At 71.0% G+C, this 111,723-nt stretch carries 112 protein-coding genes, 2 rRNA genes and 1 pseudogene (2 of these 115 running past the window's edge); 59 read left to right on the top strand and 56 right to left on the bottom strand.

Annotated elements, in window-relative coordinates; translation table 11 throughout:
- A protein-coding gene (gene phoR / locus OCT49_RS19070) for a two-component system sensor histidine kinase PhoR (protein ID WP_283853063.1) crosses the window boundary here: on the bottom strand, positions 1–93 show its start. Its footprint begins 1,182 nt before the window's first position; 93 of the gene's 1,275 nt are visible here — the first part of the coding sequence; it begins with the start codon at positions 91–93; the stop codon falls past the left edge of the window.
- 199 nt (positions 94–292) lie between these two features.
- Here phoR and phoU point away from each other — a divergent pair, with 199 nt between their 5' ends.
- Both phoU and OCT49_RS19060 read left to right on the top strand, forming a co-directional pair.
- Entirely contained in the window at positions 293–970 is a 678-nt protein-coding gene (phoU, locus tag OCT49_RS19065) for a phosphate signaling complex protein PhoU (RefSeq protein WP_283853062.1), read from the top strand.
- 221 nt (positions 971–1,191) lie between these two features.
- Positions 1,192–1,341 carry a hypothetical protein gene (locus tag OCT49_RS19060; RefSeq protein ID WP_283853061.1) on the top strand — a complete coding sequence of 50 codons (150 nt, stop codon included), beginning with the start codon at positions 1,192–1,194 and terminating at the stop codon, positions 1,339–1,341.
- Positions 1,342–1,444: 103 nt separating this feature from the next.
- Here OCT49_RS19060 and OCT49_RS19055 read toward each other — a convergent pair whose 3' ends face one another.
- Complete coding sequence (locus tag OCT49_RS19055) at positions 1,445–2,755, bottom strand: MDR family MFS transporter (protein WP_283853060.1); 1,311 nt, start codon at positions 2,753–2,755, stop codon at positions 1,445–1,447.
- A 218-nt stretch (positions 2,756–2,973) separates the two neighbouring features.
- On the opposite strand from OCT49_RS19055, the gene OCT49_RS19050 reads away from it, so the two are divergent.
- The gene (locus OCT49_RS19050; RefSeq protein WP_283853059.1) at positions 2,974–3,735 is read left to right on the top strand and encodes a phosphoglyceromutase; all 762 of its coding nucleotides are present in this window, start codon (positions 2,974–2,976) and stop codon (positions 3,733–3,735) included.
- A 131-nt stretch (positions 3,736–3,866) separates the two neighbouring features.
- A complete protein-coding gene (locus OCT49_RS19045) occupies positions 3,867–4,070 on the top strand; it encodes a hypothetical protein (protein WP_283853058.1) in 204 nt (67 codons plus the stop codon).
- 13 nt (positions 4,071–4,083) lie between these two features.
- Here OCT49_RS19045 and OCT49_RS19040 read toward each other — a convergent pair whose 3' ends face one another.
- On the bottom strand, positions 4,084–4,482 hold the full coding sequence (locus OCT49_RS19040; protein WP_283853057.1) for a hypothetical protein: 399 nt from the start codon (positions 4,480–4,482) through the stop codon (positions 4,084–4,086).
- A 71-nt stretch (positions 4,483–4,553) separates the two neighbouring features.
- Positions 4,554–5,153 carry an AAA family ATPase gene (locus OCT49_RS19035; RefSeq protein WP_283853056.1) on the bottom strand — a complete coding sequence of 200 codons (600 nt, stop codon included), beginning with the start codon at positions 5,151–5,153 and terminating at the stop codon, positions 4,554–4,556.
- A gap of 162 nt (positions 5,154–5,315) precedes the next feature.
- Here OCT49_RS19035 and OCT49_RS19030 point away from each other — a divergent pair, with 162 nt between their 5' ends.
- Positions 5,316–5,564, top strand: coding sequence for a hypothetical protein (locus tag OCT49_RS19030; RefSeq protein WP_148837165.1), 249 nt, complete (start codon positions 5,316–5,318; stop codon positions 5,562–5,564).
- Complete coding sequence (locus OCT49_RS19025; protein ID WP_148837164.1) at positions 5,561–5,803, top strand: hypothetical protein; 243 nt, start codon at positions 5,561–5,563, stop codon at positions 5,801–5,803. Before OCT49_RS19030 ends, OCT49_RS19025 begins: the two co-directional genes overlap by 4 nt.
- 133 nt (positions 5,804–5,936) lie before the next feature.
- On the opposite strand, the gene OCT49_RS19020 is transcribed toward OCT49_RS19025, so the two are convergent.
- From OCT49_RS19020 to mshA, 3 genes are all read right to left on the bottom strand, one after another.
- Positions 5,937–6,722 (bottom strand): hypothetical protein, encoded by a 786-nt coding sequence (locus OCT49_RS19020; protein ID WP_283853055.1) that lies wholly within the window; start codon positions 6,720–6,722, stop codon positions 5,937–5,939.
- 338 nt (positions 6,723–7,060) lie between these two features.
- Complete coding sequence (locus OCT49_RS19015) at positions 7,061–7,663, bottom strand: type III secretion system chaperone family protein (protein WP_283853054.1); 603 nt, start codon at positions 7,661–7,663, stop codon at positions 7,061–7,063.
- The gene (mshA, locus tag OCT49_RS19010) at positions 7,656–9,011 is read right to left on the bottom strand and encodes a D-inositol-3-phosphate glycosyltransferase (protein ID WP_283853053.1); all 1,356 of its coding nucleotides are present in this window, start codon (positions 9,009–9,011) and stop codon (positions 7,656–7,658) included. Before mshA ends, OCT49_RS19015 begins: the two co-directional genes overlap by 8 nt.
- Positions 9,012–9,336: 325 nt before the next feature.
- Here mshA and OCT49_RS19005 point away from each other — a divergent pair, with 325 nt between their 5' ends.
- The 3 genes from OCT49_RS19005 (at position 9,337) to OCT49_RS18995 (ending at position 13,336) form a co-directional block, all read left to right on the top strand.
- Positions 9,337–10,116 (top strand): class I SAM-dependent methyltransferase, encoded by a 780-nt coding sequence (locus OCT49_RS19005; RefSeq protein ID WP_283853052.1) that lies wholly within the window; start codon positions 9,337–9,339, stop codon positions 10,114–10,116.
- Between the two features lie 413 nt (positions 10,117–10,529).
- Positions 10,530–11,576, top strand: coding sequence for a C40 family peptidase (locus OCT49_RS19000; protein WP_283853051.1), 1,047 nt, complete (start codon positions 10,530–10,532; stop codon positions 11,574–11,576).
- Between the two features lie 407 nt (positions 11,577–11,983).
- A complete protein-coding gene (locus OCT49_RS18995; RefSeq protein ID WP_283853050.1) occupies positions 11,984–13,336 on the top strand; it encodes a PP2C family protein-serine/threonine phosphatase in 1,353 nt (450 codons plus the stop codon).
- A gap of 76 nt (positions 13,337–13,412) precedes the next feature.
- Here the strand turns inward: OCT49_RS18995 and OCT49_RS18990 are convergent, their stop codons facing one another.
- From OCT49_RS18990 to OCT49_RS18980, 3 genes are all read right to left on the bottom strand, one after another.
- Positions 13,413–13,748: a DUF2516 family protein gene (locus OCT49_RS18990; protein ID WP_283853049.1), complete on the bottom strand. Its 336-nt coding sequence runs from the start codon at positions 13,746–13,748 to the stop codon at positions 13,413–13,415.
- A gap of 148 nt (positions 13,749–13,896) precedes the next feature.
- Complete coding sequence (locus OCT49_RS18985; RefSeq protein ID WP_283853048.1) at positions 13,897–14,637, bottom strand: hypothetical protein; 741 nt, start codon at positions 14,635–14,637, stop codon at positions 13,897–13,899.
- 42 nt (positions 14,638–14,679) lie between these two features.
- The gene (locus tag OCT49_RS18980) at positions 14,680–15,192 is read right to left on the bottom strand and encodes a helix-turn-helix domain-containing protein (RefSeq protein WP_283853047.1); all 513 of its coding nucleotides are present in this window, start codon (positions 15,190–15,192) and stop codon (positions 14,680–14,682) included.
- Between the two features lie 395 nt (positions 15,193–15,587).
- On the opposite strand from OCT49_RS18980, the pseudogene OCT49_RS18975 reads away from it, so the two are divergent.
- A pseudogene (locus OCT49_RS18975) lies at positions 15,588–15,692 on the top strand (IS21-like element helper ATPase IstB); the annotation flags it as partial.
- 117 nt (positions 15,693–15,809) lie between these two features.
- On the opposite strand, the gene OCT49_RS18970 reads toward OCT49_RS18975, so the two are convergent.
- Positions 15,810–16,220, bottom strand: a complete 411-nt coding sequence (locus OCT49_RS18970) for a RidA family protein (protein WP_283853046.1) — start codon at positions 16,218–16,220, stop codon at positions 15,810–15,812.
- 392 nt (positions 16,221–16,612) lie between these two features.
- Between OCT49_RS18970 and OCT49_RS18965 the strand changes: the two genes are divergently transcribed.
- Both OCT49_RS18965 and OCT49_RS18960 read left to right on the top strand, forming a co-directional pair.
- Positions 16,613–17,011, top strand: a complete 399-nt coding sequence (locus OCT49_RS18965; RefSeq protein WP_283853045.1) for a hypothetical protein — start codon at positions 16,613–16,615, stop codon at positions 17,009–17,011.
- Positions 17,008–17,661 carry a GNAT family N-acetyltransferase gene (locus tag OCT49_RS18960; protein WP_349632793.1) on the top strand — a complete coding sequence of 218 codons (654 nt, stop codon included), beginning with the start codon at positions 17,008–17,010 and terminating at the stop codon, positions 17,659–17,661. Before OCT49_RS18965 ends, OCT49_RS18960 begins: the two co-directional genes overlap by 4 nt.
- On the opposite strand, the gene OCT49_RS18955 is transcribed toward OCT49_RS18960, so the two are convergent.
- Positions 17,618–17,989, bottom strand: coding sequence for a VOC family protein (locus OCT49_RS18955; RefSeq protein ID WP_283853044.1), 372 nt, complete (start codon positions 17,987–17,989; stop codon positions 17,618–17,620). The genes OCT49_RS18960 and OCT49_RS18955 overlap by 44 nt on opposite strands.
- Positions 17,990–18,598: 609 nt before the next feature.
- Between OCT49_RS18955 and OCT49_RS18950 the strand changes: the two genes are divergently transcribed.
- Positions 18,599–19,333: a dienelactone hydrolase family protein gene (locus tag OCT49_RS18950; protein ID WP_283853043.1), complete on the top strand. Its 735-nt coding sequence runs from the start codon at positions 18,599–18,601 to the stop codon at positions 19,331–19,333.
- Positions 19,334–19,454: 121 nt separating this feature from the next.
- On the opposite strand, the gene OCT49_RS18945 is transcribed toward OCT49_RS18950, so the two are convergent.
- On the bottom strand, positions 19,455–20,321 hold the full coding sequence (locus OCT49_RS18945; RefSeq protein WP_283855853.1) for a peptidoglycan-binding protein: 867 nt from the start codon (positions 20,319–20,321) through the stop codon (positions 19,455–19,457).
- 662 nt (positions 20,322–20,983) lie between these two features.
- Here OCT49_RS18945 and OCT49_RS18940 point away from each other — a divergent pair.
- The 3 genes from OCT49_RS18940 (at position 20,984) to OCT49_RS18930 (ending at position 23,782) form a co-directional block, all read left to right on the top strand.
- The gene (locus OCT49_RS18940; protein ID WP_283853042.1) at positions 20,984–22,117 is read left to right on the top strand and encodes a MerR family transcriptional regulator; all 1,134 of its coding nucleotides are present in this window, start codon (positions 20,984–20,986) and stop codon (positions 22,115–22,117) included.
- Between the two features lie 46 nt (positions 22,118–22,163).
- Positions 22,164–23,186 carry a UDP-glucose 4-epimerase GalE gene (gene galE / locus OCT49_RS18935; RefSeq protein ID WP_283853041.1) on the top strand — a complete coding sequence of 341 codons (1,023 nt, stop codon included), beginning with the start codon at positions 22,164–22,166 and terminating at the stop codon, positions 23,184–23,186.
- A 74-nt stretch (positions 23,187–23,260) separates the two neighbouring features.
- Positions 23,261–23,782: a DUF2199 domain-containing protein gene (locus OCT49_RS18930; RefSeq protein WP_283853040.1), complete on the top strand. Its 522-nt coding sequence runs from the start codon at positions 23,261–23,263 to the stop codon at positions 23,780–23,782.
- Between the two features lie 49 nt (positions 23,783–23,831).
- Here the strand turns inward: OCT49_RS18930 and OCT49_RS18925 are convergent, their stop codons facing one another.
- From OCT49_RS18925 to OCT49_RS18905, 5 genes are all read right to left on the bottom strand, one after another.
- Complete coding sequence (locus tag OCT49_RS18925; protein WP_283853039.1) at positions 23,832–24,524, bottom strand: TetR/AcrR family transcriptional regulator; 693 nt, start codon at positions 24,522–24,524, stop codon at positions 23,832–23,834.
- An 18-nt stretch (positions 24,525–24,542) separates the two neighbouring features.
- On the bottom strand, positions 24,543–25,313 hold the full coding sequence (locus OCT49_RS18920) for a TetR/AcrR family transcriptional regulator (RefSeq protein WP_283853038.1): 771 nt from the start codon (positions 25,311–25,313) through the stop codon (positions 24,543–24,545).
- 268 nt (positions 25,314–25,581) lie between these two features.
- On the bottom strand, positions 25,582–26,832 hold the full coding sequence (locus OCT49_RS18915) for a GNAT family N-acetyltransferase (protein WP_283853037.1): 1,251 nt from the start codon (positions 26,830–26,832) through the stop codon (positions 25,582–25,584).
- Between the two features lie 185 nt (positions 26,833–27,017).
- Positions 27,018–27,992, bottom strand: coding sequence for an asparaginase (locus OCT49_RS18910; RefSeq protein WP_283853036.1), 975 nt, complete (start codon positions 27,990–27,992; stop codon positions 27,018–27,020).
- 46 nt (positions 27,993–28,038) lie between these two features.
- The gene (locus OCT49_RS18905; RefSeq protein WP_283853035.1) at positions 28,039–28,680 is read right to left on the bottom strand and encodes an RsiG family protein; all 642 of its coding nucleotides are present in this window, start codon (positions 28,678–28,680) and stop codon (positions 28,039–28,041) included.
- Between the two features lie 131 nt (positions 28,681–28,811).
- On the opposite strand from OCT49_RS18905, the gene dtd reads away from it, so the two are divergent.
- Positions 28,812–29,261 (top strand): D-aminoacyl-tRNA deacylase, encoded by a 450-nt coding sequence (dtd, locus tag OCT49_RS18900; RefSeq protein ID WP_283853034.1) that lies wholly within the window; start codon positions 28,812–28,814, stop codon positions 29,259–29,261.
- Between the two features lie 66 nt (positions 29,262–29,327).
- Here dtd and ygfZ read toward each other — a convergent pair whose 3' ends face one another.
- From ygfZ to OCT49_RS18870, 6 genes are all read right to left on the bottom strand, one after another.
- Positions 29,328–30,293, bottom strand: a complete 966-nt coding sequence (gene ygfZ / locus OCT49_RS18895) for a CAF17-like 4Fe-4S cluster assembly/insertion protein YgfZ (RefSeq protein ID WP_283853033.1) — start codon at positions 30,291–30,293, stop codon at positions 29,328–29,330.
- A 109-nt stretch (positions 30,294–30,402) separates the two neighbouring features.
- Positions 30,403–30,837, bottom strand: coding sequence for a Fur family transcriptional regulator (locus OCT49_RS18890; protein ID WP_283853032.1), 435 nt, complete (start codon positions 30,835–30,837; stop codon positions 30,403–30,405).
- Between the two features lie 90 nt (positions 30,838–30,927).
- On the bottom strand, positions 30,928–31,500 hold the full coding sequence (locus OCT49_RS18885; RefSeq protein ID WP_283853031.1) for a heme-binding beta-barrel domain-containing protein: 573 nt from the start codon (positions 31,498–31,500) through the stop codon (positions 30,928–30,930).
- A 321-nt stretch (positions 31,501–31,821) separates the two neighbouring features.
- On the bottom strand, positions 31,822–32,685 hold the full coding sequence (locus OCT49_RS18880; RefSeq protein ID WP_283853030.1) for a hypothetical protein: 864 nt from the start codon (positions 32,683–32,685) through the stop codon (positions 31,822–31,824).
- Positions 32,682–33,494 (bottom strand): hypothetical protein, encoded by an 813-nt coding sequence (locus tag OCT49_RS18875; protein ID WP_283853029.1) that lies wholly within the window; start codon positions 33,492–33,494, stop codon positions 32,682–32,684. The genes OCT49_RS18880 and OCT49_RS18875 overlap by 4 nt, the downstream gene beginning before the upstream one ends.
- Positions 33,491–34,480 (bottom strand): hypothetical protein, encoded by a 990-nt coding sequence (locus tag OCT49_RS18870; RefSeq protein WP_349632792.1) that lies wholly within the window; start codon positions 34,478–34,480, stop codon positions 33,491–33,493. The genes OCT49_RS18875 and OCT49_RS18870 overlap by 4 nt, the downstream gene beginning before the upstream one ends.
- 139 nt (positions 34,481–34,619) lie before the next feature.
- Between OCT49_RS18870 and OCT49_RS18865 the strand changes: the two genes are divergently transcribed.
- Entirely contained in the window at positions 34,620–34,982 is a 363-nt protein-coding gene (locus OCT49_RS18865; RefSeq protein ID WP_148837141.1) for a DsrE family protein, read from the top strand.
- Between the two features lie 123 nt (positions 34,983–35,105).
- Here OCT49_RS18865 and OCT49_RS18860 read toward each other — a convergent pair whose 3' ends face one another.
- The 8 genes from OCT49_RS18860 to OCT49_RS18830 all read right to left on the bottom strand — a co-directional run bounded on the left by OCT49_RS18860 (position 35,106) and on the right by OCT49_RS18830 (position 40,863).
- Complete coding sequence (locus OCT49_RS18860; protein ID WP_283853028.1) at positions 35,106–35,363, bottom strand: DUF3099 domain-containing protein; 258 nt, start codon at positions 35,361–35,363, stop codon at positions 35,106–35,108.
- 121 nt (positions 35,364–35,484) lie between these two features.
- Positions 35,485–35,772 (bottom strand): DUF1416 domain-containing protein, encoded by a 288-nt coding sequence (locus tag OCT49_RS18855; protein ID WP_148837139.1) that lies wholly within the window; start codon positions 35,770–35,772, stop codon positions 35,485–35,487.
- A gap of 49 nt (positions 35,773–35,821) precedes the next feature.
- A complete protein-coding gene (locus OCT49_RS18850) occupies positions 35,822–36,667 on the bottom strand; it encodes a sulfurtransferase (RefSeq protein ID WP_283853027.1) in 846 nt (281 codons plus the stop codon).
- Between the two features lie 158 nt (positions 36,668–36,825).
- The gene (locus OCT49_RS40120) at positions 36,826–36,921 is read right to left on the bottom strand and encodes a putative leader peptide (RefSeq protein WP_353785486.1); all 96 of its coding nucleotides are present in this window, start codon (positions 36,919–36,921) and stop codon (positions 36,826–36,828) included.
- A gap of 347 nt (positions 36,922–37,268) precedes the next feature.
- On the bottom strand, positions 37,269–37,958 hold the full coding sequence (locus OCT49_RS18845) for an LmeA family phospholipid-binding protein (protein ID WP_283853026.1): 690 nt from the start codon (positions 37,956–37,958) through the stop codon (positions 37,269–37,271).
- A gap of 130 nt (positions 37,959–38,088) precedes the next feature.
- Positions 38,089–39,567 carry a hypothetical protein gene (locus OCT49_RS18840; RefSeq protein ID WP_283853025.1) on the bottom strand — a complete coding sequence of 493 codons (1,479 nt, stop codon included), beginning with the start codon at positions 39,565–39,567 and terminating at the stop codon, positions 38,089–38,091.
- Positions 39,568–39,577: 10 nt separating this feature from the next.
- Positions 39,578–39,832, bottom strand: a complete 255-nt coding sequence (locus OCT49_RS18835) for a MoaD/ThiS family protein (protein ID WP_283853024.1) — start codon at positions 39,830–39,832, stop codon at positions 39,578–39,580.
- Between the two features lie 41 nt (positions 39,833–39,873).
- The gene (locus OCT49_RS18830) at positions 39,874–40,863 is read right to left on the bottom strand and encodes an alpha/beta hydrolase family protein (protein WP_283853023.1); all 990 of its coding nucleotides are present in this window, start codon (positions 40,861–40,863) and stop codon (positions 39,874–39,876) included.
- A gap of 336 nt (positions 40,864–41,199) precedes the next feature.
- On the opposite strand from OCT49_RS18830, the gene OCT49_RS18825 reads away from it, so the two are divergent.
- From OCT49_RS18825 to OCT49_RS18805, 5 genes are all read left to right on the top strand, one after another.
- Positions 41,200–42,021: a winged helix-turn-helix transcriptional regulator gene (locus tag OCT49_RS18825; RefSeq protein ID WP_283853022.1), complete on the top strand. Its 822-nt coding sequence runs from the start codon at positions 41,200–41,202 to the stop codon at positions 42,019–42,021.
- A 92-nt stretch (positions 42,022–42,113) separates the two neighbouring features.
- Positions 42,114–43,157 carry a LacI family DNA-binding transcriptional regulator gene (locus tag OCT49_RS18820; RefSeq protein ID WP_283853021.1) on the top strand — a complete coding sequence of 348 codons (1,044 nt, stop codon included), beginning with the start codon at positions 42,114–42,116 and terminating at the stop codon, positions 43,155–43,157.
- 124 nt (positions 43,158–43,281) lie between these two features.
- The gene (locus OCT49_RS18815; protein WP_283853020.1) at positions 43,282–44,421 is read left to right on the top strand and encodes a S1C family serine protease; all 1,140 of its coding nucleotides are present in this window, start codon (positions 43,282–43,284) and stop codon (positions 44,419–44,421) included.
- 109 nt (positions 44,422–44,530) lie between these two features.
- A complete protein-coding gene (locus OCT49_RS18810; protein ID WP_283853019.1) occupies positions 44,531–45,265 on the top strand; it encodes a response regulator transcription factor in 735 nt (244 codons plus the stop codon).
- Entirely contained in the window at positions 45,262–46,683 is a 1,422-nt protein-coding gene (locus tag OCT49_RS18805; protein WP_283853018.1) for a sensor histidine kinase, read from the top strand. Before OCT49_RS18810 ends, OCT49_RS18805 begins: the two co-directional genes overlap by 4 nt.
- Positions 46,684–46,820: 137 nt before the next feature.
- Here OCT49_RS18805 and OCT49_RS18800 read toward each other — a convergent pair whose 3' ends face one another.
- From OCT49_RS18800 to OCT49_RS18775, 6 genes are all read right to left on the bottom strand, one after another.
- Entirely contained in the window at positions 46,821–47,330 is a 510-nt protein-coding gene (locus OCT49_RS18800; RefSeq protein WP_283853017.1) for a DinB family protein, read from the bottom strand.
- A gap of 116 nt (positions 47,331–47,446) precedes the next feature.
- Positions 47,447–48,340, bottom strand: coding sequence for a phosphatidylinositol-specific phospholipase C (locus tag OCT49_RS18795; RefSeq protein ID WP_283853016.1), 894 nt, complete (start codon positions 48,338–48,340; stop codon positions 47,447–47,449).
- A 676-nt stretch (positions 48,341–49,016) separates the two neighbouring features.
- The gene (locus OCT49_RS18790) at positions 49,017–49,304 is read right to left on the bottom strand and encodes a hypothetical protein (RefSeq protein ID WP_283853015.1); all 288 of its coding nucleotides are present in this window, start codon (positions 49,302–49,304) and stop codon (positions 49,017–49,019) included.
- Positions 49,305–49,817: 513 nt separating this feature from the next.
- On the bottom strand, positions 49,818–50,264 hold the full coding sequence (locus tag OCT49_RS18785) for a hypothetical protein (RefSeq protein ID WP_283853014.1): 447 nt from the start codon (positions 50,262–50,264) through the stop codon (positions 49,818–49,820).
- 164 nt (positions 50,265–50,428) lie between these two features.
- Positions 50,429–50,644: a hypothetical protein gene (locus tag OCT49_RS18780; protein WP_283853013.1), complete on the bottom strand. Its 216-nt coding sequence runs from the start codon at positions 50,642–50,644 to the stop codon at positions 50,429–50,431.
- Positions 50,641–50,961, bottom strand: a complete 321-nt coding sequence (locus tag OCT49_RS18775; protein ID WP_283853012.1) for a DUF6507 family protein — start codon at positions 50,959–50,961, stop codon at positions 50,641–50,643. The genes OCT49_RS18780 and OCT49_RS18775 overlap by 4 nt, the downstream gene beginning before the upstream one ends.
- A 631-nt stretch (positions 50,962–51,592) precedes the next feature.
- Here OCT49_RS18775 and OCT49_RS18770 point away from each other — a divergent pair.
- Positions 51,593–52,351 (top strand): MerR family transcriptional regulator, encoded by a 759-nt coding sequence (locus OCT49_RS18770; protein ID WP_283853011.1) that lies wholly within the window; start codon positions 51,593–51,595, stop codon positions 52,349–52,351.
- 116 nt (positions 52,352–52,467) lie between these two features.
- On the opposite strand, the gene OCT49_RS18765 is transcribed toward OCT49_RS18770, so the two are convergent.
- The 3 genes from OCT49_RS18765 to OCT49_RS18755 all read right to left on the bottom strand — a co-directional run bounded on the left by OCT49_RS18765 (position 52,468) and on the right by OCT49_RS18755 (position 54,271).
- Positions 52,468–52,875 carry a hypothetical protein gene (locus OCT49_RS18765; protein ID WP_283853010.1) on the bottom strand — a complete coding sequence of 136 codons (408 nt, stop codon included), beginning with the start codon at positions 52,873–52,875 and terminating at the stop codon, positions 52,468–52,470.
- 336 nt (positions 52,876–53,211) lie between these two features.
- The gene (locus OCT49_RS18760; RefSeq protein ID WP_283855851.1) at positions 53,212–53,406 is read right to left on the bottom strand and encodes a DUF397 domain-containing protein; all 195 of its coding nucleotides are present in this window, start codon (positions 53,404–53,406) and stop codon (positions 53,212–53,214) included.
- Between the two features lie 13 nt (positions 53,407–53,419).
- Entirely contained in the window at positions 53,420–54,271 is an 852-nt protein-coding gene (locus OCT49_RS18755) for a helix-turn-helix domain-containing protein (RefSeq protein WP_283853009.1), read from the bottom strand.
- A gap of 244 nt (positions 54,272–54,515) precedes the next feature.
- Between OCT49_RS18755 and OCT49_RS18750 the strand changes: the two genes are divergently transcribed.
- Positions 54,516–54,983, top strand: a complete 468-nt coding sequence (locus tag OCT49_RS18750) for an ATP-binding protein (protein WP_283853008.1) — start codon at positions 54,516–54,518, stop codon at positions 54,981–54,983.
- 162 nt (positions 54,984–55,145) lie between these two features.
- Here OCT49_RS18750 and OCT49_RS18745 read toward each other — a convergent pair whose 3' ends face one another.
- Complete coding sequence (locus tag OCT49_RS18745) at positions 55,146–56,987, bottom strand: bifunctional metallophosphatase/5'-nucleotidase (RefSeq protein ID WP_283853007.1); 1,842 nt, start codon at positions 56,985–56,987, stop codon at positions 55,146–55,148.
- Between the two features lie 331 nt (positions 56,988–57,318).
- On the opposite strand from OCT49_RS18745, the gene mshD reads away from it, so the two are divergent.
- The 8 genes from mshD (at position 57,319) to pstB (ending at position 67,059) form a co-directional block, all read left to right on the top strand.
- Positions 57,319–58,242: a mycothiol synthase gene (gene mshD / locus OCT49_RS18740; protein ID WP_283853006.1), complete on the top strand. Its 924-nt coding sequence runs from the start codon at positions 57,319–57,321 to the stop codon at positions 58,240–58,242.
- A gap of 460 nt (positions 58,243–58,702) precedes the next feature.
- Positions 58,703–60,958, top strand: a complete 2,256-nt coding sequence (locus tag OCT49_RS18735) for an RNA degradosome polyphosphate kinase (RefSeq protein WP_283853005.1) — start codon at positions 58,703–58,705, stop codon at positions 60,956–60,958.
- Positions 60,945–61,955 (top strand): CHAD domain-containing protein, encoded by a 1,011-nt coding sequence (locus OCT49_RS18730; RefSeq protein WP_283853004.1) that lies wholly within the window; start codon positions 60,945–60,947, stop codon positions 61,953–61,955. The genes OCT49_RS18735 and OCT49_RS18730 overlap by 14 nt, the downstream gene beginning before the upstream one ends.
- Positions 61,952–62,533, top strand: coding sequence for an NUDIX hydrolase (locus tag OCT49_RS18725; protein WP_502963394.1), 582 nt, complete (start codon positions 61,952–61,954; stop codon positions 62,531–62,533). The genes OCT49_RS18730 and OCT49_RS18725 overlap by 4 nt, the downstream gene beginning before the upstream one ends.
- 293 nt (positions 62,534–62,826) lie before the next feature.
- Positions 62,827–63,957, top strand: coding sequence for a phosphate ABC transporter substrate-binding protein PstS (gene pstS, locus OCT49_RS18720; protein ID WP_283853003.1), 1,131 nt, complete (start codon positions 62,827–62,829; stop codon positions 63,955–63,957).
- Positions 63,958–64,176: 219 nt separating this feature from the next.
- Positions 64,177–65,172, top strand: a complete 996-nt coding sequence (pstC, locus tag OCT49_RS18715) for a phosphate ABC transporter permease subunit PstC (RefSeq protein WP_283853002.1) — start codon at positions 64,177–64,179, stop codon at positions 65,170–65,172.
- On the top strand, positions 65,169–66,254 hold the full coding sequence (gene pstA, locus OCT49_RS18710) for a phosphate ABC transporter permease PstA (protein WP_283853001.1): 1,086 nt from the start codon (positions 65,169–65,171) through the stop codon (positions 66,252–66,254). Before pstC ends, pstA begins: the two co-directional genes overlap by 4 nt.
- A 28-nt stretch (positions 66,255–66,282) precedes the next feature.
- A complete protein-coding gene (gene pstB, locus OCT49_RS18705; protein WP_283853000.1) occupies positions 66,283–67,059 on the top strand; it encodes a phosphate ABC transporter ATP-binding protein PstB in 777 nt (258 codons plus the stop codon).
- 344 nt (positions 67,060–67,403) lie between these two features.
- On the opposite strand, the gene OCT49_RS18700 is transcribed toward pstB, so the two are convergent.
- Together OCT49_RS18700 and OCT49_RS18695 are read right to left on the bottom strand one after the other, a co-directional pair.
- Complete coding sequence (locus tag OCT49_RS18700) at positions 67,404–68,402, bottom strand: inorganic phosphate transporter (protein WP_283852999.1); 999 nt, start codon at positions 68,400–68,402, stop codon at positions 67,404–67,406.
- Between the two features lie 5 nt (positions 68,403–68,407).
- On the bottom strand, positions 68,408–69,028 hold the full coding sequence (locus OCT49_RS18695; protein ID WP_148837112.1) for a DUF47 domain-containing protein: 621 nt from the start codon (positions 69,026–69,028) through the stop codon (positions 68,408–68,410).
- Positions 69,029–69,228: 200 nt separating this feature from the next.
- On the opposite strand from OCT49_RS18695, the gene OCT49_RS18690 reads away from it, so the two are divergent.
- Positions 69,229–69,588 (top strand): metal-sensitive transcriptional regulator, encoded by a 360-nt coding sequence (locus tag OCT49_RS18690; protein ID WP_283852998.1) that lies wholly within the window; start codon positions 69,229–69,231, stop codon positions 69,586–69,588.
- Positions 69,589–69,624: 36 nt separating this feature from the next.
- On the opposite strand, the gene OCT49_RS18685 is transcribed toward OCT49_RS18690, so the two are convergent.
- Both OCT49_RS18685 and OCT49_RS18680 read right to left on the bottom strand, forming a co-directional pair.
- A complete protein-coding gene (locus OCT49_RS18685) occupies positions 69,625–69,816 on the bottom strand; it encodes a hypothetical protein (protein WP_283855849.1) in 192 nt (63 codons plus the stop codon).
- A 316-nt stretch (positions 69,817–70,132) separates the two neighbouring features.
- Positions 70,133–71,038, bottom strand: coding sequence for an SCO4651 family lipoprotein (locus OCT49_RS18680; RefSeq protein ID WP_283852997.1), 906 nt, complete (start codon positions 71,036–71,038; stop codon positions 70,133–70,135).
- A gap of 133 nt (positions 71,039–71,171) precedes the next feature.
- Between OCT49_RS18680 and OCT49_RS18675 the strand changes: the two genes are divergently transcribed.
- Together OCT49_RS18675 and OCT49_RS18670 are read left to right on the top strand one after the other, a co-directional pair.
- On the top strand, positions 71,172–71,360 hold the full coding sequence (locus OCT49_RS18675; RefSeq protein ID WP_283852996.1) for a hypothetical protein: 189 nt from the start codon (positions 71,172–71,174) through the stop codon (positions 71,358–71,360).
- A gap of 148 nt (positions 71,361–71,508) precedes the next feature.
- Positions 71,509–73,131: an FAD-binding oxidoreductase gene (locus OCT49_RS18670; protein WP_283852995.1), complete on the top strand. Its 1,623-nt coding sequence runs from the start codon at positions 71,509–71,511 to the stop codon at positions 73,129–73,131.
- Positions 73,132–73,392: 261 nt separating this feature from the next.
- Here OCT49_RS18670 and OCT49_RS18665 read toward each other — a convergent pair whose 3' ends face one another.
- The 5 genes from OCT49_RS18665 to OCT49_RS18645 form a co-directional block, all read right to left on the bottom strand.
- Positions 73,393–74,127: a phosphatase PAP2 family protein gene (locus OCT49_RS18665; protein ID WP_283852994.1), complete on the bottom strand. Its 735-nt coding sequence runs from the start codon at positions 74,125–74,127 to the stop codon at positions 73,393–73,395.
- Between the two features lie 319 nt (positions 74,128–74,446).
- The gene (locus OCT49_RS18660) at positions 74,447–75,442 is read right to left on the bottom strand and encodes a C40 family peptidase (RefSeq protein ID WP_283855848.1); all 996 of its coding nucleotides are present in this window, start codon (positions 75,440–75,442) and stop codon (positions 74,447–74,449) included.
- A 369-nt stretch (positions 75,443–75,811) separates the two neighbouring features.
- The gene (locus OCT49_RS18655; protein WP_283852993.1) at positions 75,812–76,426 is read right to left on the bottom strand and encodes a hypothetical protein; all 615 of its coding nucleotides are present in this window, start codon (positions 76,424–76,426) and stop codon (positions 75,812–75,814) included.
- Positions 76,423–78,774 carry an alpha/beta hydrolase gene (locus tag OCT49_RS18650; RefSeq protein ID WP_283852992.1) on the bottom strand — a complete coding sequence of 784 codons (2,352 nt, stop codon included), beginning with the start codon at positions 78,772–78,774 and terminating at the stop codon, positions 76,423–76,425. Before OCT49_RS18650 ends, OCT49_RS18655 begins: the two co-directional genes overlap by 4 nt.
- Before the next feature lie 308 nt (positions 78,775–79,082).
- Complete coding sequence (locus OCT49_RS18645) at positions 79,083–80,978, bottom strand: hypothetical protein (protein ID WP_283852991.1); 1,896 nt, start codon at positions 80,976–80,978, stop codon at positions 79,083–79,085.
- 272 nt (positions 80,979–81,250) lie between these two features.
- Here OCT49_RS18645 and OCT49_RS18640 point away from each other — a divergent pair, with 272 nt between their 5' ends.
- Positions 81,251–82,012: a DUF4232 domain-containing protein gene (locus OCT49_RS18640; protein WP_283852990.1), complete on the top strand. Its 762-nt coding sequence runs from the start codon at positions 81,251–81,253 to the stop codon at positions 82,010–82,012.
- Positions 82,013–82,445: 433 nt separating this feature from the next.
- Here OCT49_RS18640 and OCT49_RS18635 read toward each other — a convergent pair whose 3' ends face one another.
- On the bottom strand, positions 82,446–82,889 hold the full coding sequence (locus OCT49_RS18635) for an ATP-binding protein (RefSeq protein WP_283852989.1): 444 nt from the start codon (positions 82,887–82,889) through the stop codon (positions 82,446–82,448).
- Positions 82,890–83,093: 204 nt separating this feature from the next.
- Between OCT49_RS18635 and OCT49_RS18630 the strand changes: the two genes are divergently transcribed.
- The 10 genes from OCT49_RS18630 (at position 83,094) to OCT49_RS18585 (ending at position 91,925) form a co-directional block, all read left to right on the top strand.
- Complete coding sequence (locus OCT49_RS18630) at positions 83,094–83,939, top strand: helix-turn-helix domain-containing protein (protein ID WP_283852988.1); 846 nt, start codon at positions 83,094–83,096, stop codon at positions 83,937–83,939.
- 11 nt (positions 83,940–83,950) lie between these two features.
- Positions 83,951–84,142: a DUF397 domain-containing protein gene (locus OCT49_RS18625; protein WP_283852987.1), complete on the top strand. Its 192-nt coding sequence runs from the start codon at positions 83,951–83,953 to the stop codon at positions 84,140–84,142.
- A complete protein-coding gene (locus OCT49_RS18620; RefSeq protein WP_283852986.1) occupies positions 84,135–84,356 on the top strand; it encodes a DUF397 domain-containing protein in 222 nt (73 codons plus the stop codon). The genes OCT49_RS18625 and OCT49_RS18620 overlap by 8 nt, the downstream gene beginning before the upstream one ends.
- The gene (locus OCT49_RS18615; RefSeq protein WP_283852985.1) at positions 84,349–84,609 is read left to right on the top strand and encodes a DUF397 domain-containing protein; all 261 of its coding nucleotides are present in this window, start codon (positions 84,349–84,351) and stop codon (positions 84,607–84,609) included. Before OCT49_RS18620 ends, OCT49_RS18615 begins: the two co-directional genes overlap by 8 nt.
- Before the next feature lie 267 nt (positions 84,610–84,876).
- Entirely contained in the window at positions 84,877–85,668 is a 792-nt protein-coding gene (locus tag OCT49_RS18610) for a serine/threonine protein kinase (protein ID WP_283855847.1), read from the top strand.
- Positions 85,669–85,836: 168 nt separating this feature from the next.
- The gene (locus tag OCT49_RS18605; protein ID WP_283852984.1) at positions 85,837–87,390 is read left to right on the top strand and encodes a serine/threonine-protein kinase; all 1,554 of its coding nucleotides are present in this window, start codon (positions 85,837–85,839) and stop codon (positions 87,388–87,390) included.
- Between the two features lie 131 nt (positions 87,391–87,521).
- On the top strand, positions 87,522–88,601 hold the full coding sequence (locus OCT49_RS18600; protein ID WP_502963393.1) for an LGFP repeat-containing protein: 1,080 nt from the start codon (positions 87,522–87,524) through the stop codon (positions 88,599–88,601).
- A complete protein-coding gene (locus tag OCT49_RS18595; RefSeq protein ID WP_349632791.1) occupies positions 88,598–89,587 on the top strand; it encodes an alpha/beta hydrolase in 990 nt (329 codons plus the stop codon). The genes OCT49_RS18600 and OCT49_RS18595 overlap by 4 nt, the downstream gene beginning before the upstream one ends.
- 135 nt (positions 89,588–89,722) lie before the next feature.
- On the top strand, positions 89,723–90,955 hold the full coding sequence (locus OCT49_RS18590; RefSeq protein ID WP_283852983.1) for a glycoside hydrolase family 183 protein: 1,233 nt from the start codon (positions 89,723–89,725) through the stop codon (positions 90,953–90,955).
- A gap of 124 nt (positions 90,956–91,079) precedes the next feature.
- A complete protein-coding gene (locus OCT49_RS18585; protein ID WP_283855844.1) occupies positions 91,080–91,925 on the top strand; it encodes an immunity 49 family protein in 846 nt (281 codons plus the stop codon).
- A gap of 120 nt (positions 91,926–92,045) precedes the next feature.
- On the opposite strand, the gene OCT49_RS18580 is transcribed toward OCT49_RS18585, so the two are convergent.
- Positions 92,046–96,230: a hypothetical protein gene (locus OCT49_RS18580; protein ID WP_283852982.1), complete on the bottom strand. Its 4,185-nt coding sequence runs from the start codon at positions 96,228–96,230 to the stop codon at positions 92,046–92,048.
- Positions 96,231–96,364: 134 nt separating this feature from the next.
- On the opposite strand from OCT49_RS18580, the gene OCT49_RS18575 reads away from it, so the two are divergent.
- From OCT49_RS18575 to OCT49_RS18540, 8 genes are all read left to right on the top strand, one after another.
- Entirely contained in the window at positions 96,365–96,799 is a 435-nt protein-coding gene (locus tag OCT49_RS18575; protein WP_283852981.1) for a DUF6892 domain-containing protein, read from the top strand.
- A gap of 178 nt (positions 96,800–96,977) precedes the next feature.
- Positions 96,978–97,604, top strand: coding sequence for a ribonuclease FAU-1 family protein (locus OCT49_RS18570; protein ID WP_283852980.1), 627 nt, complete (start codon positions 96,978–96,980; stop codon positions 97,602–97,604).
- 322 nt (positions 97,605–97,926) lie between these two features.
- Entirely contained in the window at positions 97,927–98,235 is a 309-nt protein-coding gene (locus OCT49_RS18565) for a DUF8827 family protein (RefSeq protein ID WP_283852979.1), read from the top strand.
- A gap of 177 nt (positions 98,236–98,412) precedes the next feature.
- Positions 98,413–99,282 (top strand): DUF8175 domain-containg protein, encoded by an 870-nt coding sequence (locus OCT49_RS18560; protein WP_283852978.1) that lies wholly within the window; start codon positions 98,413–98,415, stop codon positions 99,280–99,282.
- On the top strand, positions 99,272–100,651 hold the full coding sequence (locus OCT49_RS18555; protein WP_283852977.1) for a hypothetical protein: 1,380 nt from the start codon (positions 99,272–99,274) through the stop codon (positions 100,649–100,651). Before OCT49_RS18560 ends, OCT49_RS18555 begins: the two co-directional genes overlap by 11 nt.
- Positions 100,648–102,192: an SCO6880 family protein gene (locus tag OCT49_RS18550; protein WP_283852976.1), complete on the top strand. Its 1,545-nt coding sequence runs from the start codon at positions 100,648–100,650 to the stop codon at positions 102,190–102,192. The genes OCT49_RS18555 and OCT49_RS18550 overlap by 4 nt, the downstream gene beginning before the upstream one ends.
- A gap of 135 nt (positions 102,193–102,327) precedes the next feature.
- Positions 102,328–103,746, top strand: a complete 1,419-nt coding sequence (locus OCT49_RS18545) for an ATP-binding protein (RefSeq protein ID WP_283852975.1) — start codon at positions 102,328–102,330, stop codon at positions 103,744–103,746.
- Positions 103,747–103,748: 2 nt separating this feature from the next.
- Positions 103,749–105,401: a P-loop NTPase family protein gene (locus OCT49_RS18540; RefSeq protein WP_283852974.1), complete on the top strand. Its 1,653-nt coding sequence runs from the start codon at positions 103,749–103,751 to the stop codon at positions 105,399–105,401.
- Between the two features lie 105 nt (positions 105,402–105,506).
- Here OCT49_RS18540 and OCT49_RS18535 read toward each other — a convergent pair whose 3' ends face one another.
- A complete protein-coding gene (locus OCT49_RS18535) occupies positions 105,507–106,067 on the bottom strand; it encodes a GNAT family N-acetyltransferase (protein ID WP_283852973.1) in 561 nt (186 codons plus the stop codon).
- Positions 106,068–106,286: 219 nt separating this feature from the next.
- Here OCT49_RS18535 and OCT49_RS18530 point away from each other — a divergent pair, with 219 nt between their 5' ends.
- Genes OCT49_RS18530 through OCT49_RS18515 form a run of 4 tightly spaced genes read left to right on the top strand, consistent with a single transcriptional unit; the run spans position 106,287 to position 109,370 of the window.
- Positions 106,287–106,409, top strand: coding sequence for a hypothetical protein (locus OCT49_RS18530; protein WP_502963392.1), 123 nt, complete (start codon positions 106,287–106,289; stop codon positions 106,407–106,409).
- A complete protein-coding gene (locus OCT49_RS18525; RefSeq protein ID WP_283852972.1) occupies positions 106,406–107,254 on the top strand; it encodes an ABC transporter permease in 849 nt (282 codons plus the stop codon). The genes OCT49_RS18530 and OCT49_RS18525 overlap by 4 nt, the downstream gene beginning before the upstream one ends.
- Positions 107,255–107,261: 7 nt before the next feature.
- Positions 107,262–108,662 (top strand): sensor histidine kinase, encoded by a 1,401-nt coding sequence (locus OCT49_RS18520; protein ID WP_502963391.1) that lies wholly within the window; start codon positions 107,262–107,264, stop codon positions 108,660–108,662.
- Positions 108,663–108,704: 42 nt separating this feature from the next.
- Positions 108,705–109,370, top strand: coding sequence for a response regulator (locus OCT49_RS18515; RefSeq protein WP_283852970.1), 666 nt, complete (start codon positions 108,705–108,707; stop codon positions 109,368–109,370).
- Between the two features lie 86 nt (positions 109,371–109,456).
- Here OCT49_RS18515 and rrf read toward each other — a convergent pair.
- Positions 109,457–109,573, bottom strand: a 5S ribosomal RNA gene (gene rrf / locus OCT49_RS18510).
- Between the two features lie 78 nt (positions 109,574–109,651).
- Positions 109,652–111,723: ribosomal RNA gene (locus OCT49_RS18505) — 23S ribosomal RNA — on the bottom strand; it runs 1,054 nt beyond the window's last position.

Below are 111,723 nucleotides of genomic sequence, written 5' to 3'. Positions count from 1 at the left end.
GCGCTCGCTCCACCGGAACGCCAGCATGGCGACCACGCCGGTACACGCACCGCCGATCGCCGCAGCTGCGGCGACTGCCGCGTTCACGTCCATACGTCAAGGTTATGCAGGTCCGAGAGGACTATCCCAGCCATCCGGGTGTCTGTCCGAACACTCGTCTCCCAGAGTTCACCGAGGAGAAAGTGCTGGTTCACTTGGGCGGCCGGAAGCCGACGCGTACGCCGCCCAGGGTGGCAGCGTGGGGTTCATACCTGGCCCCGGCCTTACGAATGAGGACTGGAGAGGGACTTCCATGCGTGACGCGTACCACGAGGAACTCGACTCGATCGGCGAGGGGCTGGTCGAGATGGCGCGGCTGGTCGGGTCGGCGATCGGCCGGGCGACGACGTCCATGCTCGACGCCGATCTGAAGCTCGCGGAGAGCGTGATCGCCGCGGACCAGAAGGTCGACGACCTCCAGCACGACCTGGAGGCGCGGGCCATCGCCCTGCTCGCGCGCCAGCAGCCCGTGGCGACGGACCTGCGGATCGTGGTCACCTCCCTGCGGATGAGCGCCGACCTGGAGCGCTCGGGCGACCTCGCCCAGCACGTCGCCAAGCTGGCCCGGCTGCGGTTCCCGGAGTCGGCGGTGCCGAACGACCTGCACGCCACCATCCTGGAGATGGGGCAGCTGGCGCAGCGCCTGATGGCCAAGGCCGCCGAGGTGATCATCACCAAGGACGTCGACCTGGCGCTCCAGCTGGAGCAGGACGACGACGAGATGGACCTGCTGCACCGCACGCTGTTCCAGCACCTGATGGACGACCGCTGGAAGCACGGCATCGAAACGGCCGTGGACGTGACGCTGCTCGGCCGGTACTACGAGCGCTTCGCCGACCACGCGGTGTCGGTCGCCAAGCGCGTCGTCTACCTGGTGACGGGCGAGCACGCCGACGAGATCCAGCAGCCGACCCAGGTGGAGGGCGCCTGACCCCGGCGGAGAGTACGTGGGCCCCGCCCTCCGGTGGCCGGGGCTCTCAGGGGCGTGCGAAGGCGCATCCGGTCGCACATGTGTCTCTGCGCACATGCGCCGTTGATGCGCCCGCCCGGGTGGGCATGCAATGGGGTGGGGCGGCACGTCTTGTCCGTACGCCCCGGTCGTACGCGCTCGGTCGAGGCGTACGGCCCTGTCGTACGTCCTGAGGAGGAACCATGGCCGATTCCCCCACGACCGACCCCCGGCGGGAGGCCCCCGCCGACGCGGTCCACCTGCCTCTGCTCGGCGCCTGCGGCTGCGGCTCCGGCTGCAGCTGCGGCTGCCAGTCCGGGGCCCCGTGCCAGTGCGGCGGCTGCTGCGGCTGACCCGCCGCCGACCCGCCACCGCGGAGCGACGACGGCGCCCCGCGCGGAACCGATCCGTTCCGCGCGGGGCGCCGTCGTGGGTACAGGGACTGCGGGCGGACGCTCAGGCCGTCCGCTCGACGACTGGTTCGGTGCCGGAGACCCCCTCGGCTCCGGTCCCGGAGGCGTTGCCGCCCCCGGCGGACACCGCTCCCTCCTCCTCCGGCAGGCCCCGGACCAGCAGCCAGTACCCGAGCGCGGCCGCGGTCCCCAGGACGGCGCAGGCCCCCCACAGCCACTCCGCCCCGAAGCGGTCGATCACCAGTCCCGACATCAGCGGTGCGATCAGCGCGGCCGCCGACCACGACATCGTGTACATGCCCTGGTAACGGCCCCGGCCCCCGGCGGGCGAGAGCCGGACCACCAGGCTGCTCTGGATCGGCGCGTTGACGATCTCGGCGACCGTCCAGACGCAGATGGTCAGCGCGTAGACGGCGACCGACCCGGCGAACGCGGTCAGCCCGAACCCGTACCCCGCCAGCAGCGACGACACGATGAGCAGTTGCCTCGGGTCGCGGTGCTGGATGAAGCGGGTGACGGGGATCTGGAGCACCACGATCAGCACGCCGTTGACGGCGACGGCCGTACCGAAGTCGGAGCTGGAGAACCCGTCGGCCCCCATGGCCACCGGCAGCCCCACGTACCCCTGCTGGAAGATCAGGGCGATGACGAAGGACAGTCCGACGACGCTCATGAACCGGCCGTCGCGCAGCACGGTGGAGAGCCGGACCCCGTCGTCGGCGCCCCCGGCACCCGCGCCCCCGGCCGCCGCGGACTTCCCGGGCCGGGACTCGGGCACCTTCACAAAGACGACGACGGCGCAGGCCAGCGTCATCGCGGCCTCGCCGAGGAACCCGGCGAGATAGCTGTACTCGGCGACGAACCCGGCCCCGGCGGACGAGACGGCGAAGCCGAGGTTGATGGCCCAGTAGTTGAGCGAGAAGGCCCGCACCCGGTCCTCGGGCCGGACGATGTCGGCCATCATGGCCTGCACGGCGGGCCGCGAGGCGTTGCTCGCCATGCCGACGCAGAAGGCGACCGCCGCGATCGCCACCGGGTGGACCATGAACCCGAGCACGGCCACGGACACCGCGGTCGAGGTCTGCGCGATGAGCATCGTGGGCCGGCGGCCGAGCCGGTCGGTCATCACCCCGGCCCCGAGCGAGGAGACCACCCCGCCGAGCCCGTGCAGCGCGACGACCAGTCCGGCGTACGAGGCCGAGTAGCCCCGGTCCAGGGTCAGGTAGAGCGCCATGAACGTGGCGACGAACCCGCCGAGCCGGTTGACCAGGGTGCTGGTCCACAGCCACCAGAACTCCCTGGGGAGCCCGGACACGGATTCGCGCACGGACCGTCCGAGGCCGGCGACAGACATGAGGTGATCCCCCCGGGGAAGCGCGGAACGAACGCCGCCGGTAAGAGGCCCGACGACAGTCCGAACATTACGAATTCCGGTTTCCGGTGCGCCAGCGAATTGACGCCGACCGTCAATCGTCCCCGCCGCCACCAGCGACGACAGCCCTTGTCCCCCTCCTGTGTCCGCCCTGTGGCCGGTTGCGCGGAGTTCGTACGGGTTCGATTACGCTCGGACCCATGGCCGACGCACCGTACAAGCTGATCCTCCTCCGCCACGGCGAGAGCGAGTGGAACGCGAAGAACCTGTTCACCGGTTGGGTGGACGTCAACCTCACCGAGAAGGGCGAGAAGGAGGCGGTCCGCGGCGGTGAGCTGCTGAGGGACGCCGGTCTGCTCCCCGACGTCCTGCACACCTCCCTCCAGAAGCGCGCCATCCGCACCGCCCAGCTCGCGCTGGAGGCCGCCGACCGCCACTGGATCCCGGTCCACCGCTCCTGGCGGCTGAACGAGCGCCACTACGGCGCCCTGCAGGGCAAGGACAAGGCGCAGACGCTGGCCGAGTTCGGCGAGGAGCAGTTCATGCTCTGGCGCCGTTCCTACGACACCCCGCCGCCCGCCCTGGAGGACGGCACCGAGTTCTCCCAGAGCGGCGACCCGCGCTACGCGACGATCCCGCCGGAGCTGCGCCCGCGCACCGAGTGCCTCAAGGACGTCGTCGTCCGCATGCTGCCGTACTGGTACGACGGCATCGTCCCGGACCTGCTGGCCGGCCGCACGGTCCTGGTCGCCGCCCACGGCAACAGCCTCCGGGCCCTGGTCAAGCACCTCGACGGCATCTCCGACGCCGACATCGCGGGCCTGAACATCCCGACCGGCATCCCGCTCGCCTACGAACTGGACGCCGACTTCCGCCCCGTGAAGCCGGGCGGCACGTACCTCGACCCGGACGCGGCGAAGGCCGCCATCGAGGCCGTGAAAAACCAGGGCAAGAAGAAGTAGGCCGTATTGGCCGTATTGATCGAGCCCTCTGCCTGCGGGTTGTCCGCGGGGCAGGGGGCTCTTTCGTGTTCCGGGCCGCTCCCGGGTGTCTCCCGGGCCGCCTCCTGGACTTCCGTGCCGGAGGGGATGCCATGAGCGGCCGGGGCCAGAACTGGGACTGGGACGACGATGGCGACTACGAGAGGGCGGTCGAGCGGGCCGGGCAGGCGACGCGGGTCGGATGGGCGGCGATCGCGGGGGTGACGGGGCTGTTGGGCGTGGTCGTGGTGGCCGTTGTCGCCGTCTGTCTGATTGCCATGGCCGCCATGGCGTACGTCGTGGTCGTCATGGACTAGGCGGACGGGGCGGTCACTCCGGCGGATCGCAGAGGCCGCCGAGTTCGGTGGCGAGGTCCGTGTCCCGCATGCCCGGGAGGTCGTAGCCCGCGTGCTCGTCCCAGGGGATGTCGGTGTCGTCCAGGTGGACGTGCCACTCCGCGCCCTCGACGGCGCGGCGCAACTCGGTGACGGAGTCGAGCACATGGGCCGTCACCGGCAGCCACCGCTCGGGGTCGGTCGGCAGCTTCGTGGACCCGTTGAGGAGTTCGTCGCCCCGGCCGTGGTCGCCCAGGTCGTACAGGTACAGGCTCTCCTCGTCGTCGTACGGGAACGACTTCGCGCGCGTGATGACGACGCGTTCGACGGCGGCCGACTCGGCCTCGGTCAGCGGGGTCGGCCGCCGGGCGCTGTAGTAGATGGAGACGCTCATGGGCCGAGCGTACGGCGGAGGTGTGACAGACACGGGTCGGACGACGGGGCGGCGGGCACGAGCCGGTTCGGTTACCGGTCCAACGCCCGGGCCACGCGCTCCGCGAGGTCGTCCCAGGGGCGGCAGTCGACCACCGGCAGTCCGTGCCGGGCCGCCTGGTCGGCGAGCCAGTGCGAGTACGCGGCGCTGACCTGCGCCCGGCTCCGCTGTTCGCCGCTCCCGGGCTCCCGGGCGGCGTAGTTGGCGGTGATCCGGTCCGGGTCGGCCTCGTGCAGGAACACCGCCCGCACCCGGCGGCCGGAGCCCGCGCCCTCGTGGACGGCCGCCGCGGCGGCGGCCGGGGTGAGGTAGTCGCCCTCGACCACGGCGGGCACGTCGACGGTCAGGCGGTTGCGGACCACGCCCAGCACCGCGGGTTCCAGGGCGCGGGCCGTGGCGATCTGGAGGTCCAGCACCCGGCCGGCGGGGAGCCGGTCGATGTCCGGGAGGTCGTCGAAGTGGTGGAGGGCGGGGTGGTGCTCGGCCGTCGTCATCGCCTCGACCGCCCCGACCACGTCGTCGAACTCGACCACGAACGCCCGGTGCTCATCGGCCAGTTGTGCGGCGAGCCGGCTCTTGCCGATACCCGACGCCCCGCCGATCAGCACTATGTCCCATGATGTTCCTGCCATGCGGCGAACGTATCGTGCGCGTTCCGCGTCCGCCGCGCCGCCTGGCGCTACCGTGAGTCGGACACCGGCCCACGCACCGGTTCGCGTCCACCGGCCCGCGCTCGGGCGGGGGCCGACCGGGCGGGCCGTGCGGCGAGAGCAGGGAGAACGGGGAGAGCAATCATGGGCGAAACCCTGAAGACCTTCGTCGGCGGTGCCGAAGTCGACGTGCCCAACAGCATCCCGGCCATCCGCGCCGCGCTGCCGGAGGAGAGACGCGAGGAGTTCGACCGCGCCATCAACGACGCCGGTGTGGGCGAGATCCAGGCGGTCATGCGGCACTGGATGCTGGAGGCCGTGCCCGACCCGGAGGCCGAGAAGATCCTGGACCGGCTGGCTCAGGACGAGGCCGAGAGGCGGAGCGTCGCTTGAGCTTCCGCATCTCCTACGCCCCGCCCGCCGACGACACCCTGGCCAAGATGCGGGACGGCGAGACCTTCCGCACCGAGATGGCACGCACCCTCGGCCTCGACCCGTACGGAAACGGCTCGACCGCCGTCAAGAGCGAGCGCGATCGCCGCGAGGCTACGGTCGCCGGCGCGATCGTGCTCTATTACGTGTCCCGGTCCGTCCTGATCGTCACCGTCGTGAGACTCGTCCCGCTGCCCTGACCCGGAACGGGCCGTTCAGCACAGAATGTCCGGCATGGACCGTCGACACGAACCGTTCAGCGCGGAACGTCCGACGCGGAACGTCCGGCGCGGGACCGCCGCCGCGAGGGGGTGCGGCGGTCCCGGCCGCCTCTCAGGCCAGCTTCGTGGCCTGGGCCTCTATCACCGCGGTCGGCAGATCGAAACTCCCGCCGCCCATCGCGGCCAGGTTGATCGAGGAGAACGAGGCGAACGAGGAGCCCTGGCGCAGCGCCGCCAGCTTCATCTCGCCCTTCTCGCCGCCCTGTTCCAGCTCCATCGTCCAGGCCACCGACTCCTCGCCGGCCTTCACCTGGACCTCGGTGATCTTGTTGATCTTCTGCTTCTCACCGGCCGCCGTGAACTCGAAGCCACCGGCGCACTCGGTGGCCGCGGTGCGCAGCGCGGCCACCGATTCCTGCGCGCCCTTGCCGTCGTACGAGCCGAGGGCCAGCTGCGTCGTCGTGATGTCGAAGGCGGCCTTGAAGGCGTCCTCGGCATCCCCGGTGGCCTTGTCCATGGCGCCCTTCTTGGGCTCGCTGACGACGGTGCGCTTCGTGAACGCGCCGGGCTCGCCGACCTGTGCACCCATCAGCGCGTTCGCGAGCGGGGTGCACACCTCCTTCTCGACCTTGATGTCGTCGGTCGCCACCACGTCCTTGGCCGCGGCCTCGGAGATCTTGTGCCCCTTGACGTCGCCCTGGGCCAGCGCGGCCTTCTCCAGCTCGGCGGCGCTCAGCACCTTGGCGGCCGGCTCCGCCGCCGCGGACTCCTTGCCCTTGGTGTCCGCCTTCTTGCCGTCGGAACCGGAGTCCGAACCACCGCCGCACCCGGCGGCGAGCAGGGCCAGGGACACCGCGGCGGCGGCAACGGCGGTACGACGTATGGCGGAGGAGCGCATGGATCCGGTCCGTCTCTCTGAGCAGGTGTTTCGGGTGCGCTCACCTTATGAGCGGAACTTGGTTTGACGATCAATCAAATAGGGCATGGGATGCGATCGTGACGACGTCGTGATCATTCTGTGAAAGCGCTATTCGTCGTCGCAAGACACGTCGAATTACGACACCAACGGGCGATCCACTCTTTTCCATCGGATACTGCTGGATACCGCCGGATGCCGCCGCATGGCGTCACATGCCGTCACTTGCCGCCCCGTACCGTGGCATGCCTCGACTCAGGTGGTCGCACGCCTCGCGCCGGGGCGCCGCCGCCCCATAAGTCGCCCCGGTGCCCGCCCCGTCAGTCGGCCTGGCGTCGGGTCAGGTGGGCGAACGCGTCCAGGTTCCGCGTGGACTCGCCGCGCGAGACCCGCCACTCGTACTCCTTGCGGATGGCGCTCGCGAAGCCCAGCTCCAGCAGGGTGTTGAACGAACCGTCGGCCGCTTCGAGCACCGTGCCGAGCAGCCGGTCCAGTTCCTCCGGGGTGACCACGGACAGCGGCAGCCTGCCGACCAGGTAGATGTCGCCGAGCCGGTCGATCGCGTAACTCACGCCGAAGAGGCGGAGGTTGCGCTCCAGCAGCCAGCGGTGGACCGCCGCGTCGTTCTCGTCCGGGTGGCGCACGACGAAGGCGTTGAGGGAGAGCGAGTGCTTGCCGACGCGCAGGGAGCAGGTGGTGGACAGCTTGCGCGTGCCGGGCAGCGTGACCACGTAGCCGCCCGGTTCGGGGCTCTCCCACGCGAGCCCGGCGTCCTCCAGGGTCGCCTCGATGACCCGCGCGGCCCGTGCCGCCGCCTCGTCGGCGGGAGCCGTCGCCGCTTCGGGCCCTGCCGTCACCGCGTCGGCCGGAGCCGCTTCGGTCGGCGTGGCGCCGTGGGGTACGTCGTCGGGTGCGTCAGCCATGGTGCGAGCGTACGCGGCGACGGCGGTGTTCGTGCATCGCGGCCGTGTACACCTCGGCGGTCGCGGACGCCGCGGTGTCCCAGCCGAAGCCCTGGGCGTGCGCGGCGGCAGCGGCACCCATTCGGGCGACCAGTTCCGGCGTCTCGGCGAACCGGGCCAGGGCCCGCGCGTACGCGGCGGGGTCGTGGCCGGGTATCAGAAAGCCGCTGACCTCGTCCCGCACCGCCACCGGCAGACCGCCCACGGCCGCCGCGACGACCGGGGTGCCCGAGGCCTGGGCCTCTATGGCGACCAGTCCGAACGACTCGCTGTACGAGGGCATGACCAGCACGGACGCGGCCCGGAACCAGTCCGCGAGCTGTTCCTGCCCGACCGGCGGCTGGAACCGTACGACGTCGGCGATGCCGAGCCGGGCCGCCAGCTTCTGCAGCCCCTCCGGCTTGGCGAGCCCGCTGCCGCTCGGGCCGCCGACGACCGGTACGACCATCCGGGAGCGCAGCGCGGGATCGCGGTCCAGCAGGACGGCGACCGCCCGCAGCAGCACGTCGGGGGCCTTCAGCGGCTGGATGCGGCCCGCGAAGAGCGGGATCAGCGCGTCCTGCGGCAGCCCGAGGCGGGCCCGCGCCGCGGCGCGCCCGTCGGCGGGGCTGAAGCGGTCCAGGTTGACCCCGGGGTGGACGACGGCGACGGAACCGGGATCGGCCTCGTAGAAGCGGACGAGCTCGTCCGCCTCCTCGGCGGTGTTCGCGATCAGCCGGTCGGCCGCGTCGACGATCTGGGTCTCGCCGATGACGCGGGCGGCCGGCTCGGGGGTGTCGCCCTCCGCGAGCGCCGCGTTCTTCACCTTCGCCATGGTGTGCATGGCGTGGACGAGCGGGACGCCCCAGCGCTGGGCGGCGAGCCAGCCGACGTGGCCGGAGAGCCAGTAGTGGGAGTGGACCAGGTCGTAGTAGCCGGGGCGCTGACCGGCCCACGCCTGCATCACGCCGTGCGTGAAGGCGCAGAGCTGGGCGGGCAGCTCCTCCTTGGCCAGGCCCTCGTACGGGCCCGCGTCGACGTGCCGGACCAGGACGCCGGGCGCCAGCTCGACCGCCGGGGGGAGCCCGCCGGTGGTGGACCGGGTGAAGATCTCGACCTCGATGTTGATCGCGGCGAGGCGCCTGGCCAGCTCCACGATGTAGACGTTCATGCCGCCCGCGTCGCCCGTGCCCGGCTGGTGCAGCGGTGAGGTGTGGACGGAGAGCATCGCGACCCGACGGGGTTTCCGGTGGCCGCCGGGGAAGGCCGTGGGAAACCTGAGACGCGGCGCGACCCGGCTGCTGCCGAGCCGGGAGACGTACTGGGTCACGTCGTCCGGTCCTCCTCATTCAGGATTCGGGCTCGTTCAGGGCACGACACCGGAGGGGCCTGAGCCCCTTCGAGTGGCTGCAACAGCGGAATCCTTCCTTTCATTTCCGCTTTACCAAATCATTACGACCTGCCGTGACGACGGGCGGCCCGTGCGCCGTCACGGTGGGTGACCGCTGGCGGTGCCGGTGGAGGGGACCGCTCGCGGTGCCGGTGGGCGGGCCGGGGCCGGGCCGGGGACCAGGCCTGTGCGCGGTCGTCCGCCGGGCCCCTCCGTGGTCCGGGCCGGTCCGGGCCGGGTCCGCGGGCTCGTTACGCTCGCTGTCATGCGCCCCATCGGCACCGCGACCCGCGGGACCACCAATCCGAACCGGCTCCGCCGCATGGACCGCTGGATCGCCGCCACCCACGGCCCGGCCCTGCGCCGCGCCGACCGCCCGGTCGCCGTGGACCTCGGCTACGGGGCCGCCCCCTGGACCGCCGTCGAGCTGCTGCACCGGCTGCGCACCGCCGAGCCGCGCACCTCCGTGGTCGGCATCGAGATCGATCCGGCACGGGTCGCGGCGGCGAAGCCGTACGAGCGCGAGGGCCTGACCTTCCTGCACGGCGGGTTCGAGATCCCGCTCCCCGAGCGCCCCGACCTGGTCCGGGCGGCGAACGTGCTGCGTCAGTACGACGAGGGCGAGGTCGCCGAGGTCTGGGAGCGGCTGTGCGCGCGCCTCGCGCCGGGCGGGCTCCTGGTGGAGGGGACCTGCGACGAGATCGGGCGCCGGCACGTGTGGGTGGCGCTCGGCCCGGAAGGCCCGCGCACGGTCACGTTCGCGACCCGGCTCGGCTCCCTGGACCGCCCCTCCGACCTGGCGGAACGCCTGCCGAAGGCGCTGATCCACCGCAACGTGCCGGGCGAACCGGTCCACGCCTTCCTGCGGGACTTCGACCGGGCGTGGGCGGCGGCGGCCCCGTACGCGTCGCTGGGCGCCCGGCAGCGCTGGATCACGGCGGTGCGGGCGCTGTCGGGCGACTGGCCGCTGACCGACGGGGTACGGCGGTGGCGCCAGGGCGAGGTCACAGTGCGGTGGGACGCCCTTCGGCCCGGCGCACGCTGAGCCGAACGGATCGGTCGGACTCGACCGACCGGGCCGGGGCGCTCCGGCGGGTCGATGGCCTGCTCAGGCCCCCGGCGGGCCGGTTCCGGTTTCGGCTCCTCCTGCGGATCGGCGGGCCGGCTCCGGCTCCCCTGCGGGCCGACGGACCTGCGGGTCGGCGGACCGGCGGATGCGGTGGGAACGGGAAGGGGCCGCCGTTCGTCCAGAAGGAGGGTGGAGGCGTGGGGGGCGCGGGGGAGATTCACGGGGGCGGCAAGGAGTTCGGGGGGAGCGGCGCCGGGGCGGCGACCGGTCCGTGCGACCGTCAGGACAGCAGGTGTGCGCCTCTGTTGCTTTTCGGTACGGCATGGCACGATCTCGTCATCGGCGAAAAGTTACTGACGGGAAATCAGTTTCACTCGGAGGGGAATCCCGTGAACCGACGTCACTGTGCCTCGGCCGCGATCGCTCTGGTCTGCGCGCTGTCCGTGCTCATCACGCCGGTACCGGCCTTCGCCGCGCCCACTCCCCCCTCCGAGACGCCGAAGAAGACCCTCGAAGAGGTCCGCCAGGAGATCGACGCCCTCTACCGCAAGGCGGGAGCGGCCACCGACGCGTACAACCTCGCCGAGGAGAGGGCCGAGAAGCAGTCCGGCGAGATCGTGAAGCTGGCGCGCGCCATAGTCGTGGGCCAGGCGAAGATCGCCGACCTGAAGAACCGGGCGGGCGCCCAGGCCCGCGAGCAGTACCGCACCGGCGGGCTGCCGCCCGGCGCCCAGTTCATGCTCAGCGACGACCCGCAGCTGTTCCTGGACGGGGTCAGCCGGGTCAGGGAGGGCCAGCAGGCCGCGAAGGGCGTTCTGGGGGAACTGACCAGGGCCCAGCAGGACTTGGAGACGTACACCAAGGACGCGAACGCCAACTGGAAGAAGCTCGAGGCCGGCCGGATCAAGCAGGCCAAGGCCAAGAAGAAGATCAACGCGCAGATAGCGGCGGCGAAGAAGCTGGAGTCCCGGCTCGAGAAGGAGGAACGGGCCCGCCTGCTCAAGCTGGAGCAGGAGGCCGCGTACAAGCAGCAGACGGCCTGGCTCAGCTCCGGTGCGCTGAAGGACATCAACCGCAGCGCGAGCAAGCGCGGCAAGGCGGCGGTGGCCTTCGCGACGGCCCAGATCGGCAAACCGTACGTCTGGGGGGCCGAGGGCCCCGACTCGTACGACTGCTCCGGGCTCACGTCCCAGGCGTGGGCCGCGGCGGGCCGCCCGATCCCGCGCACCTCGCAGGAGCAGTGGCGGCTGCTGCCGCGCATCGCCATCAAGGACATGCGCCCCGGCGACCTGATCATCTACCACGCCGACGCCAGCCACGTGGGCATGTACATCGGCGACGGCGCGATCGTCCACTCCCCCCGCCCCGGTCGCGACGTCACGCTGGCGGGCGCGGGCTCGATGCGGATACTCGGCGTGGTGCGCCCGGACAAGTGACGTCCGGCGGGGACGGGCGGGGAGCCCCGCCGGGAGGACCCGGCCGGAAAGTCTGACAAGCCGGACGGCAGGTCCGACGGGCCCCATACATCCAGCGGGTCCAGCGGGAAATCCGCCCGCGCCGGAGCGCCCCGTCCGCGCCGGAGCGTTCCCGTCCTCGCCGGAGTGACCCGCGCCACCCGCCCCGCCGCCGCCACGTGACCTTTGTCATGCCCCGCCGTCCGCGTACTCACCGGCACTTCTCGCCGGATCCGTGACGTGACGCGGCTTATGACGGTGCGGGTGAGGGCAACCACACCCGGAACGCCATTCCTTTCCCGTGGCGAGGACCGCTATCGTCCCCGTCTGGCGGGTCGTCGATCGGCGCTCCGCCGCGCCCTCGGGGGGAGGGAAGGAAAACCGAACCAATGCCCGTATCCATACCGCAGCAGGGCGAGGCCCCCGCTGCGGACGCCTCCTTCGGCTCCGACCTCGTCCTCCTGGTCATCGGGGACGACCCGGCGGGCACCTTCACCGTCCCCGAGCTCCCGGCCGCGGCCGGCACGCGGATCCGCATCCGCACCGCCCGCAACCTGACCGAGGCGGGCCGGCTGCTCACGGACGACGTCGACTGCGTCCTGCTGGACCTGGCCCTGCCCACCGGCAGCGAGACCCGTACCGCCGCCTCCGGGGCGGGGGACGCCGCGTGCCCCGACGAACTCGCCGCGCTCCAGCACGTACTGCGGATCGCGCCGCGCCACGCCGTACTCGCCCTCACGGCGGAGGACGACGCCGAGCTGGCCGCCGAGGCGGTCCGGGCCGGCGCCCAGGACTACCTCTGCCGCGACGACCTGGACGGACGGCTGCTCGGCCGGGCCATCCGGTACGCCGTCGCCCGCAAGCGCGCCGACATCGCCCAGCGCCGGCTCACCGAGTCCACGCTGCGCGCCCAGGAGAACGCCCGGCTCGAACGGGGTCTGCTCCCCACTCCCCTGCTCGAAGGCTCCGACCTGCGCTTCGCGGCCCGCTACCGGCCCGGCCGCAGCCGCGCGCTGCTCGGCGGGGACTTCTACGACACGGTCCGCACGCCCGACGGCACAGTCCACGCGATGATCGGCGACGTCTGCGGGCACGGCCCCGACGAGGCGGCGCTCGGCGTCGAACTCCGCATCGCCTGGCGGGCCCTGACCCTGGCCGGGCTGTGCGGCGACGCCCTGCTCTCCACCCTCCAGCAGGTCCTGGAGCACGAGCGGGAGAGCGAGGAGATCTTCGCGACGCTCTGCACCGTGGACATCGCCCCCGACGGCCGCCGCGCCGGTCTCTGCCTGGCGGGCCACCCGGCCCCGCTCATCGCCCGGCAGGGACGGGCCGCGCACCTCCTCCCGTACGAGGACGGCGGCCCGGCGCTGGGGCTGCTGCCGCACGCCCGCTGGCCGCGCCGCCAGGTGGACCTCGGCGGGACCTGGAGCCTGATGATGTACACGGACGGGCTGATCGAGGGGCGGGTCGGACCGACCGGCACCCAGCGGCTCGGCCAGGACGGCATGGTCTCGATGATCAACCGGCAGCTGGCGGAGGGGCTCACCGGCGAGGAGCTGCTGGACGCCGCGGTCACGCAGGTACGGGAGCTGAACGGCGGCGAGCTGACCGACGACGTCGCGGTCCTGCTGCTCGACCGCGACCAGGACCGCCCCCACCGGGCCCCCGAGGGCGACCGGGACCGCCTCCGCCGGCTCCCCGAGGGTGGCCGGGGCCGGAGCGTCGCGCGTTCCCGCTCCTGACCTGCATCGTTCCCTGCGCCCGCAGGCGCGGGCGCACCCACGGGGGCGGTGGATCCTCGACGCTCCCCGTGGACGTTCAGCGTCCGCCGTTGTAGGGCCCGTACGGGCCGTCGCTGCTGGAACCGCCACCCCGTCGGCCGCCGCCCGAGACCGCCTGCAGCGCGGGCCGTACGTCCACCAGGAAGACGATGGACGCGACCGCGCCCGCCAGCTGGAGGAACAGCATCGGCACGAAGAGGTTCACCGCGACGGTGATGCCGAGGATGATCAGCCAGAAGGACTTCTTCTGCTTGTCCGCGGCCCGGTAGGCGTCCTCACGGGCCATCGCCGCCATGACCAGCGCGACCACGGCCAGGACGAGCATGACCATGTAGAGCAGCCAGACGAGTGTGCTGAATCCTGTGAGCAACATGGTGTGTGCACCGCCTAATCAAATGGATGAGCGCCTCGCGGCCAAGGTACCGGGACGAAGGGCCGGGCACCCCTGAAGGTGCCCGGCCCACGCTCCGCCACACCCCTCGGCGCCCGGCAACCCTCACGGGGCCGGGACGCCGCGGGTGCTACTTCGCGCCCGGCGGGGTGGTCTTCTTCGCGGCGGGCTTGCGCGCGGGCGCCTTCTTCGCGGACGCGGACGCCGTGCCGCCCCCCGCACCGGCGGTCTTCGGGGCGGCCTTCGCCGCCGGCCTCGGGGCGGGCTTCGAAGCGGGCTTCGTCGCGGGCCGCGAAGCGGACGGCGCCTTCGCCGTCCCCGTGCTCCTCGCCGTACCGGTGGTCTTCGCCGTCCCCGTGGTCTTCGTCGTGCCGTTGGCCGGCTTCGCCTTCGTGGTGCCCGCCGGGCGGGACTCCTTGCGCGGCTCGACGACGACGGCGATCTCGACGATCTCGTCGGCCGTCTCGCCCCGCCAGTGCTTCACGGTCTGCTCGCCGCGCTCGGCGACCTTCTCGTACGCCTCGCGGGCCCGCACCGCGTACTCCGCGGCCACGCCCAGGCTGCGCAGCGCCAGGTCCTGGGCGTTCTCACCCAGCTTCCGCAGATCGCTGTCGAACGAGCCGATCACCTCGGTGACCTTGGCCTGCACGGTGGCCTGCGCCTCCTTGGCCTGCGAGGTCACCTTCTCCTGCACGGCCTTGGGGTCGGCGTTGCGCACGGCCTCGATGCGCTCCGGCGCCTCGGCGCGCAGCTGCTCGATCAGCGCCGGGACCTTGCGTGCCTGCTCGACGGCGAGATCGGCCGTACCGGCGGCGAAGTAGAGGGGGGTGGGGTCGGTGAGGGTCTTGCGCAGGTCATCGGTGATGGCCATGACTGTGGTCCTCCCGGATCATCAGGCTCGGTGTGAGGGTTTTCAGGGCGTGGAAGCCGTATCGGCGCCGTCGCCGTCGGCCGCGCGGGAACCGTCGGCGTCCGGTGCGGGCCGGTCGTCGGCATCCGGGGCGGGCCTCTCGTCGGCCTCCGCCACGGGTGCGTCGCCGGTCCCCGGTGCGGGGTCGGCCCCGGCCTCCGGTCCGGACTCGTACCCGTTCTCCTTGCGGAAGGAGTCGTAGATCTGCAGCAGAACACTCTTCTGCCGCTCGTTTATGGAGGGGTCGGCGAGAATCACCGCCCGGGTCTCCAGCTCCTCCCGCTCCCGCTCGTCCAGGATCCCGGCCCGTACATAAAGGGTCTCGGCCGAGATCCGCAGCGCCTTGGCGACCTGCTGCAGCACCTCGGCACTCGGCTTGCGCAGCCCGCGCTCGATCTGGCTGAGGTAGGGATTGGACACTCCGGCGGCGTCGGCGAGCTGCCGCAGCGACAGCTGCGCCGTACGCCGCTGCTCGCGCAGGTACTCACCGAGATTGCCGACGTTGAGTGATGCCATGCCTCGATGGTGCGCCACCCTTGCTAACTTTTGCAAGCAGGTGCTTGCAAAAGTGCGCCACACCACTCGTTCGGCCGCGACCAAAGGGCGAACACAGCTGCCCTGCCCTGTCTCTGCGATGCGCAGGCACGTTCTGAAGAGCTCCAGGCCTGTGCAGGTACCGGATCGCCCCGCTTCCACGATGACGTGATTCCGCTGGAGATCTTCGACGCACGCAAGGAGGCCGAACGGTGGTGGTGAGCGCCCCGGAGGTCAAAAGTCGAGCTGTACGCGGCGATCCGACGTGACCATCGCGGTGGCATGTCGATGCGGGAGCTTGAGCGCACGCACGGCGTGACGTGGCGGACGGTACGGAAGGCGTTGGGCTCGGCCTGGCCGGATCCGCGCAAGAAGCTGTCGACCGTCTCACCTTCAACGGCACCGTCATCGAGACCGGCCCCGACGCCTACCGCCCGGCCAGTACCCGGGCCCGGGCCGAAAAGCCCGCCAGGACGGGCTGACCCCAGAAAGTACTTTCCTCGGCTGTCAGCCGCCCTGAAAGGCGGCTGACAGCCCCTCATTCATGGTTTATCCGGCAGGAACATCCGGTCCGGGCCGCTGCGGTGTGTCAACGGGGCTCACGAATCGAGGACGGCGGCGACGGCCTCGATCTCGACAAGCTGGTCCTTGTAGCCCAGCACAGTGACGCCCATCAAAGTGCTGGGGACATCATGGTCGGCGAACGAGTCCCGGACCACCTCCCAGGCAGCCACCAAATCCTCTTGACGGTCCGATGCCACGAGAACCCTCGTACTGATGACGTCCTGGAGAGTCGCGTCAGCGGCAGTGAGCGCAGCCTGCATGTTCTCGACGGCTTTCAGCGCCTGGCCTGCGTAGTCCCCGATCGCTGCCGTCGAGCCGTCGTCGTTCAGCGGACACGCCCCGGCGAGGAAGATCAGGCGGGACTCGGCGGGCGCCGTGGCTGCATAAGCGTATTCGGCCACGTCGGACAGGGAATTGGAGCGGATCAGAGTGATGGCACGAGCCATGGTCGTTGGGTCCTTTTCCATCGAATGTCGAACCCGACCATCCTGCCCGCGGCATGCCGGCGCCGCCTTCTCTTTTTCTCGCCGCCCCACGGCAACGCCGTCATTTCTGGTCGGCACACGCGAAGCGGATGATCATCGACTGACTCCGGAACCCGTCGAAGAACGCTGCTCCCGGAGATCAACGAAGCCACCCTGCGAGGCACCGAGACACCGAGGCACCGGCCGCACATGGCTCAGCACCACCGTCGAGAATGCGCACTGCATGATGGGCGAATGAATGATCGCGAGAAACTGCCGGCAGCAGTGGACGCAGAAGCGCTGCTCTCCCTGGCCCAGGGCACCACGAACGCACCATACGGACCGAAGGCACCCGGGAGGCCGGCGGCCACCTGGTGAAGACCTACTCCCTTCAGGCGCCGGGCCGCACCGTGACGGAGCAGGACATCGCCGCGGCCCTGCGAATCACCGCGGCACACCTGGAACTCGGCCGCAACCGCGGGTCGCTCGGGCTCGCCGTCCTGATCATGCACGCCGGCGGCGACGGCGACCACGTCCTGGTCCACAGCTGGATCGAGGGGCACATGTCGGACCTGGCCGTCTTCACCGGACCGGTCGGGCACCCCGACCAACTCCGCCCGGGCCGTACCGGCCTGGCCCCCTGCGTCTGGGAAGCCGCCATCCTGGCCCACGAACGCGACGCGTTCTCACGACACGTCCTCGACAGCAGCGGTCCGATCGCAAACCGCCTGGCCTCCTGGGGCGCCGACACCTTGACGGGCGGTGTCCGGTGAGCAGCGCCCCGAACGTGCGGCACGCACGCCCCGAAGACCTGCCGCGGATCACCGAACTGGCTGCCGAGCACGCCGCCTACGAACAAGCCCCGCCACCCGTCCCCGACCTCGCGCACCGGCTCGAAGTCCTGCTCTTCACCACCCCGGCCCCACGGCTGCGCTGCCTGGTGGCAGAGCTGCCCGACGGAGAGGTCGTCGGCTACGCCACCTGCGCGCCCGCACTCTCCACCTGGGAGGGCCGCGAGTACCTCCACATGGACTGCCTCTTCCTGAGCTCCGACAGCCGGGGCTCCGGCCTCGGCGCACTGCTCATGGATGCCGTGACGGCCGAGGCACGCGACCTCGGCCTCACCGAGGTCCAGTGGCAGACCCCCGCCTGGAACGAGGGAGCCATCCGCTTCTACGACCGTCTCGGCGCGGACTCCACGGCGAAACTCCGCTACAGCCTCACAGTGCCGAGCCGAGTCGGCCGAACCCCTCAAAGTACGGCCCGGCTGCGGCCGCCCGCCGTCGAGCGGGGCACCGGCCCCCGTTCCGTCCCGCTCGACCGTGGCCTCGCCCCTCGCCCGGGACGCCCCGGCCGGCGCGTTCCGGGCAGGGCGCCGATCAGCGCGCGAGGATGCAGAAGGGATGTCCGGCAGGGTCGGTGAGGACCCGCGCCCTGTCCCCGTGCGGCTGGTGATCCGGCTTGCCCGCACCCAGTTCCAGCAGTCGGGCCTCGGCCTCGTCCAGGCTCTCCGTGACCTTGAAGCAGAGGTGAAGCTGCTGGGGGACGATCTGGCCGGGCCAGCTCGGAGCCCGGTAGTCCTCGACCCGCTGGAAGCCGATGAAGAGTCCGTCCTCACCGTTGAGGCCCGCGAAGTCCGAGTCCGACCCCGGATGCGGTTCAAGACCGGTGGCCTGCTGGTAGAACGCCGCCAGAGCCGGCGGATCGGGGCAGTCGAGGTTGATCGCGACCAGCTTCATCTGCAGGGACATGCGACCTCCGAACCGATCAGCGGACCTCCGTACACGCCATGGGAGCGGCGGCCTACGGATGAGCGGGACGGGGAGCGCGCGTTCGTCCCACTCGACCGTAAGCACAACAGGTCGGGGCCTCCGCCTGCCAACAGTTATCCGGGACAGGACAGCCGTGCCGTGCCGTGCCGGAGCACGGTACTCGATCTCGTGTCTTGTCACTTCAGCGCGCTCGTCGTCATCAAGAGCGTTCCCGGGGCGGCGTGAGGTACTGGCCACCGTGGCCGGTCGCAGTCCTGTCGCAGTCCTGTCGCAGTCCTGTCGCAGTCCTGTCGCCCTGGAGCTGTCGGATTCTCGCCGTGTCGCATGCGGTGCGTGCCGGTTCCCGTCCGTCCGGGGCCTCCGCCCGGGCCGGAATGCCGACGTCGGCTCGCATCCGGGGGGCTACGCTGTGCGGCTATGAATACCGGGACGGCCTTGCGCCACACACGGATCGGTGACCCGGGGCTCTTCTGAGCGCCGTACGGGCCGCTCCTGGCCCGTTCTTCGATCGAGGCTCCTGCGCCGCGCGGGCTCCGCCTCCGTCGGGTTGATCACAGGCTCTGCACATCAACCACGACAGGAGCATTCATGCCCACCAAGACGCTGCAGATTCCCACCCCGGACGGCCGGGCCGACGCCTTCGCCGCCTTCCCCGACGACAACGAGCGGCACCCGGGGGTGCTGATGTACGCGGACGGCTTCGGCATCCGTCCCGTGCTGCGGGAGATGGCCCGCGAACTGGCCGGGCACGGCTACTACGTGCTCGTCCCCAACTCCTTCTACCGGCACGGCCCGGCCCCGCTGGTCGAGCTTCCCGAGCACATCGGGGAAGAGGCCCGGCCCGCGATCCTCGCCCAGTTGATGCCCTTGATCGAGGCGCACACCGCCGAACACGTCCTGCGCGATGCCGACGCCTACCTCGGGTTCCTCGCCGCCCGGCCCGAGGTCGGCGCCGGACCGGTCGCGGTGACCGGCTACTGCATAGGCGGCCTCTACGCGATGCGCACCGCTGCGGCCCACCCCGAGCAGGTGGCCGCCGTCGCCGCGTTCCACGGCCCGGTGGGAGTCGACGGGCCCGGCCTCTTCTCCGGGCTCACCGCCCAGGTCCATCTCGGCCACGCCGAAGGCGACCTGACGCCCGGGGCCCTCGGCGAGCTCAACCGGGCCCTCGACGCGGCAGGTGTCGACCACACCTCCGAGATCTACCCCGGCACCGTCCACGGCTTCACCATGTCCGACACCGACGCTTTCAGCGCCTCCGGACTGAAGCGCCACTGGGAGCGCCTGCTCCCCCTCCTGGACCGCACCCTGACCGGCCACTGAGGCTCCGGCGGCGCACTCGCCGCAAAGCCGTGGGGGCGGAGCCGTCGATCCGGCTCCGCCCCCACGCGTTCACGCCGTCAGCGGGCACCGTGACCGGAACCGCCGGAAGCCCGACGGGCCGTCACCCGACCAGGGCCTCCCAGGTCTTCGGGCCCGCCTGGCCGTCGACGACCAGGCGGTTGACGCTCTGGTAGGAGCGGACGGCGGAGTTGGTGACCGAGCCGAAGCCGCCGTCGACGGCGAGGCCCGCGCTGTGCTTGTTCAACGCCACCTGGAGGGCGCGCACATGCGATCCGGAGCTGCCCTTCTGGATCGTGTAGACCAGCTTCGCCCAGGTCTTCGGGCCGACCTGGCCGTCCGCCACCAGGCCCTTGGAGGACTGGAACTTCTTGACCGCGGCGACCGACACCGAGCCGTAATCGCCGTCGGCGGTCAGGGCCCTGCCGCGCTGGGTCATCAGGTACTGGATGACCTTCACGGTCGCGCCCACGGCGCCGGGGTTGATGGTCGACCAGCCGCCGCCCAGGTCCACGCCGCGGGCGGCGAGGTAGGAGACCGGGTTGACCGTGGAGCCCAGCGCTCCGCTGTGGGTCTCGAAGTGGAGGTGGGGCCCGGTCACGTTGCCCGTGGCGCCCATGTCGGCGATGCGCTGCCCTGCGGCGACCTTGGCGTTGAGGCCGATCCGGAACACGCTGAGGTGCCCGTAGTAGGTGTACCGCCCGCTGCCGTGCGAGATGACCAGGCCGTTCCCGGTGCGTCCCGTCAGGACGTTGCGGCCGCGGCGGATCACGGTGCCGGCGGCCGCGGCGTAGACGGCCGTGCCCACCGAGTTGGTGACGTCCTGGCCCGCGTGCGGGTAGCCGCCGCGCGAGGCTCCGTAGTGGCCGCCCGCGGGGAAGTAGCCCCGGGCGGGGTTGCACCAGCGGCCGTCCTTGAGCGTCGCCGCCGAGGCCGACGAGGTCAGGGCCGGTACGCCCGTGAGCGCCACGCCGAGCCCGGCGCCGACACCGAGCAGCAGCTTTCTGCGCGACGGGCCCACCGGTCGGAGGTCCCGCAGTTCTTCCACCGCGCCGTCGGCCGGACCGCACTGCTCACACATGTCCCGTCCTCCTTCATTTCCCGCTCGTCCCGCACCGCGGTCCGGCGGACCACGCATGCGATGTGGCGAGAGCATGACAGAGGGGGGAATGGCCCTCCAGGGCCCTGGGGTCCACCTCCGTGGCAGGTACCTGCCGGATACAACCTCTGCGACCCGGCCGCCGTTTCACGGGCGAAACGGCCATCCACCCCGGCCCGTGCCGCATGGTGACGCATCGGTGTTTTTATCCGGTCCCGCGAGGCGGGAACGGGGGAACCGGGGCACACGGTTCCGGTTCGGCACCCACGCGTGGGCCCGCGGGATGGTCCGGACCTGGGCCCGGGGGCCCACCGACGGTTCCCGCCTGGGCCCGGCACGGACGGGCGGGCAAGCGGGCGGGCAGTCGGTCGGGCGGACGGGCAGTCGGCCGGTCGGGCGGACGGGCAGTCGGTCGGGCGGACGGGCAGTCGGCCGGACGGGCGGCCCCAAGACCCGGGGTTGACCTTCACCCTGGGGGAAGCCACAGCATCGGGGAGCCGGACGACGCGTCCGGCACGAGGAGGACCGGACCCATGGGACTGCTGACCATCGGGGCGTTCGCGAAGGCGTCCCGGCTGTCGCCGAAGGCACTGCGCCACTACGACGAACTCGGCCTGCTGCCCCCCGCCCGCGTCGACCCGCTGACCGGCTACCGCTTCTACGCGCCGGAACAACTGGACCGGGCCCGGCTGGTCGCCTGGCTGCGCCGTCTCGGCATGCCGCTGGCCCTCGTCCGGCACGTCGGCACGCTGGAGCCGGACGAGGCGGCCCGGGAGGTCCGCGCGTTCTGGGCCCGGGTCGAGGCCGACACCGCCGCACGGCGGGACCTGGCCGGCTTCCTCGTCGACCACCTGTCACGGAAGGACCCCGCCATGAGCCCGACCACCCAGCTCCTGGAACTCCGTTACGCCGCGCTCTCCGACCCGGGCCTGGTCCGGGAGAGCAACCAGGACACCGTCCACGCCGGGGCCCGGCTGCTCGCCGTCGCCGACGGCTTCGGCCGCGCGGGGGCACCCGCCGGCGCCGCGGCCGTCGACGCGCTCAAGCAGCTGGAGACCGACGGCATCCCGGCGGGCGACCTCCTCAACGTCCTGGAGACCGCCGTGGAACGGGCCGGACGGGCCGTGCACGACGTCGTCGGCGCGGATGGCGCAGACGACGTGGACGGCGCGGACGGCGCGGGGGCGGAAGCCGGTACGACGCTCACCGCGATGCTGTGGACCGGATCGCAGCTGGCCCTCGTCCACATCGGCGACTCCCGCGCCCACCTCCTGCGCGACGGGGAGCTGTTCCAGATCACCCACGACCACACCATGGTCCGGGCGATGGTCGACGAGGGCCGGATCACCGAGGAGGAGGCCACCGTCCACCCCCAGCGGTCCCTGCTGATCCGGGCCCTGGGCGGGGCGGACGGCGCCGTCCCCGACCTGCGCCTGCACGACGCCCGGGCCGGGGACCGCTACCTCCTCTGCTCCGACGGCCTGTCCGGCGTCGTCCCGGCCGAGGAGGTGCGCCGGGTCCTCACGACGACCGGTGATCCGGAGCGGGCCGTACGCGAACTCGTCTCCCTGGCCAACCGTTCCGGCGGCCCCGACAACATCAGCTGCGTGGTCGCCGACGTACGGGAATCCCGGCCGGAGTCCCGGCCGGAGCCCCGGCGGCCGTGACAGCCGGTCTACGATCGGCCGACGGCTCCAGAGAGGCAGGCACCACATGAAGATCCTGATCGCGGGGGGCGCCGGCTACATCGGCAGCACGGTCGCGTCCGCCTGCGAGGACGCGGGCATCACCCCCGTCCTCCTCGACAACCTGGTGACGGGCAGGCGGGAGTTCACCGCGGGGCGGGTCTTCCACGAGGGCGACATCGCGGACGGCCTCCTGATCGACCGGATCTTCGCCGAACACCCCGACATCGACGCCGCCGTCCACTGCGCGGCCCTGATCGTGGTCCCGGACTCGGTCGCCGACCCGATCGGCTACTACCGGGCGAACGTGGCCAAGAGCCTGGAGTTCGTCGACCACCTCCTGCGCAACGGCTGCACCCGCATGGTGTTCAGCTCGTCCGCCTCCATCTACGCCGCCGCCGAGGACCTGACGGTCGACGAGGACTCCCCCCTCGACCCGCAGAGCCCGTACGCGCGGACCAAGGCACTGTGCGAGCAGATGTTCGCCGACATCGCCGCGTCCCTGCCGCTGCGGGTGCTGTCCCTGCGCTACTTCAACCCGATCGGCGCGGACCCGGAGATGCGGACGGGGCTCCAGCTGCCCCGCCCGAGCCACGCCCTGGGCAAGATGATCCAGGCGCGGGAGGAAGGCGTCCCGTTCCGGATCACCGGGACCGACTACCCGACGCGCGACGGCTCCGGCCTGCGGGACTACGTCCACGTCTGGGACCTGGCCACCGCGCACGTGGCCGCGCTCCGCGCCTTCGACACCCTCCTGCCGCCCCCCGGCACCGGGCCCGCGAGCGCCCCCGCCTCCACCGTCATCAACCTGGGCACCGGGACCGGCACCACCGTGCGCGAACTCCTGGACGCCTTCAACAGCGTCATCGACACCCCCGTCCCGGCGGTCGAGGCCCCGGCCCGGCCCGGCGACATCGCGGGGGCGTACACCCGCAGCGAGCGGGCCGGACAGCTGCTGGGGTGGCGGCCCCGGCACTCGCTGACGGAGGGCATCCGCCACTCCCTGAAGTGGGCCGCCCTGCGTGAGAAGGTGCTCGGCGACCCCTCGTAGGCGGGGCGGGGTCTCCCGCCCCGCCCCTCCGCGATCACGGCACGGCTCCGACAGCGGGTCGTTAGTATCCGGCCATGGCTACCGACCCCGGATACATCTGCTCCCGCTGCGGCGAACACCACGCGGAACTCCCGATGGGGTACTCGACCATGGCCCCCGACATCTGGGACGCGCGCCTGGAGAGCGACCCCGACAGCATGCTCTCCCCCGACCAGTGCATCGTCAGGCACGAGCACTACTTCATCAAGGGCCTGATCGAGATACCCGTGTTCGGCAGTGCGGAGCCCTTCTCCTGGGGTGTCTGGGTCTCGCTCAGCCGGGAGAACTTCACCCGCGCCCTGGACGTGTGGGAGACCCCGGGCCGCGAGACCGAGCAGCCCTACTTCGGCTGGCTGAGCACCGAGTTGGGGCTGTACTCGCCCCGCACCACCAACCTCAGGACGAACGCGCACACCCGCCCGATCGGCCTGCGCCCCCGGATCGAGCTGGAGCCCACCGACCATCCGCTCGCCGTCGAACAGCGCACCGGCATCACCCGCGACCGGGTCCGGGAGATCGCCGAGGCGGTGCTGCACGCCACCGATCCCGGCGCCTGACCGCACCGCCGCCGCCACGAACCGCTGCCGCCACCGCCGCGACGAACCGCTACCGCCGCGCCTCCAGCCCCGACCGCAGCTGTGCGAAGGCGAGTCCGGCCGCCTCGACCGCGGGACCGTACGCCCGGTCCGCGCTCTCCCCGCCGTCGATCCGCCGCCAGTTCTCCAGCCCCAGGATGCGCAGCACGGCGATGATCTGGCCCGCGGCCAGCCTGTCCCCCATACCGTCGCCCAGCGCCCGGGCGAGCGCCTCCTCCGAGCGGTTCTGGTAGGCGTACAGGCGCGCCACCAGGGACGGCGTCCCGTACAGCAGCCGGGTGAACGCCACCACCTCGGGTACGTCGCAGAGCCCGGTCACCGGGTCCCGCCGCTCCAGTCCGGCCAGGAAGTGGCGGTACAGGGCGTCCAGCGGCGATTCGGTGGCCGCGCGGGCGACGACCACCCGGGCCGCCTCGTCCTCGTGGTCGGCGAACCGGTGGAGGGCCAGGTCCTCCTTGGTCGGGAAGTACCGGAACAGGGTCGGCTTGGAGATGTCGGCGGCCGCGGCCACCTCCGCCACCGAGACCTTGTCGAAGCCCCGCTCCAGGAACATCGCGATCGCCGCTTCGGAGACCGCCTCGTACGTCAGCCGCTTCTTGCGCTCCCGCAGGCTCATCGGCGCCCCGGTCGTGCCGTCCGCGCCCGCCGCGCCCGCCGCTCCAGCCGCGTGTTCCGGACCGGGCCTCTCTCCGTTCATGACCATGAAGCGTACGCCCCGGCCTCAACCGGACTTGACGTCCACCAGCGCCGCGATCCCGTCCAGCACCCGTTCCAGCCCGAAGCCGAACTCCCGGTCGGACCCGCCCCACGCCTCCGGCACCCCGGCCCCCAGCAGCCGGGAGAGGGACGGATGGCGTACAGGGTCGACGAGCCGGTTCAGGGTGCGGTTGTACCCGTCCGTCACCTCCTGCGCCGGAACGCCCCGCACCGCCACGGCCTCGGCGAGGTCGCCCCTCAGCAACGCCTCGTTCCGCACGAACCCGCCGACCAGGAGGATGACGGAGGACTTCTCGTCCGCGTCCAGGCCGGTGTCCTCCAGGCACTGGAGCCCCTGCTCCCACCAGGCGACGGAGTTCGGGCTGACGGGCGGCCCCGGGACCGGGAGTCGGAGCATCCACAGGTTGCGGTGGAAGACCCGGCGCTGCGCGCGGGCCCACTCCGAGAGCGCCGCCCGCCAGCCGGCGCCGCTCTCCAGCGCGGGCAGCGGGGACGGCGGGCCCATCGCCGCCTCCTGCATCAGGACGTACAGCTCGTCCTTGGCGGACACGTACCGGTAGAGCGACATCGTCGAGGCGCCCAGATCCTTGGCGATCCGCCCCATCGAGACCCCGCCGAGCCCCTCGGACGCCGCCACCGCCACCGCGGCGTCCACGATGCGGGCCAGGGTCATCCCGGGTTTCGGCCCCTTGACCGGCCGTTCCCGCAGCCCCCAGGCGACCTCGATACTGGCCGGCAGGTCCGCACCGTCCGCCGGGGCCTTCGTCTGAGTCACCGGAACCCACCTTCCCTCGAACCTCTCCCGGGTACGCGCGAGGAGTACGCAGTGCTGGCCGGGGCGAGGACGGCAGGGCACGAACAGCACGGCCGTCTCGTCACGACACCGGGAGGAAGGTGCAACTCGACGCAAGGTCAACGTACTTGCACCGTCGGCGAACGGCCACCCCCACATTGCGCCATGCGGGGGCCGCGGCCGGACACGCGGACGGGCGCGCGAGGAGGCTCCCCGCGCGCCCGTCCGCCCGTCGCCCGCGCGGCGGTACTCAGAACTCGTCCGGGCACCAGGCGCGCCGCGCCGCCCGGAACATTCCCTCGGCCGACGCCACCGCGCCCGGCGTGCGTTCCTCGACCCGGCCCAGCGCCGCCAGCCTGAGCGGCGACTCGTCCCCCAGATAGAGCGTGCCCAGCTCCCGTACGTCCAGGGCGATGTCGGGCTCGGCGGTGGTCGGGGCGCAGCTCGCCCCGGCCGGGGAGCCCTCCAGCCGGTAGCGGCCGGCCGACAGGCCCGAGGCGTCGTGGACGTCCAGCACGAGCGTGCCGGGCACGGCGTAGGTACGGGCCTCCAGGGCGCGCACGACGTCCAGGACCCGCACCCACAGCCAGTCCGCCTGGGTCACGACACGGGCCGCGCGCGGGTCCGGGAGGAGGAGGGGCAGCAGGTCGTCGGGGGCGCGGTGGCCGGTGCGGACCGTGGTGATCCAGTCGATCGAGCAGACGAAGTGCCAGAGCGTGCGCTCCGCGGCCGGGGTCACGGCGATCAGCCCGTGCACCGTGGCCCGGTTCAGCGGCTGCTTGGCGTCGCCCCACCGGTCGTCGGCGCGGTAGGCGATCAGGCCCTCGGGCACGCCGTCCGCGTTGCTGTACACCGCGTAGAAGGGCTCCGTCCAGGGCTCGGGGCCGGCCAGGTTCTCGCCGGTGTTCACCTCCCACCAGCGTGCGTCGCGGTTGACCACGCCGTGCTGCCGGGCGCGCAGCCGCTCGTGCAGGGCCGGGCCCAGTTTGCGCACCTCCGGGCCGCTCACCAGGTCGACCCGGCCGCCGTCCCGTTCGGCGGGGCCCGACCAGCGCGGGTCGAGGCCCGCCCTCGGCACGTCGATCTCCCACTCGGTGGTCCACGTCGCCGGGCCGAAGCCGTACCTCCCGTAGATCGGGTACTCGGCGGCGATCAGCGTGGCGACCACCTCGCCGCGCTCCTTCGCCGCCGCCAGGTCCGCGGCCATCATCCGGCCGAGCAGCCCGCGCCGGCGGTGGGTGGGCGACACCGTGACGTTGGAGATCGCGTCGGCCGGCACCGCGGCACCGCCGACGGCCGTGAGCTCCTGCGCGAACGAGCGGTACGTGGCCACGCACCGCCCGTTGTCGAACGCACCCTGGGTACGGGCCAGGTCGATGTCCGGGAGACGCCGGGAGATCTCCCGTTCCGTGGCCTCCGGCACCTGTAGAAAGCCGGTGTGCTTGGCCACCAGCCAGTCGGGGAAATCGGACTCGGTGATCGTACGGACCTCAGGGTGCATGGGCCCCACGCTAAGTACTCCGCGCGCGTGGTGTCGCCCCGTTTTCCGCAGCCCGGACCCCCGCCGCCCCCGGGCCGCAGCGGCCGGCCCCGGAACCGGTCAGGCCGGGCCCGGAACCGGTCAGACCGGCCCCGGAACCAGTCCGGCCGACCCCGGAACCGGCCCGCTCGCGGACCCGGAGCGGGTCAGAAGGCCGCCCTGATCCCGCCGACCTCGCCGCCGCCGCCGAACAGCGGCGTGTGTGCGATCCGGGGGACCACCGGGGCGTCGATGCCGAGCAGCTCCAGCGACCGGGCCAGCACCGGGCCGAGCGCCCGCGTCGCGCCGTCATCGATCTTGAAGGCCAGCGCCCGGCCGTCCGGCAGCGCCAGCGCCTGCACCGCCTCCGCCCCCATCTTGGAGAGCGCGCCCGGCACCTCCCGCATCAGCCAGGTGTCGGGGCGGCGCGTACCGGCCACGTACTCGGGGTGGGCCCGCATCGCGTCCGCGACCCGGCGCTCCGCCGTCCCCGGCTCCGCCAGCACGAACGAGCGGAAGGCCCGCGCCAGGCCCACCAGGCTGATCGCCATCAGCGGCGCCCCGCACCCGTCCGTCCCGACCGCCGTGACGGGCTCGCTCGCCGCCTCCTCCACCACCTGGTGCACCAGCCGCTGGAGCGGGTGCGCGGGGTCGAGGTAGGAGGACCGGTCCCAGCCGTTCGGCGCGCACGCCGCGAGCATCGCCGCGTGCTTGCCGGAGCAGTTCATGGTGATCGGCTCCCGGGCCCGGCCCGCGGCGAGGTACGTCTCCGCCTGCGCCGGGTCCAGCGGCAGGTCGGGCGGGGTCTGCAGGTCGTCCGGGGTCAGTCCGTGCTCGGCGAGCATCGTGCGGACGAGTTCGATGTGGAAGTCCTCGCCGGAGTGGCTGGCGGCGGCCAGGGCCAGCCGCTCGCCCGACAGGTCCAGCCCGGCCCGCAGCACGGCCGCGGCCTGCATCGGCTTGTTCGAGGAGCGCGGGAAGACCGGGGCCGTCGGGTCGCCCAGGGTCCGTTCCACGCTGCCGTCGGCGGCCAGGACGACCAGCGAGCCCCGGTGATGGCCCTCCACGAACCCGGACCGTACGACCTCGGCCAGGACGGGAAGAGCGGGAGATATGACGGACGGGGCGGCGCTGGAGGTCATGGTGGCCTTCCGGGGACGGGCGGAACCCGCCCCCGGAAGGATCGCTTCAGGCAAGCAGGTCGTCTACTTGTGCTTCACCGTCACGGTACCTGCGGGCGATCTCGGCGCCGCAATCGTCAGCGGTGCGTTGCAGCTGGTGACGGCGCCGGGACACCTGCTCCTCGCAGCGGACCAGGCGGCCCATAGCAGTGTGCAGCTCTTCGTCCGTACGGGCGTCGAGGTCGGAGAGCTCGACCTCGGCGAACGTCTCGGCCGCCAGCCGGCGGTACTCGTCGCTGCGGGGTGTGGTGAGCGTGACGTGCCGGGCGGAGGAACGGTGCCGGGACGGGGTGTCGGCGAGGATCTCCGAGAGGCGGTCCACCACCGGGGTCTCCGGGTCCAGCCGCCGGGCCAGCTCAGCCCGCAGGATGTCGATCCGCCCCTGGACCAGCCGGCGCACATAACTGAGGTCGGCCTCGTCGCGCTGCGACTCGCGGCGCAGCGTGCGCAGCTCCGGCAGCCGCAGGGCGCCCAGCTCGGGCTGCGGCCCGGCGCACGGGCCGCAGCCCTCCAAGCCGTGGCCGGTTCGCTGCACGGGCGGACGCAGGGTGCTGGTACTGGTGCCGGTGCCGGTAGCGGTACTGGTGCTCGCGCCGCTCCGCGCGACCGGCACGGCGCCGGGGGACTGCCCGGTTCCATAGGTGCTCATGCTTGTGTCCATCCCCTCGACCGGTGCGTCGGCACACCGCCTTCCGAGCATGGTGCCACTCCAATGGGGCGCTTGGGGATGCTCTGTACCCGTTCAGCCCAAGCCGGGTTGGCCGAGATAGGTTGGTCCATATGCGTGCAGTGATTCAGCGGGTGGACGGCGCGAGCGTCACGGTGGCCGACGGGACGGACGGCGCGGACGGACCCCGGGTGGTCGGCGAAATCGTCGGCGAGGGACTGTGTGTGCTGGTGGGAATCACGCACGGGGACACCGCGGAGAAAGCCGCGCAGCTCGCCCGCAAGCTCTGGTCGCTGCGCATCCTGGAGGGCGAGAAGTCCTGCTCGGATGTGAATGCACCACTTCTGGTGATTTCGCAGTTCACTCTCTACGGGGACGCCCGGAAGGGCCGCAGGCCCACCTGGAACGCCGCGGCGCCCGGCGAGGTCGCCGAGCCGCTGGTCGACGAGGTCGTGGCGCAACTGCGGGCACTGGGGGCGCGGGTGGAGACGGGCCGGTTCGGGGCGAGCATGCGGGTCTCGCTCACCAACCAGGGCCCGTTCACCGTCCTCGTCGAGGTCTGACAGCCCGGCCCGTTCACCGTCCTTGCCGAGGGTCTGACGGTCGCCCGGCCCGGCCCGTATCGCGTCCTACGGCTCGACGACCGTCTCCTGGGCGGCGGCGGTGTCCCCCGCGAGCAGCTCCGCGTCCACCGCGACGTTCCGCTTGACCAGGGCCAGCGCGATCGGCCCCAGCTCGTGGTGGCGGGCGGACGTGGTGATGAAGCCCAGCTGGCGCCCCTCGGCACCGTCCGCGGCGAGCCGCACCGGGGTGCCGTGGCCGGGCAGCACGACCTCGCTGCCGTCGAGGTGCAGGAAGACCAGCCGGCGCGGCGGCTTGCCCAGGTTCTGCACCCGGGCCACGGTCTCCTGACCCCGGTAGCAGCCCTTCTGGAGGTGGACGGCGGTGCCGATCAGGCCCAGCTCGTGCGGGATGGTGCGGTGGTCGGTCTCGAAGCCGAGGCGCGGCCGGTGCGCCTCGACGCGCAGTGCCTCGTACGCCAGGATGCCCGCCACCGGGCCGTGCGCCGCCGCGTACTCCGCCAGGTCGGCGCGGGGCAGGAACAGGTCCCGGCCGTACGCCGTCTCCCGTACCGTCACCCCGTCCGGGACCTCGGCGATGGAACCGGCCGGCAGGTGCACCACGGCGAAGTCCTCGGTGCGGTCGGCGACTTCGACCCGGTAGAAGAACTTCATGGACTCCAGGTAGGCGACGAGGTCGCCCTGGGTCCCCGGCTCGGCGTGCATCCACACGGTCTCGCCGTCGTCGACCAGGTAGAGGGCGTGCTCGATGTGCCCGTTGCCGGTGAGGATCAGGGCCTCGGTGGCCTGCCCCGGAGCGAGTTCGCTGACGTGCTGGGTGATCAGCAGGTGCAGCCAGGCCAGCCGGTCGCTGCCGGTGACGGTGACGACGGGGCGGTGCGAGAGGTCGACGAGACCGGAGCCGTCGGCGAGGGTGCGCTGCTCGCGGAACAGGTCGCCGTAGTGCGCGGCGACGCCTTCGTCGCGGCCTTCGGCGGGGACGGCGCCGGGCAGGGACAGCAGGGGGCTCTTCATGCGACCAGCGTACGACGCGGTCCGCGGCCGACCGGTGGCCGGAGGGCCGGTCAAAAGGAGTAGGCCGGAGGTCGGAGTGGGCCGACCGGAGGTCGTGGGCCCGGCCCCCCTATTCCGCGGAGGCCGCCCCCGCCGCGCAGGCGGCGCAGCGGCCGAAGATCGCGAAGTGCTTCATGTCCGTCTCGAACCCGAAGTCGGCCCGGAGCTTGGCGGTGAACTCGGAGGCGACGGAGACGTCGGCCTCGATGACGCCCTCGCAGTCGCGGCAGACCAGGTGGATGTGGTGGTGGCGGTCGGCCAGGTGGTACGTGGGCGCCCCGTGCCCCAGGTGGGCGTGGCTGACCAGCCCCAGCTCCTCCAGGAGTTCGAGCGTGCGGTAGACGGTGGAGATGTTCACCCCGGACGCGGTCCTGCGCACCTCGGAGAGGATGTCGTCGGGCGTCGCGTGCTCCAGCGTGTCGACGGCTTCCAGGACAAGCTGCCGCTGCGGCGTCAGCCGATAGCCGCGCTGCCGGAGATCGGTCTTCCAGTCGGTGCTCACCACACGCCCAGTGTAGGACCGGGCGACGCCCCGTCCGCAGTGCTGCGCGGACCCTGTCCGCGCAGCGATGGCCACTTGGAGAAGGCCCGGCGGCTACTTGAAGAAGGCGATGCCGTCGTCCGGCAGGTCGCCGAGCTTCTTCGCCATCTCCTCGACCTCCTCGGGGGTGACGACCTTCTTCAGGTGCGCCGACATGTACGGGCGCAGCTCCACCTCGGGGGTGGCCTTCTCGCCGACCCACATCAGGTCGCTGTTCACGTAGCCGTAGAGCCGCTTGCCACCGCTGTACGGGCCGGAGGCCGCGGTCCGGGCCACCGCGTCGGTGACCAGGTCGATCTGCGGCTTCTGGTGGGCCAGCTCGCCGTACCAGATCTCGATGACGCCCTGGTCGCGGGACATGACGACCTCGACCTTGCGGTCCTTGTCGATGCGCCAGTAGCCGGACTCGGACTCCAGCGGCCGGACCTTCTTGCCCTCGGAGTCGAGCACCCAGGTGCGCGACACGTACTCCAGGAAGTCACGGCCGTCGTGGCTGAAGGAGACCTCCTGGCCGAAGTTGCACTGCTCGGCGCCGGGGAAGTCGGAAACACCCGCGCCCGCCCAGTTGCCGAGGAGGAAGGCCAGCGGGACGAGGTCCGGGTGGAGGTCGGACGGAATCTCGATCATGAACGGCTCAGACGATCTGTGAGGTGGAGTGACATGCGGACGTGACGCGCCGGGTACGGGGCGTCACGCCACCCGCGAGGGGCGCCTGCCCGGGTGCGGACGGCGGGTGGGTCAGCGCTGGCCCTGGTACAGCTTCTTCACGCTCAGGCCGACGAAGGCGAGCACGCCGACGCAGACCAGGACCAGCAGGGCGGAGAAGAATGCCTCAAGCACGGGAACTCCTTGCAACGAGCGGTGGGGCAGCAGTACGGCCGGGGCCCAGCCTAATGGGTTGGGCCCCGGTCCGCCGGGCCGGGGCTTGCCCGGGACCGCCGGGGACGGTCAGCCCAGCAGCTGGTTCTGCAGGATCAGCGCCTGGTGGAACGGGACGCTCGGGGTGCCCTCCCGGCCCTTGCGGGACTGGACGACGAGGGCGAGCGTGTCGCCGGCGACCACGTGGCCCTGGCGGACCTGTGCCTCGCCGTACGGCTTCGCCTCGTCGTACACGTAGGACGAGGTGCCCGGCACCTTGCCGCCGCCGCTCCAGTCCTCGTCGAGCACCGTCTCGGGCGCCCCGGCGAGCGGCACCTCGGATCCGCTCGCGGTGATCGAGTCCATGAGGCCCTGGGCGAAGGCCGTCGAGTTGAACCGGACGAGATAGATCCGGGTCGATGTGCCGTCCGGCATGGTCCAGCCGCGCGCGGCGACGTGCCGCGGGGCCAGATCCTCGAGGATCTCCGTGAGGCCGGGGCGCTTGTCCTTCGCGTACTCGGAGAGGTACTGCTCCGTCTTCACCCAGCCGCCGTCGAGCTTCTTGTCCACGGTCGCCCCGGCCGGGGCGGGCAGCAGCAGGCGCCGCAGGTCGGCGTGGTGGATCTCGGCGACGTTGCCCTCGCTGTACGGGCGGGGCGCGCCGGCCGGGAGCGCGGGCAGGCTGAGCCGGGGGTAGTCCCAGCGGCCGTCGCTCCTGGTGGCCAGGCCGGGCACGTCGGTGCGTTCCATCGAAGTGATGCCGAAGGCCGTACCGGCACCGAGCCCCCCGAGGACCAGGGCCGCGACGGTCCATCGGGCGACGGCCCGCAGGACCCGCCGCGGCGGCTTCGGCCCCGGGGGTACGGGAGCGGCGGTGGCCCCGTCGGGCGCCGTGGGCGCGTCGGCTGCGGCGGGCTCGGTCCCGGCGGGCGTTTCCGTCGTCCGCTCGGTCATATGTACTCCCCCGGAGACGCGATGTGGTTGAGCTGGTCCTTCAGGAGTTCGGCGACGGCCGACCGGTCGAACGGCTTGGTGCCGGCCGCCGAGACGCTGATGCTCAGCTCACCGTCGTACGCGAAGCAGTTCATCGACGCGATGTCGTCGTCCTTGCTGCCCTTGCGCAGGACGTAGCACCTGGCGTTCTTCGTGTGCCCCTCGACCTTCGGCTCCTGGCGGAAGATGCCGATGGACTGCCAGAGGTCCGTGCTGAAGGCGTAGAGGTTCCGGACGGCCTTCTTGTCCTTCATCCGCGTGATCTCGGTGCTGATCATCAGGGTGTTGTCGTCATCGGTGTACGTGCGGACGGAGATGCCCTCGATGCGGAGTTTGTCGATCCGCTTCTCGTAGGCGCGACGCTCCTTGCCCGCGAGGCCCTGGGCGCTCTGCTTCATGGCGGCGGTCGCGCTCTTGCCGCTCCGCTCGCCGTCGTTGCCCAGCTCCCCCTCGTCGGGGCCGAGCCGGTAACCGCTCGGGACCGGCAGCAGCAGCTTGCTGAGCTCGGTGGAGGCCCGGCCCCGGGCCACGTCACCGGCCGGGTCCTTGCCCGGCTCGTGCGCGGGCTCCTTCCAGAGGCTGGTCGCTGCGCTGCGGTCGGCGCCGTCCACCGCGTTCTTGGTGTACGCGGCGGCGCCCCCGACCGCGGCGAGCACCAGCACGACGGGAAGCGCCACGAGGATCACCCGGCGCGCCCGGCCGGAGGTGCCGGGCGCGGGAGCGTCAGTGTTCTCGTCGGGTGCGCTCACCTGCGCGGTCACGTCGTTCACAAGCGCTCCAGCTGTCTCTCGGCCAGCGTCCGGATGTCCTTCTTCTTGATCGGCGCGGTGTCGTAGAGGTGGATGTCGACCGCGATGTCACCGCGGTACGCGGTGGCCCTGGCGTGGTAGACCGGCATGTAGCCCGGCTCCCGTTCGACCCCGTAGAGGTAGTAGCGGCCGTTGCCGCTGCCCTTGATCGCGTCGCCGTCGTTGCCCGCGCCCACGTCGGGTCGGGGCATGTAATCGAGCTGGCCCTCGACGAAGTCCTGGGCTCCCTGGACGGCCGACGGCCGAAACTGCACGAGATACGTCTCGGCGGTGCGGTACTGCCCACGCTTCCAGGTGGCGCCCGCGATCCGGCGTACGTCGTTCTCCAGGAAGTACTCGTACATGGAGCCCTCCTTCTCGTAGGAGCGGGCGTAGACGTCCGGGCTCAGCCAGCCGTCATGGATGGGCAGCGTCGATTCCCCGCCATTGCTCCAGCCCGCGGGCCTGTCCGCGATCAGCTTGCGCAGGTCGCCGTCCGTCCTGGCCCGGCGGTCCTGGGACGCGGGCAGCGGGTCGGGGGCCTTGCCCGGAGGCAGTGCCTTCGCCGGGTACGCCAGGTCGGGCTGCGACAGGGCGGGCAGCGGGGTCGGGGCGCGCCCGGCCTGCACGTCGTAGCCCACGGCGGTGCCGCCCGCGATGCCGAGTACCGCGGCGGCGGCGACGAGCAGCGCCGTACGCCCGCGCGGACGCTTGGCGACGGGCCCGGCGGCCGGTGCAGTGGCCGGTGCGGCATCGGGCTCGGCGCCCGGTACGACGACGGCCGGTGCGGCATCGGGCTCGGGAGCCGGTAAGGCTTCGGGCCCGGCGGCCGGTGCAGTGGCCGGTGCGGCTTCGGGCCCGGCGGCCGACTCGGCGGGGTGCCCGGCGGGCGGTGCGGTTTCGGGCTCGGCGGGTTGCCCTGCGGTCGGTACGGTTTCGGGTCCGGCGACCGGTGCGGCTTCGGGCACCGGTCTCTCAGAAATAGTGTTTTTCTGCTCCAATTGGGGTCCCCCCACGAGACCAGAGGCGCCGATTCCGTTATCCGCGCACACACCTGACCATCGTCGGGGGCCTGAGGTTGCCCGCCCGACGATTACAGTTCGGCATATGCCGAAGAAGCTCGTGATCAAGGTGACCGCAGGGGCCGACTCCGCCGAGCGTTGCTCGCAGGCGTTCACGGTGGCGGCGGTCGCCGTCGCCAGTGGTGTGGAGGTCTCGCTCTGGCTGACCGGGGAATCCGCGTGGTTCGCGCTGCCCGGGCGCGCCGCCGAGTTCGAACTGCCGCACGCCGCGCCGCTGCCGGATCTGATCGAGTCCGTCCAGGCGGGCGGCCGGATCACCCTGTGCACGCAGTGCGCGGCCCGTCGCGACATCACCGAGAAGGACGTCCTGGAGGGCGTGCGGATCGCCGGGGCCCAGGTCTTCGTCAGCGAGATCATGGCCGAGGACGTCCAGGCCCTCGTCTACTGACGGTCCGCGCCACTGCCGGGCAGTCCGCACCGCTGCCGGCGGTCCGTGCCGTGCCGCTGCCGGCGGTCCGCGCGGCTGCCGAGGGGTCGCGCCGCTGCGGGCCGGCGGTCCGCGTCGCGCCCGCTACCGCCGTTTCTTGCCGTCGAGCTCGTCCCACCACTCGTCGGACTGGGGATCGCCGGACGGATCGTCCCACCAGCGGTCCTCCGGCCCCCGCCGGTTGGCGATCATGGCCGCGACGGGCGGGATGACCATCGCGACGAGGCACATCGCTATCGCGGCGGGCATCGACCACAGCCTGACGAAGGACCAGGCCGACACGAAGAGGACGATGCACACACCCATCATCAGGAAGTAGCCACGCCGGCGTCGGGCGTACATACCACCAGCGTAGGCCCGATCCCCACCCGCGCGAGCCTGGGCAGCACGAGGGGCCGCACCCCGCACAGGAAGGCGTCCAACCCCCTGGGGTACGGCCCCTCGGCCGGTTCGTGGCGCGGGTCTAGACCGCGATCGCGACCTCGGAGAGGCCACCGGTCTGCGCCACGACCGTGCGGTCGGCGCTGCCGCCGGGGACCAGGGCGCGCAGCGTCCAGGTGCCCTCGGCCGCGTAGAAGCGGAACTGTCCGGTCGCCGAGGTCGGGACCTCGGCGGTGAACTCGCCGGTCGAGTCCAGCAGGCGCACGTAACCGGTGACGGGCTCGCCGTTGCGGGTCACGCTGCCCTGGATGGTGGTCTCACCGGGCTTGATGGTCGAGGCGTCGGGGCCGCCGGCCTTTGCTCCACACATGTGTTTCGTCCTTCGGGTCGGAAGTCGTACGGGTCCGGGTCGTGCGGAGTTACTTGTTGGCGCCGAGCTCGATCGGCACGCCCACCAGGGAGCCGTACTCGGTCCACGAACCGTCGTAGTTCTTGACGTTCTCCTGGCCGAGCAGCTGGTGCAGCACGAACCAGGTGAGGGCGGAGCGCTCGCCGATGCGGCAGTACGCGATGGTGTCCTTCGACAGGTCGACCTGCTCGGCCTCGTAGAGGGCCCTGAGCTCCTCGTCCGACTTGAAGGTGCCGTCGTCGTTGGCGTTCTTCGACCACGGGATGTTGCGGGCGGTCGGCACGTGGCCGGGGCGCTGGGACTGCTCCTGCGGGAGGTGCGCCGGGGCGAGCAGCTTGCCGCTGAACTCGTCGGGCGAACGCACGTCGACCAGGTTCTGGTTGCCGATCGCCTTCACGACCTCGTCGCGGTAGGCGCGGATCGACTCGTCCTGCGGCTGGGCCTTGTACTCGGTGGCCGGGCGGGACGGGATCTGGTCGCCGTCGACCAGGTCGCGGGAGTCGAGCTCCCACTTCTTGCGGCCGCCGTCGAGCAGGCGGACGTCACGGTGACCGTAGAGCTTGAAGTACCAGAACGCGTAGGACGCGAACCAGTTGTTGTTGCCGCCGTACAGGACGACGGTGGTGTCGTTGCCGATGCCCTTCTCGGACAGCAGCTTCTCGAAGCCGGCCTGGTCGATGAAGTCACGGCGGACCGGGTCCTGGAGGTCCTTGGTCCAGTCGATCCGGATCGCGTTCCTGATGTGGTTCTTCTCGTACGCCGAGGTGTCCTCGTCGACCTCGACGAGGGCGACCTGCGGGTCGTCGAGGTGGGCCTCGACCCAGTCGGCGTCTACCAGGACGTCACTGCGGCTCATTCTGTTCTCCTCCGGGGCAGTCTGCGGCGAGATGATGCGAGACGGTGCGTGATGCGGATGTACGGGGGCGCGGCGTGCGGCACACGTACAAAGGCGTCGGGAAAGGCCCTGACGTCGTCGAAGGGCCGGGGAAGACGCGGGGTGCCTGGGGCTCCCGCTCAGACAGTGCGACAGAGCATGGCGGCGACGCGGCACAGGTCCACTGCCCGCCGCTTCGTGAGATCCGCCCGTCCCCGCTGTGGGAGACCGCCCATGGAGCACTGCATGGGACCGATCGTAGGGAGGCGCGGGCGGCCGTGTCACCGTCGTGTCGAATGCTGAGACGCGATCGTCCGGGATTCGAGACTCGGACGGGGTTGCGGCGGCCCCGGCCGTCCGCCCCGACCGCCGCCCGGCAGCGACCACCCGAGGGCCGGACATGGCCGTCTCACTATGTGGCCCCGGGAGGCATGGAGGGCCGCGAAGTTCTTTTTGTACCGTTACGTTCTTGCGTTCGTACGTGTTCGTCGAGGACGCCGGGGCCACCCAACAGGCTGCCGGCCGGTTCTCCCGGCCGGTTCTCCCAGCCGGTTCTTCCGGTCAGCTCTTCCGGTCGGTTCTCTCAGCCGGCGAGCCGGACGTCCGTGCCCGTCACCGAGATCTCCACGCCGTCCCGGGTCGGCTGGATCTTCTGCAGCTTCAGACCGCTCGGCAGACCGCCGATCTCCCGGTCGAAGTCGGTCTTCTTGCGCACCAGGTCCTCCAGCCCGGGAATGCCCTCGCCCGGGACCTTGTCGGCGCGCACCCGCAGGGTGCGGCCGTCGATCAGGGTGACGCTGGAGAGCACGCTGCGCGACATCGGGCGGCCGAGGAGGTCGACCGTGCCGGTCACCTTCACCTTGCCGTCGCCGCCGTACTCGACGGCCACGCCGTCGCTGGCCGCCTTGGTGAGGTCCTCGTACGAGATGACGGCGGTGCCCGTGGCGCGGGCGGCGGTGGCGGCGGAGTAGTTGCCGGACAGCTGCACGTCGTGCAGCGCGGCGTTCATCCGGTCGATCCGGAGCCGACGGCCGTTGGCGTCGGTCTCGATGCCGATGATCTCCACGTCGACCTCGTCGAGGTTCTTCCCGACGAGCTGGGTCAGGAAGGGGAAGCCCCCGATGGAGACGTCCGTCGAGCCGATCGTGGCGCCGGGGACCTCGATCCGCCCCTCGACCTCCGACTCCGCGAAGTACACCGCCGCCCGGTCCACGGCGGTGAGAATCCCGCCCAGGACCAGCACGATGACCAGCAGTATTCGCAGTGCACGCATGCCCGCTCTTCCCCCACCCTGCAATCCGGCCGAACCCCTCACGCCCCACGCGTCACGAAACGTGCGCGGCGCCCCGGGTGATCGACGAGCGGAAACCCCTCTTCGGTTCCCGGGGCGGTACCGGCCGGTGCTACAGGAGCGCGCGGCCGAGCAGGTAGACGGCGGGGGCGGCGGCGGTGAGCGGCAGCGCCACCCCGGCGGTCATGTGGACGAAGCGCGACGGGTAGTCGTAGCTCGCCACCCGCAGCCCGATCAGCGCGCACCCGCCCGCCGCGAGGCCGAGCAGCGCACCCTTCGTGCCGAGGTCGGTGAAGGTGCCCGCCGCGGCACCGGCGCCCCCGGCGGCGAGCAGCGCCACCACGACCGAGGCCGGTCCGGGCAGCGGCAGCGCGCGGACGACCACGGCGGCCGCGACGGCGATCGCCCCCGCCGTCACCGCGTCCGGGACCGCCGCGAGGTGCCCGGCGGCCAGCACCGCGAGGGCGGCCGAGGCGACGGTGGCCATCAGCCCGTACATCCGGTCGTCGGCGCTCGCCCGGCTGCGCAGCTGGAGCACCACGGTGAGCAGCACCCAGACGCCGAGGGTGCCGAGGATGGCGGCCGGGCCGTTCTCCCGGCCCGCGGCGAGCAGCGCGACGTCGGCGACCAGACCGCCCGCGAACGCGAGCATGATGCCCTGCCGGGCCGGCCACATGCCGTTGAGCCGGAACCAGCCGGCCGCGGTCACGGCCTGGAGCAGCACCAGCGGCACGACCAGGGCGTACTGGCCGATCGCGGCGCCCAGGGCGAGCAGCAGCCCGAGCCCCGCGGTGATCGCGGCGGGCTGCATGCCCGGCGCGATGATCGGCGAGCGGCCCTCGGCGCGGGCCCGCTGGGCGGCGGTGACACGGCTGTTGCCCAGGGTGGTGGGGGCGCCGTAGCCGGCGGCGTCGAGCAGGGACTCGGAGGGCACGACGGCGGGCGCACCCGTCTCCCCCGAGGGGGAGGCGGGCGGTGCGGCCGGCACCTCGGGAGGCAGCGGGTACGAGCCCGAGGCGCCCTGCGGCGGCAGATAGGCGGTGGTCTCCGCGGCGGCCGGAACGGGCTGTGCGGGCTGTGCGGGCTGCGTGCGGGGGATGGTGGGCTGGTACTGGGTGTCCCAGGTCTGCCCCTCCCAGGTCTGCGCGACACCGGGATCCTGCGGCTCCTGGGCCCCGCCCGGCTCCTGCCCGTACCCGGTCGGCCACACGGAACCGTGACCCCCCTGAGGCATCTGAGACGCCTGGTTCGGGTGGTACGGGGCCTGGGGCGCCTGAGGTGCCTGGTTCGGGTGGTACGGGGCCTGGGCCCCGTACGGGTCCTGGCCGCCGTGGGAGGGGGCGCCGTGGGACGGGCCACCGTACTGCCCGCCGTACGACTGCTCCCCGTACTGCTGTCCGCCGTACGACTGGTGCTCCCCGTACGACTGGTGCGTGCCGTACGACTGGTCGTCGGGCCCGGGGGTGCCGTGCCCGGGGGTGCCGTACGGCTGCCCGCCCTGGTACTGCCCGCCGTGGGACTGCCCGGTGCCGGGCCCGTAGCCGTGGCCCGGGTCCTGTCCGTACGGATACTGCTGATCGTTGCTGCTCATGTGCTGCGGTTCACCCTCCTGCGAACGGCGGGAGCACCTCGACCGTGCCGCCCTCGGCAAGGCGTACGGTCTCATGGCTTCGGGTCCCGACGGGGTCACCGTCGACCAGGAACGAGCACCTCCGCAGCACTCGGGTGAGCTCTCCGGGGTGCCGTTCGCGCACCGCGTCGAGCGCCTCGGCGAGGGTCGCGGCTGTGTACGGCTCCTCCGCGGCCCCGGCGGCGGCCCTGGCGGCGGCCCAGTAGCGGATCGTTCCCGCAGGCATGGCGGCGTTCCTCTCGTCTCGCGTCGGCTGTCCATCATCGGTCACGGCGCCACCGCCCAGTCGGCGATGCGGGTGAGCAGGTCCTCGTCCGCGGCGTTCTCCGCGTGCCCCATGCCGCGCTCCAGCCACAGCTCCGCGCCGTCCCCCGCCGCGTCGGCCAGCATCAGGGGGTGGTCCAGCGGAAAGTACGGGTCCCGGTCGCCGTGCACGACCAGCAGCGGTCTCGGGGCGATCAGCCCGGCTGCCCCGACCGGCGGGAGCGGGACCGGGTCCCACTCGTCGCGGTCGATCCTGGTGCGCAGCCCGTAGCGGCCGACCAGCCGCCCCATGGGCCGGGTCACCACCCAGTGCACGCGGCGCATCGGGGCCGTCCCCCGGTAGTACCAGCGGGCGGGGGCGCTCACCGCCACCACCGCATCCGCGTGCGCCTCCGGATGCGCCGTGGTGCGCCCCTCGCGCTTCCCGGTGCCACCGGCGCCACCGATGCCACTGACGCCACCGATGCCACTGACGCCACCACCGGGGCCTGCGGCTTCCCCGCCGTCCCCCGTCCGCTCCCGGTACAACGCCCCGTGCCGCACCACCACGGAACCGCCCATCGAGAACCCGACGGTCACCACCCGCCGGTGCCCGAGCGACCGCGCCCACTCCACCGCGGCGGCCAGGTCCAGCACCTCCCGGTCGCCCACCGTCGACCGCCCGCCGGACCCGCCGTGCCCCCGGAACGAGAAGGTGACCACGGCCGCGCGCCGGGCGAACACCCCGGCCGCACGCCGCACCGCCGGCCGGTCCACCGAGCCGGTGAAACCGTGCGCGACCACGATCGCGGTGCCGCCGGCAATACCGTCGGCAGTACCGCCGCCAGTACCGTCGAAGGATGTTTCCGCAGCGCCCCGGGTATTCGCCGCGCACGGCTCGTACACGGCCTCGATACGCACTCCGTCATCGGTCCGCAATACCGTCCGCGCCGGAGTTCGCGTGATCAAGGGAACAGCGGAACCCGGAAATCGTCCCTCGGACACAGAACTCATGTGGGCTATTCTGCTGGGAAGAGGATCCGGGCAAAGCAGCCCCCGGGTCCTTTTGCGCTTTCCAGGCGTTGTTACGGCGACGTTTCCACAAGCTCAGCGGTCCGGGAACCCGGGACCGCACCGGCAGGAACCGTATGGCGGACGTCATGACGGACGCCGTACGGGAGGCAGGACGAGAAGCCAGCACCGAACGTACGAAGAAGTGCCGCATACTCCCCCGGGCCCCGGCCCGGGAGTGCCCCTCTCGCAGGGAACGAGGAGGATCGACGTAATGGGCGAGCAAGGCGAGCGAAACGTGCACGATCATCGACCGACGACCCGGGCAGGTGGGCGCCGATGAGTTCACTGCTGCTCCTGACGAACGCGCTCCAGCCGTCGACGGAGGTGCTTCCGGCGCTCGGCCTCCTGCTGCACAACGTGCGGGTGGCCCCGGCCGAGGGCCCCGCGCTGGTGGACACCCCGGGTGCCGACGTCGTCCTGATCGACGGGCGCCGCGACCTGCCGCAGGTGCGGTCGCTGTGCCAGCTGCTGCGGTCCACCGGGCCGGGCTGTCCGCTGCTCCTCGTCGTGACGGAGGGCGGTCTCGCGGCCGTCACCGCCGACTGGGGCATCGACGACGTGCTGCTGGACACCGCGGGACCGGCCGAGGTCGAGGCCCGGCTGCGGCTGGCCACCGGCCGGCAGCAGATCGGCGCCGACGACTCCCCGATGGAGATCCGCAACGGTGACCTGTCGGTCGACGAGGCGACGTACAGCGCGAAGCTGAAGGGCCGGGTCCTGGACCTGACCTTCAAGGAATTCGAGCTGCTCAAATATCTGGCGCAGCACCCCGGCCGGGTCTTCACCCGCGCCCAGCTGCTCCAGGAGGTCTGGGGCTACGACTACTTCGGCGGCACCCGTACGGTCGACGTGCACGTGCGGCGGCTGCGCGCCAAGCTCGGCCCCGAGCACGAATCGCTGATCGGCACGGTCCGCAACGTCGGCTACCGGTTCGTCGCGCCCGAGAAGGTGGAGCGCGCCGCCGAGGAGAGCCGTGCGGCCGAGGAGGCCCGCGCCTCCGAGGAGACCGCGGGCAAGGAGACCGGAACACGGACCGGAACCCGGACCGCGGCGGGGGCCGGGGCGCGGGCCTCGGCGGGGCCGCCACCGGCCCCGTAACCCGTTCGGAGCAGCCGCGGACGGCCGGGGCCGCGGAGAAAGCCCCGGTCCGGCCTGCCACGTGACGGGTCCATCCGCGTAGACTGCCGCGCGTGGCCAAGGTGACGCGGGACGATGTGGCGAGACTGGCGGGTACGTCGACAGCGGTCGTCAGCTACGTCATCAACAACGGACCCAGGCCGGTCGCCCCGGCCACGCGCGAGCGGGTGCTCGCCGCGATCAAGGAGCTGGGTTACCGGCCCGACCGGGTCGCCCAGGCGATGGCGTCGCGACGGACCGACCTCATAGGAATGATCGTGCCGGACGCCCGGCAGCCGTTCTTCGCGGAAATGGCGCACGCGGTCGAACAGGCCGCCGCCGAGCGCGGGAAAATGGTGCTGGTCGGCAATTCCGACTACCGCGACGAGCGCGAGGTCCACTATCTGCGGGCCTTCCTCGGCATGCGGGTCTCCGGGCTGATCCTGGTCAGCCAGGGCCCCAGCGAGCGGGCGGCGGCCGAGATAGAGGCGTGGGACGCCCGGGTCGTGCTGCTGCACGAGCGGCCGGAGGCGATCGAGGACGTCGCGGTCGTCACGGACGACATCGGCGGCGCCCAGCTCGCCACCCGGCACCTGCTGGAGCACGGCAACGAGTACGTGGCGTGCTTCGGCGGCGTGGAGTCCACCCCGGCGGTCGGCGACCCGGTCGCCGACCACGTCGAGGGCTGGCGCCGGGCGATGCACGAGTCGGGGCGCTCGACGGAGGGCCGGCTCTTCCAGGCCCCGTACAACCGCTACGACGCCTACCAGGTGGCGCTGAAGCTGCTCTCCGGGCCGGACCGGCCGCCGGCCATCTTCTGCTCGACGGACGACCAGGCCATCGGGGTGCTGCGGGCCGCGCGCGAACTGCGGATCGACGTGCCGGGCGAGCTCGCGGTGGCGGGCTTCGACGACGTGAAGGAAGCCGGGCTGACCGATCCGCCGCTGACGACGGTCTCCTCGGACCGGCCCGCGATGGCGCGGGCGGCGGTGGATCTGGTGCTCGACGACTCGCTGCGGGTGTCGGGCTCGCGCCGCGAACGGCTGAAGCAGTTCCCGTCCGCGCTGGTGGTGCGGCGCTCGTGCGGCTGCGGGGAACCGACGGCCCCGCAGAGCTGACCCGTACCGGGCACGGGTGTGCCCGGTACGGCCCGCGGGTCCTTACATCGGACATACGGGCTTCTGCCGGGCTTCTCAGGGCACGCTCAGGTTTCTCTCATCTTCGCCGGACACGCTCATACGCATGACAGAGAGCCAGCGCCCGAGCGGCGAGTACCCGACGTACCCCTCGTACGGCAACGGCGACGCGTCCTACCCGCCGCCGGCCCACCGGCCCACGGAGCCGATCGCGACGGGCCCCGGCACCACCGTGTGGCCCGGTCCGGGCAGCTCCGGCGGGCACGGTGGTCACAACGGTAACGGCGGTCACGGGGGGGAGAGCGGGCCCAGTGGCGAAGGCTCGGGTCCGAGCCCGGTACCGGCCCGGCGCCGGGCCCGGCGGCCGGTCGCCCTGCTGACGGCCGTGGCGATCGTGGCGGCGGTCGTCGGCGGCGGCACCGCCGCCGCCGTCGCCCAGCTCACCGGCGCCGGCACGACCACCACGAGCAGCAGCGGCGTCGTCCCCGGCACCACCGTCTCGCAGAGCAACAAGGGCAGCGTCGCCGGAGTCGCCGAGGCCGTGTCGCCGATGATCGTGGAGATCACCGCGACCTCGGCGGCGGGCGAGTCCACCGGTTCCGGCGTCGTCATCACGTCCGACGGCGAGGTCGTCACCAACAACCACGTCATCTCCGGCGCCTCCTCGATCGAGGTGCGGCTCAGCACCGGCCGGACGTACCCCGCGGAGGTCGTCGGCACCGACCCCGACAAGGACCTCGCGCTGATCAGGCTCCAGGGCGCGAGCGGGCTGAGGACGGCGACGCTGGGCGACTCCTCGAAGGTGGCGGTCGGCGACCAGGTCGTCGCGATCGGCTCGCCCGAGGGTCTCACCGGCACCGTCACCAGCGGCATCGTCTCCGCCCTCGACCGCGACGTCACGGTCACCAAGGACGACGACCACGGCCGGGGACAGGGGCAGCGGCAGGGCGGCCAGGAGCAGTGGCCGTTCGAGTTCGGCGGGCGGCAGTTCAACGGCGAGACCGGCGAGTCCACCACCACGTACAAGGCCATCCAGACCGACGCCTCGCTCAACCCCGGCAACTCCGGCGGCGCGCTGATCAACATGAACGGCGAGGTCATCGGCATCAACTCCGCGATGTACTCGGCGGGTTCGTCCGGCGGGTCGAGCAGTTCGGGCGCGGGCAGCGTGGGCCTCGGCTTCGCCATCCCCGTGAACACGCTCAAGGCCGACCTCGACACCCTGCGGTCCGGCGAAGGCTCCTGAACTCCTGAGGCGACGGCCGTGCGAGGCTGAGAGCGAAGGACCGGTAGGACCGGTAGGACCGGTAGGACCGGACGGCCGTACGTACGGAACGAGAAGAGGACCACGAGCGATGAGCCCCGCCGAAGACGATCCGCAGCGCATCCTGATCGTCGACGACGAGCCCGCCGTGCGCGAGGCCCTGCAGCGCAGCCTCGCGTTCGAGGGCTACGGCACCGAGGTCGCCGTCGACGGCCTCGACGCCCTGGCCAGGGCGGAGACGTACGCCCCCGACCTCATCGTCCTCGACATCCAGATGCCGCGGATGGACGGCCTGACCGCCGCCCGCCGGCTCCGTTCCGCGGGCACCACCACCCCCATCCTGATGCTCACCGCCCGCGACACCGTCGGCGACCGGGTCACCGGTCTCGACGCGGGCGCCGACGACTACCTGGTCAAGCCCTTCGAGCTGGACGAGCTCTTCGCCCGCATCCGGGCCCTGCTGCGCCGCAGCTCCTACGCGGCGCCGGCGGCCGGCGCCGGCGCCCCCGACGCGAACGTGCTGGCCTTCGCGGACCTGCGGATGGACCTCGCCACCCGCGAGGTCACCCGGGGCAGCCGCAGGGTCGAGCTGACCCGTACCGAGTTCACCCTGCTGGAGATGTTCCTGGCCCACCCGCGCCAGGTGCTGACCCGCGAGCAGATCCTCAAGGCGGTGTGGGGCTTCGACTTCGAACCGAGCTCCAACTCCCTGGACGTGTACGTGATGTACCTGCGCCGCAAGACGGAGGCGGGCGGCGAACCGAGGCTCGTGCACACCGTGCGGGGCGTCGGTTACGCGCTCCGCACCGGCGGCGGTGACGGATGACCGGGATCCTGCGCCGGTTCCGCGCCCGTCCGCTGCGCACCCGGCTCGCCCTGCTGGTCGCGGCAGCGGTGGCGGTCGCGGTGACGGCGGTCGCGGCGTCGTGCTGGTTCATGGTGAAGGTGCAGCTGGAGAACCAGCTGGACGCCTCACTGCGCGACACCCGGGTCGACAAGCGCTACCTGACCGAGCTGTACACGTACTGCCGGGGAACCACCCAGCTCCCACCTCAGCCCTACTCCGGCTTCACCGTCCAGATCGTCGACTCCCAGGGCACGGTCTGCATCGCGCCCGGGGCGGCCCAGCTGCCGGTCACTGGTACGGACCTCGCCGTGATCGGCCACGAGCGGGCGGACACGCTGCACTGGGCGACCGCGGCCGACGGGGCGCGGATGCGCGTGTACACCACCCCGCTGCGGGTCTCGCAGGGGCTCGGCCTGCCCGACATGGAACTGGCCCTCTCCCTCGCCCGCCCCGTCAGCGAGGTCGACCGGCCCCTCTCCACCCTCGCCTGGGTGCTCCTGGCCGTCTCCGGCATCGGGGTGGTCGGCGCCGGTGCGGCCGGCCTCTGGGTCGCGCGCACCGGTCTGCGCCCCGTGGACCAGCTGACCCGGGCCGTCGAGCACGTGGCCCGCACCGAGGACCTGACCGTCCGCATCCCGGTCGAGGGCGAGGACGAGATCGCCCGCCTCTCCCTCTCGTTCAACTCGATGACCGCGTCCCTGGCCAGCTCCCGCGACCGTCAGTCCCAGCTGATCGCGGACGCGGGGCACGAACTGCGCACCCCGCTGACCTCGCTCCGCACCAACATCGAACTCCTCGCCCGCAGCGAGGACACCGGCCGGGCCATCCCGCCGGACGACCGCCGGGCCCTGATGAAGTCGGTCAAGGCACAGATGACCGAGCTGGCCGCGCTCATCGGCGACCTCCAGGAACTGTCCCGCCCCGACGCGGCGGGCCCCGGCCCGCTCCAGGTCGTCGCCCTGCACGACATCGCGGACACCGCCCTGGAACGCGCCCGGCTGCGCGGCCCCGAACTGACGATCAGGGCCGACCTGACCCCCTGGTACGTACGGGCCGAACCGGCCGCGCTGGAACGTGCGGTGGTCAACGTCCTGGACAACGCGGTGAAGTTCAGCCCGCCCCGCGGCACGATCGAGGTCGCCCTGCGCGACGGCGAACTGACCGTGCGGGACCACGGCCCCGGCATCCCCGCCGACGAACTCCCCCACGTCTTCGACCGCTTCTGGCGCTCCCCGTCCGCCCGCCAGCTCCCCGGCTCCGGCCTCGGCCTGTCGATCGTGGCCCGCACGGTCCAGCAGGCGGGCGGCACCGTCGCGCTGCGCCCGGCGGAGGACGGCGACGGCACCGTGGCGGCGATCCGCCTCCCGGGGGCACCCCAGCCACCGCCGCAGTTGTGAGACCGGGACGACGGGGGGTGGTCGACTCGGGTGGATCCTGCTGGTCAGTAGAAACAAAAGCGCTCTGCGCCGGGGCCGGCGCCTCCCCGGCCGGGCCGTTTCAGCCCCGGCACCCCCTGGGCCTCACTCCCCGGGCCTCACGCGCCCACGGTCCCGTCGACGCCTTCCCGCAGGAAGTCCGCGTGCCCGTTGTGGCGGCCATACTCCAGGAGCACGTGCACCATCACCATCCGCAGCGACACCTCCTCGTCCCACCTCGGCTGGTACCCGGGCCGGTCCAGGGACTCGGACTCCCGCTCGATGCGGCGCGAGTTCTCCACCTCGGCCTCCCAGGCGGCGAACGCCTCGTCACGCGTCGAGGTGCTCGCGTCGTAGGCCGCCTGGAAGTCGGTCACGTCGGACCAGACCAGGGGAACGTCGTGGTCCTCGAACACCCGGCGGAACCAGGCGCGCTCCACCTCCGCCATGTGCCGCACCAGACCGAGCAGCGAGAGCGTGGAGGGCGGCATCGACTGCTGCCGCAGTTCCTCGTCGGTGAGCCCCTCGCACTTCATGGCGAGAGTGGCCCGGTGGTAGTCGAGGAAGGCCCGCAGCATGTCGCGCTCGCTGCCGAAACGGGGCGGCCCCGTCCGATGGTCGCTGGTCACTGGTGTGCTCCTCGTCCGTGTCCGTCTTCGGAGCCAGTATCCGCTTCCACCGTTCCCCACCACGCCCCGCCCGGAAAGTGTGCTCCCCTGGTACTCAGCACTCGGTAACTCGTCGCTCAATTGCCCGGGTTGTGCCGGATCAGTGACTCCACCAGGCCGGACCGAGTGGCGGGGAAGTCCAGCGGGACGATCCCGAGCCCGGTCCAGCCCGCCGCCTCCGAGCCGTCCAGGAAGGAGTGCACCTGCGGGTTGAGCCGGTCGGCGTTCCAGCGCGGCGGGAGCAGGGCGGCCGTGCTGACGTAGTTCATGTACAGCTTCCCCGGCTGCCGGGCCGCCTTGCGGAACTGGTCCTCGATCTTGGGGTACTTGGCGAACGGCTCCGCCATGTAGTCGTCCTGGATGTCGAAGAGCGCCGGGTCGGCGTAGCGGACGCCGGGCAGACCGGCGTTGTCCGCAAGCAGCACGACCTTGCCGCGGGCCCCGCCCAGCGAGGGCAGCGCACCGTCGATGCGGAAGAGCGGGCGCCAGCCCCGGTTGTCGAGGTAGTCGTCGAAGACCGCCCGGAACGTCGCGTCGCTCTCCTCCGAGTACTCCTGCTTGACCCGCATCAGCACGGTCTCGGTGGGGTGTGCGGCCAGGAAGTCCCAGCAGGCGCCCAGCACGTCACCGAACATCAGGTTCTGGTACGCGGCCCCGTGATGGATCGCGAACGAGCCGCCGGTGACCCGGCACCGCACGTCGAGGAAGCGGATGCCGCTGTTCAACTGCTCGGCGATGGTGGTGTTCTGGCACTCGGTCCAGGGCCCGCCGTAGCGGGCGCCGGAGTCGTGCGAGCCGGGAATCGTGAGCGCCCGCAGCTCGGTGCCGTCGGGGACGGCGGCCATCCAGTCCTGAGTGGTGAAGACCCGACGGCCGTCGGCACCCGCGGAGCCCGTACCGACGAACACGGTGGCGGTGGCGGCGAGAGCACCGGCCAGGAAGTTCCGGCGCGTGGCGGTGTACGGGCTCATGCGGGGGTGCCTCCGTCTGCCGGGGGGTCGGACCCAGGGATTATGGCGGGTGCACGTCACAACGGGAATGGGGCCGACGCCGGTCCGGGAACCGGGGCACTCGCAAGATTGCGGACCGCGCACAGCCGATGCGACCGAACCCCGGAGCATGAGTGAACTTCGAGTACCGGTAGGGGATCTCGAAACCGCCCCAGACCTCCGAGGCAACGCCGTCACGGTCGAAGCATCCGCCGATTCCGGTTTCCGTCGGCTCACCGAAACAGGTCGGGTCGCCCGGGCCGGTCTCCGAGCCGAGCGCTTCCGAGATCTCACGAAGGGCAGTAGCCGGCCGCGGAACATTCGCTGTGTGCAGAGCGGGCTGGGTACGGCCTTTCAGATCGCACGACACCCAGGCACCGGATAACGTCACAAGGCTGACGCCGACATGGTCGAGAAGCGCCGAGGCTCCGAGCAGGAACGGGTCTCCCCTCACGGACGTCATCACCGCTCCTGACGATCAGGCCGCCGCTCTCGACATGGGCGGAGACGCTCCCGATGCGCGCGGGGCGCAGTGCGACCCCGATCTGAACGGCCAGTCGCTGCGCAATATCCGCCGGAGGCGACGTCACGCCGATTTCAAACCCCCCGGGAACAGGTAACTGTTCGACTTTCCGACCTCATGACTTTAATTCGCTGACTAACCGGGCGGCAGTGGCTGCTCCGGTGCATCATTGAACAAATAATCACACATGTCGCGAAGATGGGCTTGCAGGGTTTCTCGGTCGGGAAATTCAATATCAGCCAGTTGCTCGTATTCGGCCGACCCGAAGGAGTCATCCGAAATGACCTCCTCGAATCCTGTACGAATCAAATCAACGTAAGAATCACTGAAGCTCAACAAAGTGAGCCTCAGATCACCATTCGCCTCATATCCCCGCTCAAGACCCAGGTTCACCCTGATGAAATTCTTGAAACGCGCTTCCATAAAAAAACTTTCTCTACGGATGCCGACCGGGGGCCGGGTTGGCGAACACGGCGTGCAGGCGGTACTGCCCGTCGGGCAGCAGTCGACATACGGGCACGATGGTTCCACCCTCGAAGTCCGCCGGTCTGCGTTGTCAAAATGTGTCGCGAACGCGCCGACCCGGTGCATGCCACCTGTCACACCGTCCATCGCAGTACCGGTCAATGGGCCAACGTTCGAGGCCACAGAACTTTCCGGATGCGGTGATTTCGGCAATTTCACGTCCAGCTTGGTGATTGGCCAGGTTGTTCAAGGCCCGTTCAAGGTCGTCGGACTTGACGTCGGGGTGACGTAGTTGATCACGGATCTGCGACTCTGTATCGCCACCGCGTCCAAGGGGGCCCAAGAGGTCGTGTGACTTTTCCCAGCCGCTGAAGTTATCGAAAACATCGACAGCGGATCCACTGAGTTCATTGCCACCCGCCCCACATACACCGCTGCTGCCACCTCTGGCGGGAAGATCATGGAAGGTTGTCAACCAACATTGGGCGTAACGTGCAGCACCGCTTCCGCATTTGCGATCATGCGCCCGATCTCAATGGGAAGATTCTCGAATTCTTCCATTACCACATCGTAGGGCTCCACGCTGTACGCGCACCCATCCAGCCCTTCGGCCTCGATGACGTAGCGATATCCGATCGGTGAACTCTGATCGGCGAGTTTCCTCCATGCCGCCCCGTGTTGCAGCACCAGGAAATCGCCGAGGTACGACGTCAGATCCGTATGAAGGGTGATCCAGTCCGATTGCTCGAACTCATCCAGAGGCAACCGATCCACGTAGTTCTGAATCCCAGGCAGAAGCACTAGTGGATCTTTCGAGTATCGCTCGGACGTCAAGCCGAACATGGCTGCCAGAGAAACGGCGTTGCGATGAGCCCCCTCCGCCCATTCCGAAACCTCTGCATCTTCCGCACTCTGCATGATTTTTTTTCATCCTTCAGCGCCTCGAAGCTGATCTAATTCAGTCGCCGTCCACCTTCACCCGGAAGGCCACCGCGTCCCGCTTCAGCTCCTTCAGCCGCTCCACCAGTGGAAACGCATCGTCCGAGTACGTGCTCAGCGCCCCGGCGATCACGCCCAGGTCCTCACTGAGCGACCGGGCCGGTCGTCGCGAACAGCCGCTCCGCCTCCGGCGCCCTGTAGAAGGCGCTCAGCCCGCCGAAGCTGCGGTGCACGTCCCCGGCCGCCTCCGCGATCCTCGCCCCGTGCCCGGACAGGGCCGTCACCTGGGTGTCCAGCAGCGCCAGGTCACCGGTGAAGACGGGTATGCCGACCGGGTCGACCGGTCCCGGCCCGCTCACCGCCCCTCCCCGCCACGCCTGAGCAGGTCCAGCCGCACCGCCCGTGCCGCGTCCTGCGCGTGCTCGGCCGCCTCCAGATCCCCCCGGCAGTACGCCCCCGTCGCCTCCGCCGCCCCCAGCACCGACGCCTCCGTGCGCTCGGCCATCGACCGGAAGTCCCGGTCACGCCCTTGCAGGAACTCGCCCAGCGCCGCGGCCACCGGCCCCATCGCCGCCCGCGACAACGGCGCCCGCCCCGGGGCGACCGGACCCTGCACAGGGGTGGACGCCTGCGCGCCCGGCACCGCCGTCCCCGCCGCCCGCGCCGCCTCCAGCATCGCCGTCAGGGCCTTCTACAGATCACCCGCATGCCCGCCGACCACCTTCAGCCAGCCCTGAACCCCCTGCGGCCTGATGTCCCACCCCACCACGGCAAGCCCCCCTGCCTCTCGTCCCCGCGATCCCGGCCCCACGCATGGCGAACAACCGTTCGCATGGTCATCTCTATCAACCCTGACGTCGCTGGTGCAATCAGCAAACCGCCAATCGGCCAACTATGACCGACAGCAGGCCCCTACAAGTGCCACTCCTGCACCTTCACCCCGCACGCGACCCGATCGACCTGCTATGCCTCACGGGACGTTCGCAGTCGCCACGCTTCCGACCGCCGATTCGCCACCACGGCTACTCCGACGGCAGATCCTCGGCAAGTGCAGGAAAGTCTGGCTCTGCTCACGAGAGACGACAGCGTTTCTACAGGGCTTCGGGAGGCACCTGGACCCTGAGCAGGGCCCATATGTTCACGAGTTCTGGCAGCGGGCGGAGACTGGTCCGTCGGGCAGTGTGGACCGTGTCTGTTCGATTGCGAGGATCTTGGCTCGCGGGGTTGAAGTTGCCGTTGCGGCAGCTTCTACCGTCGTGACCAGGGCCGGAGAAACCGGCCCGGCGACACACGTGCAGGGAGTCGTGATGGACTGGCCGATCGAGGAGGTCGCCCGGATGTCGGGCGTCACAGCCCGGACTCTGCGTCATTACGGCGAGACGGGTCTGCTGCCGCCGGCTCGAATCGGGGCCAACGGGCGCCGCTACTACGAGGAGTACCAGCTCATGCGGCTGCAACAGATTCTCGTGCTGCGGGCGCTGGGTGTCGGGGTGCCGGAGATCGGCCGGATCCTGTCAGAACAGGTCGACGAGGTGGATGCCCTGCGGGGCCACCACCAGCGCCTCCTCGCTGAACGGGACCGGCTCGACACACTGGCCGGCACCGTTTCCCGCACGATCGCCGAACTGGAGCAGTCCAGGAAGGACGGCAACCCCATGACCATCAACCGCCCGGAGAACCTCTTCGAGGGCGTTCAGCCCTCCCACTACGAGGAGAACATGCGCGCCTTCCCCGAACTCGCCGAAGAGATCGGGCGACGTGCCGACACGATGAGCCAGTCCGACGCGGACGCCGCGCACCGCGAGCGCACCGCGCAGATGATCCGGCTGGCCGAACTTATGGCGGCGGGCCACCCGGCCGACGCCGACCCGGTCCAGGCCGAGATCGATGCCCAGTACCGAGCACTGACCGAACTGCGTGCCGTCTCTGCCGAGGACTACCGGGCCATCGGACGCTCCGTCGTCGACAACGAGACGTGGCGGGCGGCATACGAGGCCGTCGTTCCCGGCCTGGCGACATACCAGCGCGACGCCATCGAGGCGTACGCGGCCACCCGGCTGAACTGAGACACGACCAACCGCCATCCGGGGAAGCCCGCGATGGCGGTTGGTCGTGTCAGACGAGCCAGCGATGTTCGATCCCGAGGACCGTCCGCGGCCGCCTCCACAGGGTGCTGCCGTTCTCATGAACAACGACTTCCCTCACGAAAGACCTCCTTCCAACGAGCTGAACAATCGCTGTCGGAAGACGTGAACAAAGCCAGAAAGTCGAAGCCCGGGCGTACGGTCCACTCGATCCAGGCGTCGCCACAGCTCAACGAGAAGCCGCAGGGCTCACCCCGGTGGAGGGCCCCGATGGCGCCGACGCAGCCGCCACCGTCGACCCAGCTCAGCGCGCGGTGGCGTTCGAGCGGGGACAGCCCGGCGGTCAGGGCCCGCACATTCAGCCGGATGAAACGGATCGCCTCGGCGGGATCGAGTGCCGCATGCCGGGACACCTCGGCGCTCTCGTCCGCCTCCATCGTCCGGTAGGTGACCCGCTCGCACCAGAACACGCGTGTCGCGGACGGTAAGGATTGCCGGTCGAGCACGGGATGTCTCCTGACGCCCCATCGGAACCGCCCCGCGTCCGCAACCGGCGTGACGAGCCGCGAGCGCGGGGCGATCCTTCGAAACCCCGCCCAACTGGCGCAGAGCTGAACGGGGTTGCGCATCGCGGGCACAGCCCGCCAAGGGCCGGTTCGGCCGGAGACGCATCACGAAGCTAGCGTTTTACGCGAGAGCGTTTCAAGTGTTTGACGTCTAACGGGTGAGGCCATTACACCCGGAACATGAAACTCGGCCACCCAATCCAAGCCACCCTCATACGCAACAGGCGGCTCCCATCTGCGCCGATGGGAACCGCCTGGTAGCGAGAGCGCTAGAGATCAAGCCAGATCGTCGAACTCGCCCTCCTTCGCACCGCCCAGGAAGGCGCGGAGCTTCGCGCGGGTCGTGCGGATGATCACGTCGGGGTTGTCACTCTCGCGCATCAGGATCTCGCCGCCGTGCTCGGCCAGCTCAAGGCAGTTGTTGCCCTCGGCATTCGACGACTTCGACGACTTTCGCCACTGGATTTCGATTGTTCTCACGCCTTCATACTTGTAGTGCGATGGTACGAATGAAGTCCCGCGTCTTCTCCGGATCGAGAGAACGCTCTTCGGTACGATTCAGAGCGACCCGCCAGTTCTCAAGGCTTGTTTCAGCGTCCAGGAACTTCGATCCGGTCGAGGTATCCGTCTGCACTGTGTCGAGTTGAGGCACAGGACCGTAGAGGTATTGTGCCGAACTGTTGGCGTGCGGGAAACCGCCCGCCGCGAAGGGGATCGCGCGGACGATGACGTTGTCCCGCTCCGACTGGAGCAGCAGATAGTCGAGTTGGCTGCGCGCGATGGCGGAGCCGCCGTAGGTCATCCGCAGCGCAGCCTCGTGGACCAGGAACACGCAGCGGGGCTGGTCCACCCGATCGAGTACGTCCCGGCGCTTCAGCCGATGGGAAAGCAGGCGCCGTTGACGCGTCGGGCTCGGCGGTGGGACGGCCTCCGCGAACACGGCCCGCGCATAGTCCTCGGTCTGGAGCAGCCCGGGAATGTGCATGATCTCGATCGACCGGATACCGACGGCATGATGCTCCAGCTCGGCCAGGTCCAGTGGGTCGCTGGTGAATTCGCCCCGGTAGTCCTCCCACCAGCCGTTTATGCGTTCCCGCGCCATCTCTGCGAGCGCATCGATGTAAGCCTTGTCGGAGCAGCCGTAGTGTTCGGCCCAGGTACGAACCCGCTCCGTACTGACACCGAACCGCCCGGACTCGATGTTGCTCACCGTGGTGCGGTCCGTGCCGAGCATGGCCGCCGCCTCGGTGAGCGAAAGCCCTGTGCGCTCCCGCATCTTGCGCATCTCGGTGCCGAGCCGGCGTTGCCGCGCCGTGGGCGCCTTCCTTGATGGCATCAACTTCTCCTCTCCCGGGTCAGTGTGGACCGTTACCCACCGAGACGCACATCGTTCATGACATTACACAGATGCGTCCAACGCGTGAGGTGCATCGGCTATGGTCGCCTCACCTCGCGTCGCACGCCGGTGAACCCGAAGTGCAGCTGTGCACAGGTGCGTTGAGTCATGCCCGTACACGGCCATCGCCACGGACGACGAGTGACGCACACCCGTTCACACCGCACCGCGTTGGGAGAACGACATGTCCCACGGCCATGGCCACGCCCCCGCCCACTCCGCACCGCCGGACCCGCAGGGCGGCGAGATCTACCGGCTCGTCCTGCCGAACACGTCCGGCGCCGCGAAGCTCTCGCGGGACTTCCTCTCGTCCCTGCTGCCCCTCAGCAGACACTGCGGCCTGGTCGACGATGCGCGCCTGTGCGTCACGGAAGTCGTCACCAACGCCCACCGCCATACGCGTACGCCCCTGATCCGGGTCCGGGTGACCGTCCAGCGCAAGCAGGTCACCGTGTCCGTCGCGGACGACGACCACTGGGCCCTGCCCGAGCCCCCGGCCTTCCGCGAGGTGCGTGGTGAACAGGAGGGCGGGCGGGGTCTGTTGCTCGTGGAACGGCTGGCGTTCGCCTGGGGGATGACCGTGCTGGGCGGCTGCTTCCCGTACCGGAAGGCGGTCTGGTTCACGCTCGCCCGGCCCGGGGCGGCGCCCTGAGTCGGCCGGGCCGGGGCGGGGCGGCGCCCTGAGTCGGCCGGGCCTGGTCGGTCGGGACGCGGGAGGGGGCCCGTACAAGCACCCGGAAACGCAGAAGAGCGGTGGGTCCGCCGACCCACCGCTCTTCCTCACCCGCGTACGGGAGTCACTGGGATCACCGCATCACTGGATGACCGTGATCCGGTCCGCCGCCGGCGGGGCCAGCGGGGTCTCGGCCGTGGAGTGGGCCGCCAGGTAGGCGTTGAACATGTCCAGGTCGGAGGCGCCGACCAGCTTGTTCGTGCCCTCGCCGAGCGCCGCGAAGCCGTCGCCGCCACCCGCCAGGAACTCGTTCATGGCGACGCGGTAGGTCTTGGCCGGGTCGATCGCCTCACCGTTGAGCTCGATGGTGTCGGTGACCACGCGGTCCGCGCCGGACTTCGTCATGTCCAGGGTGTAGGTGAGGCCCTTCGACACCTGGAGGATCTTCGGGCTGGCCTCGTTGGAGCCGCTGACCTGCTGCTGGAGCGCGGTGATCAGCTGGGCGCCGGTCAGGTCGACGACGTTCATCATGTTGGTGAAGGGCTGCACGGTGAAGGCCTCCCCGTACGTCACCACCCCGTCGCCCTCGGCGCCGCTCGCCTTGTGGACCAGGTCCGCGCGGATGCCGCCCGGGTTCATGAGGGCGACGACCGCCCCACCCTTGTCCGCCGGGGCCAGGCCCTCCAGCTGGGCGTCCGCGATCAGGTCGCCGAGCGGCTTCTCCAGGGCGGTGGAGCCGCGGCCGTTGATGTCGGCGCCGATGTAGCCCTGCGGCTTGTTCGCGATGGGCGCCGCGAGGGCGTTCCAGCGGGCGATCAGGGCCGTCATGTCGTTGGCCCTGGGCTGGTCCCGGGTGACGACGTGGTTCGCCGACCTCGGGTTCTTCGCACCGGCCGACTTCACCGACGTACGGACGATGTCCTTGGTGCGGCGGTCGTAGGTGAGCGTCGTTTCGGTGTAGAGCTTGCCGAACGAGGACGCCGAGGTGACCATGCGCGGGTTGCCCGCCGGGTCCGGGATGGTGCAGACGTACGCCTGGTGGGTGTGGCCCGTGACCAGCGCGTCGACCTTGGGCGTGATGCCCTTGGCGATCTCCGTGATCGGCCCGGAGATGCCGTCACCGGGGCCGGAGCTGTCGCAGTCGTAGTTGTACGAGGTGGAGGCCGGGGCCCCGCCCTCGTGGATCAGCGCGACGATGGACTTGACGCCCTGCCGGTTCAGTTCCTTGGCGTACTTGTTGATCGTCTCGATCTCGTCGTGGAACTTCAGGCCCTTGACGCCGTTGGCCGTGACGATGTTCGGCGTGCCCTCCAGGGTCACCCCGATGAAGCCGATCTTGACGCCCTTCTTCTTCCACACCGTGTACGGCTTGAGGATCGGCTTGCCGGTCCTCTCCTTCGTCACGTTGGCGGCGAGGTAGGGGAAGTCGGCGCCGCCGAACTTCTTGCCCTTCTCGTAGCAGCCCTCGTCCGGGTGGCAGCCGCCGTTCTGGAGGCGGGACAGCTCGGTGGCGCCCTCGTCGAACTCGTGGTTGCCCACGGTCGTCACGTCGAGGTCGATCTTGTTGAGCGCCTCGATGGTCGGCTCGTCGTGGAAGAGACCGGACAGCAGCGGGCTGGCGCCCACCATGTCACCACCGGCCGCGGTGATCGAGTACGGGTGCCCCTTGCGCGCGGTGCGCAGCGAGGACGCGAGGTACTCGACGCCACCGGCCGGGATCGCCTTGGTCGTGCCGTCTGGCTGCGTCTCGGTGACCGTGCCCGCCGAACCGGCCGGCGGCTCCAGGTTGCCGTGCAGGTCGTTGAAGGACAGCAGCTGTACGTCGACGGTACGGCCCTTGTGGTGCCCGTGGCCGTGGCCGTGCCCATGGCGGTCCTGGGCTCCGGCGGGCATCGCGGCGACGAGCGCGCCGACCGTGGCGAGCCCGGCCGCGGCGGCGAGCACCCGCCGGGACGCGCGGTTCTTCTGCGGTGTCGCTGACATCGGTCCCCTTGTGAGTTCAGCGGGAGGTTCGAAGGTGGTGACGAGTCTGGAGACTTCGTGCCGCAGCCTAGGGTCAACGCGCGTAGCGCGACAGGTGTTCGGGGTTACGAACTGGTTGCCATGCGGGGGATATCGGTATCAGGCGGAACGCATCACTCGTACGGGGCAGTCGAGATACGGACGAACGTGCTGAAAACGCACCCGGCCCGACCACTCGCCGATCCCGCTCCCGTGGGCGCGCCGCAGACCACCGGCTGAGCACCGAAGCGCCCGCCACCCGACCGCACCCGCATCCCTCCCCGCCACAGCCCCGTCGCCGTAGGCTCGTGACATGACGACTGACGTACCTCTCCCCGCTCCCGGACGCGAGATCCGGACGCTCGACGAGCTCTCCCCCGAGCAGGCCGCAGCCGTGTCGGACCTGCTCGCGGAGGCTGCCCGGTCCGACGGCAGGCAGGCCGTGTCCGAGCAGGGGCGGCTGCAGTTGCGGGGCGGGCGGCGGGAAGGCGTGCGGCACCTGCTGCTCCTCAGTGGAACCACCCTGGTCGGATACGCGCAGCTGGAGGACACCGACCCCGTCGAGGCCCCGGCCGCCGAGCTGGTCGTGCACCCGGCGTACCGCGGGCAGGGGCACGGGCGGGCGCTGGGCGCGGCGCTGCTCGCCACGACCGGGAAGCGGCTGCGGGTGTGGGCGCACGGCGGGAAGTCCGCGGCGCGGCACCTCTCCCAGGTCCTCGGCCTCTCGCTCTTCCGCGAACTGCGGCAGCTGCGGCGACCGTTGGTGCCGCTGGACATCGCGGAACCGGTGCTGCCGCCCGGCGTCACCATCCGCACCTTCGTGCCCGGCGAGGACGACGCCGCCTGGCTCGCGGTGAACCGCGCCGCCTTCGCCCACCACCCGGAGCAGGGCTCGCTGACCCAGCGCGACCTGGACGACCGCAAGGCGGAGCCCTGGTTCGACCCGAAGGGCTTCTTCCTGGCCGAGCGCGACGGCGAGCTGATCGGCTTCCACTGGACGAAGGTGCACGCCGAGGAGCAGCTCGGCGAGGTGTACGTGGTCGGCATCCGGCCCGACGCGCAGGGCGGCGGGCTCGGCAAGGCGCTCACCGCGACCGGGCTGCGCCACCTGGCCGCCGAGGGGCTGCCGACCGCGATGCTCTACGTGGACGCGGACAACAAGGCGGCCCTGGCCGTCTACGAACGGATGGGCTTCGCCACGCACGAGGTGGACCTGATGTACCGCACGGAGTCCTGAGCCGGGGGCATGCCGGCGGGGCGTACGGGGCAGGCCCCGCACGCCCCGTACGCCCGTACGCCCCGTACGCCCCGTACACCCCGTACGCCCCGTACACCCCGTACGCCCTGTACGCCCCGTACGCCCTGTACGCCCCGTACGCCCCGCAGGCCTCGTACACCCCTGAGCACACGCCCCGTACCACCCCGTACGCCCCTGCGCACACGCCCCGCGCACAGCTCGCGCACGCCACACCGCTTCCTGCACGTCATGTCGCCGTTACCGGCCATTCAGAAGCGCTTGCCAACCTTGCAGGATGCAGCCAGCCGTGCCGACCCCCCGCAACGGGAGAGATCCCGGCGGCGACCGCGCGCACCCGTCGGGTCGTGCGAGCCGTACGGGCGCCGTGAGCTCCGCGTTTCCCACGATCTCCACCCCCTCCGGCGCGCCCTTGGAGCCATCCGCGCGGAACAATGGGTCCATGAGCCAGCAGCCCAGCTCCGAGGTCCCGGTCCAGCCCGCCGTGCAGCCGTCGGTCGGCTCACTGGCCGCGCACCGGCCGCACGCCATAGCCACCGCATCCTCCAACGGTGCCGCGCTGTCCACCGCGGCCGACCTGGATCCCGACCTCGACAACGACGCCGACGCGTACGAACCCGATGTGGACGGCGACGAACTGCCCCAGGGCCGTTTCCTGGACCGGGAACGCAGTTGGCTCGCGTTCAACGAACGGGTGCTCGAACTGGCGGAGGACCCGGCGACGCCCCTCCTCGAGCGGGCCAATTTCCTCGCCATCTTCGCCTCGAACCTGGACGAGTTCTTCATGGTCCGGGTCGCCGGGCTGAAGCGCCGCATCGCCACCGGTGTCGCCACCCGGTCCGCCTCCGGGCTCCAGCCCCGCGAGGTCCTCGACCTGATCTGGACCCGCTCGCGCGAGCTCATGGCCCGGCACGCCGCCTGCTACCAGCAGGACATCGCCCCCGCCCTGTCCGACGAGGGCATCCAGCTGATCCGCTGGCCCGAGCTGACCGAGAAGGAGCAGGCCCGCCTGTTCACCTTCTTCCGGCAGCGGGTCTTCCCCGTGCTGACCCCCCTCGCCGTCGACCCGGCGCACCCCTTCCCGTACATCTCCGGGCTCTCGCTCAACCTCGCCGTCGTCGTACGCAACCCGGTCAGCGGCCACCGTCACTTCGCCCGGGTCAAGGTGCCGCCGCTGCTGACCCGCTTCCTGGAGGCGTCGCCGCAGCGGTACGTGCCCATAGAGGACGTGATCGCCGCCCACCTCGAAGAGCTCTTCCCGGGCATGGAGGTCCTCGCCCACCACATGTTCCGGGTCACCAGGAACGAGGACCTGGAGGTCGAGGAGGACGACGCCGAGAACCTCCTCAAGGCCCTGGAGAAGGAGCTCATGCGGCGCCGCTTCGGCCCGCCGGTCCGCCTGGAGGTCGAGGAGTCCATCGACCCGTACGTGCTCGACCTGCTGGTCCGCGAGCTGAAGGTGTCCGACGCCGAGGTCTACCCGCTGCCCGGACCGCTCGACCTCACCGGGCTGTTCGGCATAGCCTCCCTGGACCGGTCCGAGCTGAAGTACCCCAAGTTCGTCGCCGGCACCCACCGTGACCTCGCCGAGGTCGAATCCGCCTCCGCGCCCGACATCTTCGCCGCGCTGCGCGAACGCGACGTGCTCCTGCACCACCCCTACGACTCGTTCTCCACCTCCGTCCAGGCCTTCCTGGAACAGGCGGCGAGCGACCCCGACGTCCTCGCCATCAAGCAGACGCTGTACCGGACGTCGGGCGACTCGCCGATCGTGGACGCCCTGATCGACGCCGCCGAATCCGGCAAGCAGGTCCTCGTCCTCGTCGAGATCAAGGCCCGCTTCGACGAGCAGGCCAACATCAAGTGGGCCCGCAAGCTGGAGGAGGCCGGCTGCCACGTCGTCTACGGACTCGTCGGCCTCAAGACCCACTGCAAGCTCTCGCTCGTCGTCCGGCAGGAGGGCGACACCCTGCGCCGCTACTCCCACGTCGGCACCGGCAACTACCACCCCAAGACGGCCCGGCTGTACGAGGACCTCGGCCTGCTGACCGCGGACCCGCAGGTCGGCGCGGACCTCTCCGACCTCTTCAACCGGCTCTCCGGCTACTCCCGCCGCGAGACCTACCGCCGTCTCCTGGTCGCGCCGAAGTCCCTGCGCGACGGGCTGATCGCCCGGATCAACAAGGAGATCAGCCACCAGCGGGCCGGACGGACCGCCTACGTCCGCATCAAGGTCAACTCGATGGTCGACGAAGCGATCGTCGACGCCTGCTACCGGGCCGCGATGGCCGGCGTGCCGGTGGACATCTGGGTGCGCGGCATCTGCGCGATCCGCCCCGGCGTCCCCGGCCTCTCCGAGAACATCCGGGTCCGTTCCGTCCTGGGCCGCTTCCTCGAACACTCCCGGCTCTTCGCGTTCGGCAACGGCGGCGAACCCGAAGTGTGGTTCGGCAGCGCCGACATGATGCACCGCAACCTCGACCGCCGGATCGAAGCACTGGTCCGGGTCACCGACCCCGCCCATCGCGCCGCGCTCAGCCGTCTCCTGGAGACCGGCATGGCCGACACCACCTCCTCCTGGCACCTGGGTCCCGACGGGAACTGGACCCGGCACGCCACGGACGCGGAGGGCCAACCGCTGCGGCACGTACAGGAAATGCTCATTGACGCCCGGAGGCGCCGGCGTGCGACGCCATGACCACCAGACGACGCAGGCGGACCTCACGGCGGGTGCGGTGCTCGCGCCCTACCTCCAGGAACAGGCCGCCGAATTCCTCCGCAGCCTGCGCCTGCACCGGGAGAGCAGCGCCCCCACCGACGCCGGCGGCCTCGGCGCCGAGCACGCCTCGGTGGCGCTGCGCCGCTCGGCCCGCCGGATCAGCGGCACGCTGCACACCTTCCGGGCGGTGCTGGACACCGCCTGGGCCGAGCAGCTGCGCACCGAACTGGCCTGGCTCTCGGGCACCCTGGCCCGGGAACACGCCTACGCGACCCGGCTGAACCGGCTCCTCGAAGCACTGCACGCACTGTCCGGTACCTCGCTGTCCGGTACTTCGCTGCCCGCCGCCGCCCGCAAGGGCTCCGACACCGCCGGGGACAAGGAGCGCGCCGCCCTCGGTGTCGGCGCCGCCCGCGCCGGGGCGCTCCTCGAACGGCAGCTGACCCTCGCCCGGACCCGGGCCCACTCCGCGGCGCTCCAGGCGCTCGGCTCCGCCCGCTTCCACGCGGTGGCCGACGCCGTGGCCCTGCTCGCCTCGGAGGTGCCGCTCGCCGCCTCGGCCGGGGCGTCGGCCGAGGAGATGCTGTACGGCCCCGCCGACCGGGCCGAACAGCAGCTGCTCGGCGCGGTGGCGGCACTCCCCTCGGACAAGACGGCCGAACCGTACAACGAGGCGCAGGACGCGCCCTGGCACCGGGCCCGGCTGCTGCTGCGGCTGCACCGGTACGCCCACGAGGTGGTGCGGGGCGTCCCCGATCCGGTCCTGGCCTCGGCGGGCCGCGCGCTGGACCTGCACCGGGACGCGGCGGAGGCCGCCGCGGCGGCGTCGTCGGCGGCCCGCACCCCCCGCATCGCCCCCGCGACCGCGTACGCCCTCGGGGTGCTCCACGCCGACCAGCGGCACGAGGTGGAGGCGGCCCGCGGCGTGTTCCGGGAGAGCTGGCCGTACGCCTCCGCGGCCGTGGCCGGGCCATGAACGGGACCGGGCACGGCACCGGGGGGCGGGACGGGGACCGGGACCTCACTGCTGCCCACGGCCGGGACGGGGGCCCGGAGCCGTCCGAGTGTGCCCGGGAGTCGTCCGGGCAGGCCCCGGACACCCGTGAGCGCGGGCCGGTGCTCGCCGCGGGGTGCGTGCTGTGGCGGCGCGCCGAGCGCTCCGGCGAGCTGGAGATCTGTCTGGTCCACCGGCCCCGTTACGACGACTGGTCGCATCCCAAGGGGAAGCTGAAGCGCGGCGAGTCGGCGCCGGCGGCCGCCCGGCGCGAGGTGCTGGAGGAGACCGGCCACCACTGCATACCCGGCGCCCCGCTGCCCACGGTCCGCTACCTCGTCGACGGCCGCCCCAAGGAGGTCTTCTACTGGGCCGCCGAGGCGACCGGCGGCACCTTCGTGCCCGGCAGCGAGGTGGACCGGATGTGCTGGCTCTCCCCCGCGGCGGCCCGCGCCCGGCTCACCCAGGACCGCGACCGGGACGTGCTCGACGCCCTGCTCACCACCCTGCCCGACGGCCGCCCGGACCACCCCGGCCGCACATCCACGTCCGGCGGCTGAGGACGCGCCCGTACGGCCCGGGCGTCCCACAGCCCGTACCCCGTAACGGGCCGCCAGGCGTCCCGCACCCCGTACCCCGTGACGGCCCGGGCGTCCAGGCGCACCCCCGCGCGCCGGAACCACGTCGCCCCGCACGGTTCACCTTCCGTTCACTCTCCCCCGTAGGCCACTTCACCTGTCCTGCCTAACTTCGGCAGTGCACGGTGCGCGGCGCGAGGCCGGAGCACCCACCACATCGCACGCCGTCGTAAGAACGAAAAGACCTCGGCGGCTCCTGGAAGGAACACCCGAAAGTGAAGCTTCAGCGCAAGAACCGGCTTCGTGCCACCGCGCTCGGTGCCCTCGCCGTCTCCGGCGCCCTGGTCCTCACGGCGTGCGGTTCGGACGACAACAGCGGCTCCACCGGCGACGGCGGCAAGACGAGCGCCGCGTCGAACATCAAGTGCGACGACGCCAAGGGCAAGCTCCTCGCCTCCGGCTCCAGCGCGCAGAAGCTCGCCATGGACCTCTGGGTCAAGAACTACATGGCGGGCTGCTCCGGCGTCGAGGTCAACTACAAGTCGTCGTCCTCCGGCGAAGGCATCGTCGCCTTCAACCAGGGCACCGTCGGCTTCGCCGGTACGGACTCGGCGCTGAAGCCCGAGGAGGTCGCCGAGTCGAAGAAGATGTGCAAGGGCGGCCAGGGCATCAACCTCCCGATGGTCGGCGGCCCGGTCGCCATCGGTTACAACCTGGAGGGCGTCGACAGCCTGACGCTGGACGCCCCCACCCTCGCCAAGATCTTCGATAACAAGATCAAGAAGTGGAACGACCCGGCGATCGCCAAGCTCAACAGCGGCACCGAGCTTCCGGACAAGGACATCCAGGCCTTCCACCGCTCCGAGGACTCCGGCACCACGCAGAACCTCGGCAAGTACCTCGGTGCCGCCGCCCCGAACGAGTGGAAGTACGAGGCCGAGAAGAAGTGGCCGGCCCCCGGTGGCCAGTCCGCGTCCAACTCCTCCGGTGTCGCCGCCCAGGTGAAGCAGGTCGACGGCGCGATCGGCTACTTCGAGCTCAGCTACGCCACCTCGCAGTCGATCTCCACCGTCGACATCGACACCGGTGGCGCCGCCCCGGTCAAGGCCACCTCGGAGAACGCCTCCAAGGCCATCGCCGCCGCCAAGATCAAGGGCACCGGCAAGGACCTGGCCCTGGAGCTGGACTACGCCACCAAGGCCGAGGGCGCCTACCCGCTCGTCCTGGTGACCTACGAGGTCGTCTGCGACAAGGGCAACAAGCCCGAGACCCTCTCCACGGTCAAGTCCTTCCTGAACTACACCGCCGGTGACGAGGGCCAGAAGCTCCTCGGCGAGGCCGGCTACGCGCCGATCCCGGCCGAGATCAACGCCAAGGTCCGCGAGACCATCGCGTCCCTCTCGTAAGCACTCCCGCCCCTCCCGCGAGCACTCCCTCGCAAGCGCTCTCTCGTGAGTGCTCCCTCGTGGGCGACCGAGCACGCCGCCGGGCACACGGCCCGGCGGCCCCGGGGCAACACCCGGCGAACCGGTCCGGCGCACCCCTCCGGACCGGCCGCCACCACCCATCCGGTGCACCGCCGCCAGGGGAGCCGACGCCGCTCCCCCACACAGACCGGAAAGACCATGGCTTCCACCACACCGATAGAAACGCCGCCCGCCGCGCCGCCGGCGCGCAAGCGCACCGGTCAGAAGACCGGACGCGCGGGCGACAAGGTCTTCCTGAGCCTCTCGACCGGCTCGGGCGTACTGCTGCTCGTGATCATGGCGTCGATCGCCGTGTTCCTCACCTACCGCGCCTCGCTGGCCATCTCCAAGGACGAGGGCAACTTCTTCACCACCTTCGACTGGAACCCGGCCGGCGACCCGCCGGTCTTCGGCATCGCGGTCCTCCTCTTCGGCACCGTCGTCAGCTCGGTCATCGCGATGGTCATCGCCGTCCCGGTCGCCGTCGGCATCGCCCTGTTCATCTCGCACTACGCACCGCGCAAGCTGGCCGCGCCCCTCGCCTACGTCGTCGACCTGCTCGCCGCAGTGCCGAGCATCGTGTACGGCATCTGGGGCGCCCTCTTCCTCGTGCCGTACCTGGAGGGCCTGAACCTCTGGCTCGACCAGTTCTTCGGCTGGACGTACATCTTCGAGAAGACCGAGGTCGGCGTCGCCCGCTCGCTCTTCACCGTCGGCATCCTGCTCGCGATCATGATCCTGCCGATCGTGACCAGCGTCAGCCGCGAGGTCTTCCTCCAGGTCCCGAGGATGAACGAGGAGGCCGCCCTCGCGCTGGGCGCGACCCGCTGGGAGGTCATCCGCCTCTCGGTGCTGCCCTTCGGCCGCTCCGGCGTGATCTCCGCCTCGATGCTGGGCCTGGGCCGGGCACTCGGCGAGACGATGGCCGTCGCCACGGTCCTGTCGCCGAGCTTCGTCATCTCCGCGCACCTGCTCAACCCGGGCGGCGGAACGTTCGCCCAGAACATCGCCGCGCGGTTCGACGAGGCCGACCAGTTCGGGCGCGACGCCCTGGTCGCCTCGGGTCTCGTCCTCTTCGTCCTCACCCTGCTGGTCAACGGCGCGGCCCGGCTCATCATCGCCCGCCGCAAGGAGTACTCGGGGGCCAACGCATGAGCCAGGCAGTGAACACCGACATCCAGGAGCGGCCCGTCCCGGCGGCGCCCGCCCGCCCGCACGGTCTGAGCAGCCGGACGCTCCCCCGCTGGGCCCCGCTCGCCTTCGCGGCCGTCGCGATCGTGCTGGGCGTGGGCATCGGCGCCGCGGCCGGCTGGCAGAGCCGCACCCAGTGGGGCCTGTTCTCCGCCCTGCTCTTCGTGCTCATCTCGTACGTCACGACCTCGGTCGTCGAGAACCGGCGCCAGGCCAAGGACCGGCTCGCCACCAGCATCGTCTGGGTGTGCTTCCTGCTCGCCGTCGTACCGCTCGCCTCGCTCCTGTGGACGACGGTCAGCCGCGGCGCGGAGCGCCTGGACGGCTACTTCCTGAGCCACTCGATGGCCGGGGTGCTCGGCTCCGAAGCGACCGGCGGTGTCTACCACGCGCTGATCGGGACGCTGGAGCAGGTAGGCATCGCCACCCTGATCTCCGCTCCCCTCGGCATGCTGACCGCCGTCTACCTGGTGGAGTACGGCAAGGGCGCCCTGGCCAGGGCCGTGACCTTCTTCGTCGACGTCATGACGGGCATCCCGTCCATCGTCGCGGGCCTCTTCATCCTCTCCCTCATGCTGATGGCGGAGATCCAGCCGTCCGGTCTGATGGGTGCGCTGGCGCTCACGATCCTGATGATCCCGGTCGTGGTCCGCTCCACCGAGGAGATGCTCAAGCTCGTCCCGAACGAGCTGCGCGAGGCCTCGCTCGCCCTCGGCGTCCCGAAGTGGCGCACCATCCTGAAGGTGGTCCTCCCGACCGCGATCGGCGGCATCACCACCGGTGTGATGCTCGCGATCGCCCGTATCGCCGGTGAGACCGCGCCGATCATGCTGCTGGTCTTCGGCAGCCAGCTGATCAACTCCAACCCGTTCCAGGGCGCACAGTCCTCGCTCCCCTTCTACATCTGGGAGCAGTACAAGGTCGGTACCGAACAGTCGTACGACCGTGCCTGGGCCGCCGCGCTGGTCCTGATCGCCTTCGTCATGATCCTCAACCTGGTGGCCCGCGGCATCGCCCGCTGGAAGGCCCCGAAGACCGGCCGCTGACGCGGCACGAAAGAAGCAGTGATTCCAGATGGCCAAGCGCATCGACGTCAGCGGCCTGTCCGCCTACTACGGCTCCCACCTCGCCATCGAGGACATCTCGATGACCGTGGAGCCCCGCTCCGTGACCGCCTTCATCGGCCCGTCCGGCTGCGGCAAGTCCACCTTCCTGCGCACCCTGAACCGCATGCACGAGGTCACCCCCGGGGGCCGCGTCGAGGGCAAGGTGCTGCTGGACGACGAGAACCTCTACGGGCCGAACGTGGACCCGGTCACCGTGCGCCGCACGGTCGGCATGGTCTTCCAGCGCCCCAACCCGTTCCCGACCATGTCGATCTTCGACAACGTCGCGGCCGGCCTGAGGCTGAACGGCTCGTACAAGAAGAACGAGCTGTCGGACATCGTCGAGAAGTCCCTGCGCGGCGCCAACCTCTGGAACGAGGTCAAGGACCGGCTGAACAAGCCCGGCTCCGGTCTCTCCGGCGGTCAGCAGCAGCGTCTGTGCATCGCCCGCGCGATCGCCGTCGAGCCGGAGGTGCTGCTGATGGACGAGCCGTGCTCCGCCCTGGACCCGATCTCCACCCTCGCCATCGAGGACCTGATCGGCGAGCTGAAGGAGCGCTTCACGATCGTCATCGTGACGCACAACATGCAGCAGGCGGCCCGGGTCTCGGACCGTACGGCGTTCTTCAACCTCGCGGCGGTCGGCAAGCCCGGCAAGCTCATCGAGATCGACGAGACGGAACGGATCTTCTCCAACCCGTCCGTCCAGGCGACCGAGGACTACATCTCGGGCCGCTTCGGATAGTCGCCCGGCAACGGGGCCGAGGGGGCCGGGGGCATGGAGAGTGACGCCCGGTGGTGGGTTTCCACCGGCGGACCGCCTCCCCCTCCGGCGAACCGGCCCCGTCCCCAGACTGCCTTTGGGTGCTGCATGGCGGTGCCACCCGTAAGGCAAAGGGTCCGCCCCGCTCCCCACGAGGGAGCGGGGCGGACCCGTCTTCTCTCAGCCGTGCCTGTACCCGTGCCTGTGTCCGTACTCCGTACTCCCTACGGGGAGGCCGTGTCCCGGACCGTCGTTCCGATCGGTCCCAGGGCTCAGACCTCAGTCCCGCACTCAGGTATCAGCTCTCGGCCCTCGGCTCTCGGCTCTCAGCCGAAGAGCAGCACCACGACGCCGTAGCTCGCGGCGGCGACCAGGGCCGCGGCCGGCATCGTGATGAACCAGCCCAGGATGATGTTCTTGGCGACACCCCAGCGGACCGCGTTGACCCGCTTCGTGGCACCCACACCCATGATCGCGGAGGTGATCACGTGCGTCGTGGAGATAGGTGCGTGGAACAGGAACGCCGAGCCGAACATGATCGACGCGCCCGTCGTCTCCGCGGCGAAGCCCTGCGGCGGGTCCAGCTCGATGATCTTGCGGCCGAGCGTGCGCATGATGCGCCAGCCGCCCGCGTACGTGCCCAGCGAGAGCATCAGCGCGCAGACCAGCTTCACCCAGACCGGGATCGGATCGCTCGGGCTCTCCACGTCGGCGATGACCAGGGCCATCACCACGATGCCCATCGTCTTCTGCGCGTCCTGCAGACCGTGGCCGAGCGCCATGCCCGCCGCCGAGACCGTCTGCGCGATCCGGAAACCGCGCTTGGCCTTGTGCGGGTTGGTCTTCCGGAACATCCACATGATCGCGACCATCACCAGGTAGCCGACGACCAGGCCGATGACCGGCGAGAGGAACATCGGGATGACGATCTTGTCGAGCACCCCGTCCCAGTGCACCATCGTCCCGCCGGCGAGCGCCGCCCCGACCATGCCGCCGAACAGGGCGTGCGAGGACGAGGAGGGCAGCCCGAAGTACCAGGTGACGAGGTTCCAGATGATCGCGCCGACGAGCGCGGCGAAGAGGATTCCCATCCCCTTCTGGCCCTCGGGCGTCGCGATCAGGCCCTCGCTGACGGTCTTGGCGACACCGCTGCCGAGGAACGCGCCGGCGAGGTTCATCACCGCGGCCATCGCCAGTGCCGCGCGCGGGGTGAGCGCGCGGGTGGAGACGGACGTGGCGATGGCGTTCGCCGAGTCGTGGAAGCCGTTCGTATACGTGAAGCCGAGCGCGACCCCGATGGTCACGATCAGCGCAAAGGTGTCCACGTGGTTCAGGACTCCTTGACCGCGATGGTCTCCACCGTGTTGGCGACGTGCTCGAACGCGTCGGCAGCCTCTTCCAGCACGTCCACGATCTGCTTGAGCTTCAGCACCTCGATGGCGTCGTACTTGCCGTTGAAGAGGTGGGCGAGCAGCTTGCGGTGGATCTGGTCCGCCTGGTTCTCCAGGCGGTTCACCTCGATCCAGTACTCGGTGAGGTTGTCCATCGTCCGCAGCCCCGGCATCGCCTCGGCGGTCAGCTCGGCCGCGCGGGCCAGCACCTCGATCTGCTGGGCGATGCCCTTGGGGAGTTCCTCGACCTGGTACAGCACGACCAGGTCGACGGCCTCCTCCATGAAGTCCATGATGTCGTCGAGCGACGATGCGAGGTTGTAAATGTCCTCGCGGTCGAACGGCGTGATGAAAGAGGAGTTCAGCTGGTGGAAGATCGCGTGGGTCGCGTCGTCTCCCGCGTGCTCCGCTGCCCGCATGCGTTCCGCGATCTCGGCCCGGGAGGCAGAGTCCGCCCCGAGCAATTCCATCAGGAGTTTCGAGCCCGTGACGATGTTGTCCGCGGATGCGGAGAACATGTCGTAGAAGCTCGTCTCCCTGGGGGTCAGACGAAAGCGCACGTGGGGTCCTCGGGGTGCTTTGGATTCGGTCAGGCTGATGCTAGGCGCATCATCCGGCCACGGCTAACCGGCATTCTTCAGTGTCGCGCATCGAACACGGCGATCGGCACGGGCCCCCGGTCACGGTTCGGAGGAATTCGTTAAGATATACCCACCAGGGGTATATGAACGGCAGGACAGAGAGAAAACGGGAGGCAGTAATGACCACCACCGAGACCGCCGGAACCACCACCGCCACCGCGGAAACCGAATCGGTCGTCACCGATCACGACCGCGGCATCCACGGCTATCACCACCAGAAGAGCGAACACCTCAAGCGACTGCGCCGGATCGAGGGTCAGATCCGCGGACTCCAGCGCATGGTCGACGAGGACGTCTACTGCATCGACATACTGACCCAGGTCTCGGCGTCCACGAAGGCGCTCCAGTCCTTCGCGCTCCAGCTGCTGGAGGAGCACCTGCGGCACTGCGTCGCGGACGCGGCGGTCAAGGGCGGGGAGGAGATCGACGCCAAGGTCGAGGAGGCCACGAAGGCGATCGCCCGGCTGCTGCGCACCTGACACCCGGCCACTCCGCGTCCGCCACGGCCCCGCACCTCACCCCCGGCGATCGCCCTGCCGGGGGACGGCGGCCCGTTCGGCGGTCCCGCGCACTTCCAGCACCTCGTCGATGCGGTCCGCGCTGAGCCGCTCCCCGATCGCGGCCGAGGCGGCGATCATCAGCTCGCCGCAGAGTTCGATCTCGGCGAGGGCCACATGGTCGGACACGGTCGGCGCGCCGAGCGTCATCACGGTCACTCACCTCTCACTGCCGTCACCGCATTGCCGGTACCCGCGCCACCGGTGCCCACCCGGCGGGCATCGCCGGTCCCGGCACCAGCGTAAGGAGCGGACCACCCGTCGCGCATGACACGGACGGACCATTTCGCACCGCCGGCATGCCTATGCCCGCCCCCCTCACCCCCGTCGCCCCACCCCCGTGGCCGCTCTCTCGTCCGTGTCCTCATCCCCGTCGCCGCCTCCGCGTCCGTGCCCCCGGTTGCCGCCGGGTCGGTGCCGGGTCAGCGCCGGGTCGGTGCCGGGTCAGCGCCGGGTCGGTGCCGGGTCAGCGCTGCCGGATGCGTCCGGTGTAGATGTCGCGGTCGTCCGGCAGCCGTACGGAGACCGGCACCCCGAACCCGGACAGCAGTGTGGTCGACACCACTTCCACCGCGGGCCCCTCGTCGGCGAAGCCGAACCGGTGGCGCACCTTGCGCAGCCGCCCCTGGTCGTCGAGGTACGCGTCGAACCTCACGGTGTCCCTGCGGAACCCTTTCGCCGCCGCGCGCAGCGCCCCGCGCGACTCCGGTGCGGCCTCCCGCGCCGCCCGCCCGAGGTCCGTCGTCCCCCGGTAGTGCCGCACGGGCACCCCGTCGAGCACGGTCCTGCCCACGTACGTCACCCGGTCCGCCCCGCGCAGCAGTTCGGCGGCGGCCATCGGATCGGTCGCCCCGCCGGTGACGAGATTGCCGTCCGCCAGGGTCGTGGTGTCGATCCTGACCCATTTGTCCGCGGGCACCCCCGCGCCGCGGTTCATCATGTAGAGGGCGCCGGGGGCCAGCAGTTCGGTGACGGGGCGGTGCTCGTCCGCACCGGCGGCGTCCTGGGGCAGCACGACCGTGAACCGGCCCGTGCGGTGGCGGAAGTCGTACACGCCCCGGCCCCGGATCGTCACCCGCGTACCGCCCGCCGCGGTCTCCATCGTCGTGCGCACCTCGGCGCTCCCGGTCGTCCCGGAACCGGCGGCGGCCCCGGACATGTTCGCCGTACCGGTGCCGGTCACCGTGCCCGCGAGCACCGCGGCCGCGCGGTGCACCGCGTCGAGGGAGTCGGTCCCGCCCCGCTCGTCGGCCACGGCCCGGTCGCCGCCACCGCCGCCCGAGCACCCGCCGGTCGCCGCCATCACGCCCGCCACGGCAAGGGCGCAGACGGCCCGCGCACCGCCCTTGGACCTGTGCTGCTGCACCAGCATCGCCTGCCAACCCCCAACGATGTAACGCTTGCCCGAGAGGCCCGTTCGTTCCGGATTAACGACGGCCCGTGTCCCCCGTCACGCCGTTCCCACGGGCCTCACCTCAAGGGGCCGCGGCCAGTACCGTGGACGGGTGTATGACCGACACGCCGATGAGGTCCCCCCGTTTCCCTCCACCCCCGCACCCGTCGCGCACGAACCGACGACGGTGGAACGCGGTTCCTTCTGCACCGCCCGCTGCGGCTGCGGCTGGTACGGCCCGGCCCGTCGCTCCAGGGACCGCGCCCGCACGGACGCCGCGGAACACCTGGCGGCCCCCTGACCCACCGCCCTTCCTCACCTCTCCTCACCTCATCGCTCCTCATCTCCCCTCCCTCCTCCCGTCCGTGACTCGTTCCGCCGTTCCCCCCACGCCCGGCCCCACCGCCCGCCGGTCGGCCGGCCCATGAGCGTCATGAATCGGAGACCCGATGAGCCCGTCGCCCCCGCCCGCCCGGCGCACCCTGCTCACCGCGGGCGCCGCGGCGGCCCTCGTCGGCGTCGCCACCACCGCGTGCGACGGCCCGCCCGCTCCCGCCCCGGGCGCCTCCGGCACCCCGGGCCCACGCCCCGCCTCGCCCACCCCGTCCGTCCCGTCGTCCCCCTCGTCCCCATCGCGGACCGCCTCCGCCGGGTCCGCCGACTGGTCCGCCCTGGCCGAGAGCCTCGACGGCGGCCTCGTACGACCGCAGGACGCGTCCTATCCGACCGCCCGTCAGCTCTACAACACCCGCTTCGACGGCCTGAAGCCCGCCGCCGTCGCCTACGTCGGCCACGAGGCGGACGTCCGCGAGTGCCTGGCCTTCGCCCGCCGCACCGGCACCCCGGTGTCCATCCGCAGCGGTGGCCACTCGTACGCGGGCTGGTCGAGCGGGAACGGACACCTCGTCATCGACGTCTCCGCGCTGTCCCGCGTCGAGCGGAACGGCACGATCGGGGCGGGCGCCAAGCTCGTCGACGTCTACCGGAACCTCGCCCGCGGCGGCCGGACGATACCCGGCGGCTCCTGCCCCACGGTCGGCATATCCGGCCTCACCCTCGGCGGCGGCCACGGCGTCGCCGCCCGCGCGTACGGCCTGACCTGCGACAGCCTGACCGCGGCGACCCTCGTCACGGCCGACGGCAAGACCCTCACCGCGGACGCCAGGAACCATCCGGACCTCTTCTGGGCGCTGCGCGGCGCGGGCAACGGCAACTTCGGCGTGGTCACCGAGCTGACCTTCCGCACCAGCCCGGCCCCGCAGACCGTCACCGCCCACCTGTCATGGCCGTGGTCGCGCGCCCGGTCCGTCGTCACGGCCTGGCAGGAGTGGGGGCCGTCCCAGCCCGACGAGATCTGGTCCGCCGCCCACCTCGACGCGGGTCCGGGCGGTGCCGCCCCGACCGTCTCGGTCGCCGCGTTCAGCCTCGGCACGTACGGCGACCTCCAGAACGCCGTGGACCGGCTCGCCGACCGGATCGGCGCCCCGGCCTCCTCCGTCTCGCTGCGCCGCCGCGGCTACGAGGAGTCGATGCTGGTGTACGCGGGCTGCTCGGGCATCTCCGAGGCCCGGTGCCGGCTGCCGGGCACGACGCCCGGCCGCAGCCCGCAGGGCACGCTCGGCCGCGAGACCTACGCCGCCGCCTCCGACTTCTACGACCGCTCCCTGCCCCCGGCGGGCGTGCAGGCCCTGCTCGACCGGACCGAGGCGTTCACCCGGATTCCCGCCTCGCGGGGCGGGGGCGCCGGTTCCGTCCTGCTCACCGCGCTCGGCGGGGCCGTCAACCGGGTCTCCCCGCAGGCGACGGCCTTCGTCCACCGCGGCGCGCGCGTGCTCGCCCAGTACATCGGGGCCTGGGACCCCGGCACGGCGGGCAGCGCCCAGCAGGACTGGCTGAAAAACACCCATGCCTCGATGCGCCGGTACGCGTCCGGGGCGGCGTACCAGAACTACACCGACCCGACGCTGACCGACTGGCGCCGCGCCTACTACGGCTCGGCGGCGGACCGTCTCGCCAGGCTGAAGAAGCAGTACGACCCCGGACGCCTCTTCTCCTTCCCGCAGGCCCTCTGACTCCGCGTCCCCCTGACGCCCGGTCACGGGCACCCGGCGGACGGGGACGGACACCCGGACGGGCGGGTACGAAAACGGGCGGCTCCCCTTTCGGGAAGCCGCCCGTCGGCCGTTCTCACCGGATCCGTACACGCGCCCCGGTCCTGCGCATGTCCGGGGCCTCATCCGTTACCCGAAGCCTTGTCCGTACCCGGTCCTGCGCGCACCCGGGTCCGTATCGCGCCCGGTCGGAGGTGTGCCCGGCCCCGGGTGCACCCCGTCCTACGCCGCCAGGTCCTTCTCGCCGACGCCGCCGCCCGTGCCCGGCCGCGGCTCGGGAATCCCGATCGTCCCGGCCCGCCCGGTGGCCGGGGCGACCTGCGTCTGCTTGCGCGAGCGCACGAGCCATCCGAACCGGTCCACGCGTGCGACGGCCGTCACCAGCGGTGTCAGCAGCATCATCGCCAGCGGGGCCAGCAGCAGGGCGACGGCCGTGCCGAGCGCGAATCCGCCGATGACGTCGGTCGGGTAGTGGACGCCCATGTAGATCCGGCAGAAGCCCTCCGCCAGGGCCAGCCCGATCGCGGCGAAGCCGAACTTCCGGTTGGCCACGAAGAGCCCGACGCCCAGGGCCATCGCCATCGTGGCGTGGTCACTGACGAAGGAGAAGTCGGTCTTCCCCGCCACCAGGACCTCCAGCCCCTGATGGTCCTTGAACGGGCGGGGACGCTCCACGAATCCGCGGATCGGAATGTTGATCAGCAGCGCGATCCCGGCGGCGAGCGGCGCCCAGACGATCCCGGCGACCGCCGTCACCGAATCCTCGGCCGTGCCGCGCCGGCGCACGCTCCACCAGCACCACAGGACCACCAGGACCATGCCGAGCATGATCCCGTACTCGCCGACGAACTCCATGACCCGGTCGAACCAGGTGGGAGCGGACTTCGCGAGTCCGTTGATGTCGTAGAGCAGGCTGACGTCGGGGTTCGACCCATCCATTGCGAGTCCACCAGCCATCTGACGCGGCCCCTTGTCTTGTCTGCTGCCGCGGACACACCCATGTGCCCGCTCTGACGAACCCCCGTGTCGGTTCGATCACTGTGTGGACCGCTGCTGCGTGGATCGGTGCTTCCCGCCCGCTCCGCCCGGGCGGGCTTCCCCGGCCGGCGTCGCGCGGTCGGTGCGCCGCCGCTCCGGTCCACTCAGGGAACGACGTCCTCCGCGCAGGCGTTCCTCTCTCCACCGAATGATCACCATGACGTTATCGAAGAGAGACTCATCACCGCAGCTCAGGGCCCGGGCTTCACGGAGAGTTCCGGCCATCGCCGTCGCCGCGTCATGCGGCGGGCCGGTCCTTCGGGAGAGCCGCGGCCCCGTCCTCGGTGACCCTCGTCGCCCCGAAGTAGTCGGGGGTGTCGATCTTGTCGAACCGGATCACGGCCCCGGTGTACGGAGCGTTGATCATGTACCCGCCCCCGACGTAGATGCCCACGTGGTGGATGGCCCGCGAGTTGGTCAGGTCCTCCGAGAAGAACACCAGGTCGCCCGGGAGCAGCTCGTCCCGCGAGGGGTGCGGCCCCGCGTTGTACTGGTCGTTCGCCACCCGCGGCAGTTCGATGTCGACGGTCCGGTACGCGGCCTGGGTCAGCCCCGAGCAGTCGAACCGCCCGTTCTGCTCGGGCGTGCCGTTCCCGCCCCAGAGGTACGGCGTGCCGAGCTTCTTCTGGGCGAAGTAGATCGCCCCGGCCGCCTGCTGCGAGGGCTGCACCCGTCCGACGGGCCGGGCGAAGCTCTTCTCCAGGGACCGGATGATGTCGACGTAGTTGCGCGTCTCCTCGATGTCCGGGACGCCGCCGGACCGGATCACCCGGTACGCGCCGGCGTTGTACGCGGCCAGCATGTTGTCCGTCGGGTCCCCCGGCACCTTCTTCACGTAACCGGCGATCTCGCAGTCGTACGAGGCGGCGGAGGGGATCGCGTCGGCCGGGTCCCACACGTCCCGGTCGCCGTCCTTGTCGCCGTCGATCCCGTGCGCGGCCCAGGTGCCCGGGATGAACTGGGCGATGCCCTGGGCGGCGGCGTGGCTCTCCGCCCGCGGGTTCCAGCCGCTCTCCTGGTACAGCTGGGCGGCCAGCAGCGCCGGATTGATGGCGGGGCATAGGTTGCCCCACTTCTCCACCAGGGCCTGGTACTTGGCGGGCACGGCCCCCTTCGCCAGCGCGACGGCTCCGCCACCACCGGAACTCGCGAGTCCGGCGGCGGCGGAGTACGTACCGACGACGAGCAGTGCCACGAAGGACATGGACACGCCCGCACCGATGCCACCGATCATCCAGAATTTGCGCACCCCTCAACCATCCCCCATCGGAGCCGGGTTCATGAGCGGTTTCGACGGTGTGTACGAGTCAACCGGGTCACAGAAGCCCTTGGCCCGCCGTTCCGGCGCATCGGTTCGGCACTCCGGGGCACCGGCCCTCCGCCCCGGCGCACCTGACGGGCATTTCGCTGCACGAACCGTCATGGCCGGCGCACAAGTCGTCACGGCGGATGCGGGGGCCGTCATGAGCGGCGCACGGGTCGGCACGGCAGGCGCACGGGAGCCCGTACGGGGCTCAGGGGTCGGCCCGGCGGGCGCACGGCCCCGTACAGCCCGATGCGCCGGGCGGGATCGTTCATCCCGGCCGGCGCATCGGATCGGTCGTCAGGCCGACCAGTGGTCGGAGCGGACGTTGGGACTCGGCAGGGGGTAGACCCCCTTGTACGCCGGCCCGTTCGGCTCGGACTTCGGCTCGGCGACCTTCGACTCCTTCACGCACGGGGTGTCCGCCTCGAAGAAGACCTGGCCCTTGGCCCGGACGCTCACGCTGATGCCGAAGCCCGCGTCCGTCTGCGCGTAGACCGCCGGGAACACCTCGTCGGTGTTCTTCGCCTTGATGCGGTAGCCGCTCTCGCGCCAGAACTTCTCGACCTGGTCCAGGAAGTCCTGGCGACGGTCCGCCGACACGATGGTCATGACGGTGCGCCTGCGCGTCACGTCACAACTGCCCTTCGTCGTCGGACCGTGCGCCCACTGCACCTCGGGGTCGATCTTCTTCAGCACGGCGTCGAGCATGCCGTCGGACGTCTCGGCCGCCTCCTGCATGTCCATGCCGTTCCCCTTGGTGCCGTTGTCGCTCCTGGCGCTCCCGGTGTCCGTGACGCCCTTGGCCGCACCGGTCCTGCCCTTCGTACCCGATCCGGCCTGCTCGCTGCCACAACCGGACAGCGCGAGACCGACCACCAGCGCCACCGTCGCGATCTGGAACTTTCGCCTCATCGGTACTCCTCAATCTTGAGCCGGTCGGCGTTCCCCGACACGATAAGAGCGATGCTGTCCGCGGAGACGGCGTCCCGTGACGGGGTGAAGTAGTTGGAGTGCGAGTCGAAGCTCATGGGCTTGCCCGGGTCGACCGGGAACCGCCTGGCCCCGAACGCCTTGCTCGCCGGGTCCTTGCCGAACCAGAGGTCGTCGTCGCCCGGGTCGGCCAGGTCCCCCGCGGCGTAGGAGCCGGCCGGTCCGCCCAGCACCATGCCGATCGCGCCCACGACCACCTGCGTCTTGGACGGGAGCTTGGTCACCGGGTCGTTCTCCGCGGCACCCACGAAGACGTGCCCGGCACCGACGCCCAGGTCCGCGGCGTTGTCCACGCCCACACCGGGGCTGCCGACCAGGATGATGTCGTCCACGCCCGGAATGCCGCCGGGGTGCTGGGTCGCGGCACCCACGGCGCGCGAGCCGTAGGAGTGCCCGATGGCCGTGATGTGCGGATCACCGGTCCGGTTGGTGGCGACGATGCCGCTCATGAACTCGTTGTAGGCCGCACCGCCCTTCTCCGCCCGCTTGGTGCCCGCGACCGCCAGGCTCTGCAGCCCGTCCGGGGTCTGCGGCGCGTCGTACCCGAGCCAGATGATCGCCGCGCTGGACGGGTCGTAGCCCTGGGCGCCGATCGCCGTGTCCCGGGCCCGCTTGAGGCCGCTCTTCGCGAACTCCTCGTCGAGGGCGGTGTTCAGCCCCGGCACGTAGGCCGACACGTTCTTCGAGGTGTCGGGGTTGCCGTAGGAGACGATGGCCCGCCCGTTGCCCTCGTCACTGATGCCGATGAGGTACATCGGGGGCTGGCTGCCCTCCTTGAGCTGCCGCTCGATCTCCCGCAGCCCGGCGAGCTTCTTCTGCGACTCCTTGTCGGTCCGCCCCTCCAGCTTCGAGATCAGGTTCGGCAGGTTCCGGCGGTTCGCCGCGTCCCGGTCCGCCGCCGGGATCCCGTCCATCATCCCGATCTTCTCCGGGAAGAGGTCCAGGTAACGGTCGCGCTGTTCCTGGGTCATCCCGTTCCACCAGAACTCGCGGGCGGCCGCGTTGGCGTTGGTCGGGATGCGCTCCTCGAGGTACTTGCGCTCCGACTCGCCCACGGCGGCATCGACGCGCGTACCGGAACCGGGCATCCCGCTGAACGCCCCACCGCCCTTGCTCGCGTCCCAGGCGGCGGCGATGAACTGGCCCTTGTCCCACTTGCCGCCGGCCTTCTTCGCGGCCTGGGAGTACTGGTCGACGACGCCCTTCACGGTGTCCACGGGGTGCGCGATCGTGTCGATCGCCCCGCTGATGTCGCCCATCAGGCCGTCGTCACCGACGACGCCGGAGAGGAAACCGCCCTCGGATTCGCCGGTGGAACCGTCGACCGGGTTTTGTCTACCCGCGTTGACCTCTGTAGAAGAACCGTCGGTTCCCTCCGAACCACCGAGGCCTTCGGAGCCGCCGGTTTCGCCGGAACCACCGGAGCCGCCGGAGCCGCCGGAGCCACCAGAAATGCCGGAACCGCCAGTCGAACCGGAACCGCCGGAACCAACAGAACCACCGGTCGAGTCGGAACCGCCGGCCGTGTCCGCGCCGCCGGAGCCGGAACCACCGGAGCCGGAGCCGTTGCCTCCGGAACCATTGCCTCCGGACGAACCCGAACCACCGGTCACGGTCGCGCCTTCGGTCCCGGCCCCGGAAGTCGCGCCGTCACCGCCGCCGGAGCCGGAGCCACCGCCGTTCCCGTTCCCGTCACCGGCGACCACGTCGCCGCCGGGCGGCGCACAGGCGCTTCCGGTCAGCTGGCAGATGGCGTTCCGGATCTCGCCGGTCAGCTGACCGCCGATCCCCGTGGCCACGAGCCCGCCGATGAGGGCCACGACCACGAGGATCATGCCCAGGTACTCCATCGCGGTCTGACCGGTGTCACGACGCCACTTGGCCATCCGCACGAAGCTGAACCGCTGCTTCTCGGCGCGCTGTTCGGGAGCGAGCCTGAACCAGGCGCGCGACTGGGCCCGGGACAGCAGGACGAGGACGACGACGGGCAGCACCAGCTGCGTCACGCCCCGGCCGTTCTCCGCGTCGTTCAGCGTCGCCAGCGCCCCGAGGAGGAGCCAGGCGTGCACGGCGACGAGCCCGCGCCGGATCCAGATCCCTCCGGTGTGCAGATGGAACGACAGCACGAACCCCGTGATGCCGGGCAGAGACGCGTACAGCACCATGCCCAGCAGCCGACCGTCCACCGCATCGATCGACGAGGCCAGGGTCAGCGCGTCGAACGCGCCGACGACCGTGACGACGAAGAGCAATCGGACGAGAATCAGCACCGCTTGCAAGGAGCGTGACAGCGACTGTCTGCCCGGAGGGACCTCGGCGGTGCCCGGGTCGGCACCACCCTGTACCGTTAATACTCGTATGCCAGACACGGCGGGTCTCCCCAATTTGTAAATGGGCGCAGCGACAGTTCTCCCCCTGGTATCGGTATGCGACCACACCCGGCCAGGGCGCGGCATGGGCCCCAGGACCCAATGCCGGACTCAACGTCGTCGCCCGGCCCATCCCGTACCGTCACCGACCAGCCCGTTACGGGGCATTGGGGGCGTCGTCCCTCGCTCCCCTCCCCCTTCCCTCTCCCTCAGCCGTACGTCCTCGGGTCCTCCGTGGCCAGGCGTCGCAGTGCGGCGGCGGCCCGCTCCTCGGGTGAGGTGCCGTCATCCGGGATGTGCCACATGCGCTGTTGCCAGGAATCCTCCTCCCGGGCCTGCCCGGTGGCCGGTCCCTGTCCACTGCCCGGTTCCGTGCGGTACAGGAGGGAGACGTCGGTGCAGTCCCGGTCACGGAAATCGCTGCTGATCCAGTGCAGGCGCGCGTCCCAACGGGTGAGCAGCTCCGGCCGGTCGCGCAGACCGGCGGCGATCAGCCGGGCGGTCCGGTGGGCCGGGGAGGCCCATGCGTGGTCGTTCTCGGCCCGTGCGACCTCCGCGTCGTACGCGGCGGCGTCGAAGCGGTACTCGGGCAGCTCGGACGAGGTCCACGAGAGCGAGGTCCTCCAGTCGGACCAGACGACGTGGTCCCCGTCCCTGCGGATGGTGACGTAGAGCGCCCCGCAACAGCCCTCGGTGCAGTACGCCTCGGCGAGTTGCACCTCCCGGGGTTCGTCCGTGGCCCGCAGGAGGCCGCTGTCGAGGAGATGTGCCGGGGAGTGGGCAGGCCCCCGGTCGAACACTTCCGGCACCAGGGGACGCCCGTCGAGCAGGATGCGCGTCTCGGTGCCGCCCCGGTCCCCGGGGTCGAGCTCGGTGCACTCGAACCGCAGCGGCTCCTTCGGCCCGGTGACCCGCCGGAACGGCCGGCGTGCCGTCCGCCGGATCCAGTCCGCCCGCCAACGGCGCTCGACGGCTGCCGAATCGGACTCCGGGACCGGGCCCGGTTCGGGGTTCCGGTTCTCTCCGGGGCCGCCGTCGGACACGACGGCCTTCCACCCGGGCCGGTTCAGTACGGATTCCAGCGCGGCCAGCAACGCCTCGCGCCGGCCGGTCTCCCAGTCGAGTATCCGGCTCGGGCCGCTGTGCAGTTCGAGGGCGACGGACAGCAGGAGCGCGTAGTGGTCGATGCCGGGCGGCAGTTCGGCGGCGCGTGCGACGAACGCCTCGTACGCGCCGATCGCTTCCGGGTAGCGGAGGATCTCGGCCCGGTCGTCGTGCACGCTCGCCGTCCAGAGCAGCAACTGCCCGGCCCATGCCAGCAGTTCGGCGTTCGGCGGGTCATCCGGCCGCCGGTCCGCCCGAAGGATGTCGACGAGCCGGACGGCTTCGACGACCCTGCGGACGGGCGTGGTGCCGTTGCTCCTCATGTCCCGGGGAAGGGCCACCAGGCACCGCAGGACGGCGTCCGCATCGCCCGCCACCAGGGCGTCGACCAGACGGCGCTGCTCCGGCCCCTCGGTGTAATGCCCCAGCCAGACCAGGGCCGCCACGGGCCGGTCGATGCCGTCGAGCGCCAGGACGGCAAGGTCGGCCAGGTCCCCCAGCTGCCCGAGGACCTTCAGATACGACACGTCCTCCGGCTCACCGAAGCGGGCGAGGAGCGCCAGGCCGACGCAGACGGGCAGGAGGGCGGTTCCCGTACGCACCAGGCAGCGGCCGAGCGCACGGGCCCGGACCTCGTCGTCGATGGCCGCCCCGGAGACCACGTACCGGACATGGCCGTCACGGGCCTTCAGTTCGCGAAGGCCCCGGTGGATCTCTTCGGCGGCCCGTGCGACGTCACCCCGGCCTGCATGGGCCTCGTCCGAAGCGGTCTCGTCCGGAGCAGTGTGGGCCGGAGTCGTCAGCCAGGGGTTCAGTACGGCTTCCAGGGCCTCGCAGGTCTCGGACCACCCGGTTCTCTGCCCGGTGGGTTCCGGCTGGGGCGGAAGTTCGTAACCCCTGGCGGGGAGCCTGCCGCCGGGCTCTCCGCGGTGGAGGCGCAGGGCGTAGGCGTACAGCGAGGGCCGGGGTGCGAGCGCGCCGCGCTCTTCCTGGGCGCTCAACGGGCGGAGTGGGTCTCGATTCCCTGAGTCATGCGCGAAGCCTGGCAGGCTCCCCGGACCCGCGCCACCGGTTTCCACTGCCTGCCGCGACGAACGGCCGGAACCCGGCGGGACGAGCTGTCCGAAACCGACCGCGAGGACGTCAGCAGGACGTCAGTGAGACGTCAGCAGAACATGAGCGACCCACAGGAAGCTTTGGTTGTCAAGAGGTCAGAGAGAGCGGCTAGCCGCAGGATTCGGGCCTTGTCTCACCCTCATCCTGGGAGAATTCCATGCGCACGCTCCGCACCCGCAAGCACACCGCCGCTCTCGGCGCCGTCACCGCGGTGCTCGCCCTGGCCCTCACCGCCTGCGGCGGGGACGACACCGGCACGAAGTCCGCCGGCCCGGCGAGCACCGGCGCGTCGACCACCGCCTCCTCGGGCTCCGAGGGCACCTCGAAGACCGACGGGGCCTCGAAGGGCACGGACTCCGAAGGCACCTCGAAGACCGACGGCACCGTGCAGCACACCGGTACCTCGAAGAAGACGGGGACCTCCGGCAACAGCGCCGCGAGCGCCGGTGGCAACACCAGCGACAGCTACGCCTACAAGCACCCGTGCAGGAGCAGCGACCTGTCGGTGCGCGTGTACCCCCGCGAGGGCTCGGCCACCCAGCACGTGATCGAGATCAACAACACCGGCGCGAACTCCTGTGGCCTGAGCTACTTCCCGCAGGTCAGCCTGGGTGCCGCGAACGCCTCGGACCACAGCGGCGACATCAGGCCGGCGGTTCCCGGCGGCCTGGGCGGCGCGCCCGCGTACCCGGTCAAGCCCAAGACGGCCGCCATCGCGGTGATCGACCTCAACCCGGCCGGCAAGGGCGGCGTGACCTGGGTCAACGAGATGAACGTGCTGCCCGACGGCGACCACATGGCCAACGCCGACACGCAGAACTTCGACCTCGGCCCCGACGTCAAGGTCGACAGCCCGAAGCTGGGCCTGTACCGGAGCACGGTCGCCGAGGCAGTGAGCTCCATGCAGTCCGCAGGCTGATCACTCCCCACCGCATACCGGGGCCCGGGCCCACCACCTGGTGGGCCCGGGCCCCCGTCACTTGGCGGGCGGTGACACCGAGCCATGGGGTGAACCGCTCCCAAGCGTCTGCCGTGTCGATCCGGACACGGAGTTTGGCCCACCGGTTGTCGCCGTCCTTGATCTCGGTGGAGACGCGTTTACCGGTGGCTTCCGATTTCAGGACCCATTTCCGCCCCGCGGACTTGGCAATCGCCTCGGTGTCCGCGGCCGCCGCTGCGGGGGCGAAAAGCAAAGTCGCACCCAATATCGCTGCGAACACGGCGCCCCAAATCATTGTTCGACAAAACGAACTCCCCTGCTTTGCTCGTACTTGTGAGCGGTTCAGGATCATTCCACGCGGGTCTCCCCCGGCTCCGCCCTTTCTTCACCCCTCTCATCCCTTCCATCCCTCTCACCCCTCCCACCCCTTCGCCACGCATTCGACCCAGAGCAGTTTTCCGCCCTGCCCGGGCAGCCCGGTCTGCATGAGGTGGGCACCCCAGCGTTCCGCGTAGAGGGTGACGAGATACAACCCCCGTCCACGCTCGGCGAGTTCGTCCGGGGTCGGGGTACTTCGCTGGAAGGGGGCGGGGATGTGCGGATCGGTGTCCCAGACGCTGAGCCGGACCCGCCTGCGTCCGGCGTCGCGCAGGCGCAGGGAGTACGGGCCCGAGGAGTACAGGTAGGCGTTGGTGACCAGCTCGCTCGCCAGCAGCTCGGCGGTCTCGGTCAGTTCGCGCATGCCGTGCACGCGCAGGACGTTGCGCAGGGTGGCACGGGCGACGCCGGGGGCGCGGGGATCCTGCGGGAGTTGGAGTGTGTAGGTCCAGGGCGGGGATACCGTGGCACTGGCCATGAAGGTCTCCGTTCACGGAGGGAAGTCGGATGGTGCGCTTCGGATTGCCCGGTGACGAGACCGCTCCGTCGAGCGGGGTACTTCCGGGCGGGTGGCCTGGGATCCAAGGTAGCGATTCACGGTTAATGCATTAACCGAATCCCGGTAAATCCATAAACTGCCACCCTTGTGGGTGACCAGCCACTCAAGGAGGCGAGCAAGTCCGTGAGAAGCAACCCGACAGGTCGCCAACTCCGTTTTGGCTCTGAACTGCGCAAACTCCGCGAGCGCGCAGGCTTCACCGCCACCCAGGCCGGTCAACTTCTGGGCATCAAGCAGAACCAGATCAGCAACATGGAGGCGGGACGCGTCGGCGTGAGCCCTGAGCGCGTGCGCGCTCTGGCCTTCCACTACAACTGTTCCGACAAGGACATCGTCGCCGCGCTCGGGAACATGACCGGCGACCGCACACGCGGATGGTGGGAGGAGTACCGGAAGATCCTGCCCGCGCCGCTCCTCGACCTGGCGGAGATCGAGCACCACGCCCACCGGCTGCGTACGGCCGTGACCGTGCACATCCCCGGTCTCCTCCAGACTGCGGAGTACGCGCGCGAGGTCTTCCGTCAGGACGTGCCGGAGCTGTCGCCTCCCGACATCGAGCACCGCATCTCGTTCCGCATCAAACGGCAGGCCGTCCTGTTCGGGGAATCACCGACACCGCATCAGGCCGTCATCCACGAGGCCGCGCTCCGCATGCGGTTCGGCGGCCCGAAGGTGACCCGCAATCAGCTTCAGCACCTCCTCGACACGGGAGAACGGGATCACATCACCCTTCGGGTGATCCCCTTCTCCGCAGGGACCTTCGCCGGGTCCGGCCAGTCGATCTACTACTTCCTGGGCCCGGTGCCGCAGCTCGACACCGTCAACCTGGACCAGTCCCACGGTCCCGTCTTCCTCGACGCCGAGGACCAGTTGGAGAAGTACCGCGTGCTGCTCAGCCGTATGGAGGCGGCCGCTCTGGACCACGACGCTTCCAGGGACTTCATCCACCACATCATCCGCGACCTGTGAAGGAACCCGAGATGCCCTCTCCCACCTGGCAGAAGTCGTCCTACTGCGCACAGGGCAACTCCTGCATACACGTGGCCGCCCCCACTCCCGGCACGATCGGCCTCACCGAATCCGCCGATCCCACCGGGGCAGTACTCCGCACCACACCCACCGCCTGGGCCGCCCTCCTACACGCCATCAAGAAGGGCCTTCCCCATGACTGACGCCCCCGACCTCACCCAGGGCCGGGCCGCGCCCGCCTGGCAGAAGTCGTCCTACTGCGCGCAGGGCGAAGCATGCATACCCGTGGCCGTCCCCACCCCCGGCACGATCGGCCTCACCGAATCCGCCGACCCCACCAGGACGGTCCTCCGCACCACACCCACCGCCTGGGCCGCCCTCGTCCGCACCATCAAGGAGGACCGCTCCCATGACTGACGCCCCCGACGCATCCGGCATCCCCACCGACCTCACCTGGGTCCGGGCCGCACCCGAGGACGCGGAGGGGCCCGGGCCCTGGATCGAGATCGCCTTCGGGCCGGACGAACTCGTTTACCTCCGCGAGACCGGTGACCCCATCAACATCGTCACGACCACCCGGACCAAGTGGGAGGCGTTCACCAAGGGCGTCGTGGCCGGCGAGTTCGACCACTTCGCCGAACCCCTCGACGGGGAGGGGGCGAGGAGCTGAAGCCGGTGCGGCGGCACCCGGCGCGGGGGCGGCCGGTGGCCCGGTTCGATCGATGCGCTGGATCAAGCCAGCTCGCCGAAGCGGACAAAACGGCCTTCCCTGGCGAATAATCCCTGCCGGACACCTCCTTTTCGAGACAGCTCCCCCTCGTGGCGGACGCCCCGCCAATGCCCCCAGAACGACCGGAATCCGGACGGGGACCACTCCGGCGGGATGGGTAACGTTCGAGGGCGTGGGAGTCACCCGACACGGGGCGAGGTGGGGGCACTGAGCGGGGTAGTGATCTATCTGCCGCAGCCGAGCGGTGCCGTCGGGGGAGCACCGTGCGGCGACCCGGTGACGTTGCGGCTCGGCCCGGGGGAAACGGCGCGCTTCGGGCGGGGCTCCGCGACGATCCCGGTCGAACTGCGCCTGGACGACGAGGCCATCTCCCGGCTGGCCGGCGAGATCCGGGTGACGGACGACCACTGGCAGCTCAGCAACCACAGCACGACCCAGAGCTACCTGGTGGAGAACCCGGAGGGAGCCGGGGAGTACCTGCGGGTCCCGCCCCGGCGGGCCGGTGCCCCGATCCCCTTCGAGTTCTCCCGGGTCGTGCTGCCCACCCGCCGCGACACCACCGTCGCCTTCCAGGTGTTCGCCCCCGACCACGTCTACCTGGACCCCGACGGCCCGGCGGGGCCGGGGGACGGCCGCACCGTCATGGCGTACTCGCTGGACGAGACGGCCCTCTACTTCCTGGTCCTGGTCGCGCTCTGCGAGCCGCGGCTGCGCGACGAGTCGCCGGTCGCGGTCCCGACCACCCCGCAGATCGTCGAACGGCTCCGGGGGCACGTCGCGTGCGGCCGGTTGCGGGCCCGGGCGGTCAGCTCGCACATCGACTACCTCGCCGAGGAGAAGATGCGGATCAGCACCCCGGCCGGGAACGGACCGGGAGGGGCGCGCCGCAACGGGAAACGGGAGGCGCTCGTCGGGATCGCGCTGCGGTTCGGACTCGTACGGGAGGAACATCTGGCGCTGCTCCCGCCCCGGGCCGCCACCCGCGCCCGCGAACGGTAGCAGAGCAAGGGGCAGTTGAGCCCCGGGCTCGCGAAATGCTGCGGGCCCCCGGGGCGCTGCGGCAGGATCACGAAGACCGCGGGCCCACGGAACACCGCGGGCCCACCGTGTGCGGCGGCGGCACGCCTCGGTGCGGGCGGGCGGGCGGGGGGACCGGAGGCGAGAACGGTGCATGCGCGGGGCGACACATCGGAAAGCGACCACACGGAGCCGCTCCCGTACGGCTATCGGGTCGGCCGTTGGGAGGTCACCGGGCCCATCGCGTCCGGCGGCTGGGCGACGGTCCACGCCGGCCGCCGCGTCGGCGCTCCGACAGGCCCGCCCGAGGAGCCGGTGGAGGGCGCACCCGACGAGCCGGCAGAAGTCGCGCTCAAGTTCCTGCCGACCGCCGGGCTCGCACCGCGCCAGGCCCGCAAGGTCGCGGAGACCGCCCGGCGCGAGGTCGAACTCTGCCACCGGGCCGGGCATCCGGGGCTGATCCGCCTGCTGGACTCCGTCGTGATCAGCGATCCCGACCGGGCGTTCCTGGACGGGGCGATCGTGCTGGTGATGGAGCGGGCCGAACGCAGCCTGCGGGAGGTGTTCGACGCCGGGGTCGCGGAGGCGGACGTGGCCCGGCTGTTCGCCGGGATCTGCGAGGGCCTGGCCCATCTGCACCGCAGCGGCTGGGTGCACGGCGACCTCAAGCCGGAGAACATCCTGCTGATGGCCGACGGCACGCCCCGGCTGTCGGACTTCGGGCTCGCCACCGAACTGACCGGCACCGCCGGCACCCACGGGTACGCGCCGCCGATGGGCACCCCGGACTACCTCCCGCCCGAGCGCTGGCGGGCCCCGCTCGGCGAACACGGCGTGGAGGTCCGGCCCAGCGCCGACATCTGGGCCCTGGGCATCATGATCCACGAGGTGTTCGCGTCCGGCGCCTCGCCGTTCCCCGGCGCGACGTCGACGGCGCGCGGCGCGGCGGTCCAGGAGTACGCCGCCGGGCGCGCACCGCTGCGGATCGACCGTGCGCTGCCGCCGTTCTGGCGTGACCTGGCCGTCGACTGCCTGGCCCCGACCCACGCCGAACGCGCCGCGCACAGCGCCGAGAGCATCCTGGCGCGCATCACCGCACGGTCGTCGTCGCGGTCATCGTCTCTGTCACCCTGCCCGGAGCCGTCGCCGTCGCCCCACCCGGAGCCATCGCCATCGCCGTCGCCTCGCCCTACGCGTACGCCCCGCCCTCCCCGTACACCCCGCCCGGCACGTCGCCGCCGGTGGCTCCGTACCGCCCCGGCAGCCGCCCCCGTGGCCGTCGCGGTGTGCGCGGTGGCCGCGACGGTCTGGGCGCACGCCGTCGGCGGCGCCGCGCCGGACGCGCTCGGCGAACCGACGGGGCGGCTCCGGGTGTTCAACGCCGACGACGGCTGCCGGGGCCGTACCGACCGGAGTCCGCAGTGCAGCCTCGGCCTGGCGATCGACCCCCTCCGGCCGTACACCATCGACAACGTTGTTCCGACCCGGGTGTGGCACGGCGACGTCCTCGCCGTCCACTGCCGGCTCCTCCGGGGGACGCCCATCATCGACGAGTCCGACGCGAGCTCCACCCAGTGGTACCGGGTCCGGCTGCCGGCCGGTTCCGACCGCGCCTCGGCCTGGTTGCCCGCCGTGCGCACGACGGACCACCCCCGGGTGCCCGACTGCGAACCGCCGAAGTCGCCGGACCCACCCATGCGGTGAGTATCGGCGCCCATGCCGCGGATTGTCACTCCGGATCGTTCCGGATGTGCCGGACAGTCACCTCATGACTACCTTGCGGACCGTCGGCCGACGGGCCGCACAAGGCCGTTCCGACGCGAAGGAGCAGACACGTGCGTGGCTCGACCGAACGACGACGCGTGATGAGGAGATCAGCGGTCCTGCTGATCGCCGTGGCCATGTCCGGCCTCGGCAACCCGGCGGCGTTCGCGCAGGGCGCGGGCGACGTACCGGGCCCCCTGGGGAACTCCGCCCCGGCCGAACTCTTCTGCGACATCCCGGCGAACCGGGACATCGCGGTGACCCGCAAGGTGTACGAGGTCGGGCAGCGCCGCGGCGTGTCCGCCAAGGTGATGCTCGCCGGATTCGAGACGGGCTGGGTCGAGTCCCGCATGAACAACCTGGCCTGCGGGGACCGGGATTCGCTCGGCGTCTTCCAGCAGCGGCCCTCGATGGGCTGGTGCGAACCCGCCCAGTGCCTCGACGTCGACTACGCCGCGAACAAGTTCTTCGAGGTGGCCCAGCAGATGGAGCCCGACTGGGCCACCGCGGGCGAACTGGCCCAGGCCGTCCAGCGCTCCGCGTACCCGGAGCGCTACGGCCAGGCGGAGGGCTACGCCCGGGAGCTGATGGCCGAGGCGTTCCAGCCGTACGGCACGATCGGCGCGAAGTACGCCGCCCTGGGCGGCAGCGACGGACCGCTCGGCGCACCGGTCCGCGCCGAGGAGGACTCCTCGCTCGGCGGACGCTTCCAGCTCTTCCGGAACGGGATCATCATCTGGCACCCGGACGTGGCCCACGCGATCCACGGCGACATCCTGCGGAAGTTCTGGGACACGGACGCGGAACGCCGCTGGGGATTCCCCACCATGGACGAGGCGGACGCCGCACCGGCGCCGGACGGCACCCGGGGCCGCTACCAGTTCTTCGAACGCGGCCTGTTCCTCTGGTCCCCGCAGACCGGCACCCACACCGTCCACGGCGCGATCCACGACGCCTTCCACGCCGCCGGGCACGAGGCCGCTCTCGGCTACCCCCTCACCGACGAGACCGACGAGGCGGGCGGCGGCAAGGCGCAGAAGTTCCAGAAGGCCACCATCCACTGGAACCCCGAGAGGGGCACCTGGATCACCGACAACTGCCCCCTTCCCCCTTCCTCCTCCCTTCCCTCTTCCCCCAGGAGGTCATCTTGAGCGAGCACCGACCCACCCGCAGAAGTGTCCTGAAGACCGTCGGCGGAATCTCCGCCGCGGCGGCCCTCGGCGGGGCCGGCGTCCTCGGAACGGCCACCGCGGCCCAGGCGGCGGGGGACGGCTTCGGGCTGCGCATCGTGGACCGCAACGAGAGCAACAGCCGCATGTGGTACTACCGCTTCCAGACCGACGCGATCGGCTGGAACCCGGGCGTCAACGTCCTGCTCCCCGACGGCTACCACACCAGCGGACGCACCTACCCCGTCCTCTACCTCTTCCACGGCGGCGGCACCGACCAGGACTTCATCACCTTCGACCGCATGGGCATCCGCGACTGGACCGCGGGCAAGCCGATCATCGTCGTGATGCCCGACGGCGGCCACGCGGGCTGGTACTCCAACCCGGTCAGCTCCAACGTGGGCCCCCGCAACTGGGAGACGTTCCACATCGCCCAGCTGCTCCCGTGGATCGACGCGAACTTCCGTACGTACGCCGAGTACAACGGCCGTGCCGTCTCCGGGTTCTCGATGGGCGGCTTCGGTGCGCTGAAGTACGCGGCCAAGTACTACGGCCACTTCGCCTCGGTCAGCGCCCACTCCGGACCGGCCAGCCTGCGCCGCGACTTCGGCCTGGTCGCCCACTGGGCCAACCTGTCCTCCGCCGCCCTCGACCTGGGCGGCGGCACGGTCTACGGCGTACCGCTGTGGGACGAGGCCCGGGTCAGCGCCGACAACCCGGTCCAGCGCATCGAGAGCTACCGCAACAAGCGGGTCTTCCTGGTCGCCGGCACCAGCCCCGACCCGATCAACTGGTTCGACACGGCCAACGAGACCCAGGTCCTGGCCGGTCAGCGGGAGTTCCGCAGCCTGCTGGGCAAGGCGAACATCCCGCACGAGTGGCACGAGGTGCCCGGTGGCCACTTCGTCCGCCCCGACCTGTTCAAGCGCGACCTCGACGGCATCGTCGCCCGACTCCGCAAGGCGTAGGCACGGACGTCGGACCGTCGGACCGTCGGGCCGACGGCCCCACGCCACCCTGCCCCACGAACCCCCTGACCCCACGAACCTCCTGCCCCACGAACCCCCTGGCCCACGGACCCACAGACCCACGGAGGACCGAACATGCCCACCCCCTCGCAGCCGGACCACCGGCACACCACCCGTCGGTCGGCGCTCAAGGCGGGCATGGGCTTCGCCCTGGGAGCCGGCCTGCTGGGTGCCGCCCCCGGCACGGCGACCGCCGACGACCGGTCCGCCCGGACGGCCCCCGACCGCCCGGACGCCCGGCTGCTCCAGACGGGCACGCCCCTGTGCGAGCAGCCCGGCGACTCGGCGAGCGCGCAGGGGCTCGGCTCCGGGGACCTGGCGATCCCCTACCACCGGGAGCACGACAACACCTGGGGCTACGTGTTCGGCGACGCGTTCGGCGGGATCGCCCAGGCCGACCCCTACCTGGGATCCCCGGTGATCCTGAACCAGGCGTCCTTCGACGCCTCCGGCGGGACCCCGATCTCGTTCTCCTGGGCGATGCCCACCGGCGGCGCCGCCAAGCAGTGCCTCGACTACGCGCACTGGGCCGACAACGGGCACGGCTTCGAGATCACCCGCATCCCGAACGACTGCATCGAATTCGGCGGGCGCACCTACATCCAGTACACGTCCGTGGCGCTGTGGGAGAACATTCCGGCCGGGTACGACGGCTCACTGATGTCGGGCGTCGCCTACTCGGACGACTACGGCGTGACCTGGCAGGACTACCCGTACCACTGGGCCGGCGACACCCAGGGGACGAACCAGTCCATGTACGGGATGTGGTCGTTCGCGGGCATCGACCCCGACGGCTGGCTGTACATCTTCTCCAAGCGCTGGAACGGCACGCACACGAACACCGCCGACGGCGGCGCGATCCAGCTGTTCCGCATCCGGCCGGACGAGTTCCGCGCGGGCAACTTCGGCGCCCAGGAGAACTGGGCCTTCCTGGACGGCCGCTGGCAGTGGACGCGGGCGGCGGCCCCGTCGGTCATGCTGTCGGGCAACAAGATCGGCGAGTTCTCCGTCAAGCGGATCGGCGACACGTACTGCATGAGCTACTTCGACGTGGACGACTACTCGATCTGCACCCGCACCGCACCCCGTCCGGACGCGGTGTGGACCGCCCCCAAGGTGCAGATCGTCGGCGACGCCCTCCCGCCGCACCACTGGGGCAAGCCCCAGCTCCCGTTCCTCTACGGCGGATACATCCACCCCGGCAGCGCGAGCGCCACGTCCCTGACCCTGATCGCCTCGCAGTGGCAGTCCGTGAACCACGGCAAGACGCCCTACCGCGTCCTGCAGTACGACGGCATCCGGCCCTGACGCAAGCAGAACGCCGCACGGGGCTCCGGAATTCGCCGATCCGGTATCGGACCGTATAGAGAGGAGGCTCCTTCTCGGAACCACTGAACCGCTGAACCACTGACAGGAGCACCCCGTGACGGTGATGGTGGAGCGGCACGCCGTTCCCTCGGTCGACCAGCAGACCGCCGAGCGTCTGGCCGAGGAGTTCGAGGCGAGCCTCCGGCAGCTGGCCTCCTCGCCCGTGACCGTCGGCACGGCACTGGACGGGGCACTCCTGCACGTGCGGGCGAACCAGGCCCTCAATCCGCGCGGCAACCGTTTCGACACGTGGGACGCGACCGTCTCCGCCATGCAGATGGGGACGGCGGCCTTTGCCGCCGCCTCCGTCACCGAGGGCTCGGTCGAGGCGCGCATCGCACACGAGATGCGCACTGTCGGAGCCACGGGTCCCCAGCCCCACGCCAACGCCGAGAACTGGCTGACCACGCTCTGGTTCGTCATCGTCTGCCGGGACCGGCCCCGCATGGACGCGATGTGCCGGGTCCCGCTCGGTCTCCTGCGGTCGTCCGGTGCCGAGGACGACGCGTACGTCCACCACTGGGTGGACGCCCTGCAGACGTACTGGCACGAGCAGCCGGGGCTGCCGGAGAAGCTGACGGCGGCCATCGAGCAGTCCCATCCGGGCATCGCCACGCACACGCCGCGCCATCTGCTCCAGTGCGTGCGGTATCCGCCGATCAACCTCTTCCACCAGTTCCTGCGCAAGGACCACGCCGGGTTCAACCAGGCGCTCGTGGAGGCACTGGAACTCCACAAGGCGTACTGGAGCGCGCCGGAGCGTTCGGGAGACCTCGCGGGGTTTCTGGCCCTCGGACCGCTGGCCGTCGCATGCCTCGCGTACGACGCGGGCTTCCCCGTCGAGGTCGAGTCCGAGTACCTGCCCGTCCGCCTCCTGGACCGTTCCTGGGTCGGCGAGTTCGACACGTGAGGCCACCGGACTCCGGGTCTCCCCGCCAGGCGCCGGGCCTCACCGCCGAGTCCCCAGTCTCACCGCCGAATCCTCAGTCCCACCACCGAGTCGCCGACCTCACCGCCGAGTCCCCCGGCCTCACCGCCCGGGAGGAGCGCCGGCCGTCGCCCAGGCGTGGGCGAACCGTTCGTGCGCCGGGGCCGGCACGGCGGCAGCGGCGGACGGGTCGGCGGTCGGGGCGGACGGGTCGGCGGTCGGGGTCTTCGCGGCGGGGCGCGGGGCCTTCGCGGCGGTGAGTTCCTTGCGGACGGCGCGGTGGTGGTCGAGGGTCCAGGCGTTCCAGCGGCGTACGGTGCGGTCGGCCGGGCGGTCGAGGGCGTGCAGCTGGAGGTGGAGTGCCGCCGCGTCGCGGCCGACGCCGAGGGACTCCGCCACCTCGTCCACCAGGTCCGGGGCGCTGAAGAGCGGGTTGGCCTCGTACTGGCCCGGCGGGACCGGGGTGGCCGCCGAACGGTCCGCCAGGGCGCGCAGGGCGGTGAGCCGGTCGGCGGGTATGTCCGTGAGCGGGCCGACGGCGTCCTGGAGCGAACCGGCGGGGGCGTCCGTGAGCCCGTCGAGCAGGGTGCGGGCACCCGCCGCGGCCGGGTCGCCGACCGGTCGCTCGGTGAACGCCCAGGTGATCGCGGTGACGGCGGCCCGAGCCCCGTCGGCGTCCAGCGGGGCTTCCGGAAGGCGGCCGGTGAGCAGGGCGGTGGCCCAGGTGTCGGGCAGGCCGTGGTCCTTGGCCAGCGCGGCGGCATGGCTGCCGTCGTCGACGTACCCGGTGACCGGGAGCCGTCCGGACCATTCGGCGGCCATCCGGTCCGCGGCGGCGGTCATGCCGCCGGGGGCCCAGAGCTCCGCGGGGTCGGCGGGCACGGCGGCGGCGAGCACGGCACGCCGGCCTGCGAGGCCGAGGCGATGCCGCAGGTGGTCGTACGCGTACACGGTCTCCCGGTCGGCCTTGTACGGCTTGGTGCGGCACAGCTTCAGGTGCGCCGTGTAGTCGTCGCTGCCGAAGAAGCCGTCGAGGACCAGGGCGGCGATGGCGCGCGGCACCCCCGTACGCCAGCGGAACAGGTCCACGGCCTCCTCGGGCACCGGCAGCGGGCCGCGTTCGGCGAGGAGGGCGAGCAGGCGGGGGAGCCGGGCGGTGTCGTCCCCCGCGACGGTGCGGGTCCCGCACTCCTCGGCACCTGTGGGCTCCGGCTCGGCGGCCCGGTGCAGGAAGGGCACCAGGTCGCTGCGGACCGGGCCGGAGGCCACCTGGGCGCCGGACGCCCGGAGTTCGGCGACCCCGGCCTCGGGCGCGCGGCCGGTGCGCCAGGTGGTGCCCCGTTCCGCGAACGGCTGGCGGCTCCACACGTCGAGCAGCGCGGTGAGGGCCCCCCGGTGCTCGTCCGGGGTGGCGGCGACGACCGCCCGCCAGGCCACGGCGTCGATCCGGCCGGTCAGCGCCGCCCACTCGGGCGGCGGGGCGGGCAGGGCCAGCACCCGCACCTCGTCGTCGATCTCGCCGCGCAGGTACCGGCCGTCGGCGGCGACCGCCGTGAGGAGGGCGGGCTGCGGCTGCGGCGGCCGCTCCTCGTAGCCCCGCAGTTGGGGCAGCAGGCCGTGCAGGGCCGGGACGAGCCGGGTGTCGGGCACCGGGTCGGGCAGCTCGACGACCGGGCCGGCACGCATGACGGCCACCCGGTGCGCCAGCTCCCGGAGGCGGCGCAGCACGTCGGCGGCGAGCCGCACGGCGCGGGTGACGCCCTGCCGGACCCGGGGGTCGGTCACCCCGGGCGGCGCCACCTCGGCGCCGGACGCCAGCAGTTCGCGCACGACCTCGTCGGTGACCGCGCGCAGCGCGTGGGAGGACGGTTCGTCGCGCGGGGTGAGGAAGTGCCAGAAGGCGGGCGGCGGCACGGCTCCGGCCTCCTCGCCGAGGGTGGCCCGGACCGGTCCGCCGTAGCGGCTGCCGGGGAAGCCCCGGACCTGCCAGAGCAGCGAGTTGTCCTCGGCGGCGTGGCAGCGGACGGTGGTGTCGCCGACCACGACGGCGTCCTCGCCACCGGCCGGGAGTCCGAGGATGCCCCACGGGCGGCGGCCCAAGGTGGTGGTGCGGTAGGACGCGGTGCGGCCGTCGACGGACCTCAGCTCGAACGCGCGGGGCGAGGGACCGGCGTACGGGGTGTGGTGGTCGATCCGACAGCCGGTGAGCCGGCCGTCCTGGCCGAGCGGGGACGGCGGGGCGCCGGGCGGCAGTTCGGCGAGGATGCGGTGGTCGAGGAAGGGCCTGGTGCCGTCCGGTGACGCGTCGGGCGCGTGGAAGCCGGGCAGGGCGGGGTCGGCGGTGGGCACACCGGTGGCGGGGTCCAGGCGGGTCCACCCCTTGCGTCGGTCCTCGCCGAACACCTCGCTGCTCCAGAAGTACCGGCCGTCGTACATCTGGTAGTCGCGGAGGCCGTGGCCGATGCCCGAGGTGTCGCCGGGGCGCAGGACGTTCTCGCCGTCGAACCGGCCGCCGCCGTCCGGGGTCCGGAACTGGTAGCCGAGGCCGCCCTGGATGATGCCGCCGTAAGGGCGGAGCCCGTAGGACTGTTCCGGTTCGAACGTGTCGGCGGGGCTGTCCGACCAGTACGCCGTCGTGACGGACCTGTCCTCGCCCCCGCCCGGCCAGGAGACGAGGAACTGGCCGCCGACCCAGTGCACCGTGGGGAAGGCGGCCCCCTCCGGCAGTCCCAGGGCGTGCTCGCCGCACCGGCCCGCGTGGTCGACGGCGAACGCGCGGCGCTCCCCGTACACCGTGAGCACCGGCCAGGTGCAGGTGACGTGCACCGTCTCGGCCGGCCCGAATTCGGCGAGGGCCTCCTCCAGGGCGGGCCAGCCCAGCTCCTCGGGCAGCCCCGCGCGCAGGGCCCGGGCCAGCGGGCCGGTGAGGTCCAGCGCGTCGAGGGCCTCCTCGATGCCGTCCAGGGCCACGGCGGTGGGCCGGTCGAGGAGGCCGTGCAGCTCGTCCACGGCCTCGTCGGCCGCGGCGAGCCCGCCGCCGCGCAGGGTGTCGAGCAGCTTCTCGATCCGGCCGTGCACCTCGGCGGCGATGCCCGGATTGTGCGGGAGCCGGCTGATGGCCGTGCCGCCCCGGGACCTGAGCCCGGCGTGGACCGTGCCCTCGAGCCGGGGGCCGAACACCGGGTCGGAGGCGAGGGCCCGCAGGTCGCGCTGCGACTCCTTGTCCCAGAACTCCAGGGAGATGGCGGGGCCGGGGTCGTGGACGGGGATGCCCTCGGCGAGGCAGACGTCGAGCAGGTCGGCGTCCAGATGCGGCCACTGGTAGCGGTCCTCGTGGAGCCGGACCGGGGTGCCGTCCGCCTTCAGCCGCGGGGCGAACCGGGTGACCAGGTCGAAGAGTTCGGCGGGCATGGCCTGACGGCGCACCCCGCCGTCGGACCTGCGGTGGGAGTACTGGGCGGCGTACCGCCGCAGCCACTCGCCGAGGCCGCCCTCCGGAACGATCCGGCCGGCTGCGGCGGCGTCGGCGGCCCCGCAGCCGATGAGCAGCCGCAGCCAGGCCGCCGCGTCGTTCTTCGAATCGGGGAACAGGTCGAGCAGGGCGGTGGCCGTGTCGTCGGCCGGCCGGTGGGCGGCGAGCGGGCCGAGCGCCGCGTCGAGCAGCCGGTCCGGCACGGCCTTTCCGCGGGCGGCCGCGAGCACCTCGCCCAGCACCCGCGCCTCCTCGTCGGTGCCGTGACCGGCCGCGCGCGCGGAGTCCCGGACCCGGCGGGCCAGATCGGCGGGAAGCTCACCCGGCGACGCCGCCCAGACGGTCAGCAGCCGCACGAACTCGCGGTGCGCGTCGCCCGGTTCGAAGACCCCGGCCAGCCAGGCCGGAGCGCCGCTGATCTCGGTGGCGGGAAGCGCGCCGAACCGGGCGAACAACTGGAGGTTCGCCCACCGCCAGCCGGTGTCGACCGGCAGCTCGTGCGTACGCTCCGCAGCGCGCGCGTACCCGTACGCACGGGCGGCGGAACGGCGGTGCGTCTCCAGCATCCAGTGCCCGATGGTGTCCCAGAACCACGGCAGATGGGCGGCCGGCAGCCCCCGGGCCAGCCGCGCCGCCCCGTCCACGAACCGTCCGGGCTTCTCCCACGCCCCGTACCGGTCATGGTCCGCCTTCGCCAGCACGTCGCGGGCGTCGCCCTCGGCGCCGGGGGCGTGGACGCGCGCCCAGTCGACGTACGTCTCGGAGACGCGGTGATTGGCCGGGAGCGGAACGGAAGGTCCGGTGCTGCTGGTCATGTGTACGAGTCTGGCAGGCGGGACTGACAACCCCTCGGCCACGGGCTCCACGCCTCCGGGTCCGGCTCCGGGACCGGATCCGGGTCGTCTCCCGTTCCGGCTCCAGTGTCAGAAGGGCTGGTTATGGTCCCGGTATGCCTGCCTTTCGCGACTTCAACTTCAAGCTCCTGGTCATCGAGAAACTCATGTACCAGGACAGGACGCTCACCCCGGCCTTCAGCATCAACGAATGCCTGAAGGCGAAGGGGATCGACGACGCGCAGCTCTACGCGTACGACAACGACCTCGCCTACACGGTGCTCGACGAGGCCCGCTCCCACTTCGAGGCCCTGGAGATCAGCGAGGAACTGCTGGCGACGGTGGACACCCTCCTCATCGACGGCGGGCTCCAGGTGTACTGCGAGTGCTCCCCGGTCTGGGACGGCGAGGACGACCTGTTCGACGTGCATTCGCTCGACGACCTGGACCTGTTGCCGAACCTGCGGCGGATCATCGGCGCCGAGGACTGCGGGCTGGGCGTCCCGTTCAAGAAGGAGATCCTCGCCGCCCGGGGCATCGCCTCCGACTGAGGCCGCCGGCCCGGCCGTCGTACGATCCACCTCGTCACCGCCCGTTCCGCCCGTTCCGCCTACCGGTTGGGCACCACGTGACGGCCCGACAGGTTCGGTATATGACGGATCTGACAGATGATCCGGACATATGTCCGGTCACGTGTCCGGCCTGCGTGGCGCGGGAATGATCAGCGGCATGAACGACGAGCCGGGCCGGATCCTCCACTGGAACTTCTTCGTAGGCGGCCACCTGAGCGCATCGGTGCCCGTGCGCCTCGTCGAGCGCACCGACAGGGGCCAGCTGGTGTGGATGGAGACCCGCACCCCGATGTGGCGCACGAAGCTCCCGGGCGGGGCGCACCTGCGGGACATCGCCCCGGGCGACCGCCCCGCCGACGGATACCCGGTGGTCGCCGACCGGTGGCCGATGGGCAGCGCGCTCTTCTACCAGCCGGACGACGCCGCGCACTCGGTGCTCTGGCTCTTCGGCCGCCGAAAGAAGTTCCGCGGCTGGTACGTGAACCTGGAGCACCGGGTCCACCGCGGCGACGACATCGACATCGCCGACCACGAACTCGACATCAACGTGGCCCCGGACCGGAGCTGGCGGTGGAAGGACGAGGAATCCTTCGCCGAGAAGACCGGCGACCCGGCCTACTGGTCGGCCGACGAGGCATCGGCCATCCGCGAGGAGGGCCACGCGGTCGCACGACTCGCCGAGGCTGGAACGTTTCCCTTCGACGGCACTTGGTGCGATTTCCGGCCACCACGATCCTGGAAAACCCCGCCCCGGCCCCCCGTGCCGCGCCACCCGCTGCTCTGAGCACCCCTGCTCCGACCGGACCGAGGACCCGCCGGGACCCGTCGGAACCTGCTGAGGCCTGCGCAAAAAATCTCGGCCAAGGTGGCGGGATGGCAGTCATTGCCCGGGGTCACCCTCCGTGATACACAGAGTAATCATACGTATTTGGTCACATACCGCTCCGACCCGCTGGTCAGGACGGCCGGACCGGTCAAACGTGCGGGATCCGGGTAAAGAGAGCCGTCAAGCCGTCGTGCGAAAGCAGTTTCATCAGCGAAGATAGAGAGTGACCCGTGCCGCGCGGCAGGGGGCAACGAACTACCCAACAGGGGCGGTGACTTACATGATCCTGGCAGCGGAAAAGGGCGACATCACCACCATCATCGGCGGAATCGCCCCGAACTGGGGGCCGTTCGGGTCCTTGGGCAACGAGGCCCGCGTAATGATCGAGGTCGTGATGGCCATCGCCATCCTGCTCTGCCTCGGCATCGCGGTGTGGGGCGCGGCGAAGCAACGCATCGGCGCCACGGCCCTGCGCGACACGTTCAGCGCCGAGCAGGGCAAGGGGCTGATCGTTGCGGGTCTGACCGGTGTGTTCATCATCGGATCGCTGGGAACCGTGTTCACCATCGTCTACGGAATGGCTGTCTGACCGGCAGTCGGCCCACGCCAGGGGCGATCCCGCCCATCCCCACCATCCGTCCGTCGTGCCCACCGGCAGAGGTTGCGTCTCCCTGATGTCGAGTCATCACACCGCGTCCGCGCGGAAACCTGCACGGCTACCGTCGTACTACCCGGTCCAGGAAACGGTTGAGGGGGCGTGCGCGGCATGAGCCACGGCGACGAGGGCGGCTACGGCGACGACGCTGTCCGTACCGATGATCCCTACAGCACCATCGGCGGCACGCGCCAGACCCGTACCCGGCTTCCCGACGGCGAGGGCGAAGGCTACGGCGCTTCCCGCCGCCCCGCCCGCAAGCCACGCTCCCTCGTCACGATGGTCGGCGTGGTCGTCCTCCTGCTCGCGGCCATCGCCTTCGCCAACATGGGCGGGGGCGACCGGAACGACAACGGCGACGGGTCGGGGGGCCCGGGAAGCAAGCCGGACTCGTCGTCCACGGCGGCCACGGGGACGAAGCCGGTGACGGGGAAGAACGGCACGATCCCGTCGGGGTTCGCCCATGACGAGCAGGGGGCGCAGAGCGCGGCGGCGAACTACGCCGCGCTCCTGGGCTCCGACGGCATGTTCAACAAGACTCGTCGGCACGAAATCGTGCAGGCCATCGCGGAATCCAGCACGAACGACAGTCTTCAGAAAGGCTTCGACGCCGACTACTCCCCAAATTTCCTGGCTCAGATCGGCCTCAACGCCGATGGCACTGCCCCGGCCGGATCGGTCTTCGTCAACCGGACCCTGCCGGCGGGCACGAAGATCAAAACTTACACAGACCAGTCCGCAGAGGTGGAGGTCTGGTGCTCGGGCCTGTTCGGCCTCACCGGTGACGAGTCCACCAAGCCGGTCACCAATGGTTGGTTCACCGTGACCATGAAACTCAAATGGAACGGATCCGACTGGAAGGTCCTGGAGACCAGCCAGAACGAGGGCCCCACCCCCGTGACCGGTGACAATCCCGTTTCCGGCTCCGACGAGATCGCTGACGCGGTGAATGGGTTCGGAGGTTTCACCTATGCCCGGTAGCCTCCGAGCCCGCGTCGGCTCGGTCACAGCGGCGCTCGGCACTGTCCACGCGCTCTTGTTCCTGTTCGCCGCACGAGCAACCGCAGATCCGACCCCCGACCCCTCTTCCTCCCCCTCCGTCTCCCCCTCGCCCTCGCCCTCGCCGAGCGGGAGCAGCGACGCATGCGGACTCATCGCCGGGCCGGCACGTGACTACTGCGAAAACGGCGACGGCAACGCCTCCTCCAACGGCGTCGCCCCCTCCGGCCTGAACGACTCGCTCGACCCGCTCTCCTCCCTCGCCCGCGGCTGCGCCGACGCCGCCGCGTGGATCGTCGGCAAGCTCAGCGAGGCCGTGAAGAGCACCGCCACCGTCGACTTCACGAACACCAAGTTCCTCCAGCAGTACGCGATCGTCTTCGCCGCCTCCACCGTCCTCACGCTCATCCTGTGGCTGCTGGCCGTGGCCAAGCGGGCGATCCGCGGCGTGCCGCTGACGACCGCGATCTCCGAGGCCATCGGCTTCCTGTGGCTGACGGTGCTCGCCTCCGCGTTCACCCCGCTGATCCTCTACACGGTCGTCTCCGCGACCGACGGCGTCACCGAGGTCATCGCCACCTCCTCGGGCGGGCAGACGGACGTCTTCTTCGGGTCGTTCGCCGAAGCCCTCAAGAAGGGCACCGACATCGGCGGCGGGCCGATCATGCTGATCGTCGTCTCGCTCGTGTCGATCCTCGCCGCGGGCATCCTCTGGCTGGAGCTCGTCATCCGGGCCGCCCTGCTCTACGTCGGCGCCCTGCTCGGCACCGTCGTCTACGCCGGGCTCGTCGACAAGAACATGTGGGGCCACGTCCGGCGCTGGGCGGGCATCATGATCGCGGTGATCATGGTGAAGCCGGTCATCGCCGTCGTGCTCGGACTGGCCGGCGCGCTCTCCCAGAACGAGGGACCGGACGCGATCTCCGCCGTCGTGTCGGGCCTCGCGATCATCCTGCTGGCGATCTTCGCCTCCGCCATGATCTACCGGTTCGTCCCCGGCTTCGGCGACGAGATCCAGGGCGCCCGCACCAACCGCAAGCAGGCCACCGACGGCTCCCAGGCCGCCGCCCTGGTCAGCTCCCCCGCCGCCCTCGTCTCCCAGGGCATCAAGACGCACAGCGGCCGCAGCGGCTCGGACGGCGGCACCAGCACGGGCAGCGGCAGGCCCGCCAACCCGATCAGCGGCGGTGTCGCCGCGCACAGCTCCCGCGGCTCCGGCGGCGCCCCCGCCGCGCCCCCGCCGCGCAGCGGATCGGCGCCGACCTCCGGCACCCCGCACGGCAGCCGCTCCCACCGGGGCGGCGGATCAGGCAGTTCAGGCAACAACAGCACCGGAGGTGGAGGGCGTTGACGACTCCGTCCCACACGATCGCGCCCCGCCGCACGTATCTCATCGGCCGGGCCCGGCCGAACGCGATCGTCGGCAAGAACCGCGAGACCGGCGAGATCGCCCTGATCATCGTCGGCGCGTTCCTCGGCATGATGAGCGGGCTGATCGTCCCCGTCCTGCCCCTGCGGATCGCGCTGCTCACCGGGTTCCCGTTCCTCGCCCTGGCGATCGTGTACCTCCCGTACAAGCACCGCACCTTCTACAAATGGTTTGAAATCAACCGCAGCTACAAGCGCACCCTGCGCCGCGGCACGACCTACCGTTCCGCCGCCATGGAGGCGGGCGTCGGCGTCGACGGACGCGAGGTCGAGATCGGACCGCCCCCCGGCATCGGCCGGATCAACTGGCTCTCCGCGCCCTTCGGGCCGGACGAGATCGCCGTGCTCCTGCACGCCGACCGCCGCACCGTCACCGCCGCGATCGAGATCGAGGGCCCCGGCGTCGGCCTGCGCGACAGCGAGGACCAGGAAGCGCTCGTCGACCGCTTCGGCACCCTGCTGAAGCACGTCGCCAACGGGGACGGCTTCGTGACCCGCCTCCAGATGCTGGCCCGTACCCTCCCCGCCGACCCCGACGCGCACGCCAAGGACGTCGCCCAGCGCGGCGACAAGTCCTCCCCGCTCTGGCTGCAGGAGTCCTACGACCAGCTCCAGTCCATGGTCTCCACCTCCAGCGAGCAGCACCGCGCCTACCTGGTCGCCTGCATGCACTACACCCGCGAGCTGGCCGCCGAGGCCAACGCCATGGCCCGCGCCGCCCGGACCGGCCGCAAGATCGACCGGGACGCCGGACTCGCCGTCGTCATGGCGCGCGAGCTCACCGACATCTGCGCCCGCCTCGCCGAGGCCGACATCCGGGTCCGCCAGCCGCTCGGCCAGAGCCGGCTCGCCTCCCTCGTGCACTCGATGTACGACCCCGACCACCCCATCGACCACATCCAGGCCATGACCAAGCGCAACGCCTGGCCGGCCGAACTGGACGCGGTCGAGCCGACGTTCCTCCAGGCCAAGACCCGTGAGTCGGTCACCCGCGCGCCCTGGTGCCACTCCACGGCCTGGGTGAAGGAATGGCCGATGACCCCCGTCGGCGTCAACTTCCTGGCCCCGCTCCTCGTCCACACCCCCGACGTGATCCGCACGGTCGCGGTCTGCATGGACCTCGAACCCACCGAGATCGCCATCGAGCGGATGCTCACCGAGAAGACGAACGACGAGGCGGAGGCCAACCGCCAGGCCAAGATGAACCGCACCGTCGACCCCCGCGACATCGCCGCGCACGGCCGGCTCGACCAGCGGGGCGAGGACCTCGCGAGCGGCGCGGCCGGGGTGAACCTGGTCGGGTACATCACCGTGTCGTCCCGTTCCCCCGAGGCCCTCGCCCGCGACAAAAGGACGATCCGGGCCTCGGCCGGCAAGTCGTATCTCAAACTGGAGTGGTGCGACCGCGAGCACCACCGCGCCTTCGTGAACACGCTCCCGTTCGCCACCGGCATCCGCCGCTGACCACCGACCACCGCCACCACCACCGCCACCGACGGTCGGACCGGCCCCACGACCGGTCACCGGCCATCACCCCCATCCACCGCCCGCCACCCACGGACGACGACCGAGAGAAACGAGAGGGAGGTCGGTCACGCCATGCGAGACCCGCTGTCCGCACTGTCGGACGCCTTCACCGCCTTCCTCTTCGGGAAGGTCGAGACGACCAGACTGCCCGTCCGCACCTCGACCGGACAGGCCCAGGCCGTCTACCTGCCCACCGCGGCCCCCGGCCTCGGCGACTCCGGCGTGATCATCGGCCGCGAGGTCTACTCCGGCAAGGGCTACATCTACGACCCGTTCCAGCTGTACGGACAGCAGCTCCCCGCCCCGCACTGGCTGGTCCTCGGCGAGTCCGGCAACGGCAAGTCCGCGCTGGAGAAGACCTACGTGCTCCGCCAGCTCCGCTTCCGCGACCGCCAGGTCGTCGTCCTGGACGCCCAGGGCGAGGACGGCGTCGGCGAGTGGAACCTCATCGCCCAGGAGCTCGGCCTCACCCCGATCCGCCTCGACCCGACCGCCGCGCTCAACGGCGGCATCCGGCTCAACCCGCTCGACCCCTCGATCACCACCACCGGCCAGCTCGCCCTGCTCCGCACCATCATCGAAGTCGCCATGGGCCACGGCCTGGACGAGCGGTCCGGCTTCGCGCTGAAGGTCGCCCACGCCTACGTCAACGAGACGATCACCGACCGGCAACCGGTCCTGACCGACATCGTCGAACAGCTCCGCCACCCGGAACCCGAGTCCGCCGAGGCGATGAACGTCGACATAGACGACGTACGGGCCTGGGGCCTGGACGTCGCCCTCGTCCTGGACCGACTGGTCGACGGTGACCTGCGCGGCATGTTCGACGGCCCCACGAGCGTCGGCATCGACCTCGACGCCCCGCTGATCGTCTTCGACCTCTCACACATCGACCGCAACTCCATCGCGATGCCGATCCTGATGGCGATCGTCGGCGTCTGGCTGGAGCACACCTGGATCAGGCCCGACCGGAAGAAGCGCATCTTCCTGGTGGAAGAGGCCTGGCACATCATCAACTCGCCCTTCGTCGCCCAGCTCTTCCAGCGCCTGCTGAAGTTCGGCCGGCGCCTCGGCCTGTCGTTCGTGGCGGTCGTCCACCACCTCAGCGACGTCGTCGACGGGGCGGCGGCCCGCGAGGCCGCGGCGATCCTGAAGATGGCGTCGACCCGAACGATCTACGCCCAGAAGGCCGACGAAGCCAGAGCGACGGGCCGGGTGCTCGGCCTGCCCCGGTGGGCGGTCGAGATCATCCCGACCCTCACCCCGGGCATCGCGGTCTGGGACGTCAACGGCAACGTCCAGGTGGTCAAGCACCTGATCACCGAGGCCGAACGCCCCCTCGTCTTCACCGACCGCGCGATGACCGAGTCCTCCGCGGCCGAACTCCTCCCGGACGACGTACGCGCCGCCGACCTGGAGGCGGAGGAACGCGCCGCACGGATCGAGCGCCAGCAACGGCTGAACGAGTCGTCCGAGTCAACGGTGGCCTGACGATGGCAGGACGCGCCGAAGAACGTACCGGCGGCGGCATCCCGGACGGCCTGCTGATCGGCCTGCTGGGCTTCCTGCTCGCCCTGACCCTGCTGATGTGGACGGCCACCGGCCTGGCCGGACTGCTCGCCCACGGAGCCTGGCCCGAGGGGGTCACGCTCCCCGAGACCCCTCTCGCCCTGCGCCGGCTCGTCACCGCGCCGCAGGACCTCCCGGCCGCCTGGCCGAACACCCCGGCGGGCGAGCTCTCGGGCTACGGGCTCTTCTGGGGCCTGTTCATCGGCGAACTGATGGTGCTGCTGGTCCTGACGGTGTTCGTACTGGGCGCGCTGGCCCGCTGGCGGGTCGTACGGGCCGAACAGCGCGCCGAACGCCTGGAGCAGCGGGAACAGCAGCGGAACGCGTACCTGGAGCAGAAGCGGTACAAGCAGCAGGAGAAGAGCCGGGGGCCGGGCCGGGGCCGGGATCAGCGGCACCCCGCGAAGACGGCGCCGGAAGAGGCCGAGAAGACCGCAGGGACCGAAGAAGTGGTCACGGAGGTCACAGAGGTCAGGGGGGTCGCAGAGTTCACGGAACCGCTGTCGGCGTTCCACGAGTCCACCGCCCCACACCGGCCCACCGCTCCCGCACCTCCCACCACTCCCGTACCTCCGACCCCCGCAGGCCCCACGGCCGCTGCCGCCCCGGTCACCGCGGCCGCCGACCTGCCCGGGCTCCCCTCCCCTCGTACGCCCCTCGTCGTCTACGGCCCCGCCGCCACCCGTCGCCCCGCCGCCGTCCACGCCATCCGCGAGGCCGAGGGGCCCGCGCTCGTGATCACCTCCGACCCCACCGTCTGGGCCGAGACGAAGGACGCCCGCGCCAAGCTCGGCCCGGTGCTGGTGTACGACCCGGGCCACCTCTGCGACACCCCCGCCCGGCTGCACTGGTCCCCCACCGCCGGCTGCGAGCAGCCCGAGACGGCCGCTGCCCGTTCCACCGCCCTGCTGGCCCCCGTCCGGCCGCAGGCCCGGATCGACGCGGCGACCGCCGACACCGCCGAAACGCTCCTGCGGTGCTGGCTGCACGCCGCCGCCATCGACGGCCGCCCCTTCCGCCAGGTCCACCGCTGGGCCCTCGGCAACAGCGCCCACGAGCCGGTGCGCCTGCTCCGTACGCACCCCAAGGCGGCCTCCGGGTTCGCCGGACTACTGGAGTCCGCGCTCACCTCCCATCCCGAACGCCGGGAAATGGCGCAGGAGTTGACGGTACGCGCCTTCGCCGCGCTCTCCTCGGTCCACATCCGCGAGGCCTGCACGCCGAACCGTGCCGATTCGCTGGTGCTGGAATCCTTCGTGGCCGAAGGGGGCACCCTCTACGTGGTGGGTGAGCCGATCGAGGACCCCCGCTCGGGGCCAGGGGCCATGCCCCTGCTCACGGCACTCGCCTCACACGTGGTCGAGCACGGCCGCCGCTCGGCCGCACGGTCAACCGCCGGTCGGCTCGACCCACCAATGACGCTCGTGCTCGACGACGTCGCCGCCGTGGCCCCGCTCCCCCGGCTCCCGGAGCTGCTGGCGAACGGTCAGGGCATGGGTCTGCCGGCCCTGGTCCTCCTCCGCTCACGCGAACAGGCCCGCGCCCGCTGGCCCCAGGAGCTCACCGTCTCGCACTGACCCCGGCCGACGTCACCACCGACGTCACCCCGGCCCACCCGGCCGACACCACCACCGACCCGCCCGGTCACACTCCCGGTCACGCCACTCGCTCATGCCGTCCGCTCACGCCACCCGGTCCACCGCGTGCTCCAGTTCGCGCTTGGACGGGTCGCCCGGCATCGGCACCGACTGCCCGGTCGCCACGAAGCCGATCCGCCGGTAGAACGCCGCGGCCCGCAGGTTGTCCTCGTGCACGTACAGCCGCACCCGTTCGATCCGCGGCTCCTCCAGCGACCAGGCCCAGTCCATCCCGGCCCGGAACAGTTCCTCGGCCAGACCCGCGCCACGCGCCTCGGGCCGTACGAACACGCCGACCACATGCGCCTGGTCCACCCCGGCCGCCTCCCCGAACCGCGCCTCCGCGTCCGGCCGTTCGATCAGCACCGTGATGCTGCCCTCCCACCGCCCGCCGGGCGCGACGGCCACGAACTGCCGCACCTCGCCGCTCCCGTCCTCGGAAGCGTTGCGTGCCCGTTCCTGCCAGAACTCGTCGGAGCAGGCCAGGCTCTGCTCGTACGTCTCCAGGAACGCGATGGCCGCGACCGGATCCTGCAGCGCGGCCAGCCGCAACTCCTTGACCCGGTCCCATTCCTCGGCACGCACGACTCGAATCACATGTTCCATCCGGCGATGGTGCCCCTGCCGTCCGACCTGCGCAAACGCTATTCCCCCTCGCCCTGTTCCCCCCTTGCCCCCGCCCCGCTCCGCCACCCGGCACCCGGCACCTCCCGGTCCCGGGGGCGCGTCCTCGGACCCGGTGTCGTACCCCGGTACTACGCGCACCGCCACGTCCCGCCCCAGGGCCGACGCCCGCCACGGGCCCGGCTCCGTAGCGTCGATCGCATGATCAGGGCTCACGAACTCACCCCGCAGACCGCCTCCCTGGAGCAGGCGTTCATGGAACTGACCCAGGAGGCGGTCGAGTACCGGATCACCGCCCCCGAACCGACCGGAGCCCCCGCATGACCGCCGCAACCACCCACCCCGACCAGCACCCCGACCTTCCCCCGGGCTCCCTCCCGGCCCCTCTTCCGGCCTCTCGGCGCTCGTACCGCATCACGCCCGCCCGGATCCTGCGTTCCGAATGGCACAAGCTCAGGTCCCTGCGCTCCTCCTGGATCACCCTGATCTCGGCATCCGTACTGGTCCTCGCCGTGGGCGTGGTCATGGGCACCACATACACCTCCGACGGCGGCGACTCCGACGTCGACACGGTGGTCCTGGTCCTCTACGGCTCGATCCTCGGCATGCTGTGCACCGTGGTGCTGGGCATCCTGGTCACGGCGGGCGAGTACTCGACGGGAATGATCCGCGCATCGCTGGCCGCGGTCCCCCGCCGGCTCCCGGTCCTGTGGGCGAAGGCGGCGGTCTTCACCGCCACCGTCCTCGTCGTCATGACGGCCACCGCCCTGCTCACCTTCCTCGTCGCGCAGTTCTTCCTCCACGACACCGACCAGGCGGCCTCGCTCGGCGACCCCGGTGTGCTCCGCGCTATCGTCGGGAACGCCGCGGGCATCACCTTGCTCAGCCTGATCGCGCTCGGCCTCGGCGCCCTGCTCCGCTCGGTGCCCGGTGCCATCGGCGCCTACATCGGCGGCGTCATGATCCTGCCGGAGGTCCTCTCCATGCTTCCGTACGACGCCGTGGAGAGCGCGATCAAGTACTTCCCCACCCAGGCGGCGGGCGCCCTCGGCTCCGCCACCCCGCTCGCGGGCGAGGCGCCCCCGGCCGGCGCCCTGCTCGCCCTGGGCCTGTGGGCCGGAGCGATCCTGGGGGCGGCCGCCCTGCTGCTGCGCAGGCGAGACGCGTGACCCGGGCATGACGAACAACGAGGATGGGCGCGTGACGAACGACGACAGGAGCCGGGCCCGGAGCGCCTCCCTCCCTGGCCCTGCCCCGAGCCCCGTCCAGGACCCCGCCCCGGGCCCCACCCAGCTCACCGGTCACATCCAGCGCCTGTTCCAGCACGTCCGCGCGTTCGACCGGCGCCGTCCGATGATCTGGAACGGGCTGCTGGCCATGGCCTGGGTGCAGTTCGCCGTCCTCGACGTCACCTCGGGCGGCTGGCGCACCGTGGCCCTCGACCCGAACGTGTCCGGGACGCTGGTCCTGGCGATGAGCATCGCCTTCTCCGCACCGCTGCTGTGGCGGCGCACGCACCCCCTGGCCGTGCTGGCGTTCATGGCCCCGGTCGCGCTGGTGAACGCCTGGTCCGGTGCCGTCATCCAGGCCGCCCACCTCCAGGAGATCGTGGTCTTCAACATCGCGCTGCGGCTGCCCGCGCGGGCCCTGGCGTGGGCGGGCGCCCTGGTTCTCGCCCCGCTCCTGGCCGGTGCGGTGCAGCACCCGCGCAGCTGGGACCCGCTGATCGTCCCCCACCTCTGGGCGTTCGCCCTCGTCGCGCTGCTCGGGATCGTGGTCCGTACCCGCAAGGAGTACACCGAGGCCCTCGTCGACCGCGCCCGCCGGCTGGAGCTGGAGCGCGACCAGCAGGCCCGGCTCGCGGCCGCCGCCGAACGGACCCGGATCGCCAGGGAGATGCACGACATCATCGGCCACAACCTGTCCGTCATCACGGGCCTCGCGGACGGCGGCGCCTACGCGGCGGCCAAGAGCCCGGAACGGGCCGCCCAGGCGCTCGAAGCCATCGGCGCCACGAGCCGCCAGGCCCTCACCGAACTCCGCCGCCTCCTCGGTGTCCTGCGGGACCACCCCGCCGAAGCCGACCGCGCCCCGCAGCCGACCCTGGACGACATGGACGCGCTCCTCGAGGGCGTCCGGACGGCGGGCCTCCCCGTACGCCTGCACATCCACGGCACACCTCCGCCGGTCCCGCCCACCGCGGGCCGCCAGCTGACGGTCTACCGCGTGGTGCAGGAGGCCCTGACGAACACCCTGAAGCACGGCGGCACCGCCCCGCCACCGACCGCGGAGGTCACCCTCACGTACGGGGCGGCCGAACTGGAAGTCCTGATCACGGACACGGGCCGGGGCACGGGGCCGGGCACCGTCACGAGCACGGATACGGGGAGAGGTACGGGCACGGCGACGGGCCCGGCCGGTCCTGACCGCGGGAACGGTGGGCAGGGCATAGCCGGGATGCGTGAACGGGCGTCCCTCTACGACGGCACGCTCGAAACGGGCCCGCGCCCGGGACCGGCGCCCGGGACCGGCTGGCAGGTGCGGCTCCGGCTCCCCCTGGAAGACAATCCTTCGTGACGCCGACGGCCAGCCCCTCATGACGCTGGAGGAAACCCCCTCGTGACGACCGTGCTCATAGCGGACGACCAGCCGATGCAACGCTTCGGTTTCCGCATGCTGTTGGAGAGCCAGGACGACATGACCGTCGTCGGCGAGGCCGGGAACGGCCACGAGGCCCTGGAGCTCGTCTCCCGGCACCAGCCGGACGTCGCGCTGATGGACATCCGCATGCCGCTCCTGGACGGCATCGAGGCCACCCGACGCATCGTCAGGGCCGGGTCCCGCACCCGCGTCCTCATCGTCACGACGTTCGACCTCGACCAGTACGCGTACGACGGCCTCCGCGTCGGCGCCAGCGGCTTCCTCATCAAGGACGCGCTGCCGGAGGAACTCCTGTCCGGCATCCGGGCCGTGGCCGGGGGCGACGCGGTGGTGGCCCCGAGCCTCACCCGCCGGCTCCTGGACGCGTACGTACAGCACCTGCCGGCCGTTCCCGGCGGCCCCACCACCCCGGACCCGCGCATCGCGGCCCTCACCGAACGGGAGCGGGAGATCCTCACCGTCATCGGCAAGGGCTGGTCCAACACCGAGATCGCCACCCGGCTGCATCTCGCCGAGTCGACGGTGAAGACCCATGTCACGCGCATTCTCGCCAAGACCGGGTCCCGCGACCGGGTCCAGGCGGTCATCCTGGCCTACGACACCCACCTGGTCACTCCGGCCTGAAAACAAAAAACCGCCGAAAGGCGGTAACGGATGAGCAACGCAGAAAAGCCCCGTGCCTGGCGGCACGGGGCTCTCCCGGAAAAACTGTTCGGCGGCGTCCTACTCTCCCACAGGGTCCCCCCTGCAGTACCATCGGCGCTGAAAGGCTTAGCTTCCGGGTTCGGAATGTAACCGGGCGTTTCCCTAACGCAATGACCACCGAAACACTATGGAATTACTGAACCACCGGTGACAACACAGCCGTTCGTTATTCCAGAACAACACAGTGGACGCGAGCAACTGAGGACAAGCCCTCGGCCTATTAGTACCAGTCAGCTCCACCCGTCACCGGGCTTCCACATCTGGCCTATCAACCCAGTCGTCTGCTGGGAGCCTTAACCCCTCAAGAGGGCGGGAATACTCATCTCGAAGCAGGCTTCCCGCTTAGATGCTTTCAGCGGTTATCCCTCCCGAACGTAGCCAACCAGCCATGCCCTTGGCAGGACAACTGGCACACCAGAGGTTCGTCCGTCCCGGTCCTCTCGTACTAGGGACAGCCCTTCTCAATATTCCTACGCGCACAGCGGATAGGGACCGAACTGTCTCACGACGTTCTAAACCCAGCTCGCGTACCGCTTTAATGGGCGAACAGCCCAACCCTTGGGACCGACTCCAGCCCCAGGATGCGACGAGCCGACATCGAGGTGCCAAACCATCCCGTCGATATGGACTCTTGGGGAAGATCAGCCTGTTATCCCCGGGGTACCTTTTATCCGTTGAGCGACAGCGCTTCCACAAGCCACTGCCGGATCACTAGTCCCGACTTTCGTCCCTGCTCGACCCGTCGGTCTCACAGTCAAGCTCCCTTGTGCACTTACACTCAACACCTGATTGCCAACCAGGCTGAGGGAACCTTTGGGCGCCTCCGTTACCCTTTGGGAGGCAACCGCCCCAGTTAAACTACCCATCAGACACTGTCCCTGATCCGGATCACGGACCCAGGTTAGACATCCAGCACGACCAGAGTGGTATTTCAACGACGACTCCACAACCACTGGCGTGGCCGCTTCACAGTCTCCCACCTATCCTACACAAGCCGAACCGAACACCAATATCAAACTGTAGTAAAGGTCCCGGGGTCTTTCCGTCCTGCTGCGCGAAACGAGCATCTTTACTCGTAGTGCAATTTCACCGGGCCTATGGTTGAGACAGTCGAGAAGTCGTTACGCCATTCGTGCAGGTCGGAACTTACCCGACAAGGAATTTCGCTACCTTAGGATGGTTATAGTTACCACCGCCGTTTACTGGCGCTTAAGTTCTCAGCTTCGCCGACCCGAAAGTCGGCTAACCGGTCCCCTTAACGTTCCAGCACCGGGCAGGCGTCAGTCCGTATACATCGCCTTACGGCTTCGCACGGACCTGTGTTTTTAGTAAACAGTCGCTTCTCGCTGGTCTCTGCGGCCACCCCCAGCTCACGGAGCAAGTCCGGTCACCGGGCGCGGCCCCCCTTCTCCCGAAGTTACGGGGGCATTTTGCCGAGTTCCTTAACCATAGTTCACCCGAACGCCTCGGTATTCTCTACCTGACCACCTGAGTCGGTTTAGGGTACGGGCCGCCATGAAACTCGCTAGAGGCTTTTCTCGACAGCATAGGATCATCCACTTCACCACAATCGGCTCGGCATCAGGTCTCAGACTTATATGCACGACGGATTTGCCTACCGTGCGTCCTACACCCTTACCCCGGGACAACCACCGCCCGGGCTGGACTACCTTCCTGCGTCACCCCATCGCTTACCTACTACAAGTCTGGTCCGTCGGCTCCACCACTACCCTCAACTCCGAAGAGATCGGGCCGGCTTCACGGACTTAGCATCGCCTGATTCAGTACTGGGCGTTTCAAAGCGGGTACCGGAATATCAACCGGTTGTCCATCGACTACGCCTGTCGGCCTCGCCTTAGGTCCCGACTTACCCTGGGCAGATCAGCTTGACCCAGGAACCCTTAGTCAATCGGCGCACACGTTTCTCACGTGTGTATCGCTACTCATGCCTGCATTCTCACTCGTGAACCGTCCACAACTACCTTCCGGTGCTGCTTCACCCGGCACACGACGCTCCCCTACCCATCCCGGCGGGCGTTGGCCCTACATGCCGGAATGACACGACTTCGGCGGTACGCTTGAGCCCCGCTACATTGTCGGCGCGGAATCACTTGACCAGTGAGCTATTACGCACTCTTTCAAGGATGGCTGCTTCTAAGCCAACCTCCTGGTTGTCTCTGCGACTCCACATCCTTTCCCACTTAGCGTACGCTTAGGGGCCTTAGTCGATGCTCTGGGCTGTTTCCCTCTCGACCATGGAGCTTATCCCCCA

This window comes from Streptomyces sp. ML-6 (assembly GCF_030116705.1).
In the GTDB taxonomy this organism is placed as follows: domain Bacteria; phylum Actinomycetota; class Actinomycetes; order Streptomycetales; family Streptomycetaceae; genus Streptomyces.
The sequence above is the reverse complement of the archived record's forward strand: the minus strand, read 5'-3'. Positions and strand labels throughout refer to the sequence as shown.

What these genes read in the sequence shown, in the direction of transcription:
- OCT49_RS18845 (WP_283853026.1), bottom strand. Translation starts at nt 37,958, where the DNA reads ATGCGTGCACTGCGAATACTGCTGGTCATCGTGCTGGTCCTGGGCGGG.
- OCT49_RS18560 (WP_283852978.1), top strand. Translation starts at nt 98,413, where the DNA reads ATGAGCCACGGCGACGAGGGCGGCTACGGCGACGACGCTGTCCGTACC.
- OCT49_RS18805 (WP_283853018.1), top strand. Translation starts at nt 45,262, where the DNA reads ATGACCGGGATCCTGCGCCGGTTCCGCGCCCGTCCGCTGCGCACCCGG.
- OCT49_RS18850 (WP_283853027.1), bottom strand. Translation starts at nt 36,667, where the DNA reads ATGAGCCGCAGTGACGTCCTGGTAGACGCCGACTGGGTCGAGGCCCAC.
- OCT49_RS18775 (WP_283853012.1), bottom strand. Translation starts at nt 50,961, where the DNA reads ATGCTGGAGGCGGCGCGGGCGGCGGGGACGGCGGTGCCGGGCGCGCAG.
- OCT49_RS19020 (WP_283853055.1), bottom strand. Translation starts at nt 6,722, where the DNA reads ATGCGCTCCTCCGCCATACGTCGTACCGCCGTTGCCGCCGCCGCGGTG.
- OCT49_RS18680 (WP_283852997.1), bottom strand. Translation starts at nt 71,038, where the DNA reads ATGCTGGTGCAGCAGCACAGGTCCAAGGGCGGTGCGCGGGCCGTCTGC.
- OCT49_RS18625 (WP_283852987.1), top strand. Translation starts at nt 83,951, where the DNA reads ATGCCCTCTCCCACCTGGCAGAAGTCGTCCTACTGCGCACAGGGCAAC.
- OCT49_RS18640 (WP_283852990.1), top strand. Translation starts at nt 81,251, where the DNA reads ATGCGCACGCTCCGCACCCGCAAGCACACCGCCGCTCTCGGCGCCGTC.
- OCT49_RS19055 (WP_283853060.1), bottom strand. Translation starts at nt 2,755, where the DNA reads ATGTCTGTCGCCGGCCTCGGACGGTCCGTGCGCGAATCCGTGTCCGGG.
- OCT49_RS18750 (WP_283853008.1), top strand. Translation starts at nt 54,516, where the DNA reads ATGTCCCACGGCCATGGCCACGCCCCCGCCCACTCCGCACCGCCGGAC.
- OCT49_RS19030 (WP_148837165.1), top strand. Translation starts at nt 5,316, where the DNA reads ATGGGCGAAACCCTGAAGACCTTCGTCGGCGGTGCCGAAGTCGACGTG.
- OCT49_RS18915 (WP_283853037.1), bottom strand. Translation starts at nt 26,832, where the DNA reads ATGCACCCTGAGGTCCGTACGATCACCGAGTCCGATTTCCCCGACTGG.
- OCT49_RS18670 (WP_283852995.1), top strand. Translation starts at nt 71,509, where the DNA reads ATGAGCCCGTCGCCCCCGCCCGCCCGGCGCACCCTGCTCACCGCGGGC.
- OCT49_RS18810 (WP_283853019.1), top strand. Translation starts at nt 44,531, where the DNA reads ATGAGCCCCGCCGAAGACGATCCGCAGCGCATCCTGATCGTCGACGAC.
- OCT49_RS18770 (WP_283853011.1), top strand. Translation starts at nt 51,593, where the DNA reads ATGGACTGGCCGATCGAGGAGGTCGCCCGGATGTCGGGCGTCACAGCC.
- OCT49_RS18530 (WP_502963392.1), top strand. Translation starts at nt 106,287, where the DNA reads ATGATCAGGGCTCACGAACTCACCCCGCAGACCGCCTCCCTGGAGCAG.
- OCT49_RS18990 (WP_283853049.1), bottom strand. Translation starts at nt 13,748, where the DNA reads ATGTTGCTCACAGGATTCAGCACACTCGTCTGGCTGCTCTACATGGTC.
- OCT49_RS18885 (WP_283853031.1), bottom strand. Translation starts at nt 31,500, where the DNA reads ATGATCGAGATTCCGTCCGACCTCCACCCGGACCTCGTCCCGCTGGCC.
- OCT49_RS19050 (WP_283853059.1), top strand. Translation starts at nt 2,974, where the DNA reads ATGGCCGACGCACCGTACAAGCTGATCCTCCTCCGCCACGGCGAGAGC.
- OCT49_RS18910 (WP_283853036.1), bottom strand. Translation starts at nt 27,992, where the DNA reads ATGACCTCCAGCGCCGCCCCGTCCGTCATATCTCCCGCTCTTCCCGTC.
- OCT49_RS18745 (WP_283853007.1), bottom strand. Translation starts at nt 56,987, where the DNA reads ATGTCAGCGACACCGCAGAAGAACCGCGCGTCCCGGCGGGTGCTCGCC.
- OCT49_RS19040 (WP_283853057.1), bottom strand. Translation starts at nt 4,482, where the DNA reads ATGAGCGTCTCCATCTACTACAGCGCCCGGCGGCCGACCCCGCTGACC.
- OCT49_RS18950 (WP_283853043.1), top strand. Translation starts at nt 18,599, where the DNA reads ATGCCCACCAAGACGCTGCAGATTCCCACCCCGGACGGCCGGGCCGAC.
- pstB (WP_283853000.1), top strand. Translation starts at nt 66,283, where the DNA reads ATGGCCAAGCGCATCGACGTCAGCGGCCTGTCCGCCTACTACGGCTCC.
- OCT49_RS18785 (WP_283853014.1), bottom strand. Translation starts at nt 50,264, where the DNA reads ATGCAGAGTGCGGAAGATGCAGAGGTTTCGGAATGGGCGGAGGGGGCT.
- OCT49_RS18925 (WP_283853039.1), bottom strand. Translation starts at nt 24,524, where the DNA reads ATGGTCATGAACGGAGAGAGGCCCGGTCCGGAACACGCGGCTGGAGCG.
- OCT49_RS18860 (WP_283853028.1), bottom strand. Translation starts at nt 35,363, where the DNA reads ATGTACGCCCGACGCCGGCGTGGCTACTTCCTGATGATGGGTGTGTGC.
- OCT49_RS18580 (WP_283852982.1), bottom strand. Translation starts at nt 96,230, where the DNA reads ATGACCAGCAGCACCGGACCTTCCGTTCCGCTCCCGGCCAATCACCGC.
- OCT49_RS18555 (WP_283852977.1), top strand. Translation starts at nt 99,272, where the DNA reads ATGCCCGGTAGCCTCCGAGCCCGCGTCGGCTCGGTCACAGCGGCGCTC.
- OCT49_RS19035 (WP_283853056.1), bottom strand. Translation starts at nt 5,153, where the DNA reads ATGGCAGGAACATCATGGGACATAGTGCTGATCGGCGGGGCGTCGGGT.
- OCT49_RS18970 (WP_283853046.1), bottom strand. Translation starts at nt 16,220, where the DNA reads ATGGCTCGTGCCATCACTCTGATCCGCTCCAATTCCCTGTCCGACGTG.
- OCT49_RS19060 (WP_283853061.1), top strand. Translation starts at nt 1,192, where the DNA reads ATGGCCGATTCCCCCACGACCGACCCCCGGCGGGAGGCCCCCGCCGAC.
- OCT49_RS18795 (WP_283853016.1), bottom strand. Translation starts at nt 48,340, where the DNA reads ATGAGCCCGTACACCGCCACGCGCCGGAACTTCCTGGCCGGTGCTCTC.
- OCT49_RS18540 (WP_283852974.1), top strand. Translation starts at nt 103,749, where the DNA reads ATGGCAGGACGCGCCGAAGAACGTACCGGCGGCGGCATCCCGGACGGC.
- OCT49_RS18525 (WP_283852972.1), top strand. Translation starts at nt 106,406, where the DNA reads ATGACCGCCGCAACCACCCACCCCGACCAGCACCCCGACCTTCCCCCG.
- dtd (WP_283853034.1), top strand. Translation starts at nt 28,812, where the DNA reads ATGCGTGCAGTGATTCAGCGGGTGGACGGCGCGAGCGTCACGGTGGCC.
- mshD (WP_283853006.1), top strand. Translation starts at nt 57,319, where the DNA reads ATGACGACTGACGTACCTCTCCCCGCTCCCGGACGCGAGATCCGGACG.
- OCT49_RS18985 (WP_283853048.1), bottom strand. Translation starts at nt 14,637, where the DNA reads ATGGCCATCACCGATGACCTGCGCAAGACCCTCACCGACCCCACCCCC.
- OCT49_RS18615 (WP_283852985.1), top strand. Translation starts at nt 84,349, where the DNA reads ATGACTGACGCCCCCGACGCATCCGGCATCCCCACCGACCTCACCTGG.
- OCT49_RS18835 (WP_283853024.1), bottom strand. Translation starts at nt 39,832, where the DNA reads ATGCCTGCGGGAACGATCCGCTACTGGGCCGCCGCCAGGGCCGCCGCC.
- OCT49_RS19045 (WP_283853058.1), top strand. Translation starts at nt 3,867, where the DNA reads ATGAGCGGCCGGGGCCAGAACTGGGACTGGGACGACGATGGCGACTAC.
- pstC (WP_283853002.1), top strand. Translation starts at nt 64,177, where the DNA reads ATGGCTTCCACCACACCGATAGAAACGCCGCCCGCCGCGCCGCCGGCG.
- OCT49_RS18980 (WP_283853047.1), bottom strand. Translation starts at nt 15,192, where the DNA reads ATGGCATCACTCAACGTCGGCAATCTCGGTGAGTACCTGCGCGAGCAG.
- OCT49_RS18815 (WP_283853020.1), top strand. Translation starts at nt 43,282, where the DNA reads ATGACAGAGAGCCAGCGCCCGAGCGGCGAGTACCCGACGTACCCCTCG.
- OCT49_RS18855 (WP_148837139.1), bottom strand. Translation starts at nt 35,772, where the DNA reads ATGTGTGGAGCAAAGGCCGGCGGCCCCGACGCCTCGACCATCAAGCCC.
- OCT49_RS18930 (WP_283853040.1), top strand. Translation starts at nt 23,261, where the DNA reads ATGGCTACCGACCCCGGATACATCTGCTCCCGCTGCGGCGAACACCAC.
- OCT49_RS18660 (WP_283855848.1), bottom strand. Translation starts at nt 75,442, where the DNA reads ATGATCGGTGGCATCGGTGCGGGCGTGTCCATGTCCTTCGTGGCACTG.
- OCT49_RS18585 (WP_283855844.1), top strand. Translation starts at nt 91,080, where the DNA reads ATGGTGGAGCGGCACGCCGTTCCCTCGGTCGACCAGCAGACCGCCGAG.
- OCT49_RS19005 (WP_283853052.1), top strand. Translation starts at nt 9,337, where the DNA reads ATGCGCCCCATCGGCACCGCGACCCGCGGGACCACCAATCCGAACCGG.
- OCT49_RS18825 (WP_283853022.1), top strand. Translation starts at nt 41,200, where the DNA reads ATGAGTTCACTGCTGCTCCTGACGAACGCGCTCCAGCCGTCGACGGAG.
- OCT49_RS18940 (WP_283853042.1), top strand. Translation starts at nt 20,984, where the DNA reads ATGGGACTGCTGACCATCGGGGCGTTCGCGAAGGCGTCCCGGCTGTCG.
- pstA (WP_283853001.1), top strand. Translation starts at nt 65,169, where the DNA reads ATGAGCCAGGCAGTGAACACCGACATCCAGGAGCGGCCCGTCCCGGCG.
- OCT49_RS19015 (WP_283853054.1), bottom strand. Translation starts at nt 7,663, where the DNA reads ATGGCTGACGCACCCGACGACGTACCCCACGGCGCCACGCCGACCGAA.
- OCT49_RS18790 (WP_283853015.1), bottom strand. Translation starts at nt 49,304, where the DNA reads ATGGAAGCGCGTTTCAAGAATTTCATCAGGGTGAACCTGGGTCTTGAG.
- OCT49_RS18905 (WP_283853035.1), bottom strand. Translation starts at nt 28,680, where the DNA reads ATGAGCACCTATGGAACCGGGCAGTCCCCCGGCGCCGTGCCGGTCGCG.
- OCT49_RS18655 (WP_283852993.1), bottom strand. Translation starts at nt 76,426, where the DNA reads ATGAGGCGAAAGTTCCAGATCGCGACGGTGGCGCTGGTGGTCGGTCTC.
- OCT49_RS18955 (WP_283853044.1), bottom strand. Translation starts at nt 17,989, where the DNA reads ATGTCCCTGCAGATGAAGCTGGTCGCGATCAACCTCGACTGCCCCGAT.
- OCT49_RS18840 (WP_283853025.1), bottom strand. Translation starts at nt 39,567, where the DNA reads ATGAGCAGCAACGATCAGCAGTATCCGTACGGACAGGACCCGGGCCAC.
- OCT49_RS18725 (WP_502963394.1), top strand. Translation starts at nt 61,952, where the DNA reads ATGAACGGGACCGGGCACGGCACCGGGGGGCGGGACGGGGACCGGGAC.
- OCT49_RS18755 (WP_283853009.1), bottom strand. Translation starts at nt 54,271, where the DNA reads ATGCCATCAAGGAAGGCGCCCACGGCGCGGCAACGCCGGCTCGGCACC.
- OCT49_RS18635 (WP_283852989.1), bottom strand. Translation starts at nt 82,889, where the DNA reads ATGGCCAGTGCCACGGTATCCCCGCCCTGGACCTACACACTCCAACTC.
- phoU (WP_283853062.1), top strand. Translation starts at nt 293, where the DNA reads ATGCGTGACGCGTACCACGAGGAACTCGACTCGATCGGCGAGGGGCTG.
- OCT49_RS18865 (WP_148837141.1), top strand. Translation starts at nt 34,620, where the DNA reads ATGCCGAAGAAGCTCGTGATCAAGGTGACCGCAGGGGCCGACTCCGCC.
- OCT49_RS18830 (WP_283853023.1), bottom strand. Translation starts at nt 40,863, where the DNA reads ATGAGTTCTGTGTCCGAGGGACGATTTCCGGGTTCCGCTGTTCCCTTG.
- OCT49_RS18570 (WP_283852980.1), top strand. Translation starts at nt 96,978, where the DNA reads ATGAACGACGAGCCGGGCCGGATCCTCCACTGGAACTTCTTCGTAGGC.
- OCT49_RS18590 (WP_283852983.1), top strand. Translation starts at nt 89,723, where the DNA reads ATGCCCACCCCCTCGCAGCCGGACCACCGGCACACCACCCGTCGGTCG.
- OCT49_RS18575 (WP_283852981.1), top strand. Translation starts at nt 96,365, where the DNA reads ATGCCTGCCTTTCGCGACTTCAACTTCAAGCTCCTGGTCATCGAGAAA.
- galE (WP_283853041.1), top strand. Translation starts at nt 22,164, where the DNA reads ATGAAGATCCTGATCGCGGGGGGCGCCGGCTACATCGGCAGCACGGTC.
- OCT49_RS18690 (WP_283852998.1), top strand. Translation starts at nt 69,229, where the DNA reads ATGACCACCACCGAGACCGCCGGAACCACCACCGCCACCGCGGAAACC.
- OCT49_RS18620 (WP_283852986.1), top strand. Translation starts at nt 84,135, where the DNA reads ATGACTGACGCCCCCGACCTCACCCAGGGCCGGGCCGCGCCCGCCTGG.
- OCT49_RS18535 (WP_283852973.1), bottom strand. Translation starts at nt 106,067, where the DNA reads ATGGAACATGTGATTCGAGTCGTGCGTGCCGAGGAATGGGACCGGGTC.
- OCT49_RS18995 (WP_283853050.1), top strand. Translation starts at nt 11,984, where the DNA reads ATGCCCGTATCCATACCGCAGCAGGGCGAGGCCCCCGCTGCGGACGCC.
- OCT49_RS18520 (WP_502963391.1), top strand. Translation starts at nt 107,262, where the DNA reads ATGACGAACAACGAGGATGGGCGCGTGACGAACGACGACAGGAGCCGG.
- ygfZ (WP_283853033.1), bottom strand. Translation starts at nt 30,293, where the DNA reads ATGAAGAGCCCCCTGCTGTCCCTGCCCGGCGCCGTCCCCGCCGAAGGC.
- OCT49_RS18880 (WP_283853030.1), bottom strand. Translation starts at nt 32,685, where the DNA reads ATGACCGAGCGGACGACGGAAACGCCCGCCGGGACCGAGCCCGCCGCA.
- OCT49_RS40120 (WP_353785486.1), bottom strand. Translation starts at nt 36,921, where the DNA reads ATGGGCGGTCTCCCACAGCGGGGACGGGCGGATCTCACGAAGCGGCGG.
- OCT49_RS18735 (WP_283853005.1), top strand. Translation starts at nt 58,703, where the DNA reads ATGAGCCAGCAGCCCAGCTCCGAGGTCCCGGTCCAGCCCGCCGTGCAG.
- OCT49_RS18665 (WP_283852994.1), bottom strand. Translation starts at nt 74,127, where the DNA reads ATGGCTGGTGGACTCGCAATGGATGGGTCGAACCCCGACGTCAGCCTG.
- OCT49_RS18545 (WP_283852975.1), top strand. Translation starts at nt 102,328, where the DNA reads ATGCGAGACCCGCTGTCCGCACTGTCGGACGCCTTCACCGCCTTCCTC.
- OCT49_RS18565 (WP_283852979.1), top strand. Translation starts at nt 97,927, where the DNA reads ATGATCCTGGCAGCGGAAAAGGGCGACATCACCACCATCATCGGCGGA.
- OCT49_RS18685 (WP_283855849.1), bottom strand. Translation starts at nt 69,816, where the DNA reads ATGACGCTCGGCGCGCCGACCGTGTCCGACCATGTGGCCCTCGCCGAG.